Annotated in this window: 86 protein-coding genes, 2 tRNA genes and 4 pseudogenes (2 of these 92 cut by a window edge); 51 read left to right on the top strand and 41 right to left on the bottom strand. The window is 72.8% G+C overall.

Features of this window, described 5'->3' with window-relative positions:
- A protein-coding gene (locus tag AB0E05_RS23965) for an SGNH/GDSL hydrolase family protein (protein ID WP_361966773.1) crosses the window boundary here: on the top strand, positions 1–453 show its 3' portion. It extends 339 nt beyond the left edge of the window; only the last 453 of its 792 coding nucleotides appear in the window; its start codon lies beyond the left edge, outside the window; the stop codon is at positions 451–453.
- Between the two features lie 79 nt (positions 454–532).
- On the opposite strand, the gene AB0E05_RS23960 is transcribed toward AB0E05_RS23965, so the two are convergent.
- From AB0E05_RS23960 to AB0E05_RS23940, 5 genes are all read right to left on the bottom strand, one after another.
- Positions 533–1,384, bottom strand: coding sequence for an STM4011 family radical SAM protein (locus AB0E05_RS23960; protein ID WP_361966771.1), 852 nt, complete (start codon positions 1,382–1,384; stop codon positions 533–535).
- 10 nt (positions 1,385–1,394) lie between these two features.
- Positions 1,395–2,729 (bottom strand): STM4012 family radical SAM protein, encoded by a 1,335-nt coding sequence (locus tag AB0E05_RS23955; protein WP_361966768.1) that lies wholly within the window; start codon positions 2,727–2,729, stop codon positions 1,395–1,397.
- A complete protein-coding gene (locus AB0E05_RS23950) occupies positions 2,726–3,568 on the bottom strand; it encodes an STM4013/SEN3800 family hydrolase (protein ID WP_361966799.1) in 843 nt (280 codons plus the stop codon). The genes AB0E05_RS23955 and AB0E05_RS23950 overlap by 4 nt, the downstream gene beginning before the upstream one ends.
- Before the next feature lie 79 nt (positions 3,569–3,647).
- Positions 3,648–4,871, bottom strand: a complete 1,224-nt coding sequence (locus AB0E05_RS23945; RefSeq protein ID WP_361966766.1) for an STM4014 family protein — start codon at positions 4,869–4,871, stop codon at positions 3,648–3,650.
- A 4-nt stretch (positions 4,872–4,875) separates the two neighbouring features.
- Entirely contained in the window at positions 4,876–5,829 is a 954-nt protein-coding gene (locus tag AB0E05_RS23940) for an STM4015 family protein (protein ID WP_361966764.1), read from the bottom strand.
- A gap of 200 nt (positions 5,830–6,029) precedes the next feature.
- Here AB0E05_RS23940 and AB0E05_RS23935 point away from each other — a divergent pair, with 200 nt between their 5' ends.
- Together AB0E05_RS23935 and AB0E05_RS23930 are read left to right on the top strand one after the other, a co-directional pair.
- A complete protein-coding gene (locus AB0E05_RS23935; protein WP_361966762.1) occupies positions 6,030–6,356 on the top strand; it encodes a hypothetical protein in 327 nt (108 codons plus the stop codon).
- A 137-nt stretch (positions 6,357–6,493) separates the two neighbouring features.
- Positions 6,494–7,576: a DUF6745 domain-containing protein gene (locus AB0E05_RS23930; RefSeq protein ID WP_361966760.1), complete on the top strand. Its 1,083-nt coding sequence runs from the start codon at positions 6,494–6,496 to the stop codon at positions 7,574–7,576.
- A 21-nt stretch (positions 7,577–7,597) separates the two neighbouring features.
- Here the strand turns inward: AB0E05_RS23930 and AB0E05_RS23925 are convergent, their stop codons facing one another.
- The 3 genes from AB0E05_RS23925 to AB0E05_RS23915 form a co-directional block, all read right to left on the bottom strand.
- Positions 7,598–8,557, bottom strand: coding sequence for a carbohydrate kinase family protein (locus AB0E05_RS23925; RefSeq protein ID WP_361966757.1), 960 nt, complete (start codon positions 8,555–8,557; stop codon positions 7,598–7,600).
- A 77-nt stretch (positions 8,558–8,634) separates the two neighbouring features.
- Positions 8,635–9,249: a TetR/AcrR family transcriptional regulator gene (locus tag AB0E05_RS23920; protein ID WP_361966753.1), complete on the bottom strand. Its 615-nt coding sequence runs from the start codon at positions 9,247–9,249 to the stop codon at positions 8,635–8,637.
- A gap of 86 nt (positions 9,250–9,335) precedes the next feature.
- The gene (locus AB0E05_RS23915) at positions 9,336–10,523 is read right to left on the bottom strand and encodes a Glu/Leu/Phe/Val dehydrogenase dimerization domain-containing protein (RefSeq protein WP_361966750.1); all 1,188 of its coding nucleotides are present in this window, start codon (positions 10,521–10,523) and stop codon (positions 9,336–9,338) included.
- Between the two features lie 413 nt (positions 10,524–10,936).
- On the opposite strand from AB0E05_RS23915, the gene AB0E05_RS23910 reads away from it, so the two are divergent.
- The 9 genes and pseudogenes from AB0E05_RS23910 (at position 10,937) to AB0E05_RS23870 (ending at position 17,416) form a co-directional block, all read left to right on the top strand.
- The gene (locus tag AB0E05_RS23910) at positions 10,937–12,118 is read left to right on the top strand and encodes an MBL fold metallo-hydrolase (protein WP_361966747.1); all 1,182 of its coding nucleotides are present in this window, start codon (positions 10,937–10,939) and stop codon (positions 12,116–12,118) included.
- 341 nt (positions 12,119–12,459) lie between these two features.
- On the top strand, positions 12,460–14,445 hold the full coding sequence (locus AB0E05_RS23905) for an ATP-binding protein (protein ID WP_361966745.1): 1,986 nt from the start codon (positions 12,460–12,462) through the stop codon (positions 14,443–14,445).
- Between the two features lie 7 nt (positions 14,446–14,452).
- Positions 14,453–14,887, top strand: coding sequence for a roadblock/LC7 domain-containing protein (locus tag AB0E05_RS23900; protein WP_361966743.1), 435 nt, complete (start codon positions 14,453–14,455; stop codon positions 14,885–14,887).
- Between the two features lies 1 nt (position 14,888).
- A complete protein-coding gene (locus tag AB0E05_RS23895) occupies positions 14,889–15,260 on the top strand; it encodes a DUF742 domain-containing protein (RefSeq protein ID WP_361966741.1) in 372 nt (123 codons plus the stop codon).
- Complete coding sequence (locus tag AB0E05_RS23890; RefSeq protein ID WP_361966739.1) at positions 15,238–15,897, top strand: ATP/GTP-binding protein; 660 nt, start codon at positions 15,238–15,240, stop codon at positions 15,895–15,897. The genes AB0E05_RS23895 and AB0E05_RS23890 overlap by 23 nt, the downstream gene beginning before the upstream one ends.
- Positions 15,894–16,475: a GAF domain-containing protein gene (locus AB0E05_RS23885; RefSeq protein ID WP_361966737.1), complete on the top strand. Its 582-nt coding sequence runs from the start codon at positions 15,894–15,896 to the stop codon at positions 16,473–16,475. Before AB0E05_RS23890 ends, AB0E05_RS23885 begins: the two co-directional genes overlap by 4 nt.
- A 116-nt stretch (positions 16,476–16,591) precedes the next feature.
- Positions 16,592–16,792 (top strand): annotated as a pseudogene (locus tag AB0E05_RS23880) (ABC transporter ATP-binding protein); the annotation flags it as partial.
- A 58-nt stretch (positions 16,793–16,850) separates the two neighbouring features.
- The gene (locus AB0E05_RS23875; protein ID WP_361966735.1) at positions 16,851–17,219 is read left to right on the top strand and encodes an MmcQ/YjbR family DNA-binding protein; all 369 of its coding nucleotides are present in this window, start codon (positions 16,851–16,853) and stop codon (positions 17,217–17,219) included.
- A gap of 123 nt (positions 17,220–17,342) precedes the next feature.
- A tRNA-Pro gene (locus AB0E05_RS23870) sits at positions 17,343–17,416 on the top strand.
- Positions 17,417–17,808: 392 nt separating this feature from the next.
- Here the strand turns inward: AB0E05_RS23870 and AB0E05_RS23865 are convergent.
- On the bottom strand, positions 17,809–18,672 hold the full coding sequence (locus AB0E05_RS23865; protein ID WP_361966733.1) for a hypothetical protein: 864 nt from the start codon (positions 18,670–18,672) through the stop codon (positions 17,809–17,811).
- Between the two features lie 243 nt (positions 18,673–18,915).
- On the opposite strand from AB0E05_RS23865, the gene AB0E05_RS23860 reads away from it, so the two are divergent.
- The 4 genes from AB0E05_RS23860 to AB0E05_RS23845 all read left to right on the top strand — a co-directional run bounded on the left by AB0E05_RS23860 (position 18,916) and on the right by AB0E05_RS23845 (position 21,346).
- The gene (locus tag AB0E05_RS23860; RefSeq protein ID WP_361966731.1) at positions 18,916–19,050 is read left to right on the top strand and encodes a hypothetical protein; all 135 of its coding nucleotides are present in this window, start codon (positions 18,916–18,918) and stop codon (positions 19,048–19,050) included.
- Positions 19,051–19,309: 259 nt separating this feature from the next.
- The gene (locus AB0E05_RS23855; protein ID WP_361966729.1) at positions 19,310–19,477 is read left to right on the top strand and encodes a hypothetical protein; all 168 of its coding nucleotides are present in this window, start codon (positions 19,310–19,312) and stop codon (positions 19,475–19,477) included.
- Positions 19,478–19,512: 35 nt separating this feature from the next.
- On the top strand, positions 19,513–19,689 hold the full coding sequence (locus AB0E05_RS23850; protein ID WP_361966727.1) for a hypothetical protein: 177 nt from the start codon (positions 19,513–19,515) through the stop codon (positions 19,687–19,689).
- A 352-nt stretch (positions 19,690–20,041) separates the two neighbouring features.
- Positions 20,042–21,346 carry a DUF4241 domain-containing protein gene (locus AB0E05_RS23845; protein WP_361966724.1) on the top strand — a complete coding sequence of 435 codons (1,305 nt, stop codon included), beginning with the start codon at positions 20,042–20,044 and terminating at the stop codon, positions 21,344–21,346.
- Positions 21,347–21,495: 149 nt separating this feature from the next.
- On the opposite strand, the gene AB0E05_RS23840 is transcribed toward AB0E05_RS23845, so the two are convergent.
- Positions 21,496–23,433 (bottom strand): AfsR/SARP family transcriptional regulator, encoded by a 1,938-nt coding sequence (locus tag AB0E05_RS23840; RefSeq protein WP_361966722.1) that lies wholly within the window; start codon positions 23,431–23,433, stop codon positions 21,496–21,498.
- 137 nt (positions 23,434–23,570) lie between these two features.
- Between AB0E05_RS23840 and AB0E05_RS23835 the strand changes: the two genes are divergently transcribed.
- Positions 23,571–24,449 carry an alpha/beta hydrolase gene (locus tag AB0E05_RS23835; protein WP_361966719.1) on the top strand — a complete coding sequence of 293 codons (879 nt, stop codon included), beginning with the start codon at positions 23,571–23,573 and terminating at the stop codon, positions 24,447–24,449.
- A 750-nt stretch (positions 24,450–25,199) separates the two neighbouring features.
- On the opposite strand, the gene AB0E05_RS23830 is transcribed toward AB0E05_RS23835, so the two are convergent.
- A complete protein-coding gene (locus AB0E05_RS23830; protein WP_361966717.1) occupies positions 25,200–26,624 on the bottom strand; it encodes an aldehyde dehydrogenase family protein in 1,425 nt (474 codons plus the stop codon).
- Between the two features lie 58 nt (positions 26,625–26,682).
- Here AB0E05_RS23830 and AB0E05_RS23825 point away from each other — a divergent pair, with 58 nt between their 5' ends.
- Entirely contained in the window at positions 26,683–27,348 is a 666-nt protein-coding gene (locus AB0E05_RS23825; RefSeq protein WP_361966715.1) for a TetR/AcrR family transcriptional regulator, read from the top strand.
- Positions 27,349–27,425: 77 nt separating this feature from the next.
- Here the strand turns inward: AB0E05_RS23825 and AB0E05_RS23820 are convergent, their stop codons facing one another.
- A complete protein-coding gene (locus AB0E05_RS23820) occupies positions 27,426–27,590 on the bottom strand; it encodes a hypothetical protein (protein ID WP_361966714.1) in 165 nt (54 codons plus the stop codon).
- 262 nt (positions 27,591–27,852) lie between these two features.
- Positions 27,853–28,488 carry a TetR/AcrR family transcriptional regulator gene (locus AB0E05_RS23815; RefSeq protein ID WP_361966712.1) on the bottom strand — a complete coding sequence of 212 codons (636 nt, stop codon included), beginning with the start codon at positions 28,486–28,488 and terminating at the stop codon, positions 27,853–27,855.
- Positions 28,489–28,636: 148 nt separating this feature from the next.
- Here AB0E05_RS23815 and AB0E05_RS23810 point away from each other — a divergent pair, with 148 nt between their 5' ends.
- From AB0E05_RS23810 to AB0E05_RS23785, 6 genes and pseudogenes are all read left to right on the top strand, one after another.
- The gene (locus AB0E05_RS23810) at positions 28,637–29,395 is read left to right on the top strand and encodes an SDR family oxidoreductase (protein WP_361966710.1); all 759 of its coding nucleotides are present in this window, start codon (positions 28,637–28,639) and stop codon (positions 29,393–29,395) included.
- A gap of 145 nt (positions 29,396–29,540) precedes the next feature.
- Positions 29,541–30,131 (top strand): annotated as a pseudogene (locus AB0E05_RS23805) (alpha/beta hydrolase); the annotation flags it as partial.
- Positions 30,132–30,347: 216 nt separating this feature from the next.
- Positions 30,348–31,079, top strand: coding sequence for a hypothetical protein (locus AB0E05_RS23800; protein WP_069627492.1), 732 nt, complete (start codon positions 30,348–30,350; stop codon positions 31,077–31,079).
- Between the two features lie 592 nt (positions 31,080–31,671).
- On the top strand, positions 31,672–33,981 hold the full coding sequence (locus AB0E05_RS23795) for an MMPL family transporter (protein WP_361966708.1): 2,310 nt from the start codon (positions 31,672–31,674) through the stop codon (positions 33,979–33,981).
- Positions 33,982–34,085: 104 nt separating this feature from the next.
- Positions 34,086–35,246 carry a sensor histidine kinase gene (locus AB0E05_RS23790; RefSeq protein WP_361966705.1) on the top strand — a complete coding sequence of 387 codons (1,161 nt, stop codon included), beginning with the start codon at positions 34,086–34,088 and terminating at the stop codon, positions 35,244–35,246.
- An 18-nt stretch (positions 35,247–35,264) separates the two neighbouring features.
- On the top strand, positions 35,265–35,933 hold the full coding sequence (locus AB0E05_RS23785) for a response regulator transcription factor (RefSeq protein ID WP_361966702.1): 669 nt from the start codon (positions 35,265–35,267) through the stop codon (positions 35,931–35,933).
- Positions 35,934–36,093: 160 nt separating this feature from the next.
- Here AB0E05_RS23785 and AB0E05_RS23780 read toward each other — a convergent pair whose 3' ends face one another.
- Positions 36,094–36,477: a hypothetical protein gene (locus tag AB0E05_RS23780; RefSeq protein WP_361966700.1), complete on the bottom strand. Its 384-nt coding sequence runs from the start codon at positions 36,475–36,477 to the stop codon at positions 36,094–36,096.
- A gap of 483 nt (positions 36,478–36,960) precedes the next feature.
- Between AB0E05_RS23780 and AB0E05_RS23775 the strand changes: the two genes are divergently transcribed.
- Positions 36,961–37,401: a MarR family transcriptional regulator gene (locus tag AB0E05_RS23775; RefSeq protein WP_361966797.1), complete on the top strand. Its 441-nt coding sequence runs from the start codon at positions 36,961–36,963 to the stop codon at positions 37,399–37,401.
- Positions 37,402–37,517: 116 nt separating this feature from the next.
- Positions 37,518–39,632: an MMPL family transporter gene (locus tag AB0E05_RS23770; RefSeq protein ID WP_361966698.1), complete on the top strand. Its 2,115-nt coding sequence runs from the start codon at positions 37,518–37,520 to the stop codon at positions 39,630–39,632.
- A gap of 175 nt (positions 39,633–39,807) precedes the next feature.
- Here AB0E05_RS23770 and AB0E05_RS23765 read toward each other — a convergent pair whose 3' ends face one another.
- On the bottom strand, positions 39,808–40,197 hold the full coding sequence (locus AB0E05_RS23765; RefSeq protein ID WP_361966696.1) for an ester cyclase: 390 nt from the start codon (positions 40,195–40,197) through the stop codon (positions 39,808–39,810).
- Between AB0E05_RS23765 and AB0E05_RS23760 the strand changes: the two genes are divergently transcribed.
- Positions 40,079–40,591 (top strand): MarR family winged helix-turn-helix transcriptional regulator, encoded by a 513-nt coding sequence (locus AB0E05_RS23760; RefSeq protein ID WP_361966694.1) that lies wholly within the window; start codon positions 40,079–40,081, stop codon positions 40,589–40,591. The two genes, AB0E05_RS23765 and AB0E05_RS23760, sit on opposite strands and share 119 nt — an antisense overlap.
- A 197-nt stretch (positions 40,592–40,788) precedes the next feature.
- Positions 40,789–41,133, top strand: a complete 345-nt coding sequence (locus tag AB0E05_RS23755) for a hypothetical protein (RefSeq protein WP_361966692.1) — start codon at positions 40,789–40,791, stop codon at positions 41,131–41,133.
- On the opposite strand, the gene AB0E05_RS23750 is transcribed toward AB0E05_RS23755, so the two are convergent.
- The 4 genes from AB0E05_RS23750 to AB0E05_RS23735 all read right to left on the bottom strand — a co-directional run bounded on the left by AB0E05_RS23750 (position 41,067) and on the right by AB0E05_RS23735 (position 45,634).
- Entirely contained in the window at positions 41,067–42,404 is a 1,338-nt protein-coding gene (locus AB0E05_RS23750; RefSeq protein ID WP_361966690.1) for a VWA-like domain-containing protein, read from the bottom strand. The genes AB0E05_RS23755 and AB0E05_RS23750 overlap by 67 nt on opposite strands.
- Positions 42,401–43,642 (bottom strand): MoxR family ATPase, encoded by a 1,242-nt coding sequence (locus AB0E05_RS23745; RefSeq protein WP_361966688.1) that lies wholly within the window; start codon positions 43,640–43,642, stop codon positions 42,401–42,403. Before AB0E05_RS23745 ends, AB0E05_RS23750 begins: the two co-directional genes overlap by 4 nt.
- 99 nt (positions 43,643–43,741) lie before the next feature.
- A complete protein-coding gene (locus AB0E05_RS23740) occupies positions 43,742–45,172 on the bottom strand; it encodes a hypothetical protein (protein ID WP_361966686.1) in 1,431 nt (476 codons plus the stop codon).
- 150 nt (positions 45,173–45,322) lie between these two features.
- A complete protein-coding gene (locus AB0E05_RS23735) occupies positions 45,323–45,634 on the bottom strand; it encodes a hypothetical protein (RefSeq protein ID WP_361966684.1) in 312 nt (103 codons plus the stop codon).
- Between the two features lie 147 nt (positions 45,635–45,781).
- On the opposite strand from AB0E05_RS23735, the pseudogene AB0E05_RS23730 reads away from it, so the two are divergent.
- The 4 genes and pseudogenes from AB0E05_RS23730 to AB0E05_RS23715 all read left to right on the top strand — a co-directional run bounded on the left by AB0E05_RS23730 (position 45,782) and on the right by AB0E05_RS23715 (position 48,672).
- A pseudogene (locus tag AB0E05_RS23730) lies at positions 45,782–46,330 on the top strand (YciI family protein).
- Between the two features lie 92 nt (positions 46,331–46,422).
- The gene (locus tag AB0E05_RS23725) at positions 46,423–46,611 is read left to right on the top strand and encodes a hypothetical protein (protein WP_361966682.1); all 189 of its coding nucleotides are present in this window, start codon (positions 46,423–46,425) and stop codon (positions 46,609–46,611) included.
- Between the two features lie 118 nt (positions 46,612–46,729).
- On the top strand, positions 46,730–47,767 hold the full coding sequence (locus AB0E05_RS23720; RefSeq protein ID WP_361966680.1) for an SPFH domain-containing protein: 1,038 nt from the start codon (positions 46,730–46,732) through the stop codon (positions 47,765–47,767).
- The gene (locus AB0E05_RS23715; protein WP_361966678.1) at positions 47,764–48,672 is read left to right on the top strand and encodes a hypothetical protein; all 909 of its coding nucleotides are present in this window, start codon (positions 47,764–47,766) and stop codon (positions 48,670–48,672) included. The genes AB0E05_RS23720 and AB0E05_RS23715 overlap by 4 nt, the downstream gene beginning before the upstream one ends.
- Positions 48,673–48,704: 32 nt before the next feature.
- Here AB0E05_RS23715 and AB0E05_RS23710 read toward each other — a convergent pair whose 3' ends face one another.
- Entirely contained in the window at positions 48,705–49,799 is a 1,095-nt protein-coding gene (locus AB0E05_RS23710) for an endonuclease/exonuclease/phosphatase family protein (RefSeq protein WP_361966676.1), read from the bottom strand.
- 203 nt (positions 49,800–50,002) lie between these two features.
- Here AB0E05_RS23710 and AB0E05_RS23705 point away from each other — a divergent pair, with 203 nt between their 5' ends.
- Positions 50,003–50,125 carry a hypothetical protein gene (locus AB0E05_RS23705; protein WP_361966673.1) on the top strand — a complete coding sequence of 41 codons (123 nt, stop codon included), beginning with the start codon at positions 50,003–50,005 and terminating at the stop codon, positions 50,123–50,125.
- A gap of 13 nt (positions 50,126–50,138) precedes the next feature.
- Here the strand turns inward: AB0E05_RS23705 and AB0E05_RS23700 are convergent, their stop codons facing one another.
- Together AB0E05_RS23700 and AB0E05_RS23695 are read right to left on the bottom strand one after the other, a co-directional pair.
- Entirely contained in the window at positions 50,139–51,329 is a 1,191-nt protein-coding gene (locus AB0E05_RS23700) for a helix-turn-helix domain-containing protein (RefSeq protein WP_361966794.1), read from the bottom strand.
- A 126-nt stretch (positions 51,330–51,455) separates the two neighbouring features.
- Positions 51,456–51,608: a hypothetical protein gene (locus AB0E05_RS23695; protein WP_361966671.1), complete on the bottom strand. Its 153-nt coding sequence runs from the start codon at positions 51,606–51,608 to the stop codon at positions 51,456–51,458.
- A 369-nt stretch (positions 51,609–51,977) separates the two neighbouring features.
- On the opposite strand from AB0E05_RS23695, the gene AB0E05_RS23690 reads away from it, so the two are divergent.
- From AB0E05_RS23690 to AB0E05_RS23655, 8 genes are all read left to right on the top strand, one after another.
- A complete protein-coding gene (locus tag AB0E05_RS23690; RefSeq protein ID WP_361966669.1) occupies positions 51,978–52,955 on the top strand; it encodes a DUF3068 domain-containing protein in 978 nt (325 codons plus the stop codon).
- Between the two features lie 390 nt (positions 52,956–53,345).
- Entirely contained in the window at positions 53,346–54,587 is a 1,242-nt protein-coding gene (locus tag AB0E05_RS23685; protein WP_361966667.1) for a glycosyltransferase family 4 protein, read from the top strand.
- A 6-nt stretch (positions 54,588–54,593) separates the two neighbouring features.
- On the top strand, positions 54,594–55,385 hold the full coding sequence (locus AB0E05_RS23680; protein WP_361966665.1) for a class I SAM-dependent methyltransferase: 792 nt from the start codon (positions 54,594–54,596) through the stop codon (positions 55,383–55,385).
- The gene (locus tag AB0E05_RS23675; protein WP_361966663.1) at positions 55,382–59,743 is read left to right on the top strand and encodes an alpha-(1->3)-arabinofuranosyltransferase family protein; all 4,362 of its coding nucleotides are present in this window, start codon (positions 55,382–55,384) and stop codon (positions 59,741–59,743) included. Before AB0E05_RS23680 ends, AB0E05_RS23675 begins: the two co-directional genes overlap by 4 nt.
- Positions 59,740–61,107 (top strand): condensation protein, encoded by a 1,368-nt coding sequence (locus AB0E05_RS23670; protein WP_361966661.1) that lies wholly within the window; start codon positions 59,740–59,742, stop codon positions 61,105–61,107. The genes AB0E05_RS23675 and AB0E05_RS23670 overlap by 4 nt, the downstream gene beginning before the upstream one ends.
- On the top strand, positions 61,104–61,883 hold the full coding sequence (locus AB0E05_RS23665) for a methyltransferase domain-containing protein (RefSeq protein WP_361966659.1): 780 nt from the start codon (positions 61,104–61,106) through the stop codon (positions 61,881–61,883). The genes AB0E05_RS23670 and AB0E05_RS23665 overlap by 4 nt, the downstream gene beginning before the upstream one ends.
- Positions 61,884–61,886: 3 nt before the next feature.
- Entirely contained in the window at positions 61,887–62,927 is a 1,041-nt protein-coding gene (locus AB0E05_RS23660; protein ID WP_361966657.1) for a hypothetical protein, read from the top strand.
- A complete protein-coding gene (locus AB0E05_RS23655) occupies positions 62,914–63,168 on the top strand; it encodes a Trm112 family protein (RefSeq protein ID WP_361966654.1) in 255 nt (84 codons plus the stop codon). Before AB0E05_RS23660 ends, AB0E05_RS23655 begins: the two co-directional genes overlap by 14 nt.
- Before the next feature lie 29 nt (positions 63,169–63,197).
- Here the strand turns inward: AB0E05_RS23655 and AB0E05_RS23650 are convergent, their stop codons facing one another.
- Positions 63,198–64,196, bottom strand: a complete 999-nt coding sequence (locus AB0E05_RS23650) for a DJ-1/PfpI family protein (protein ID WP_361966652.1) — start codon at positions 64,194–64,196, stop codon at positions 63,198–63,200.
- 155 nt (positions 64,197–64,351) lie between these two features.
- Between AB0E05_RS23650 and AB0E05_RS23645 the strand changes: the two genes are divergently transcribed.
- Entirely contained in the window at positions 64,352–64,990 is a 639-nt protein-coding gene (locus AB0E05_RS23645; RefSeq protein ID WP_361966650.1) for an HD domain-containing protein, read from the top strand.
- Between the two features lie 96 nt (positions 64,991–65,086).
- On the opposite strand, the gene AB0E05_RS23640 is transcribed toward AB0E05_RS23645, so the two are convergent.
- On the bottom strand, positions 65,087–65,731 hold the full coding sequence (locus AB0E05_RS23640) for a helix-turn-helix domain-containing protein (RefSeq protein WP_361966648.1): 645 nt from the start codon (positions 65,729–65,731) through the stop codon (positions 65,087–65,089).
- A gap of 98 nt (positions 65,732–65,829) precedes the next feature.
- On the opposite strand from AB0E05_RS23640, the gene def reads away from it, so the two are divergent.
- The gene (gene def / locus AB0E05_RS23635; protein WP_361966646.1) at positions 65,830–66,489 is read left to right on the top strand and encodes a peptide deformylase; all 660 of its coding nucleotides are present in this window, start codon (positions 65,830–65,832) and stop codon (positions 66,487–66,489) included.
- A 21-nt stretch (positions 66,490–66,510) separates the two neighbouring features.
- Here def and AB0E05_RS23630 read toward each other — a convergent pair whose 3' ends face one another.
- Positions 66,511–67,218, bottom strand: coding sequence for a MerR family DNA-binding transcriptional regulator (locus AB0E05_RS23630; RefSeq protein ID WP_361966644.1), 708 nt, complete (start codon positions 67,216–67,218; stop codon positions 66,511–66,513).
- Positions 67,219–67,306: 88 nt separating this feature from the next.
- Here AB0E05_RS23630 and AB0E05_RS23625 point away from each other — a divergent pair, with 88 nt between their 5' ends.
- Complete coding sequence (locus AB0E05_RS23625) at positions 67,307–67,891, top strand: putative immunity protein (protein ID WP_361966642.1); 585 nt, start codon at positions 67,307–67,309, stop codon at positions 67,889–67,891.
- Between the two features lie 184 nt (positions 67,892–68,075).
- Here AB0E05_RS23625 and AB0E05_RS23620 read toward each other — a convergent pair whose 3' ends face one another.
- The 13 genes from AB0E05_RS23620 to AB0E05_RS23560 form a co-directional block, all read right to left on the bottom strand.
- The gene (locus AB0E05_RS23620; protein WP_361966640.1) at positions 68,076–69,098 is read right to left on the bottom strand and encodes a TerC family protein; all 1,023 of its coding nucleotides are present in this window, start codon (positions 69,096–69,098) and stop codon (positions 68,076–68,078) included.
- 159 nt (positions 69,099–69,257) lie between these two features.
- Positions 69,258–69,542 carry an acyl carrier protein gene (locus AB0E05_RS23615; RefSeq protein WP_361966638.1) on the bottom strand — a complete coding sequence of 95 codons (285 nt, stop codon included), beginning with the start codon at positions 69,540–69,542 and terminating at the stop codon, positions 69,258–69,260.
- Between the two features lie 79 nt (positions 69,543–69,621).
- Positions 69,622–71,361: a fatty acyl-AMP ligase gene (locus tag AB0E05_RS23610; RefSeq protein WP_361966636.1), complete on the bottom strand. Its 1,740-nt coding sequence runs from the start codon at positions 71,359–71,361 to the stop codon at positions 69,622–69,624.
- Positions 71,362–71,748: 387 nt separating this feature from the next.
- On the bottom strand, positions 71,749–82,443 hold the full coding sequence (locus tag AB0E05_RS23605) for an amino acid adenylation domain-containing protein (RefSeq protein WP_361966634.1): 10,695 nt from the start codon (positions 82,441–82,443) through the stop codon (positions 71,749–71,751).
- 3 nt (positions 82,444–82,446) lie between these two features.
- On the bottom strand, positions 82,447–90,051 hold the full coding sequence (locus AB0E05_RS23600; protein WP_361966632.1) for an amino acid adenylation domain-containing protein: 7,605 nt from the start codon (positions 90,049–90,051) through the stop codon (positions 82,447–82,449).
- Complete coding sequence (locus AB0E05_RS23595; protein WP_361966630.1) at positions 90,038–90,907, bottom strand: 3-hydroxyacyl-CoA dehydrogenase family protein; 870 nt, start codon at positions 90,905–90,907, stop codon at positions 90,038–90,040. Before AB0E05_RS23595 ends, AB0E05_RS23600 begins: the two co-directional genes overlap by 14 nt.
- Positions 90,904–95,355: a condensation domain-containing protein gene (locus AB0E05_RS23590; protein WP_361966627.1), complete on the bottom strand. Its 4,452-nt coding sequence runs from the start codon at positions 95,353–95,355 to the stop codon at positions 90,904–90,906. Before AB0E05_RS23590 ends, AB0E05_RS23595 begins: the two co-directional genes overlap by 4 nt.
- Before the next feature lie 14 nt (positions 95,356–95,369).
- Positions 95,370–97,310 (bottom strand): non-ribosomal peptide synthetase, encoded by a 1,941-nt coding sequence (locus AB0E05_RS23585; RefSeq protein WP_361966624.1) that lies wholly within the window; start codon positions 97,308–97,310, stop codon positions 95,370–95,372.
- Positions 97,307–98,362 carry an HAD-IIIC family phosphatase gene (locus AB0E05_RS23580; protein ID WP_361966622.1) on the bottom strand — a complete coding sequence of 352 codons (1,056 nt, stop codon included), beginning with the start codon at positions 98,360–98,362 and terminating at the stop codon, positions 97,307–97,309. Before AB0E05_RS23580 ends, AB0E05_RS23585 begins: the two co-directional genes overlap by 4 nt.
- On the bottom strand, positions 98,359–99,372 hold the full coding sequence (locus AB0E05_RS23575; RefSeq protein ID WP_361966620.1) for a 3-oxoacyl-ACP synthase: 1,014 nt from the start codon (positions 99,370–99,372) through the stop codon (positions 98,359–98,361). The genes AB0E05_RS23580 and AB0E05_RS23575 overlap by 4 nt, the downstream gene beginning before the upstream one ends.
- On the bottom strand, positions 99,369–100,478 hold the full coding sequence (locus tag AB0E05_RS23570; protein ID WP_361966618.1) for an acyl-CoA dehydrogenase family protein: 1,110 nt from the start codon (positions 100,476–100,478) through the stop codon (positions 99,369–99,371). The genes AB0E05_RS23575 and AB0E05_RS23570 overlap by 4 nt, the downstream gene beginning before the upstream one ends.
- Positions 100,475–100,801: an acyl carrier protein gene (locus AB0E05_RS23565; RefSeq protein WP_361966616.1), complete on the bottom strand. Its 327-nt coding sequence runs from the start codon at positions 100,799–100,801 to the stop codon at positions 100,475–100,477. The genes AB0E05_RS23570 and AB0E05_RS23565 overlap by 4 nt, the downstream gene beginning before the upstream one ends.
- Before the next feature lie 745 nt (positions 100,802–101,546).
- The gene (locus AB0E05_RS23560) at positions 101,547–102,407 is read right to left on the bottom strand and encodes a class I SAM-dependent methyltransferase (RefSeq protein ID WP_361966614.1); all 861 of its coding nucleotides are present in this window, start codon (positions 102,405–102,407) and stop codon (positions 101,547–101,549) included.
- Between the two features lie 108 nt (positions 102,408–102,515).
- Here AB0E05_RS23560 and AB0E05_RS23555 point away from each other — a divergent pair, with 108 nt between their 5' ends.
- Positions 102,516–103,097, top strand: coding sequence for a TetR/AcrR family transcriptional regulator (locus AB0E05_RS23555; protein WP_361966612.1), 582 nt, complete (start codon positions 102,516–102,518; stop codon positions 103,095–103,097).
- A gap of 13 nt (positions 103,098–103,110) precedes the next feature.
- Here AB0E05_RS23555 and AB0E05_RS23550 read toward each other — a convergent pair whose 3' ends face one another.
- On the bottom strand, positions 103,111–105,516 hold the full coding sequence (locus tag AB0E05_RS23550; RefSeq protein ID WP_361966610.1) for an excinuclease ABC subunit UvrA: 2,406 nt from the start codon (positions 105,514–105,516) through the stop codon (positions 103,111–103,113).
- Between the two features lie 621 nt (positions 105,517–106,137).
- Between AB0E05_RS23550 and AB0E05_RS23545 the strand changes: the two genes are divergently transcribed.
- The 4 genes and pseudogenes from AB0E05_RS23545 to AB0E05_RS23530 all read left to right on the top strand — a co-directional run bounded on the left by AB0E05_RS23545 (position 106,138) and on the right by AB0E05_RS23530 (position 110,608).
- Complete coding sequence (locus AB0E05_RS23545) at positions 106,138–107,544, top strand: family 2B encapsulin nanocompartment shell protein (RefSeq protein ID WP_361966608.1); 1,407 nt, start codon at positions 106,138–106,140, stop codon at positions 107,542–107,544.
- Positions 107,545–107,570: 26 nt separating this feature from the next.
- Positions 107,571–108,668: pseudogene (locus AB0E05_RS23540) on the top strand (family 2 encapsulin nanocompartment cargo protein terpene cyclase); the annotation flags it as partial.
- Positions 108,669–108,682: 14 nt separating this feature from the next.
- Complete coding sequence (locus AB0E05_RS23535; protein ID WP_361966606.1) at positions 108,683–109,564, top strand: geranyl diphosphate 2-C-methyltransferase; 882 nt, start codon at positions 108,683–108,685, stop codon at positions 109,562–109,564.
- 204 nt (positions 109,565–109,768) lie between these two features.
- Positions 109,769–110,608 (top strand): hypothetical protein, encoded by an 840-nt coding sequence (locus AB0E05_RS23530; RefSeq protein ID WP_361966604.1) that lies wholly within the window; start codon positions 109,769–109,771, stop codon positions 110,606–110,608.
- 38 nt (positions 110,609–110,646) lie between these two features.
- On the opposite strand, the gene AB0E05_RS23525 is transcribed toward AB0E05_RS23530, so the two are convergent.
- Positions 110,647–110,722: transfer RNA gene (locus AB0E05_RS23525), tRNA-Trp, on the bottom strand.
- 97 nt (positions 110,723–110,819) lie between these two features.
- Here AB0E05_RS23525 and AB0E05_RS23520 point away from each other — a divergent pair.
- Both AB0E05_RS23520 and AB0E05_RS23515 read left to right on the top strand, forming a co-directional pair.
- Positions 110,820–112,226 carry a hypothetical protein gene (locus AB0E05_RS23520; RefSeq protein ID WP_361966601.1) on the top strand — a complete coding sequence of 469 codons (1,407 nt, stop codon included), beginning with the start codon at positions 110,820–110,822 and terminating at the stop codon, positions 112,224–112,226.
- Complete coding sequence (locus tag AB0E05_RS23515; RefSeq protein ID WP_361966599.1) at positions 112,223–114,109, top strand: AAA family ATPase; 1,887 nt, start codon at positions 112,223–112,225, stop codon at positions 114,107–114,109. The genes AB0E05_RS23520 and AB0E05_RS23515 overlap by 4 nt, the downstream gene beginning before the upstream one ends.
- 13 nt (positions 114,110–114,122) lie before the next feature.
- On the opposite strand, the gene AB0E05_RS23510 is transcribed toward AB0E05_RS23515, so the two are convergent.
- On the bottom strand, positions 114,123–115,343 hold the 3' portion of the coding sequence (locus AB0E05_RS23510; RefSeq protein WP_361966596.1) for an SDR family NAD(P)-dependent oxidoreductase. 141 nt of this gene lie beyond the right edge of the window; the window shows 1,221 of its 1,362 coding nt (coding positions 142–1,362); its start codon lies beyond the right edge, outside the window; it ends in the stop codon at positions 114,123–114,125.

Below are 115,343 nucleotides of genomic sequence, written 5' to 3'. Positions count from 1 at the left end.
GTGTCCCAACTGACCGCAGCGGTCGGCACGGTCATGGTGACCACCGGATTCGACACCCGGCACGTGCCGGTCCTGCGCCACCTGCGCGGCAAGGTCGCCACCTACACGGCGCACGTGCGGGCCATCGCGGACCGCTACGGCTGCCCGGTGCTGGACCTGTGGTCGCTCAAGTCGGTCCAGGACCGCCGGGCCTGGGACCCCGACCGGCTGCACCTGTCGCCCGAGGGGCACACCCGGGTGGCGCTGCGGGCGGCACAGGTCCTCGGGCTGGAGGTGCCGGCCGACCCCGACCAGCCGTGGCCGCCGCAGCCGGTGCGCGGCACCCTGGAAGTACGGCGCGACGACATCCACTGGGCCCGTGAGTACCTGGTGCCGTGGATCGGGCGGCGGTTGCGCGGCGAGAGCTCGGGCGACGACGTGGTGGCGAAGCGGCCGGACCTGCTCCCGCTGTGACGCCGCGGCCTCACGACCGCCCGACCGCATGACCCCGTGATCGAGCGGGCCCCGCCGGGACGCGGCGGGGCCCGTCCGACTACCCGGCCGGGTGCGCCGGGATCCGTTCCAACACGCCGCCGGCGAACACGTCGTACAGCGGCAGCGACTCCAGGTGGACGTAGCCGATGTGGCAGTCGCACACGGCCAGCGGACAGGCCCGCGGACGCAGTGCCGCGCGGTACGACCCGTCGTAGAGGTTCCCCAACTCGGCGGGGACGAAGTGACAGCGGCGCACCGTGCCCGACCCGTCGACGGAGACCACCGACTCACCCGTACGACACGGCAGCCCCGCCGAGGGGTGCGGCCGGCGGCTGTACGGGAACAGCGGGTCCAGCGCGGTCCACTCGTCCGCCGCCTCGTCCGAGTACGCGTGTCCCTCCGCCGCGTTCACCCACAGATAGACGTGGTCCGGCAGTTCGGCGCGCAGCCGGCGGGCGTGCTCCAGGTGCTCGGGCAGCCCCACGATCCCGACGCTGAAGCGCACCCCGCGCCGTCCCAGCTCGTGCGTCTTGGCGAGGAACCGTTCGTACGGCGTCTGCCCCGGGTGGTATGTGCACCACAGCGCCAGCGCGTCCAGGTCGGCATCGGCGAGCCAGTCCGTACGGCAGGACAGATTGGTCTGGATGGCCACCCGCCGCACGTGCGGCAGCCGCGACAGCTCCACCATGGCACGTCGGTACCAGGAGCGGACCAGGCCCTCGCCCCACGGGGTGAACAGCACCGACAGCCGGTCCTGCGACTGCTCCGCCACCCAGCCGGTGAACCGCTCCAACGCCGCCCGGTCCGCACGCAACTGCTCCGGGCTGTCGCGGCGCTTGGCGAACGGACAGTACGGACAGTCGTAGTCACAGGACGCCAGCGGCCCCCGGTACAACACCGTCAGATCCATCGTGCGCCCCTCACTTCGGCTCGTACGCGGCCATGCGGGCGCGCACGGCGGGGGAGAACAGCTCGGGACCGAGGGCGTCCGAGTGCGCCAGGCCCTCGGGTCCCAGCCGGAGCAGGTCGGCGGGGGCGGACGCGTCCAGCCAGCCGCGCGCCGCGAAGCGCTCCAACTCCGGACCGAAGTCGTCGTCCACGTCCCCGCCGAAGCGCGCGCGGTACTCCGCCCGCGACATGCCCTCGGCCTGGAGCAGGGACTGCAACAGATGGCGGCGGTGCGCCTCGTCGTCGTCCACCGCGTAGCCGACCTCGGCGCGGGTGAAGTCCTCGGTGCGGGTGTACGCGTCGATGATGCCGCGCACCTCGGCCGTCGCCACCGCGTAGTCGAACGAGTAGTGCAGCCGGGAGGTGTACGAGCGGGCGCCGCAACCCAGGCCGATCATGCCGTCCGTCTGGCAGGCGTGGTCGTCGAAGGCGGCGGCCGGCGCCCCGCGGCGCCGGAACATCCGCATCGACACCTGCTCGTAGCCGTGGGCGACGAGGTGGTCCCGGCCCTGTCGGTAGAAGGCGAGGCGGCGGGCGTCCCAGGCGTCGTCGTCGCTGCGGGCCCGACCGCCGAGCCCGGTCAACGGGCGCACGTACAACGGGTAGAGGTACAGCTCCTCCGGCTGCCAGGACATGGCCGCGTCCAGGGAGTAGCGCCAACTGCGCGGGGTCTGGCCGTCGATGCCGTAGATCAGGTCGACGTTGAGCACCGGGACGCCCGCGTCGCGTATGCGGTCGAGCGCGGCCACCACCTCGGTGCCGCGCTGGGGTCGCACCGCCGCCTTCGCCTCCTCGGCGACGAAGCTCTGCACGCCGATGCTGACGCGGGTGGCGCCCCGCTCGGTCAGCACCGCCAGCCGGTCGGCGGTGGCGGTCGCCGGGGAGGTCTCCACGGAGAGCGGCACGGCCGAGAGGTCAGCCCCCATGCGCTTCTCGGCGATGTCGCACAGCCGGTCCAACTCGTCGGCCGTCAGGAAGGTGGGGGTGCCGCCGCCGAAGGCCGCGGCGGCGAAGCGCACCGGGCCGTCGTCGCCGAGCGCGTCCCGCACGGCGGTGGCCTGGCGGTCCAGCGCGTCGAGGTAGCGGGTGGTCAGCTCCCCGGGCGCACCGATGCGGGTGAAGAGGTTGCAGAAGCCGCAGCGCACCTCGCAGAACGGCACGTGCAGATAGAGCGCGAGCGCGTCCTTGCGCTCCGCCGCCCACAGCGTGCTCAGCTCGGGGCGGTCGTCGAGGGGACGGTACGCCGTCTTGTGGGGGTAGGCGTACACATAGCTCTGGTACGGGCGGGGGCGGTCCGCGGCGCTCATGCGGACGCCGCCGACGTCCGGGCCGGGGCCGCCGCTGCGGACGGCTCCAGGAAGAAGTTCGCGTACGGCACGGTCCACACGGCCGGGTGCGCCAGGCGGTGGCCGGTGTAGCCGTCGTCGCCGTAGGCCGTGCCGTGGTCGGAGCAGACGATCGCGAAGCAGCGCCGACGGCTCGCGGCGGCGGCGAAGAGCCGGCCGACGTGCCGGTCGACGTACTCCAGGGCGGCGGCGTGGGTCTCGCGCGAGTCGCCCGCGTCGGCGCTCGCGCCGGGCAGGTGGAACCAGTTGGGCTGGTGCAGCGCGGGCACGTTCACGAAGAGGAACAGCCGGCGCTCGGGCGGCAGCGCGGCCACCACCTCCTCGGCGCGCGCCACCTGGGCCTCGAAGGAGGTGGGGGAGGCCACGGAGAACTCCGGCTCCCAGTGGCTCTCCTGGAACAGGCCGGGCAGCACCGAGCCGAGCGGCCCCTGCCGGTTGAAGAAGCCGACGCCGCCGATGCACACCGTGCGGTACCCCTCGGCGGCGAGGGCGGAGACCAGGTCGGGGGAGTCGAAGACGTAGGTGCGGCCGGCGGTCGTCTCGCTGCCCGCGAAGCGGGCCGCGAACAGCCGGGGGTGCGGCCCGGGGGCGGCCGGGGTCGGCAGGAACCCGGCGAACATCGCCTGGTGGGACGCGTAGGTGAAGCTGCCGGGCGCATGGCGCTCCTGCCACCGGCCGTCGGGCAGGTGCCGGGCCAGGTTCGGCAGGCGGCCGGCCGCCGCCAACTCGACGGCGACGTCGTAGCGCAGCGTGTCCAGGGTGACGAGCAGCAGGTCGTCGCGGCCGACGACCGCGTTCATGTCCGGGTCCGCGTTCATGGCCGGGCCCGGACGGGGGTCCGGTACCGGGCGAGGGGCGGTCTCAGTTTCGGTGTCGGTGTCAGACAACGGCGCGGTCATGGGTGGTTCCTCGTTCGTGCGGTCGTACTCGGCGCTGGTCTTCTGGACGGAGTCGATTAGCGGCGGGGCCGGCGGGGGAGCGGGCCGCCCACCGCTCGCGCACGGCGGCGATCTGCGCCGCGTACGTGTCCCGGCCCTCCGCGCCGCTGCCCGGCAGGCCGGTGAGTCCGGGCAGCAGGTCCCCGAAGGCGTTCGCCTCGCCGACGGCGAAGTGCCGCCAGCCCCGGAGGGGCAGCAGGTCCACGCCCACCCGGAGGGAGCCGGGGAAGCAGCGGGCCGTCCGCTCGCAGACGTCGAGGGCTGCGGACCAGTCGCCGCCGGCCGTCTCGACGGCCGCCCGCGCCGCGCTCAGGTCGCCGCGGGCGCCGCCGAGGTGGAGGTTGGTCATGGGGTGACGGCTGGTGCGCACCACCACGTGGGTGGCGCGGCCGGCGGTGACGACGACCCGGAGGTCCGCGGCGCGCCCCTGCTGGGACGCCTTCGGCAGCCACCGCTCGATGTGGAGCCCGTCCGGCGCGAGGGCGTCCACGAGGGCGGCCACCTCGCGCTCGGTGGTGTAGCGGCGCACCCGGAGCGAGTTGAAGAGCCGGCCCTGCGCGTCGCGCTCCACGGAGGTCGTGGCGTGGACCCGGCCGCCGCCGGCGGTCTCCACGGCGAGCACGCCGGACGCGGACGAGCCGTGCGCCGGTTTGACGAACATTCGGCGCAGACCGGCCTCGGCCGCCAGCGCGCGCACGTCCTCCCAACCGCGTACGGTCGGCGCCCCGCTACCCGAAGTCGGCGAATCGGGCACCGGCACCCCGGCCGTGCGCAGCACGCCGTGGCAGAGCCGCTTGTCGAAGAGGACCGCGAGGTCCTCCGGATCGTCCAGCGCAACGGCGCCCGCCGTGGCCACGGCCGCGGACACCTCGCGCGCGGCCGTCACGAACCGCTCGTACCAGCGGGCCGTGCCCTCCACACGGGCCGGGTCCTCGACGTCCCGCAGCACGCGGTCGACCTCGGGCTCCTCGCCGGGCGAGTCGAGCCGCACCCACTCGTCGGGGCGGAACTCCGCACGGCCCCGCAGCACCTCGCGCCAGGGCACCACCCGCACCGGGGGCAACCCGGCGGCGCGCGCCGCGTCCTGGAACATGGTCACGCGGCGGTGCCCCGGATGGCCGACCACGGCGATCCGGGGGCCGCTGGAGGAGTCCGTCCCGGTCACGGCGTCACTCTCCGACGGACACGTAACGGTTGTCCCAGTCGCTGTTCCGGTCCCACTCGGAGAACAGGCTCTCGCTCAGGTCGACCTCGACGCCGCTGGCACCCAGCGTGGTGGCGATCCGCTCCACCATGGACTCCGACAGGTAGTGGTGGTGCAGGTTGAGCTTCTTGAGGTGGGTCAGCGGCTGGCCGTTCAGCAGCGCTTCCGCGCCCTCGTCGCTGAGGGTGCCCATCGACAGGTCGAGGCTCTCCAGCCGGCCCACGACGGGCGCGCCCGCCAGGGACCGGGCGACCACGTCCTGCATGTCGCTGTTGCGCAGGGCCAGGTGCGTCAGCCGCGGCAGCCGCACTCCGGAGAAGAACGGTTCGAACTCCTGGATCCCGGCGTCCGCGCCGTACTCGTTGGTGCCGAGCCACAGGTCCAGGTGCTCCAGGGCCGGCAGGTCGCTCGCGGCGATGCCCTGGACCACCTCGCGGCCCAGTCCGCCGGTCTCCACCGTCAGGGACCGCAGCCGCTCGTGGCGCACCGGCTCGAAGACCAGTGCCTGCCCGCCGCGCACCCCGAACTCCTCCAGCAGCGGGAAGGCGTCCAACAGCGGATTCACGTGCCCCTGGTTGATCCAGGAGATCTCGCACTCGTCGAAGGAGATGTCCCCCAGGAACAGGGCCCGCAGGGCGGGGAACCGCTCGCCGGCGCCCGCGACCGCGGCGATCAGACTGTCCGGACCGGAGTCGTACGCCTCCTTCCACACGCCGACGACCAACGCCCGCACGGCGGTGGTGTCCACAGCGGCGACGAAGCGCTTGAACGCGTCCTCCCACTCCTCGCCCTCGGAGTCCCCGTAGCCGTCGACCGCGATCCGCCAGGCGACCGCGGACGCGGCCGGCAGCTCGGCCTTCTCCCCGGCCTCGGGGAAGTCGAAGACGGGCAGGCCGTGAAACTCCTGCAGATTGCTCATGGAGGGCTCCAGACACCGGAGGGTGATCGATCTGGTGATCGGTTCGATTGGCAGAAGTTGTACCAAGTCCGACTGACAACCGAAGGGGCGGGGGCGTCGCACGGGTCGCAGCGGACGTCGTCGGCGGTGCGTTGTCAGACCCTCCCGTTAGCGTCGTTTCCAGTTCGGCGCACTCGGCGCCGGCCGTCGAGGGGAGAGCCATGTACCGGCAGGGAGACGTGCTGATCGCGCCCGTGGCCGAGGAGTCGGTGCCCGCGCACCTCGCGGACGTCCAGGGTGAACCACGGGACGGGCGGGGCCGGTTGGTGCTGGCCCTCGGGGAGGTCACGGGGCATGCGCACGCCGTGCCCAGCCCCGGGCGGCTGGTGCGCGAGCAGGGCCAGTTCGGGCCGCTGCTGATGCACCTGCCGGTGGGTGGCCGGGTCGTCCACGAGGAGCACGCGGCCATCGAACTGCCCCGCGGGTGGTACCGGGTGATACGCCAGCGGGAGTACGTGCCGGGCGCGGTCCGGATCGTCGCCGACTGACGTCCGCGCACCACCACATGCGCCGCAGCGGGCACAGCCGCACGGCGCACGCAGCACAGCACACGGCAGCACAGCACGCAGGCACGACGGAGCAGCGGTCCCGGTCCACAGCCGGGCGAGCGGGGACGGGGATTCACATGCAGAACGCAGCGCATGCAGCTCACGCAACTCACACGGACAAGTGGCGGGCCGTTGCATCGGCGACCGGACCCGCGGACCGGGCGGCGGCCGAGGACGGCGTCCGGCTGGCCTACCGCAGGGCGGGGCTCGCCGAGCCCGAGCGGATCGTCTGGGCGGCCTCGCCCAGAGAGGCGGTGCTCACGGTGCGCTCCCTCGGAGCGGAGGCCGGCGCCTCCGTACGGGAGGAGGTGCGCACCCGCCCGTGGGCGGAAGAGCGCCGCCGGGTGCACGACGAGTTGGGGCCCGGTGGGTGGGTGGAGCTGTGGGCCGGGACGGGCGCCCAGCTCTGGGACGGGACCCGGGACCTCGCCGAGCGCATCAGGACCGGCGTCGTGGACCAGCTCGCGCCCCCGGCCGAGGACGAGGACGCCCAGGGGACGGAGAAGGCGTCCTCGGGGGTGGAGCCGATCAGGGCGTCCGAGGTCCGCCAGGTCCTGCTCGACGCGGTCCTCGGACAGCACGACGCCGCCTGGCTCGCCGCCTTCGACGGGCGCAGCCCGAAGCTGGAGGGGTTGGCGACCGTTGCCTCCCGCGCCGGTTGGTGGTGGCCGTACGAGAAGGTCGCCGTCGTCTGCGAGCGCCCGAGCGCACTCCACCGGGACGAGGCCGGCCGCCTCGACAGCGGAGAGGGCCCCGCGCTGGCCTACCCCGACGGATTCGCGCTGCACGCCTGGCGCGGCATGCCGGTGCCGCCCGACTTCGTCGACTCGCTGTCCACGCTCACCGCCACCCGCATACGCAACGAGGAGAACGCGGAGCTGCGCCGCGTGATGCTGGAGTACTACGGCTACGAGCGCTATCTGTCCGAGTCCGGCGCCGAGCCGCTGCACAAGGACGAGGCCGGCACGCTGTGGCGGATCGCCCTACAGGGCGACGAGGACGTCGTGATGGTCGAGGTGCTCAATTCCACGGCGGAGCCCGACGGCACCTTCCGCACCTATTGGCTGCGGGTGCCGCCGGGCGTCCGCACCGCGAAGGAGGGCGTCGCCTGGACCTTCGGGCTCGACGTCGCGGAGTACGCGCCGCTGCAACAGACCTGAGGCCCACCGCCCCAGGAGGTGTCAGCCGGTGCGGGGGAGCGGCCCCTCGATCTCCGCGGGGCCGATCAGGGCCGTGCCGCCCTCGCCCGTACAGGCGTGGGCACCGGCCCTCGCGCCCAGTCGGGCGCACTCGTGCGGCGCGCGCCCGGACAGCAGCCCGTGCAGGAAGCCGCTGACGTACGCATCGCCCGCGCCGTTGGTGTCCACCACGGGAGCGGGCGGCGTGACGGCGGGCACCGGCAGGAGAGCGCCGTCCCCGTCCCGGGTCAGGACGTACGAGCCGGCCGCGCCCGCGGTGGCGACGACCGCCCGCGCCCGGCCGGCGCGCAGTACCTCCCGCATCACGGCCTCGGTCGTGGACCGGGTGCCGGCGGAGCTGAGGAAGACGTACTGCGCCCGCAGGGCGAACTCGCGATGGTGCTCGTCCACCCCGTTCCAGTCGTGGAGGTCGGTCGAGACGGGCACGCCCGCCTCCTCGACGTCGTCGAAGAGGTGCCGCGTGAAGTCGGTGATCGTCAGATGGACGTGGCGCGCCCGCCGCAGCAGCGGGAGGTACGCCTCGCGCGGCATCCGCTGGCCGCCGGGGTCGCGGGCGTCGTAGAAGGACATCCGGCGTCCGGCGGCATCGACGAGGTTCACCGCGCGGCGGGTGCCGGTGGGGGAGTGCAGGGCCACGAAGTCCACCCGACCCGCGGCCAGTTGCTCCCGCAGCAGCCGGCCGGGGCCGTCGTCGCCGACGTAGTCGAGCAGGGTGACGGAACGGCCGAGGGCGCGGCAACCGAGCGCGACGTAGCCACCGGTCTGGCCCGCCCACTCCCGGATCGGGCCGACCCCGACGGAGTCGGCGAGCGGAACCGGCAGCGCCGGGACGCGGACCACGGTGTCCACCCCGGTGCCGCCGACGACGAGCACGTCAAGGGGGGCGTCGCGGCCGTCCGGGGTCGGATGCGGGGCGCGGGGCGATGACGAGCCGTAGGACATGGTCACCCAGTATGGCCGACGGCCAAGGGCCTCGGAGCGGCCTCCACGGCGGCACTGTCAGGGCGTACGGGCGCGGCTCAGCGTGCGGTCAGCGCCGCGCGCTCCAGGCCCAGTTCCCGGGCGAGCGCCTCGTCGGCCCACTCCAGCATCGCGGCCCGGGACAGCGAGCCGGCGTACGACGTCATCTGGACGGCCAGGCCGTCCAGGAAGGCCGTGAGCCGCCAGGCCGCCGCCGCGGGGTCCGGGCAGGGGAACTCGCCCTTCGCCGCCCCCTCGGCGATGACTTCGGTGAGTGCGGCCTTCCACTGCTGGTCGAGATCGCGGGCGACCTCGCGCAGCGCCGGATCGCGCAGCGCCACCGCCCAGCTCTCGATCCACAGCCGCCAGCCCTTGGCCGTGCCGGTCGGCGCGTACCAGCGGACCGCGGCCCGCAGCCGGCGCAGTGCCGACGTGCGCCGCCCCAACAGCTTGCGCAGATGGGCCAGGTCGCCGTCCGCGGCGTGCGCGAAGGCCGCCGCGACCAGCTTCTCCTTGGTGGAGAAGTGGTACAGCACCAGCGCGTTGCTCACCCCCAGAGACGTGGCCACGTCGGCGATCCGCACGGCGGCCACGCCGCGCTGCTCGATCTGCTCGACCGCCGCCCCCAGCAGTTCCTCGCGCCGTTCCGCCACGCTCAACCGGACTCTTGCCACAACCTCAGCCTACACAGCGGATCTTGGCTTCCTGCCCGCGCCGTGACGGCCGTCTTCCCCTTCCACCGCGGGCCGTGCCGAGCTGATCACCCGTACCAGCCGAATCGTTCGGTTATCAGCGGCAGCCGGTCGTCGACGATCGCGTGCGCGGCAGCCCGTGGAGTCGTGCCGTCCGTCTCGGCCCGGGTCAGCATCCGCCCGACCAGATCGCGCATGGAGCGGCGGGTGTGTGCGAAGGCCGCGTCCGCGTCCGCTTCGACGTCGCCGAAGAGGGTCCACCACCACCAGGCGTTCGTCCCCGAGTTGACGACGACGTCCGGCAGCACGGTCACACCGCGGTGCGCCAACAACTCCTCCGCCTCCGGCAGCACCGGCATGTTGGCGGCCTCCACGATCCACCGCGCGGTGATCGACGCCTGGTTGGCCACGTCGATCGCGTACGAGACCGCGGCGGGCACCAGCACCTCGGCGTCCGTCGACAGCCAGGCGTCGCCCGCCAGCTCCTGGTCGTCGGGGCGCAGCGCCCCGCGGTCGACCGTGCCGTACGCGTCGCGGGCCGCGAGCAGCGCCTCGACGTCCAGCCCCCGCGGGTTGAAGACGGTGCCCTTCACGTCGGCGACGGCCACCACGCGCAGCCCGGCCCGGGACAGGAACCGCGCGGTGGCGCCGCCCATGGTCCCGAACCCCTGGACGCACACCCGCGCGCCCTCCTGGGGCACTCCCGCCCGGTCCAGCGCGACCAGCACCGACTCCGCGACCCCGCAGCCGCCGACCAGCTCGTCCAGGCCGATGCCGTCGACCTCGACGGCGAACGCCGCCGCGAGCCGGCGCCGGGCCGCGTCCTCGTCGTCGAGCAGGCGGTAGACCGCCTGGACCGTGGAGACGAGCCCGGCCTCGGCCGCCGCGCGGTCCACCACGTCCTGGGTGAGCCCCAGGTCCTCGCCGGTGGTCCACACGGCTTCGACGTACGGGCGCATCGCCCGCAGGTACCGCACGAGCACGCCGTAGGCGGCCGGGTCCCGCGGGTCGCAGTCGATGCCGCCCTTGGCGCCGCCCAGCGGTATGTACTTCCCGGCGGGCCCGTCCGGGTTGTAGTGCAGGGCCTCCTTCATCGTCATGCCCCGGGCGAGGCCGGCGACCTCGGCGAGCGAGCAGCCCTCGCGCATCCGTAGTCCGCCGCTGGCGACGCCCCGGACGAGCCGGTCGACGACCAGATGGCCCTGACGGCCGGTGACGTGGTCGGTCCAGGTGAGCGACAGCGAGGGGGCGGTCATGGCGAGGGGCTCCTGGGAGGGCGGGCGCGAGGCCGGTGAGAGTGCCGGCCACCGTACGTGACCGAGGAGGGGTGCGGGCGGCCGGGGTACCGGGCGGATACAACCACTCCGTCGAGTGTCCCGTCGTACTGAATCATCGTTCAGTATCGAAGGTCGGTCGCCGCGGTGTCAACGCGATGGTCGCCAGGGGTGTGGGGCCGGCGGGCGCCCCGTCGTGGCCTGTGGTGGCGCGGGTCGGGCGGGGCTGCGGTCGCACCGCGGGGCGCGCTCAGGAACTCCCGTCGCCGTCCCGGCGTTGACCCGAACGCGGCGGCGCCGCAACCAGAGGGGCGGGCGCCCGGGCGGACGATTCTCACTCCGCACTGTCGTACCACCCGTCCATAATGAAAAGACCCCCATCTCCAGGAGGTGCCGTGACCGGAGCCGGATCACCCCACTCGCCGAGGTCCCGGCTGCGCGCCCTGCGCGCGGCGGCCTTCGGCGCCGATCCCACCGGTGCTCGGCTGGAGCGCATCCGCCGCTCGCCGAACTTCGCCGACGGCTCCTTCCAGAATCCCGTGGGAGCCCGGACCAGGCCGTCCGGCGCCTCCACCGGCGCCATCGCGAAGTCGTACCTCGACGCGGAGTCCCGCGCCCGCAGGGCACCCACCGGCCCCGTGCCCCTGCACCGCGACGTCCGCACCGACCTGGCCAAGCCGCCCTCAAGCGGACTGCGCCTCACCTGGATGGGCCACTCCGGCGTCCTGGTCGAGATCGACGGCCGCCGACTCCTCTTCGACCCGGTCTGGGGCGACCGCTGCTCGCCCTTCGCCTTCGTCGGCCCCAAGCGGCTGCACCCCGTGCCGGTGCGGCTCGCCGCGCTCGGCCCGCTGGACGCCGTCGTCATCTCGCACGACCACTACGACCACCTGGACCTGCCCACCATCAAGGCGCTCGCCACCACCGGCACGGTCTTCGCCGTCCCCCTCGGAGTCGGCGCCCACCTGGAGCGCTGGGGCGTCACCCCGGACCAGCTGCGCGAGCTGGACTGGCAGGAGTCGACCGACGTCGCCGGCATCCGGCTGACCGCGACGCCCGCCCGGCACTTCTGCGGCCGTGGCCTGCGCAACCAGCAGCACGCGCTCTGGGCCTCCTGGTCCGTCGCCGGCCCCGAGCACCGCGTCTTCCACAGCGGGGACACGGGGTACTTCCCCGGCTTCCGCGACATCGGCGCCGAGCACGGCCCCTTCGACGCCACCATGATCCAGATCGGTGCCTACAGCGAGCACTGGCCCGACATCCACATGACCCCAGGCGAGGGCGTCCGCGCCCATCTCGACCTCCAGGCCGGCGCCCCGTCCCACGGCGTGATGCTGCCGATCCACTGGGCGACGTTCAACCTGGCCCCGCACCCCTGGGCGGAGCCCGGGGAGCTCACGATGTGGGAGACGCACAAGGCCGGGGTGACCATGGCCGCGCCCCGCCCCGGGCAGCCGTTCGAGCCGGCCCGTACGCCCGCGGTGGACCCGTGGTGGCGCGCGATCGCCCGCGCCCCGGCCGACGGCTGGCCCGCCTGGCCGACGGTGGGCGAGCTGGACCTGGTCACCGAGGTCTGAGGTGCGGCTGAGGTGAAGTAGGGCGTACGGCGGCGGGCCGTCCTGCCGCGTCCGTCGCGGGGGTCACCGGCACGTCCGCCGACCCCGTTGCGTACCACCCGAACGGATTCGGGCTGGGGTGCGAGACCTCATACCAGAGCGGGACGAATGGCGGGCAAGTTTCACAACTGCCCGTCGCGGCCGACCGTCCGACGACTACCGTGTGTTGCCGGTGATCAACAACGCGCAGTCATCTCGCGGGCGGTGGAACGCCGTTGGACCGACGAGCGGGACCGGGTCATCACACGCAGTACCCAAGGGCGGCACGCCGGTCCCTGGGACCCCACGCACCGAGGACATTGATGTCTCAACTACGCGTACCCGCCGCACGGCCCGATCACCGGGAGGGCGGGCGCCACGGCCGGCAGACGGGCAGGCCGGTGTCGCCGGCGGGCCGCATGCGCGCCGGGCCGCCCTCCGACACCCGGCTCAGACCGCGACTGCTGCGGACGGCCGTGCTCCCGACCCTCGCCGCGGCGCTGACCGGCGCGACGGCGGTGGCCTTCACCGTGCAGACCACCGGCCACCAGCCCTCCCCCGTCCTCTGGGCCGTGCTCGCCGCCTACGCCGTCACGGCCGCCGCCTCCGTCGCCGCCGCGGCCCTCGGCGCCGACCGGCTCGCGACCGCGGTACTGGACCGCGCCACCACCCTCCGCCGCCGCGCCGAACGCGACCAGACGGAACTCGCGGCCGTCGTCGAGGGGATCCGCCGCGGCGACGGCCCCCCGCCGCTGCGCACCGCCCGCGCCACCGCGGGCCCGCCCCCGGCCGACGAGTTCGAACGGCTCGCCCGGGAGCTGGGGCGCTTCCAGGACTCGGCGATCGCCGCCGTCGTCCAAGCCTCCCGGCTCTCCAGCAGCGTCGGCAACGAACAGAAGGTCGAGGTCTTCGTCAACCTCGCCCGTCGCCTCCAGTCCCTGGTGCACCGCGAGATCCAGCTCCTGGACGACCTGGAGAACGAGGTCGAGGACCCCGACCTGCTCAAGGGGCTCTTCCACGTCGACCACCTCGCCACCCGCATCCGCCGCCACGCGGAGAACCTCGCCGTGCTCGGCGGCGCCGTCTCCCGACGGCAGTGGTCCCACCCGGTCACCATGACCGAAGTGCTCCGGTCCGCCATCGCGGAGGTCGAGCAGTACCCCCGGGTCAAGCTGGTCCCCCCGATCGACGGCACCCTGCGCGGCCACGCCGTCGCCGACGTGATCCACCTGCTCGCCGAACTCGTCGAGAACGCCACCCTGTTCTCCGCCCCGCACACCCAAGTGCTGCTGCGCGCCCAGTACGTCACCGCCGGACTCGCCGTCGAGGTCGAGGACCGCGGCCTCGGCATGCCGGCCGCCGAGCAGTCCCGGATGAACGCCCTGCTCGCCGACCCCGACCAGGTGAACGTCGCCCACCTCCTCCAGGACGGCCGCATCGGGCTGTTCGTGGTCTCCGCACTGGCCCGTCGCCACGGCATCGCCGTCCGCCTTCAGAACAACATCTACGGCGGGGTGCAGGCCGTGCTCGTCCTGCCGCAGGGCCTCCTCGGCTCCGACCCCGAGGGCCTGGCCGGCGGGGTCATCGCCGCCACCCAGTCGGGACGCACCCGCCGGGCCAAGAGCCACCTCGCGCCCGGTCGGCCGGACGCGGTGCACACTCCGCGCGCCACCCCCGCGCACGCCGCCGCCGCGGTTGCAGACCACCACCCCCACCGGGGCACCCCGGCCGACACCGGCCCCGTCGGCGGACACGACGTCGGCGCCGACCCGCACCCCGTCGCTCCCGAAGACGTCCCCCACACCGGCCCCGTCCCGCACCCCGCCGTACACCCCCCGCACCCCCGCGGCCCGCTGCCCGTACGCACCGAGCACCCGCTGCGCCCCACGCCCGCCGCCGCCCTGCCCGGCGCCGGACACCGGCTGCGCACCGAGGAGCCCGACGACCCGCATTCGGCCCCCACGCCCCACGGGTACGTCCCGCAGCGCGCCGCACCGCCGCTGACGCCCCCGCTCGACGCGGACACCGCCCTGCTCCGCCCCCAACTGCCCAGGCGGCGCGTCCAGGAGCACATCGTGCCCCAGCTGCGGACCCCGCCGCCGCCCCGCCGCGAAGACGAACACGCCGTGCACGACCCCGGCCTGATGGCCGCCTTCCGGCGCGGCTTCGGACTGGCCGAAACCGCCGAACCCCACCCGCGGTACGAGCAGTCGCACCCCGCGCACCCCTCACAGCTGTCGCACACCTCGCACGCCCCCGACGCGGCGCCCGGAGCCCCACGGCGCCACGACACCACCAGCAAGGAGTAGATGCACCATGGCGAGCGACGTGCCCAACGGCTCCGTTCCCGATCTCGACTGGCTCCTCGGCGGCCTGGTCCAACGCGTTCCGTACACCCTGAACGCGGTCCTGCTCTCCTCCGACGGCCTGGTGAAGTCCGTCCACGGCCTCGACTCCGACAGCGCCGACCACATGGCGGCCCTCGCCTCCGGCCTCTACTCCCTCGGCCGCAGCGCCGGAGCGCGCTTCGGCGACGGCGGAGAGGTGCGCCAGGTCGTCGTGGAACTGGACTCCACCCTGCTGTTCGTCTCCACCGCGGGCTCCGGCACCTGCCTCGCCGTGCTCGCGGGCCGCGAGGCCGACGCCGCCGTCCTCGGCTACGAGATGGCGATGCTGGTCAAGAGCGTACGGCCGTACCTCGTCACCCCCGCCAGGAAGCAGGCAGGGGTCGCCGGCGCCGTGGGACAGTGACGTGCCCGTACCTCTCGACGGCCCCCTGCTCGACGACGCGGCGGGCCGGCTGATCCGCCCGTACACCGTCAGCGGCGGACGCACCCGTGCCACCGCGGCCCTGGATCTGCTCACCCTGGTGCGGGCCACCGGCGACGTGCCCCGCAGCCCGCTGGGGCCCGAGCACGCCCAGGCGCTCTCGCTCTGCCGCGCCCCGGTGTCGGTCGCCGAGGTCTCGGCCCATCTGCGCCTGCCCGCGGCCGTCACCAAGGTCCTGCTCTCCGACCTCGTGGAGTGCGGAGCGGTCACCGCACGGGCCCCGCGCCACCACGACAACCCCGCCGACATCCCCTTGCTGGAGGCAGTGCTCGATGGTTTACGACGACGGCTGTGACCCCGACGGACCCCGGGAACCAGGCCCCCCGAACTGGTCGGCGCCCGGCGGCGACCCGTTCCCCACCGCCCTGAAGATCCTCGTCGCGGGCGGCTTCGGAGTCGGCAAGACGACCTTCGTGGGGGCGGTCAGCGAGATCGAGCCGTTGAGCACGGAGGAGTTGCTCACCCAGGCAGGGGTGGCGACCGACCACCTCGACGGCGTCGAGACCAAGACCACCACCACCGTCGCCATGGACTTCGGCCGTATCACCCTCGACGAACGCCACGTCCTCTACCTCTTCGGCACCCCCGGCCAGGAGCGGTTCTGGTTCATGTGGGACGAGTTGTGCGAGGGCGCGCTCGGCGCGGTCGTGCTCGCGGACACCAGACGGCTGGCGGACTCCTTCTCCGCCGTCGACTTCTTCGAGGCCCGCGGCATCCAGTTCGCCATCGCCGTCAACGAGTTCGACGGTGCCTACCGCTACGAGCCCGACGAGGTCCGCTCGGCCATAGACCTCCGGCCCGGGGTGCCCGTCGTCCTGTGCGACGCCCGGATCGCCAGCTCCGGCATCGGCACCCTCGTCACGCTCGTGCAACACCTGCTGAACACCGCCGCCACCCCGGCCCCAGCGCCGAACCACGGAGCGCCGTCGTGAGGTACGACCCGACCACCAACCTGCTGCTGACCCCCGTCGACCGGGAAGCCCTCGCACGGGGCAAGCGGCTGCGCACGCTCGGCTTCTGGGACTGCGCCGACCCCGTCTTCGACGACTTCGCCAAGCGGCTGGCCGAAGCCTTCGAAGCACCGTACTCGCTCGTCAACTTCATCGACGAGAACCGCCAGTTCTTCGCCGGGCTGCACACCCCGACCGGGGACCACAGGGGTCGGGACCTGGGCGCCACGGCCGCCGCGGCGGCCTCCGCCGGCGCCGCCGACCGCATCATGGGCCGGGACCGCGGCTACTGCCCGCACGTCGTGGTCCGCCGCAAGGCGCTGGTGCTGGAGGACGTTTGCGACTACCCGCGCTTCGCCGGGAACCCGGTGGTGGACGAGATCGGGGTCCGCTCCTACCTCGGCGCCCCACTGATCGACCGCACCGGTACGGCCCTCGGCACGATCTGCGTCTGCGACACCGAGCCGAGGGCGTGGGGGCGCGCCGGCCTGGAGTCCATCAAGGCGATGGCGGGGGAACTCGTGGAGGAGATCCACCGTCGGGAGGACGGTTTCCTCTGAGGAACCGACCCGATCCACCAGCCACGCCTTAGCCGCGGCGCTCCGGCACGTCCACGGACGAATCCCGAACGATCGACTCGCCCCCGTCTCCCTTGCCCCGAGCCCCGGCCTGCCCGGCACCCGGCGTCCAACGCGTCGCCCTGTGCCGCGCCCTGCTACACGTACCGCCGGTGCTGCTGACGGATGGGCCCTGGGGCGCGTTCGACGCGCTGGCCCAGGAGCGGATGAACACCGAACTGCACCGTATCCGGCGGGAGGCCGTCACCACCGTGTTGCTGATGACGCACTCCGTCGCGGGGGTGCGCCACCTCGCCAACGCCGGGGGCGGCTGGGCGCTGACGGGCGGTTGTCGGTGCCGCGTCGTACCGTCGTCCCATGGCCACAGCCGATGACGTCCGCAGGATCGCGCTCTCGCTGCCCAAGGCAGTGGAGAAGCTGGCCTGGGGCATGCCGACCTTCCGGGTGGACGGCGGAGGACGCGTCTTCGCCTCCCTCGACGACGACGATCAGTCGATGGGGGTGAGGTGCCCGAAGGAAGAGCGGACGGAACTGATCGCCGCGGAGCCGGAGAAGTTCTTCCTCCGCCCCGGCCACGACGACAACTACGCCTGGCTGCGGGTGCGTCTGTCGGCGCTGGACGACGAGGACGAGCTGACCGCGATCCTCCACGACGCATGGCGCCAAGCGGCCCCGCGCCGCCTCCTCGCGGACCACCCGAACCTCGGGGCCGCACCCCCCGCCTGAGGGCGGTCGCGCGCGGGGCGCGGGGAGGGGGGACGGCCGGAAAGCGGTTCGTGACCACCGCCACGAGTGCGGTATGGTTCTCATGCACGTTCACCGAGGGGAAACCCCAGGTCAGACGGGCAACGGGACGTGGCGCAGCTTGGTAGCGCACTTGACTGGGGGTCAAGGGGTCGCAGGTTCAAATCCTGTCGTCCCGACTTGTGTTTTCGCAGGTCGCAGGCGGTATCGGAGTAATCCGGTGCCGCCTTTCTGGTGTTCTTGGGGACCACATGGTCTAGCGGCGGCTTCCGAGGCGGGCTGGACGGCGCGGCTGAGAGGCTTGTGGACGGGGTGGACCTGGCCCTGGTCTGCGGGCCGCGATGGAGCAGGCCCGACGCAACGGCGCCGCGCTCGGCACACCGTACGGACCGGGCGCGCAGGGGAACTCGCCGGACACGTCACCGCGGTCTCCAGCGAATCCTGATCATGCACTCAGAGGTGATCGGGATCGTAGCGGCCCGCACACGTTGGCCCACCTTCCGCCCACGTGCTCCTGCTCCATCGCGTGGAGAGGGAGGTTTCCTCAACGAGAGTTCATGAAGCGTTGTGCTCAGCGCGCTCCTGGCTTGTCCGGCAGTCGTACGACGGCGGTGCTGGTCTCGGACTCGCCGAACACCCAGCCCGCAACAAGTGAACAGCCGACGGCTTCCAGGGCCTCGGGGCCCGGCCAGTAGTCAGTGCCGACGTGGAAACCACCCTCGGAACGCGCGTCGTCCTCAGTGACGCAGAGCATGCGGAGATGGTCCCGAAGGGCAAGATGTGTGACCGCGCTCAGCCTTTCTTCCCAGGGCTCGGCGGCGGAGCGCGCGTACGTCATGTCGCTGATCGACACCAGATGTTCGGGCCCGCGCTCGGTGAACGTGGCGGCCCGCATCGCATCGGTGAGCGTGCCATCGGTGGTGACGCGCAGCAGCACGGTCAGCCAGCAGTTCAGTTCCTGCGACTTCTCGTTGGTCAGCTCGACCCCATGGCGGTCCAGGAGCGGTCCCAGCTCCGCGCCGTGCACCAGCACTTCACCGTCTTCATTGACCGAGCCGACGGTCCGCAGGTCGGCGACGAAGACGTCGTCGAACAGTCGGGGTCCCTTGTGCCCGCCCTCGCCCCACGGTCCGGTCCCTGCCACGAGCTCGGCGTCGAAGCAGAACAGCGACTCACTCAGGTCGAACCGCCACGCCCAAGGGGAGAAAGGGTACTCACCGTCATCCGGATCTGGCAGCTGCCTCGGCTCCCGAGACGTCAGCGCGTCAGGGGTGGCCCAGTGATTGGGGAACAGGCCCTCGTCGAAGGGGGCGTAGTACACCCCGTATCGGGCAGCCGGTTCGACGGCCGGCTGTCCGCCGAGCAGCATCTCGAAGGCACTGACCAGCGCGGCATCCCACCCGCCAAGGTCAGTCGTCGTGACTGTCTTGGGCATCACGATGAGCGCTCCTTCGATGTTGTGCAGTGTGGGGTTGACGCAAGGCGCTCCTGGCCGGGCACGAGGCCGGCACCGAAGCGTACCGGGCCCTCCTTGCTCGGACACGGCCGTCGACGAAGATGCTCCAGGCCGCCGAGCGCGCCGGCGCGATCCGCCAGAAGGCGTTGGCGCAGCTCGCGGACATCCGCCGCGAGGACGGTATGCCGACGGACCCCGAGGACGAAGCCATCGCCCCACCGCATGCTGGAGGCGTACTGCCAGCACTACGAACGGATCGCCGCCGAACGCGACGCACCCGCTATCGGGCCCGAGGTCGCCGACCAGCGGCGGGCCTGGTCCGAGCGGCAGCAGCTGACCGGACACGGCCCGACCTGACTGCTCAAGTTCGCCACCGAGGGGGAACTCAACGCAATCGCCAAGAGTCTCCGGCACGAGGAAACGGATGAGGAGATCACGCGGGCCACCTTCGAGCGCGCGGCCGTGAAGTGGTGGATGACCGCGCAGGGTCATGACCTCAACGAGGAGGACGTTCAGCCATGGTGTCCGCCGACCCGCGGGTCGGCGTCACCATCGGACGACAACGCGCGCCCTGGCCGGACTCGTCCCGGAGCGGCATCATGCGGTCCATGAGGCGATGCGCGGAACGCTGACCATGAACCCCCTCGCGGTGGGCACCTCGGAGGGCACCGGGCCGGACGCCCTGCGCGAACTCGCCGTCGCCTCCGCCGGAGTCACCATTGGGTACCGCGTCGTCGACGCCCGGGTCGAGGCCCGCGTGGGCTGGGTCCTCGGCTGGCCCTGACGCGGCTGCTTCAGGGTGGGAAACCACGCGAGCAGGTGCTGGACTGGCGCAACTGCGCCGCCGCCGACCACCAGGTCGTCCACGACCACATCGCCCGGTGCGGCGAGCACTCCGCGCAGCGCCTGTTCACCAGGCTGTTCGTCGCGACCGTGCAGCGCCGTTCGGGCCTCGGCCGCCTGGACCTCGGCCACACCCCGTGGGGGCAGGCGTGAGCGGCGTCGACCTGGCCCGGCTCCGCATCGGTCGTTCCGGTTGGGCCTGTGAAGACTCGGGAGGGCGCGACGGCCGGCTACCACCGTGCTCCTGCTGCCCACCGAGTGGTCGCTCCGCCCCGCCAGGAGGACCCGGCCCTGACCGCCGTCGTCGTGCGGCAGGAGTAGGCCTGCCTCGAACTCGCTGCCTCCGCTTTCCCCGGCGTCGAGCAGGACCAGGAGGGCGCGGTGCCGACGTCGCTTGAGGACGTCTGGCTCTGTCCGCCACCCGCCCCTTGGGTCGTTGTCACGGGCAGCAGATACCTTGCAGCTCAGCACGGAACCAAGGCAGGCGGCAGGAAGAGGAGCGGCAATGGTCGTCGAGGTGGGGTACGCGCAGGCGTGGGACCTGGAGACTTGTGCGCCCTGGCGACCGATGTCCGCCGAGGAGGCCCGGAAGCGGGATGCCGCCGGGCTTCTGTACGTGGTGGTGTACCGGGAGCCGGGTCGGAAGGCACCGCTGGAAGTCCGGCTGGTCTCCTGGCGGGACCACTACGTCGGGCTGTGGGTCTACGACGCCCAGGGCCGCCGCACCTACGATCTGGACATGCGGCTGCTGGACGATCCAGCGCGGCTGCTGCGCCGGCACTCCGTCGGCTGGTACTACACAGGCCCGGAGATGGCGGAGTTCGACGAGGCGTGCCCACGCATCACCGTGGACCTCTTCCCGGACGGGAGGGGCCGACGAACGGAGGAGCGTCAGGGGCAGGGCGGGGGTTCCTACGCCACCTCGCCCGGACTCCAGGACGACGAGCGTTGGATGGACCGCCCCGCCTTCGGGGAGTGGCCGCTGCTCTCGGCCCAGGTACACGGGCTCACTGAGCCGCTGGCCTTCGAGGCGGCTGAGGTGGCCGAGGCAGCCGAGCCAGGTGACGGAGGCGCCCCTGCCACCTGCTGGCGTCCGCCGCGCCCCGCGCAGCCCGGGCCGATCAACGAGTTGTTCCGACCTGGGGCGCGCGTGACCGACGGGTACCACCCCGAGATGACCGTCGTGGAGCCGCGCCGGGTCGGCACCCTGCGCGTGCCCAGCGGGCTGCTGGCCGTCTCCGGCCCGGACGTCGACCGTGGCGACGGGCCGCGTATTGCGGTCCCTGTCCCGCCCGGGGAGTACGTACTCGACGAGGCGCAGGTCCGCTACAGCTACCAGTGCGAGTGGCGGGACGCCGAGGTCACCACCACGGAACCCACGGCCGTCCGCCTTCTCGTCAGCGAGACCCCCGCCGCGACCTGGGAGATGGCCCTCTGTCCGGACGACGATCCCCGGCTGTTCGTCGAAGAGCAGATAGCCGGCTTCGACACCGACGGCGCCACCGGCTGCTTCGCCGATGCCGGGTCCTGGGATCCACTCGTCGCGCTCTTCGAGCGAGGGCTGATCCAGGGGGAGTCGGACCTGGACGGGTACAAGGGCATCGACGACGGTTCCCTGTTCATGCAGCGCACCTGGGACGAGGCGTCCGGCGGCGAGCTCATGGCCTTCGCGACGACCGGGGACGGTACCTACCCGGTGTGGGTCGGCCGTTCCGAGGCCGGTGAGGTAACCGGCGTCGTGGTGCTGGTGGACGGGATGCCCGAGCTGCTCCCGGAGCGGGACGGAAACCCCACCGATGCGGCTGTGTAGGCAGGGTCCTGCCTACGGGCGCAGTCGCCAGCCGGGTGGCAGCTGGTGGCGATCGGGGCAGCAGGGTTCACCACGCTCGGCGCCTGGAGGCCGGGGTACACGTACCCATCACGGTCAGCGGTGAGTGCCTCCCGAACTCGGGTTCTGGCTCAGTTTCCGTGGGCGCATGCCTCCGCCTCTGCCAGGTACCGAGCCACCGGCCCCAGGGTCAGCATTCCGCTCGCCCCGCCCGCGTGTTCGGCGCGGGCAGCGCGCAGGGCTGTTGCCGCGCGGGCGGCGATCGGGCGCTCGTCGAGGCGGGCGGCGGCGTGGGCTGTCAGGCACCAGAGTGCCTCCTGCATGTGGTCAAGTGGTGGTTCGGGCGTCGTGGTGAGGGCGGTACGGGCCTCCTCGTCCTGGCTGCGGGCGAGCAGCACCAAGGGGCGCGTCCAGGGGCGGTAGGGGCCCCAGTCGAGCGCGGGATCGGTGGGCGCGGGACGGTCGTGCAGGAGGCGGAGGCCCATCAGGGCGAGCGCGAACAGGCCGCGATGCAGCCCGGGCATGCCCGCCGTATCGGCGAGGGAGTGCTCGGCGGCGCGATACTGCGCCGCGGCCGTGGCGGCGGTCGGCCCGCCCGGTTCGGTGCTGCGGGCGGCCGTGACCCTGGCCCGGTACCAGCCGGTGAGCACGGGGACGAGAGGTGCCTCGGTGCTGACGGCGAGTTGCTCGGCGGCCTCGGCGTGTGCGGCCGCGGTGTCGAGGTCGCCGAGAGCTGAGGCGGACTGCAAGCGGATGAGCCGGCCGAGTACGACGAAGTCCGGCAGCTCGTGCCGGTTGGCCAGGTCCAGGACCTCGGCGCCGATCACGTCCCGTGCCGCCGCGAGCCCGGGTCGGGTGAAGGACTGGAGGAACACGCCGTTGAGGGCGAACGCCAGCAAGGCCGGATCGCCCAGCTCCCGGGCCAGCGCCTCGGCCTCGCGCGACGCCTGCCCGGCGCGCCTTTGCTCGGTCGGGGACAGATCGGCGCTGCGGCTCTCGACCGCGACGGTGGCCAGCAGACGGGCGCGCAGTTGGGCGGGGCCGTCGGTGCCCAGCGCGGTGAGTGTGCGCTCGGCCGCCGCGACGACGGCGCGGGACTGCTCGGGGTCGTCGGCGCGGCTCCAGAGGGCGGGCACGTCGTAGGCGCCGATGACGCGGGCGGTCAGGGTGATGTCTCCGGTGCGCTCCGCCGCCTCGACGGCGGCGAGGCGGTCGCGCCGCGAGTGGATGAGGGCGTCACCCCCCGCCAGGGCCAGGGTGCGGGCCAGTTCGACGGTGGTGCGCGGGCCGAGTCGTACGCCTGCGGTCCACACGGTGTGTGGGGGCTGGAGGGTCGCAGCTCCGCGGAGAATGTCCGTCTCCAGGTGCCGGAGGTCGGCACCGGGGTCGAGCCCGAGTTGGTCCGCGAGCATCGTGCGGGCGCGGCGGAGGGTGGCCAGTGCGTCCGCCTGACGGCCTGCCCGGTGCAGCGCGCGGGCCAGCAGCCCCCAGGCCGGCTCACGCCAGGGGTGTTCGGTGACGTGGGCGCCCAGCTCGGCGACCAGTTCGGCTCCTGAACCGGAGTCGAGGAGGAGGCGGGCGCGCAGTTCCACCCCCTCCAGCCTCAGCTCCTCCAGCCGAGCCCGTTCGCTCTGGGCCCACGCGGAGCCGGTCACGTCGGCGTAGGCGGGGCCGCGCCAGGTCGCGAGGGCCGCGTCGAGGTCGGTCAGCGCATCGGGGGTGTGCCGGGCGCGGGCCAGGGCGTCCTCGAACCGGTGGACGTCCACGGTGTCGCGCGGCAGGCGCAGCGCGTAGCCGGGTCCTTCCGTGACGAGGACGCGCGGCGGGGTGCGGGGCGGCCGGTCGGGTTCGATGGCACGGCGCAGCGCGGCGACGAACGTGTGCAACGCACCCACGGCCCGCACCGGTGGCTCGGCCCACAGGTCGTCCACGAGGGTGTCGGTGGGGACCATCCGTCCCCCGGCGGCGACAAGCCGGGCGAGTACCTCGCGGTGGCGGGGCCCGCCCAGGTTGACCGGGGTGCCGTCGTCGTGGAGGGCACGCACGGCACCGAGTACGTCGATTCGCATGCCCTCCATCTTGCGTCGCGCGGGTCTGTGGCGTCGCAGCGTACTGATCGGCTGCTGATTGCTGTCGCCCACGCTGATCCCGTCAGTCCTCGGACCACGGCTTTCGCCGGTCCCCGGACCCCAGGAAGGGGCCCTTCATGATTCTCACCATCCCCGGCTTCGACCACGTCCGTCTGCCCGGCGCCGACGGAGTGGAGCTTGCCGCAGCCGTCGGTGGCCACGGCAGCCCGGTCGTGCTGCTGCACGGCTTCCCCCAGACCCACCTGATGTGGCGGCACGTCGCCGAGCGGCTCGCCGGCGAGCACACGGTGATCTGTCCCGACCTGCGCGGCTACGGCGCCAGTGACAAGCCGGTGGCCACCGGCCCTGAGGTGTACTCCAAGCGCACCATGGCCGCCGATGTCGTCGCCCTGGCGGCGGCGCTCGGCCATGAGCGCTTCGCCCTGGTCGGCCACGACCGAGGCGCTCTGGTCGCGTTCCGGGCGGGACTGGACCATCCCGATGCCCTCTCGCACCTGGGCATCCTCGACGTCGTACCGACCCTGGACATGTGGAGCGTCCTGCACGGTGTCCCCGCGGCGGTCGGCTACCACCTGTTCCTCATGGCGCAGCCGCCGGGCCTGCCGGAGACGATGATCGCCAACAGCGCCGACGCCTTCTTCGGCTCCTTCCTCGACGCCTGGGCCGGTGACCCGGCGGCCCTGCCGGAACCGGTCCGGTCCGCGTACCTGCGGGCCAGCGCCGCGGCCGTGCCGTCGATCGTCGCGGACTACCGAGCCTCGGCGGGCATCGACGTCACACACGACCAAGCGGACCAGGACGCCGGTTCCCAGCTCGCCATGCCCGTGACGGTCGTCCAGCAGGACTGGGGCGCACGACTGGGCTACGACGCCGCCGCGGTCTGGCGCGCGTGGGCACCGGACCTCGACCACCGGCTGACCGGCGCGGGGCACTTCATGGCCGAAGAGGCGCCGGACGAGATCACCGACGCGATCCGCGACCTGCTGCTCCGCTGAGCCCTCCGCCCGGGCCACGAAACGGAATGGGACGGGACAGCGACGGACACCGCCCCCGACCACCCGCCGGCCGGGCCGCTGTGGCGCCCCGGGTCCGGAGTGGGGCCCGCCATACCGAGCGGGCCCCACTCCGGACCCGGCTGGACCGGCCTACCGAACCGCGTACAACACCTGGCTGCGCGAAGTACAGAACCGGCCGGCCTGACCGACTCCGGGCCGAAGGGACCCGGTGGTGGCGGCGACCGAAATCGTCGGGCCCGCACCGGCCGCTCCAGGACGTGCCCCTGCTGGTCGAGCGGCACGTCGGTTCGTCGCGACCGTGCAACGCCTCGCGGGCCTCGGCCACCTGGACCCCGGCTACACCACCTGGGGGCAGGCATGAGCGGCAGTGAGTTGTCCGGCGTCGACCTGGCCCGGGTGGCGCTGCGGGCCGCGATGGCGGCCGCCCGGAACCCCCGGCCGCACCCGGGTGTGAGTAGTTGAGGCACAGAAGAAAGAGCAGGATCACCCGGCTGGGCTTTCAGCCTGTCGCTGAAGTTCTTCGAGTTGGAGGGCCGGTTCCCCGATCTGCTGGAAGGGGTCCCGACGGCCGCGGTGGGGTATGTCGCCGACTTGGTGAAGGTTTTGGTTGTTGATTTCGCCAAGTGCACGCCGGTCATCGTGTGCTGACGGGACGAGCGTGGTCTGGCCGGCCGCTGCGATCCGCCGGGGTGGCGGTGAGCTGCTCTGGCCGGGGATGTCGGAGCGTCGTCACAGGAAGCGGCGCAGGAGGCGGGACTTGCGAGGGGTGAAGGGCGGGTAGGCGAGGCGGAGGGTGTCGAAGTGCAGGGGTTTGTCGAGGACGGACTTGGTGTGGCTGAAGCGGTTGATGGAGTGTTCGCCGTGGTAGCCGCCCATGCCGCTCTCGCCGACGCCGCCGAAGGGGAGGCCGGGTATGGCGGGGTGGGTGTTGGGGGCGCCGAAGGAGAGGGCGCCGGATGAGGTCTCGTTGGTCAGGCGGCGCTTGGTGGCGGGTGATGGGGTGAAGGCGTACAGGGCCAGGGGCTTGTCGCGGGCGGTGATGAAGGCGATGGCTGCGTCGAGGTCGGGGACGCGGACGATGGGCAGGAGGGGGCCGAAGATCTCCTCGCGCATGACGGGGGCGGACGGGTCGACGTCGGCGAGGACGGTCGGGGCGAGGTAGCGGTCGGCGCGGTCGTGGTCGCCGCCGGTGACGATCCGGCCGTCCGTGAGGAGCGCGGTGAGGCGGTCGAAGTGGCGCTCGTTGATGATGCGGCCGTAGTCGGGGCTCTTCGCCGGGTCGGTGCCGTACATCTCGCGGATCGCGGTGGTCAGGTGCGGTTCGATCGCGGTCGCGGTGTCGCCGATGGCGAGGACGTAGTCGGGGGCGACGCAGGTCTGGCCGGCGTTCATGAACTTGCCCCAGGCGATGCGGCGGGCCGCTGTCGCGAGGTCGGTGCCCGGCTCCACGACGACCGGGCTCTTGCCGCCCAGTTCCAGGGTGACCGGGGTGAGGTGGCGGGCCGCGGCCGTCATCACGATGCGGCCGACGGTGCCGTTGCCGGTGTAGAAGATGTGGTCGAAGCGCTGCTCCAGCAGGGCGGTGGTCTCCGGTATGCCGCCCTCGGTCACGGCGACGGCGCGCGGGTCCAGCGTGCGGGGCAGCCAGTGGGCGAGCGCCGCTGAGGTGGCGGGGGCGAGTTCACTGGGCTTGACTACGGCGCAGTTGCCCGCGGCGATCGCGCCGACCAGCGGTGACAGGGCGAGCTGCAGCGGGTAGTTCCAGGGGCTGATGATCAGAACGGTGCCCAGCGGCTCGCGCACGGTCCGGGCCCGGGCCGGCCGCAGCCCCAGGGGTACCGGGACGCGGCGCGGGCGCAGCCAGCGGTCCATGTGGCGCAGGGTGTGGTCGATCTCGTTGATGGTGAAGCCGATCTCGGTGGTGTGGACCTCGGTGGCGTTCTTGCCGAGGTCGGAGTGGAGCGCGGCCGTGAAGACGCCCTGCTGTTCGACCAACAGGCGGCGCAGGGCGCGCAGCTGGGCCTTGCGCCAGGAGAGGGGCTTGGTGCGGCCGGTGGCGAAGGTGGCGTTCAGTCGGGCGACGGTGGCCGGCACGTCGGCGGCCTCGTCCGTGGTGGTGGACAGGGTCTGGGTGGCTTCGGTGGAAGTGTTCATGCCGACGAGCATATATGAAACGAAGTGCTTTCGTTTCGTTTTGTGTTAAAGTCATGGCATGACCCGCACCACACCCCCCGCCCCCCAGTGCTCCGAGGCCACGCCCCCGGCGACGCCCCGCCGGGGGCGTCCCCGCGACGCCGCCCGGGATCGGGCCCTGCTGGATGCCACCCTGGCCGTCCTGGCCGAGAGCGGCTTCGGTGGGCTGACCACCGCAGCTGTGGCCGCCCGAGCCGGGGTCTCCACCGCCACCCTCTACCGGCGCTGGTCGTCCAAGGAGGACCTGGTGATCGCCGCCGCCGCGAGCTTCACCGAGCCCTACGGTCCGCCCGCGACCGGCAGCCTCGAAGGCGACCTGCGCGTGGTGCTCCGGGACAAGGCCGCCGCCATGACCGGTGAGGGCGGCCGGCTGATGCGCGCCCTGATTGGCGAGGCGGCACACAACGGCGCCCTGGCCGAGGCGCTCACGGCGGCCTTCCTGGAGCCGGTGTACCGGCGGGTGGCCGAGGTCGTGCGGCTGGCCGTCGAGCGGGGCGAGATCCCGCCGGTCAAGGACGCCGACCTCCTCGGGGAGGTGGCGGTCGGCCCGGTGATGAGCAGGTTCTTCCTCACCCCCCGGCTACCGGAACAGGTCGACGCGGCCACCGCACAGGAGACGGCGGACCGATTCCTCCCCTTCGTCCTGCGCGCGGTCGGCGGCGGTGCGCGGCCCGCACGGGAGTGATCCATCAGGGCATGGCCGTGTTCTCCGTATAGCTACGGCCAGGTGGTGTGTACCTCTGAGTGACCGCCGGACATTGATCATGATCCGGTCAGTGTGAGGGTGGCGACCCGGTTCTCGTACGCGCGGCGGGCCTTGTGCTGGGCCGGGACCGCCGGGGGGCCCAGGGTGCCGTCGAGCGGTTGGCAGCGGGCAAGTGCGGAGACGGGCCGGCCTTCCGGGTGCGCGGTGCGCACGTCTTCCATCTGGTCGGCGGGGATGGTGAGGGGCGGCGTCCGGCCTTGTTGCCTTTGGCCTCGGCGGCGCGGAGTCCGTCGTAGGTCGGCTCGCGCTGGAGGTCGCGTTGGAGTTCGTCGGCGGCGAGGGTCTGCACCGTGAACTTCACGGTGGACAGCAGTTCGTCGGTGCGGGGTGGCGGGCGGTGGGATCCATCGCGGAGAACGCCCCGTCGCGGCTCCGCGGGTTCCTCCGATGCCGGGGCGGCGGCGTACGAGTTCCAGCTTCGGATCAGGCTGGCTGATCGGAGGCATAGCGGGCGAGCGTGGTCTCTACCGCTTGCTCGACGGCGTAACGGATGTCGGAGGCTGCGGGGTTCCAGTCGGTCAGCAGCATGCGGGGCCACAGGACGTAGTTGGCGATCATCCCGAGGAACTGGTTGGCGGCGCTCTCGGTGTCCGGAACGTCGGCGTTGCCGGCCTCGTGCTCCGACTCCAGGTAGCGCTGGACAGAGGTGAAGTAGGGCAGCTTGCCGAGCTGGAACTGCATCCGTCCCAGTTCGGGGAAGCGAGGCAGCTCGGCGATGACGATACGGAACAGGGCTGTCATGCCGGGCCGGCCGATCAGGTCGGCGTAGCGGTGGCCGATGGAGGTCAGGCCGGAACGCAGATCTCCGGCCTGAGGTCGCGCGACGGCGCCGGTGACGTCACGCTGCCATGACTCGGTGACGATGGCCTCGAAGAGGGCTGCCTTGGTGGGGAACTGCTTGAACAAGGTGGACTTCGAGACTGCCGCCCCCTCGGCGATGCGCGCGAGGGAAGTGCCGTCGTAACCGTGGTTCAGGAAGAGGTCCGTGGCTGCGGAGATGATCGCCTCACGCTTTTTCTGGGCGAGACGGCGGTGGTGCGCGGAGAGCTCTGCTGCCATGCGTGCAGTATGCCCCAGATCCGAGGCGAGTCACTTGACTCGCCTCTTTGGGGCTGCCTACGCTGCAATGGAAAGGCGAGTCGAGCGACTCGCCTCGGATGGCGGTGCCCGACGTCTCTCCGGTGCCGTGTGATGAGGGAGTAGCGGGATGACAGCCGACAGGATCGCTTTGGTGACCGGTGCGAACCGTGGTCTGGGCCGGAGCACGGCTCTTGCGCTGGCGGCACGCGGGGTGCGGGTCGTGGTCGCTCATCGCGGTGATGTGGCCGGGGCCGAGAAGACGGCGCAGCACGTGCACGCTGCGGGTGGGACCGCCGCTGTCGTGCGTCTCGACATCAGCGACGTCTCCTCTTTCGGAGCCTTCACTTCCGAGCTGAGCGGACTGCTTGAGCGCTGGGGGGCTTCGCGGCTCGATATCGTGGTCAACAACGCGGGGGTCGGTGTCTTCGGCCCACTGGAAGCCGTCACGACCGATGACTTCGACACGGTGTTCGGCACGAACGTGCGGGGTACGTTCTTCCTCATCCAGTCGCTTGTGCCGATGCTGGCGAAAGGCGCCCGCGTCATCAACGTCTCGTCGTCGTTGACTCGCCACACCAGTCCCGCGACCTCGGTCTACTCCGCTTCGAAGGCCGCGGTCGAGGCTCTGAGCCGTACTCTGGCCGCAGAACTCGGCCCCCGAGGTGTCCGGGTCAACTCCATTGCCCCGGGGCCGACCGCCACCGACTTCAACGGCGGTGCCATGCGGGATGACGCCGGTATGCGCCAGGGTCTGGCCGGGCGGACCGCGCTTGGCCGCGTCGGCGAACCCGAGGAGATCGGCGACGCCATCGCCGAACTGGCGTCCGACGGCCTGCGCTGGATGACCGCCCAGCGCATCGAGGTCTCCGGCGGCGCCCTCCTGTGACCGACCGGGCGAGTCCGTCCCGGGCCACGGGCAACGGCGCGCCGGATTCGTTCCGCGCCGGTCTCGTCTTCATCCAGCTTCGACGCGTCCGGGGTGCGCAGCGGGTGCAGGGCGCCGGCGGCATCACCGATTCCCTGCACCACCTCTGCGCAAGACGTATCCCCGACTGGTGGCCCGGGCCCGGCAGGCCGCGGCGGACGGTTTCGCCACGGCCACCATCGAGCTCCCCGGAAGCGGCGACCGGCCCCGCCTGCCCGCCACTGAGCAGGCCGTCGCCGACCTGCGCCGGGCGCTGGTGGCCGGCGAGCCGGTCAGCGACGAGATCATCGACGCCCTCATCCTCCCTCTGGTCGACAAAGCGGTCCCGGAATGGCAGACCGCCCTGGACGCCCTCCTGCCGCTGCCCGGGATCGACGGGCCGGTCGGGTACTCGGGGGGAGTGATCTCCATCGGGACCCGGCTGGCGGTGGTCGAGCCGCGGATCTCGGCCGCCGTTCTGTTCGCCGGGAGCTTCGTCCCCCGATCCATGTTCGCGGAGGCCCGACAGGTCACCATTCCGCTGCACGTCCTGCTGCAGTGGGACGACGAAGGGAACGACCGGCAGGCGGCTCTGGACCTGTTCGACGCCTTCGGCTCCAAGGAGAAGGCCCTGCATGCCAACATGGGCGGGCACACCGGCGTCCCCCAGCACGCGGGGGACACCGCGGCCGCGTTCTTCACCCGGCACCTGACGTGAGACCGGGCCGCCAGGCCGACCGGGGACAGTAGCCGCTGCCGACCAACGCCGCCTCATCGAGACGACGGGCCCCGCCCCGTGGTGGGGCCTGTTTCCCACCGGGACGCCCAATGGCCCCCGGTGGGCCCAACCGACCGCCCCGCCCTCTCGGCTGGAGGAGACGGGGCGGGCGTTTAATCGGATGTGCGTGCGGCGCGGGGTTGTTAGGTTCGCCGTGTGCCGAAGTTGAATCAGATCATCGCAGTCGAAAAGGGCGTCAAGTCCAAGGCTCTCCAGGAGCTCACCCAGGCTCACCAGGATGTGCAGAAGCCCGCCCTGCTGGCCGGCATCTCCCGGACCTACCAGCCCAAGGACGAGGAGGGCGAGCAGCTGCCGCCCGAGTCCACCCGGGTGCAGATCAAGGCCGAGGACGCTCTGCGGGCGACCGCCGGGACGTTGACGCGCCTCTTCGACGTGACCGCGACGAAGGACTGGGCGAACCGGTCCGCAGTCGCGGACGTGGTGGTCGACGGCACGGTGCTGTTGTCCCAGGTGCCCGTCCCGTACCTGTTGTTCCTGGAGAAGCAACTCACCGACCTGCACACCTTCGTGCGCAAGCTGCCGGTGCTCGACGCCTCCGAGTCGTGGAACCTGGACCCCTCGACGGACTCGTGGAAGACGGACCCGGTGCGGACCATCCGCACGAAGAAGGTTCCGCGCAACCATGTGAAGGCCGAGGCCACGGAGAAGCACCCGGCACAGGTCGAGGTGTACTACGAGGACGTCCCGGTCGGTTACTGGACCACGGTGAAGTTCTCCGGCGCGCTGCCCGCCCGGCGGGTCAACGAGCTCCTCGACCGCGTCGAGAAGCTCCAGCAGTCCGTCAAGTTCGCCCGCGAGGAGGCGAACAACACCGAGGTCACCGACCAGCGGGTCGGCGACGCGGTTTTCGGCTACCTCTTCCGGTAGCCCCCACATACGCCCTCCGTCGCGAGCGGAGGGTGCGCGATGAGCGCAAGCTGAAACTGATGTTGAAGCTGATGAAGGGGTGTCAGTTGGGGGTTCGAATCCCTCTCCCCGCACCACGTGCGGGGGTGGCCCAAGCCTGGCAGAGGCGGCCCCGTGAAACTCAGATTCTCGCTCCAGTCTCAGTATTCGCCGCCGAACACCGGATCGACCGAGCGTGGGCGAACATCGACGGATGGGGGTTCAAGTCCCTCCGGCGCCTCTCTCGTGGCGCTGTAGTTCAAAGGCAGAACACGTCGATCTCAACATGACCCGCGGTTCTTAAACGCCGCCGGTGTGCGCAAATGGGTGGCAAGCTGGAGCCCGGGAGCTGGACATGCTCCCGGGCTCCGTCACGTTCTGGCCCGCGGCTTGTGCTGTGACCGGGAAGGTTCACCGGGCCGTGTCGGGTCGGACGTCATCCCCGGGGATGGTCCCGCAGGCGGGCCTGTACTCAGAAGCCGGTAGGCGGATTGTCGTTGGTGGTATGACGACCGGAAAGGGTGCCGCCGGACAGGCTGGTGAGGTTCCGAGAGCAGAGATGGAGACCTCATCGATGGCAACCTTCCTGTATCGCCTGGGTAGTTGGGCCTTCCGGTGGCGACGCCGGGTGACGCTGCTGTGGGTGGCGGTCCTGGCCGCCGTCGGCCTGGCGGCTCTCAACGCCGCGGAAGCGTCCGGTGACGGCTCAGGGCTGCCGGGGATCGAGTCGCAGAAGGCGTTCGACCTCATCAATGAGCGGTTCCCGGGAGCCGAGGCCGAAGGGGCGAACGCCCGCATCGTCTTCGTGGCACCGGACGGGCAGAAGATCACCGCGGCGCAGAACCGCGCGGCCGTCGAACGTCTGGTGACAGTCGTGACCGACGGGCCGCAGGTCGCCGACGTGGTGAACCCGTTCGACGGGGTGGGGGTGAGCGAGGACGCGTCGACGGCGTACGCCACGGTCACCTACGACGTGAGGGGCGATGACGTCTCCGACGCCGCCAAGGAACTCGTGAGTGAGGCCGTCGAGGAGGCCCGGGAGGCGGGACTCACCGTCGAGGCCGGAGGCGGTGCGATCGCGGAGGAACCCCCGGCCGGGATCGGCGAGATCCTCGGCATGGGTGTCGCCGCGGTCGTCCTGCTGGTCACCTTCGGATCCCTGGCCGCCGCCGGTGTGCCCCTGATGACGGCCGTGGTCGGCGTGGGCGTCAGCCTTGCCTCCCTCATCGCTCTGAGCAGTGCCTTCGGCCTCACCAACAACGAGCTGTCCATGATGATCGGCATCGCGGTCGGGATCGACTACGCCCTGTTCGTGGTGTCCCGTTACCGGCAGGAGCGGGCCGAGGGGCACGATCCGCGGGAGGCGGCAGCACTGGCCGTGGGCACCGCCGGCGCCGCGGTCGTCTTTGCCGGGCTCACGGTCTTCATTGCGCTGGCCGGGCTGTCGGTGGTCGGTGTGCCCGAGCTGACCAAGATGGGTCTCTCCGCCGCGGGGACGGTCGCGGTGAGTGTCCTGGTCTCGCTGACTCTCGTTCCGGCGCTGCTCGGCTTCTGGCCGAACGCCGTTCTCCCTCGCCGCGACCGTCGGCCCGACGGCCGGTTTCCCCGGTCCGGGAGCCGGCTGCGCAAGGGCCCTGTCCGGAACGTGGAGGACGCGAACGAGCCCCCCGGGCCCGGCCCGGTGCGCCGCGCGCGTCGGGCGGGCCGTCCGACGGGCGGGGACAGGAGTTGGGGGACGCGCTGGGGCCGGTTCGTCCTGCGCCGCCCGGTGCCCGTCCTGCTCGCCTCGGTCGCCTGCCTCGGTGCCCTGGCCGTACCGGCCCTGGATCTACGGCTGGGCACTCCCGGCGACGAGGCCAAGCCCACCTCGTCGACCGAGCGCCGCGCCTACGACGCCCTCGCGCACGGTTTCGGCCCCGGCTTCAACGGTCCCCTGACCGTCGTCGTCGACGCCACCCGGGCGGACGACCCGCAGGCCGCGGTGACGACGGTCTCGAAGGAGATCGCCGTCACCAAAGGCGTGGTGTCCGTCTCCCCTGCCCGGTTCAACAAGACCGGGGACACGGCGGTGTTGCAAGCCACTCCCTCGACCGCGCCCACGAGCAAGGAGACGAAGGACCTGGTCCACGCCATCCGCGACGCACGCCCCGATTTCGAGTCGGCCACCGGTGCGACCTTCGAAGTCACCGGTGCAACCGCCCTGAACATCGATGTCGCCGACAAGATGATGAGCGCGCTGGTCCCCTACCTGCTGATCGTGGTCGGTCTGGCCTTCCTGCTGTTGACGATCGTCTTCCGCTCGCTGCTCGTGCCCCTCAAGGCGGCCCTCGGCTTCCTGTTGTCTGTGCTCGCCTCCTTCGGCCTGCTCGTCACGGTCTTCCAGAACGGGCACGGAGCCGGACTCCTCGGCATCGACCAGACCGGACCGATCCTGAGCGAGATCCCGATCTTCCTGGTGGGCATCGTCTTCGGCCTCGCCATGGACTACCAGGTCTTCCTGGTGTCCCGGATGCGCGAGGCCCACGTCCACGGCGCGACGCCCGGTGAGGCCGTGATCGCCGGCTTCCGGCACAGCGGGCGGGTCGTGGTGGCGGCCGGGCTGATCATGATCGCGGTGTTCGCGGGGTTCCTGACGGCCGGTGACAGCCTGACCAAGATGGTCGGCTTCGGTCTGGCGACCGCCGTACTGTTCGACGCCTTCGTCGTCCGGATGGCGTTCGTGCCCGCCGTCCTCGTACTGCTCGGGCGGTCGGCCTGGTGGCTGCCCCGCCTCCTGGCCCGGCTGTTGCCGCGGGTCGACGTGGAAGGGGAGGCCCTCAGCCGTCGGCCCCCGACTTCCCCGACCGCGGTGGAGGACGCCGATCCGGACTCGGTACGCGCCTGACCGCGCCCGCGGGGCCGTTCGTGCCGGCCGCGGACGGCCCTCACCCGGTCCGGGCGCACCCGCGTGTCCCATCATGGGCCGTGCCACCCGCCATCGGAGGAACGATGCACGCCACCCGACTGAGACGGTACGCCGATCGCCATCCCCGCTCCGTCGAGTCGGCCTTCCTCCTGCTGCTGTACGTCGCCACCGCCGGACAGTACGTACGCCACGAGCCCGGCCGGACGCTCGGGCTGCTCATGGCCACGGCCGCGTGTCTGTCCCTGCTGTGGCGGCGCCGCCATCCCGCAGGCGTGGTCGTCGCCACCGCCACGTGCACCGGTGTCTCCGGCGGCGCGGGCCACGAGGTCACCCCGCTGGTGCTGCTCCCGGTCATCGTCGCGCTTTACGAGCCGGCCGTCCGCACCCCGGAGCGGACGGCGCGCGCCCACTGGCTGACCGCCGTCGCACTGGTCGTCCTGCCGACCCTGTTCCCCACCCACGACGGCCGGCCGTGGCTCGAAACAGTGGTCATCACCGCCTTCTGGACGGTGCTGCCCGTCGTCCAGGGCTCGGCCGTGCGGGCGCGGCGCGCCTACCTCGGCGCCGTACGCGCACGCGCCGAGCACGCCGAGCGCACCCGGGAGGAGGAAGCGCGGCACCGGGTCGCCGAGGAACGCGTCCGCATGGCCCGCGAACTGCACGACGTCGTCGCCCACCACATGGCCCTGGCCAACGCCCAGGCCGGCACCGCCGCGCACCTCCTGCGCGACCGTCCCCAACAGGCGGGACAGATCCTCGCCGAACTGGTCACCACCACCTCCTCGGCACTGCGCGAACTCCAGGCCACGGTCGGCCTCCTACGCCGGCCCGACGATCCGGAGGATCTTCTGGAACCGTCCCCGGGGCTCGGCCGGCTTCCCGACCTCGTCTCGGCGTTCGCCTCCGCCGGGCTCCGGGTCGTCGTCACGGCCGACGGCGAGGAACGGCCGCTGTCTCCCGGCACCGACCTGACCGCGTTCCGTATCGTGCAGGAGGCCCTCACCAACGTGGCCAAGCACGCGTCCGCCAACACCGCGCACATCCGACTGGTCTACACCCACGACCGGTTGACACTCACCGTCAGCGACGACGGCGGCGCCCTACCCCGCCCGACGCCACCGAGCGGCGGATTCGGCCTCGTCGGCATGCGGGAACGCGCCCGCTCCGTCGGCGGCACCCTCCAGGCCGGGCACCGCCCCGAAGGCGGCTTCGCCGTGACCGCCGAGCTTCCCGTCCACCCCTGACGCCCGAGAAGAGCCCTCATGGCCATCCGCATCCTGCTCGCCGACGACCAGACCCTGCTCCGGGCGACCTTCCGCATCCTGATCGACTCCTGCACGGACATGGAAGTGGTCGACGAGGCCGCCGACGGCGACACGGCCGTGGAACTCACCCGGGTCCACCGCCCCGACGTCGTCCTCATGGACATCCGCATGCCCGGCTCCGACGGCCTCGCCGCGACCGGCGCCATCTGCGCCGACCCGAACCTGCGGAACACCCGCGTCCTGGTCCTGACCACGTTTCAGACCGACGAGCACGTCGCCCGTGCCCTGCGGATGGGTGCGAGCGGCTTCCTCGGCAAGGACGTGTCGGCCGACGCACTCCTTGACGGCATCCGCACCGTGGCCGCCGGGGACGCGCTGCTGTCCCCAGCAGCCACCCGCTCCCTCATCACCCGCTTCCTGGCCACACCCGAAACCGGCTCCGGCGCATCCCCAGTGGACCTGGCCGCCCTGACCGCCCGCGAACGCGAGATAACGGTGCTGGTGGCGGAAGGAAAGTCGGACACCGAAATCGCCGAGCAACTGTTCCTCAGCCCACTGACGGTACGCACCCACGTACAGCGCACCAAAACCAAGTTGAACGCCCGCAGCCGTGCCCAACTCGTCGCTCTCGCCTACCAGTCGGGCCTCGTGCGACCGCCAACATGAGGCGCCACGCCCCAGCTGGGAGCAGCTCCCCAGTTGTCGCGCTCCTGGTCCGGCTCCCCGACCACAACCCAGGCGCAGGGCGACCCGTCCACGGCGCCGGCGAACCCGGTCGTGCTGCCCGCCTCCGGCACGAAGACCGGCTACCGGTACACCTATCCGTTCAGGGCACGGGCCCCAGGCTCATTTCCCCAAACGGTGGGTACCACGGATCGTATTCTGGAATTTCCGTGTGGGGCATGTGTTCGTGGAACAGGCCCTCCAGGATCTCACGATTCTCCTTGAGGTAGTCGTCTAGCGGGACACTCCCGCCAGGGACAGGACCAATAGTTGGGTAGGCGACCGATGGGGGACTGTCCTGCTCGGCGGCCTTCTTGTCCTCGTAGTCAAGGCGGGCGCTTCCTCCGTCTTCGACACCTTGAAAGTACGCCTTGAGGTTTTCATCGTTGAGGGGAGCGGGCGCCTGAGCAGTGCACTGAGGTGCCTCCCATCCGAAAATGGCTCCAGCCAGGTACCAGTCCTCGGTCGTCGTTGGTGTACTGCTCATTTCCTTCCTCCCGTCAGTCGCGGGCGATGTCACGGTCTCAGGCCGTGGCAGATGGGGTGTTCGGCCAGTTCAAGTCCGGCGTCGACTATTCCCGTTCGTGTCCTGCCCGACCCGCAGTTGGCTTCCTCCCGCGCCGACGGACAGATGCCATGAGCTGGTGGTCTGGCCTGTGGCCGTCGCCCCTGGCTACCCATACCTTCCCCGGGAGGGCGCGGAGCAGCCGTGTGGAGGGCGGTCAGGTCGACCTGCACGTCGCGTCGGCTGTGTCATACCGTCCAGAGTCTGAACGGCATGCCCCCTTCTCTCATGCTCCGTATTTCCAGCGTGGCACGTTTGCAGTAAGCCGCAAACTCAGCCGGACTGGGCAGCCTCACCGGCCCGTCCGTCGACAAGGGAGCCGCAATCAGGCGTGGCAGCCGGGCCGGTACGCTGCCGGGCGTGAACGGCGAGAACGGTGGTGGCGCGGCGGCGTTGGAGCGGCTGATGGCTCTGGCCGTCTCCCTGCGGAGGGTGAACGGCGAGATCAACCGGCTGACGGACGCCTTCGCGACGGCCCATGGACTGCATGCGACGGATGTGAGCGCGCTCGCCGCGGTCTTGGACGCGGAGGAGCCGGTCACCCCGGGGATGCTGCGGACGCGACTGGGGCTGACGTCCGGAGCGGTGACCGCCTGTCTGGACCGGCTGGAGCGCGCCGGTCACATCCGTCGTACCCGGGACGAGGCGGACCGGCGGGTGGTCCGCGTCGAGTACGTGGACGAGGCACGTCTGGCCGCGCGGGCCTTCTTCCGCCCGCTGGCGGTGGCGGGGGAGCGTGCGCGAGGTCGGTTCGAGGACGAGGAACTCGACGTGGTGCTGCGGTTCCTGGCTGCCTTCAGCGAGGAGATGGCTCGCCTGGAGGAGCCCCCGCGCCCAGCGGTTTGACGGAGTACGGGGTGGGTGCGGTCGAGGAGATCGGCAACACCTACGATCCGAATGTCTCAATCCATCAAGATAATCGGCCCGTCAGTCGCCCCGTCGAGACAGCGGATGTGTCCTCCATGCCCCACCCCGTACGCCCCGCCCGGTCCTGCCGCGCAGTCCGTCTGCTGATCCCGCTCCTCCTTCTCGTCGCCTGGTTGGGTGTCGGCGGGGTGCTCGGACCGTACGCGGGAAAGCTCGGTGAGGTCGCCACCAACGACCAGGCGGCGTTCCTCCCCCGTACCGCCGAGTCCACTCAGGTCATCGATGTGCAGGAGGACTTCCGGCAGAGCGACGCCGTGCCGCTCGTCGTCGTGTGGACCGCGCACGACGGCGGTCCGCTGCCGGAGACGGCGCGCGCCGACAGCGCCGACGCCCTGGCAGGCATCGACGGCTCAACCCTGCTCGCCGGGAACCCGTCCCCCGCCCTCGCCTCGGACGACGGCCGCGCCCTACGGGCGGTGGTGCCGCTGCGGACCGATCTCGACGACGGCCTGGCGGACGCGCTGAAGGACATCGGGGCACAGGCCCGGACGGTGCCGGGAACCAGCGTCCACCTCGCGGGCCCGGCGGCTGCCCAGGCGGATCTCAAGAACGCGTTCTCCGGGATCGACGGTCTGCTGCTGGGCGTGGCCCTCGCGACTGTGCTCGTCATCCTGCTCCTGGTCTACCGCAGCGTCCTGCTGCCGCTGCTGATCATCTTGGCCGCCGTGTTCGCGCTCGCCCTGGCCTGCGCGGTGGTGTACGCGCTCGCCGAACGGGGGGTCGTGCGGGTCGACGGTCAGGTCCAGGGGATCCTGTCGATCCTGGTGATCGGGGCGGCCACCGACTACGCGCTGCTCCTGACAGCCAGGTTCCGCGAGGAGTTGGAGCGCGGGGACGACCGAACGGTGGCGATGCGGGCCGCCCTGCGCCGCTCGGCCGGCCCGGTGCTGGCCAGCGCGGCGACCGTGGCGCTGGGACTGCTCGCGCTCCTGCTGAGCGATCTGACCAACAACCGGGCGCTGGGGCCCGTCGGGGCCATCGGGATCGTCTGCGCGGTCGCGGCGGCACTCACCTTCCTCCCCGCCGTGCTCGTCCTCCTCGGCCGCGCCGCCTACTGGCCCGCGCGGCCCCACCACAACGGCCTGGAAGCGGCGACCGGGTCGCACCGGATCTGGCGTCGGGTCGCCGACCTGGTGGACCGGGCGCCCCGCCGCGTCTGGGCCGTCACCCTGGCGGCGCTGCTCGCCTGCGCGGCGTTCGCCCCGAACCTGACCTCGCGCGGGGTGCCGCTGGACGAGACCTTCGTCGGCGACGCGCCTTCCGTGGCCGCGCAGGCCGTCCTCGGTGAGCACTTCCCGGGCGGCTCGGGCAGCCCTGCCGTGGTGGTCGTGCGCGCCGATGCCCTCGAACCGGTCGTCGCCGCCGCCCGACAGGTGCCGGGCGTTGCCTCCGCCCTCCCGACGACCGCCAGTGGTGCTCCCGGCGGCCCGCCTCTGATCGCCGAGGGTCGGGTACGGATCGACGTCACCCTGGCCGACCCCGCCGACAGCGAAGCGGCCGAACGGACCGTGGCCGCGCTGCGGGAGGCCGTCCACGCGGTACCCGACGCCGACGCGCTGGTGGGCGGGGTCACCGCCCAGCGGATCGACACCCAGCGGACGGCGGCGGCCGACCGCGCCCTGATCGTGCCGGTCGTCCTGGCGATCATCCTGGTCATCCTCACGGCGCTGCTGCGCTCCCTGCTGATGCCGCTGCTCCTGGTGGCGACCGTCGCGCTGAACTTCTTCGCCACCCTCGGGGTCGCGTCCCTCGTCTTCACCCACCTTCTGGGCTTCACCGGCACGGACGCCTCGGTCCCGCTGTACGGATTCGTCTTCCTGGTGGCGCTCGGCGTGGACTACAACATCTTCCTGATGTCCCGTGTCCGCGAGGAGTCGATCCGCCTCGGCACGCGGGAGGGCCTGCGCCACGGGTTGGTGGCGACCGGCGGGGTGATCACCTCCGCCGGGGTGGTCCTGGCGGCGACCTTCGCGGCGCTGGGGGTGATCCCGCTGGCGTTCCTGATCCAGATCGCCTTCATCGTGGCGTTCGGCGTCCTCCTGGACACCCTGGTCGTCCGCTCCCTGCTGGTCCCCGCCCTGGTGCGGAGCCTGGGCGAGCGCGCTTGGTGGCCCGGTGGCCCGGCCGGCTTCCGCAGCCCCGGGTCGTAGGGGTCTGAGGAGTGCGGCTGTCAGCGCCGGACCGAGCTCCTGATCGTGAGGTGGGGCTGGACGGCCGACCTCACCGAGGCGACCGTCATCGCAGCCAACAAAGTCCGCGTCCGGGAAGCACTGGCTGCTGACGGGAGGGCTGTCGTTCCGGCCAGCGTGCTCGGTCCTGCGCCGTTCAGTGGTGGGCGGGGCCGTTGGGGCCGGAGACGGCGCCCAGCTGGGACAGGCCGTCGAGGATGTCGGTGCAGGTCCAGTACTCGACGAACCGGCCGTCGCGGACGCGCAGGATGTCGTTGCCGGAGAAGGAGACGTCCGTGCCGACGGGGGCGGTGGCCTGGGGGATGCCGCCGGTGTAGGTGGCGCGCATGGTCCAGCGGGCGGAGATCAGGTCGCCGTCGATGATCGGGCCGAGGTCGACGGTGATGCTGATGTCGCCGAAGGCGGCCATGGTCTGCTCGATCTCGGGCAGCAGGCGCTCGGGGCCGGTGACGGCTTCGGAGTCGCTGCCGTCCGGGCGAGCCTGGTGGACGACGAAGCCGGGGTCGAGGATCTCCTTGATCTGCAAATGCGTCAGCCTGCTCGCCCTGGACCCGGGGCCCCGCACCACGGGGGAGATCGCGGATCTGACAGGTCTGACCTCCGGATCGGCCACCCGCCTGGTCGACCGCCTCCAGAAGGCCGGCCTCGCCGAACGCCACTCCGACCCCCATGATCGACGCAAGACACTCGTCACGCTCACCAGTGACCGCACCCCCGAGATCGAAGCCGCCTGGGAGCCCCCGGCAAGGCCTTCGACCAGGCACTGGAGGACTTCACCGACGACGAACTCACCGTCATCGAGCGATACCTGCGGCGCACCACCGACGTCGGCACCACACAGACCGCACACCTGCGCGCCGCCCAGGGGCGCGCGGCATCGCCTGCCCGTACTCCGGTTGGCTGACACCTGCTCTTCCTGATGGGGGCCGGGGTGCGACCCACGGCTGACGTGCGCGGTTGCGGTGGTGTCTGAGACTCGGACTCCACGGTGATGAAGGGGCTTTCAGGTGGAGCGATGGGACCGGGTCAGGCGGGTCGCGGCATACGGGGCGGCGCTGGCGTTGCTGCCGTACGTGCTGATCAAGGTGTCGCCGGCGTCCTCGGGGTGTGGGCCCTGGTGGCCTCCGTCGTGGCCTGGGCCGTCGTCCGAGGGCGGCCCGCACGGGCCCCTCGGTGGGTGCCGCTGGTGCTCGGCTGGCTCGGCTCGGGTGCGTTGTTCGCCTGGAGCGGTTGGAAGCTTCCGTTCGTTGTGTACCTGGCGCTGGTGCGACCGGCCGACGTGGCCCTGCCGGAGGGCCTCGCGTTCGCGGCGATCCTGCACCTGGCAGCGGTGGGGTCGGGCGCCGCGATGCGGGAACTGTCCGATGCCATCGGGTGCGGCGCCCGCGCGCTCCGTCAGTTCGACGTCGGCGTACCGATGTGCACCACGCGTGCCCACGCGGGCGGTGCGTCCGGTACGTAGTCGTGGTCCTCGCTCCACCGGCGGCGCACCCCGGTCCGGGGGAACAGGCCCACGACCGTGCGACATGACGGCTGCGTGCGTGGCCACGGAGTCTGCCCGTCGGTGAGCGCCACGACCACGTCCGGCCGGGGCCGGGTGCGCAGGGCCCTGGCGAAGCCCGCGCGGAGATCCGTACCGCCGCCACCGGTCAGCGGTATGTCCTCCGCTTGGCAGAGCGTGCGCACGACGTCGGCCGTGGCGTCGCACGAGAGCACCGACACCAGGTCGCGCCGGCCGCCCACGGCCCGGGAGATCGCGGCGACCTCCAGCAGGGCGCTGCCCAGCTCGGCGTCGCTGACCGACCCGGAGGTGTCGATGATCACGCAGACCCGCGGCGGGGTGCGCCGGATGCTCGGCAGCACGACGCCGGGCAGACCCGCGGAACGGCGCGACGGTCGCCCGTACGAGTAGTCGCCCCCCGAACCGCTGCCGTACGCCGCCGAGCGAAGCGCCGCACCCAGCAACTCCCGCCACGGCTGCGGCGGATGGAACGCCTCCTCCGCCCAACGCCGCCAGCCAGCCGGCGTGTTCCCCGGGCGGGCGGAGATGCCCTGTGCCACCCGGAAGCGGACCGCGTCCCGCTCCTGCGCGCTGAGGCCGTGCGCACCGTTCGGCCCCCGTTCCCAGGGGCGCACCAGTCCGTCGGCGCCGCTGCCGCAGTCGAGCCAGACCAGGCCCTGGGTGCGTGGTCCCAGCCCGAACTGACGCAGGTAGTCCTCCATCAACTCGCCCGAACGCAGCCCCAGGGACTGCGGAGTGACGGCGTCCTCGGGGAGGACCAGTTCCTTCGCGTCGTCGTCGTACGCGTCGTCGTTGATCTCCATGTCGGCGGCGATGTTGATGCGCAGTCGGGCTCCCGGGCCGCTCAGTTGCCGCTCGCGCATCACGCGGTCCCCGCGGCCGTGGTGGTCGCGCAGCAGGTGCGACACCTCGTGCACCCAGACCGCGGCGAGCTCCGCCAACGGCGTGCGGTCGACGAACGCCGGGGAGACGTAGCACCGCCAGTACCGGTCGACGGCCATCGTCGGCACTCGGGGCGACTCCACGGGATGCAGTGCGAACAGCGCCGTCGCCAGATACGGCCGGGCGCGGGCGGCGAACAGGCGCGCTGCGAAGAGCTTGTCGCGATCCAGCTTCCCCGACGTGACCGAGGCGTCTGCCGTGCTCGCCGTGCCCGGTGCTTCTGGGGCTGACGGGCACGAGGGGGCCGAGGCGGCCGGGGCGGCGGTCATCGGCCGGCCCGCGTCGCGACCGGAACCCGGGCCGCGGTGTCGTCCGCGCGCCGCGACAGCGAGATCGCTCCGGCGAGCCGTTCGATGGACTGTGGGACCTCCCAGTCCTCCTGGCGCAGTGCGGCGAGCCCGGTCGCCGGGACCACCACGAGATCGGGCGCCCCGGTCTCCAACGCCCTTGCCAGCAGCGCCCACGCCGCGTCCCAGCGGGGCTTGTCCGGGCGGTTGCGGACGGCCGTCACCACGCCTTCCAGGGCGGCCTGGCGTCGATCGCCCCGCTCGGGCAGGACGGCACCCGAGGGGTCGGCGAGCAGTGCTTCGGGGTCCGGCAGGTCCATCCGGTCCAGACAGGCCAGCATCTCCAGCCCCGGCCCGTCGCCGACCGCGCCCCGGACCAGCAGGGACAGCACCTCCCTGGAGGAGCCCGCGGCGGTCGCGAAGGCGATCAGCCGCAGCGCCATCTCCCAACTGCGGGGCGAGGGCCAGGGACCACCGCGCCCCGTCTCCTGCTGCGGCAGCCGGTGAACCAGCGGAGGACGCACGGAGAGCAGCCCGCACACCGCGCGGCGGGCGAGGTCCACGGCCCGGGGCAGGGCCTCGGGGTCGAGCTGCGGCAGGGTCGCCCGGGGCCAGGTGCCGCCGAGCCCGCGCACCACGACCTCGTGGTCGTGGGTCCACTGGAGGTGGACGAAGCGGTTGGCCAGCGGCGGGCTCAGCTCCCAGCCGTCCGCCGCCGACGAACGCGGATTGGCCGCGGCCACGATCCGTACCCCGGACGGCAGCCGCAGCGAGCCGATCCGCCGCTCCAACACGAGCCGGAGGAGGGCGGCCTGCACCGCCGGGGGAGCGGTGGACAGCTCGTCCAGGAACAACAGCCCCCGGCCGGCCCGGACGAGTCGTACGGCCCAGTCAGGCGGGGCCATCGGAACGCCCTGCACGGCGGGGTCGTCACCGACGACGGGCAGCCCGGAGAAGTCGGAGGGCTCGTGGACGCTGGCGATCACGGTCGTCAGCGGAAGCTCCAGGGACTCGGCGAGCTGGGTCAGGGCAGCGGTCTTGCCGATCCCCGGCTCGCCCCACAGGAGCACCGGAAGGTCGGCGGCGACGGCGAGGGCCAGGGCCTCCAACTGGACGTCGGGGCGCGGTTCCGTGGTCGTGGTGCGCAGCAGGGTCAACAGCTCCTCCGCGACGTCGAGCGGGGAGGAGCCATGGGCTGCGGGCGTGCTGGCTGCGGTCATGGTGATCACCTGTGGGTCGGTTCCGGGCACGCGTGTGGGCGCGCGGTGCGAAAGCAGCAGGGGCAAGAAGAAGGAAGGAGAGGTGGGTCTCGGGGAGCGTCAGCGCAGCGTGGCGTGGCGCGGACGCGTGCGGTGTTGGCGCGGCTGGCGTTCGGGGCGGGGAACGGAGCCGGTCAGGTCCGTCCGGTACAGGCCGTAGGCGATCCGCCGCCGGGCCGCCCCTTCCAGGGCGTCCCGCAGCGGGCCGCTGCGCAGTACCGCGCCGGGCCCCAACAGGGCCTCGACGACGGCGAACGCCCCGGCGAAGTCGCCGTGGTCCAGCCGCTCGCGGACCCCGGGGAGACAGTCCGGGCGCCGGTGCGCCTCGTCGATCGCCCGGAGGCAGGGCAGCGGGGTGCCGGTCAGCGCGACGAGCAGTTCCTCGCGCCGGATCTCGTCGGGGCCGTGGTCGAGCGGGGCCAACACCCCGTCGACCAGGGCGATCCGATGGCGGGCGCCCCGGCAGTCGACGTGGTACGTCCCGCCCGGCGGGTCCTGGACGGGTGCGGGTCCGGTCGACGCACGCCCCGGCGCAAGGGCCGACGCGACCAAGGGGTGCAGGGAGTCGACCGTGAGCAGACCGGCGCGGAGCAGTTGGAGATCGGGGAGCGTCCAGGTCGCCGCGTCGGGCAGGGTCGGCAGCGCGGACGAGCCGCCGGCCCGCGCCGACACCGCGGTGATCCGCCACCGGGGCGCTCCGTCGGGGCGCGTCCCGCCACCGTCCGTGCCCCAGCCGGGATCGTCGTCCCGGAGCAGGTCCAGGGCCAGCCGGCGTTGGGCCCCGAGCCGTACGACGACGGTCCCTGCCGTGCGCTCTTCAGCGTCGAGCACGATCCCCGCCTCGGCCGCCCAACGGTCGACGGCCAAGGGGTACCCGTCGGGCACCAGCTCCGCCAGGTCGGGGCCGCACGGATCCTGCGCAGTGGCACCGGGCGGCCGGTCGGCCCCGCAACGCGAGGGCAACTCGTCGCTTCGGCGTGCGTCCCACAAGTGCCGGTGCAGATCGAGGCGATGGCGCCGGTGCGGCCTGGGGTGCGGATGGCGGCGGGCACCGGCGTCGAGGCGGTCGCCGTCCCAGACCCCGAGGGCGATCCGCTGGCCGGCGTCCGCCCAGGCCGGCGGCGTCCGCACCACCAGGTGCAGCGGTCGCCGCCCGTGGTGCGCCCCGACGTCGTAGCGGGTCAGGGTCAGCGTCAGCCCCGGGCGCAGCAGTCCGTCGGGAGCGATGCGGGGCAGGTGCCAGCGCAGCAGATCGGGGGCGAGGTGGCGGAGGTCGGCGCGGAGCCGGGCTGCCACGTCCGTGCCGTGGGAGTGCTTGATCGTGCCGAGTTGGACGTCGACGTCGACGCCGGCCGCCGCACATGCCCCGGCCCAGTCACCAGCGGTGCGGCGGGCGGTGGCGGTCTCGATCATGGAGGGCGGTACGGCGAACTCGCGCACGCGCCGCCAGAGGGCGAGGAAGGAGTCTCCCCGCGCGGTGTGAGTGGGCATCAGCACTCACCTTGCGCGGTGGGAGCCCCCCATCTGACAATCGATTGAGTGGTCATCGCGGCGATCGTAGCGCCCGGTTGCAGCGATGGCCAGGAGTTTTTCCCGCCCCGCTCCCGGGCTCTGAGCCACGGCGCCCTCTCACCGGCCCCTTCAGGACGTGGGGAGCGGCTCGCCGCCGTCCGGCACCATCAGCTGTTCTTCGTCGGGATGCACGACCGCATAGTTGGCATGGGTGGCCCAGAGCCTGTCGAAGACGGGACGCACGATCCGCTGCTGTTCGGTGGTCAGGCTGACACCTTCCTCCACCAGCCGGTCGAGGAGCTCCTGCCACACCAGTTCGGCATCATCGAAGGGCATCTCCTCGTCGTACTTCCAGGTGTCGAAGGACACGTCGATTCCTTCGAACCAACCTTCTTCGCCCTCACCGTCGGTCCACGGGTAGACCGGGAGTGTCGTCGTCATGAGCGGAAGGTACTTTGCCGCGCTGACACCCCTGGTGGTCACCGGCAGCCCGACGCCCCCGCCCCAGCCACCTCGCGGAGGTCTCCGGACCAGCGATCGCGGGGAAACCCGCTCGACCCGATCACCTCCTGGAAGAGATCTTTAGGCATGGAGTTCCTCTGCTACCACCGCGACCGGCCTGCCTCCCTGCCACTGCGCGAAGAACTGCTGGAAGAACACTGGTCACATGGACCGGTACGCGAAGGAGATGATCGCCCGCGGCCCGACTCTCGCCGACGACGGCGACACACCCACCGGAAGCGTGCACATCGTCGACCTGCCCGATCCCGCCGCTGCCCGCACCTTCGCCTTCGACGAGCCGAACTACCAGGCCGGCGCCTACCGGGACGTGCTGCTACGACGGTGGCGCAACACCCCGGGCCGCACCATGGGGGACTTCCCGGCGGCCGGACCGGCGGCAACCGGTACCTGGTACTCGGCCTCGGCACCGGTCAGGCCGCCGACCTCGAAGTGCCGCGAGACCGGGACGAGCTGATCGCCTACGGACCGCTGCTGTCCGACGACGGCGCCACCTGGCTGGGCACCGCGGCGCCGGTCCGAGCACCGGCCCCGGACACGGCACGTGCCGTCCTGACCCCGGACCGGTACGCCGACATCGAGGTGCACAACTGGCAGTTCGGCGGACGTTCGTCCTAGCCGAGGTCATCCGCGGGTCGCAGGCGGTATCGGAGACATCCGAGTACCGCCTTCAGACGCTGGGAGCCACCGAAGTCGCCTCCCGCGCGCGCGTGGCCGGTAGCGCGGCACGAGGACAGGCGGCCACCGTCAACGGCCGCCCCGGTGCCCTCTCCTGGAACGAGGACGGCGCCCCGCTGTCCCTCCTCGCCTTCACCGTCACCGACGGCCGCATCACCGAGATCACCGCCCTGGTCGACCCGGCGAAACTCGCGCTCATGGACCTGCCGACCCCGCTGTGAGTCCCCATCGGCGAAGGCCGCGCCGGACACCTCGCGGGGAAGGACGACCCTTTATTTCGTCACCTTGACGAGAATGATCCGGACCCGTTAGCGTCGAGGAGACGAAAAGAGGTGCGGCATGGCCGACATCACCAGGCGCCTCGGCTGGCGCCATCTGCGTTCCGCTCCCACGACCCACATCCGTCACCACCGCAGCGGGCGCCTCGTCCACGACGGCCCCGGCCTCGGCTTCTGGTACCGGCCGCTCACCGCGGCGCTCTCCGAGGTCCCCGTCGACGACCGGGAGGAGTCCATGGCCTTCCACGCCCGGACCGCCGACTTCCAGGACGTCACCGTGCAGGCGACCGTCACCTACCGGATCGCCGACCCCGCGCTCGCCGCCGAACGGCTCGACTTCTCCATCGACCCCGACACCGGGGTCTGGCGCGGATCGCCCCTGGAGCAACTCTCCACCCTGCTCTCCGAAACGGCCCAACAGCACGCACTCGCCGTGCTGGCCCGTACCCCCCTCGCCGACGCGTTGACGGACGGGGTGGCCGCGGTGCGGGACCGGATGACCGCCGGCCTGGGGGACGAACCACGGCTCGCCGCCACCGGACTGCACGTCGTCGGGGTGCGGGTGGTCGCCGTCCGCCCCGAACCCGAGGTCGAACGGGCCCTGCGCACCCCCACCCGCGAACGGGTCCAGCAGGAAGCCGACCGGGCCACCTACGAGCGCCGCGCGGTGGCCGTCGAACGCGAACGAACCATCGCCGAGAACGAGTTGGCCAGCAAGATCGAACTGGCCCGACAGGAGGAACGCCTGGTCGAGCAGCGCGGTGCCAACGCCCGCCGCGAAGCCGAGGAACGAGCCGCCGCCGACGCGATCCGCGCCGAGGCCGAAGCCGCCCGCACCGTCCGACTCGCCAAGGCACAGGCGGAGGCGGCCCGGGAAGCCGGCGAGGCCAGGGCCCGGGCGGAGGCCGCCTGGCTCAAGGCGCACGCCGACACGGACCCCGCGGTCCTGCACGCCCTCACCGCGGCCCGACTCGCCGAGAACCTGCCGCGCATCGACCACCTGACCGTCACCCCGGACGTGCTCACCGGCCTGGTGGAGCGACTGGGCCGCCCGCCCGTCGACCCGCGGCGGACGCCCACCGAGGGCGCGGCGGAGTGAGCCTCGCCCCACGGGCCGTGCTGGTCCACCGCACCACCGAGTACGAGGAACTGCTGGCCCGGCACGGCACCGCCGGACAGGCCGCCTTCTTCCTCACCTCGCGGGGCCGCGACCTCGAACCGGTGGCGGCCCGCCACGCCCGGGCCCGCCGCACCCTCGCCGCGGTCGAGGCGGCCGTCCCCCTCCACTGGCGTCGGGCCCGGGTCGAGCGAGCCGACCTCGACCGGTTCCTGTTCGGCCCGGAGGACGTCGTCGTGGTCGTCGGCGCGGACGGACTCGTCGCCAACACCGCCAAGTACCTGACCGGACAGCCCGTCGTGGGCGTGGACCCCGAACCCGGACGCGGCCTCGGCGTCCTCGTGCGCCACCGCCCCGCCGACACGGCCCGACTGCTCACCGCGGCCGTCCGACCCGACGCCGCCTTCGACGAACTGACCATGGTGGAGGCGGTCGCCGACGACACCCAGCGGATCCGCGCGCTCAACGAGATCTACCTCGGCGCCCCCGGCCACCAGACCGCCCGCTACCGACTCGCCACCGCCACCCGCCCCGACCCCGCCGCGCCCGAGGAGAGCCAGGCGTCCTCCGGGGTCCTCGTCGGCACCGGCACCGGAGCCACCGGCTGGCTGCGCTCCCTGTGGCGCGAACGCTCCGGCCCGCCGGCCCTGCCCGCCCCCACCGACCCCCGACTCCTCTGGTTCGTCCGTGAGGCATGGCCCTCACCCACGACCAACACCACGCTCGTCCAAGGAGCTCTCACGAACGGCGACCACCTGCGCCTGGTCGTGGAATCGGACCGGCTCGTCGCCTTCGGCGACGGAGTCGAGACCGATGCCCTCGAACTGACCTGGGGCCAGACGATCCGGGTCGGACTCGCCGACCTACGACTGCGCCTCCTCGTCTGATCCAGATCTCGCGGGTTCGACGTCAAGCCCGCTCAGCGCGTGGTCACCCGGAAGGTGCTGAGTACGGCCTTGTGGTCGGTCGGCCAGGTCCAGGTGGGCTCCCAGAACTTGTCCCTGCCCGTCTCCTCGACCCGCTTGCCGCGCACGATGGTGCTGGACGGCCCGACGATCACGCTGTCGAGCAGATGGATCCGCCGGTCCGGGTGGTAGAAGACGAAGTCGATCCGGTCCCGCTCGTCGGCCTTCGGCGCCCAGGTGAGCTGACCGACGTCGGCGCCCGGGTTGTCGCTCGGCCAGGTGAAGCCCGGCTTGCGGACGGGGTCCGGGTGGATGACGCGGTAGCTGTCGCGGAAGCCGGCGTCCTCGATCGCCTTCGTCGTCGACCACGGGACGACGGCGCCGTTGTGGTCGAACAGGTTCCGGGTCCGGTGGTTCCAGTCCCGGTGCGAGGGCTCGTTGAAGTCACCGGCCAGCAGCGTCAGCCGGCCCTTGGCCCGCTCCCTCGCGGCGTCGGCGAGGACCGTCTTCGTCACCTTCGTGCGTCCCGAGGCGGTGTTGAGCCGCGTGATCAGGTCGACGTCGGTGATCGGACCGGTCGGGATCTCGCCCCAGCCGTACTCGGAGGTCTCCAGGGGCGACGGAGTGCCGCCGCCGTAGCCGCGCGGCAGGTAGTTGACGTAGTAGCGGTACTCCAGGTGCCCGGAGTACGCGGCGACCTCGGTGCCGTCGACCGAGACGACCGCCTTCGACCAGTACGGGAACGACGCGTGCTCGACGATCGGGTAGCGCGAGATCACCGCAGGGTCGACGGGGTTCTGGTTGTCGAAGTAGGTCAGCCCGCGGTCGGCGAGATCGGCCAGGAGGTTGGCGACCCGCTCCGGGTTCGACTCGCTGAGCATCACCACGTCCGGTTCGACCGCGGCGATGGTGTCGGCGATCCCCGCCCGACCGCCCGGCACCCGGCTGCCGCCGAGCCAGATGTTGAACTGCATGACCTTGAGCGTTCGGTGCGAGGGTCCGCGGTGCTTCCGCGCGTCCTGCGGGGCGGCCTCGGCCGTGCCCACTGCCAGCACTCCCGCTCCGACGGTCGCGCCGACCATCCCGAGCAACTCGCGACGCCTGACCATCAGTGACCTCCAGATGTTGCCTGCATCCATGGCCCGGTCACGGTGCGGACCGGGCCGGGACACACTGTCGTGGTCTGTTGTGTATGAGACATGAACCAAGGCGCAACGTCAGATGTTGAATGCTCATGAGTGGCCGCACCCGTTGTGTCTGGAGACCGGTCAAGCCAGGGCGTGCTCTTCCGTACCTGGGCCACCCTCCGGCCATGGGTGAGTTTCTCGCTGTCCTGAACGGCGCGGCCGACGACGCCGACAAGGCGAAGTTCACCGAGCAGCAGCAGAGTGAGTTCCCGCAGGCGTGGGCGGCGTGGGCCCAGAAGGCGGGGTGACCCGCCCCGCGGGTCAGGGCGAGTAGCGGCCCAGTTCCCCGCGCAACCGCTGGGCCCGCAGGACCAGTTCGAGTTCGAAACGGCGGTCGGGGTCGTCGATCTCGTCTCCCCACAGCTCGCGGATCTGGCGGAGCCGGTAGCGGACGGTCTGGGGGTGGACCCCGAGGCGTCCCGCGATCTCGGGCGCACCGCCGCGGGTCTCCAGCCAGGCGAGGAGGGTCTCGGCGAGGCGGCGGGCGTGGGTTCTGCCGCGGTGGGCGAGGGGGGCCAGGGCGCGGCGGGCCAGGTCGTCGATGAGTTCTTCCGGCTGGAGGAGCACGAGTGCCTCGGTGTGCTCGGTGCAGTGCAGCACCTCGCCGGCCGGGAGCAGACCGCGTTCCATGAGGCGTACGGCGGCCTCCGCCCAGCGCAGCGACTTGGCGGCGTCGACCAGGGGGACCGGTGGGCCGATCGCGCCGGCCCAGCCGGTCATGGCGCGCCGCAGCAGTTCGGGGCGGCCCGCCGCGTCCGGGTCGGGGACGACCATGCGGGGCTGTTCGGCTTCCATGTCCAGGAGGACGCCCTGGCCCACGGCGGGGGCGACGGCCTGGCGGGCGGGGCGCAGCAGCACCCCCGCGGCGACCTTCGTGGGCAGTGGCCAGCCGATCCGCGCGGCGCGTTCCGCGAGGGCGGCGGCGATCTCGTGCGGGCCGGCGGCGGAGCGGGGGCGGTGTTCGGCGAGGAGGAGTTCCATGAGCTCGCGTTGGAGCCGCAGGAGTTCACCGGCCTGCCGGGCGGCGGCCTCCGCGTAGCCGCGCACCGACTGGTCGACGAGGCCGTCGAGGTACTCGTAACCCGCGTCGACCAGTTCGTACATGGCCGGCGGCGGGATGTCGACGCGTTGGCCGATCTCGGCGAGGCGCCGCCAGGTGAGGCGGACGCCGAGACGGTAGATGGCCTGGAGCGAGTCGAGGCTGCGACCTCCGATTCCCTCGCCGCGGCCGAAGTCCTGGAAGACCTCGGGGTGGACGCGGGGCCGGTCCTCGGCCGTCTCTAGGTGCAGTACGAAGATCTCGATGGCGCGCCGGATGCCGATGAGGGACTTGGGTTCCCCGGAGTCGTCGAGGATGACCGGGACGTGCGGGTACTCCCGGCGGATCTCCCGCAGGATCTCCTCGGCCAGAGCGGGGGCCTCGGCGATGGCGAGTGCCGCGAACTGGCGCACCTTGCCGCGCGGTACGTCGTGCCAGGCCGAACGGGCTCCGAGCGGCGGAGCGGTGCGGTCCTGCGCGCCGACGGAGGCCGCGGTGGCGCCCGGGGGGTCGACGGCCGGGATGGGGGAGGGCACGGGTCAGCGCTCCCGGGGGGCCGTCTCATAGGTGACCAGGGGCGTGTTGGGCTGGTCCGGGGTGGCGTCGAGCAGGGCGACGACACCGAGGGCCGCGCCCACGGCGAGGGCCGCGGCGGCCACGGCGGTGAGTGCGGCGGCGAGCAGTCTGGGCATGCTGGGGGTCCAGCCTTTCCGGTCGAAAGGTCGTTCCCACCCTGGATGATCCACACGATCCGCGCCAGTGCTCACGAGTCCCCTGATCGCGAACGGTCGCGGGTCCCGGTCGTGCTTCCCGCTTCCCGTGATGGCGCGTGCCGGCCCCGACCGGCAGGGGTTCAGTCTCTGCAATGCATTGACACCTAGTCAAGGGTGCGCTTACGGTTCCCGGCCCATACCGCGGCTGCACTTTTTCCACCCGCGCGCACACGTTCCGTCACCTCGTGACCTCTGCTTCTTCCTCTGTTTCCTGTCGAGTTTTTCCGAGTTTTTCCGAGAGTTTCCGCCACCGTGTCGAGCCGTCTCGAACCCTTCTGGAGTGCCCGGATGCGACGTACCACCTCACCCCTTTCGCTCGTTCTACTGGGCATCGGCACCTTCTTGCTGGTGCTGGCCGCGATGCTTGCCTGGTATGTCGAGCCGCGCGCCCAGCGCACCCCCATCGACACCGACGTGACCACCGTCTTCACCGGTCAGGGCAGTTACTTCGACGCCAAGAAGGTCCAAACCGTCGATGAGACAAAGCTCACCATCACCCGGAAGGTCCGCGGCGACGTGGCCGACAGCGAGGACAGCGGCCGGGCCATCTGGGACGTGTCCACGAGCGTCGACACCGACGACACCCTGCCCGCGTCCGATCCGCACGACGCGTTCCAGTGGACGGTGGAACGCTGGGTGACCGATCGGAAGACCAATGCCCCCGTGCACTGCTGCGGGGAGACCCCCCGATTCGAGGGCGAGGCGTACCTGAAGTTCCCGTTCGACGTGAAGCAGCGCGCGTACCGCTGGTGGGACAGCACGCTCGGCGGCACCGTGGAACTCACGTTCAAGGACAAGGCGAAGGTCCAGGGGCACGAGGGATACCTGTTCACCGGCTCGGTCGCCCCGGTGAAGACCGGGACGCGGCAGGTGCCGGGCGTGCTCGTCGGCCAGCCGGAGCGCGGTCAGGTCCACGCCGAGGAGTGGTACGCCAACGGCCGCATCGAGCTGGTCGCGGACCAGAAGACCGGGCGGATCCTGTTCGCGGCGATCGGGCCGAAGAAGACGCTGCGGGCGCCCGGCGCGAAGTCCGATGCCGTGGTGCTGCTGAAGAGCGACCGCATCGCGTTCACCGAGGAGACGCAGAAGAAGCAGGTCGAGCTGGCGAAGGCCGACAACGACAAGCTCCAGTTGGTGGGCGTGACGGCGCCCGCGGGGGCGGGCGGACTGGGGCTGCTGCTGGCCGTGGCGGGCGTGGTCATGGTGTCCCGGGGGCGTCCTGTGACCACAGCAGCAACCCCGGCACCGGAATCTGTCACCGCCTGATGAAGTACGGCCGGTAACAGGTGCCGAACTTGTCACCCCGGTGAGTAGCCGCAGCGAACTGCTGGGCGAAAACTGTCCATCCACCCACCCGAACACACCATCCGTGCATGACCCCAGCACATCCGAGCGGCCCCGGCACCCTCCGGGGCCGGCTCGCCCCGGAGCCGGAACCCCGCCGGGACCGCGCCGAGCAGTACTCGGCACGGTCCCGGACCGGCCCCGGTCGTGACCCGTTCGACCTCCGTACCGCCGTGTGCACGTCCCCGAGTACCGCCCCGCCCGTGCCACCCCTACGTCCCCACCCTCTTTCCTTCCGCCCTCCCGTGCCGAGAGTGATCCCGCACCACGACCGCCGCACGGATCCGCCCCCTGAGACGAGTCGGAGCACCAATGCCCCAGCACGTGCCCGCTTCGCTGCGCACGGCCGGTCCGCGGCCCGCTCAGCCTCATGTGGCGCAGCCCACCGAGCCGCGCCGCATCGTGTTCCTCTCCCGTCGCGATCTCGGCAATCCCGCCGCCGGCGGGTCCGAGATCCTGGTCGACAAGCTGGCCGACGGGCTCACCCGACTCGGCCACCAGGTCACGCTCGTCTGCGGCGGGCCGACCGCCCGACGCGACTACCGCGTGGTGTCGGCCGGCGGCGACCTCGGTCACTTCCTGCGGGCCCGCAAGGCCCTCGCCCAGCACGTCGGCGCGTGCGACCTGCTGGTCGAGGTGTGCAACGGCATGCCCTATCTGGCGCCGCTGTGGCATCGCGGTCCGACCCTGTGCCTGGTCAACCACGTCCACACCGACCTGTGGGACATGCGCTTCGGCGGCCGTGCCCTCGCGCCCGCCGGTCGCCTCGGGCGCCGGCTGGAGCACTTCGCCCTCAAGGAGGCACAGCGACGGAACCTGATGGTCGCGGTGTCCCCGTCCACGGCCGGGGCGCTGGCGGACATCGGCGTCGACCAGCAGCGGATACGCGTGGTGCACAACGGTGTCGAGGCGCCGGGACCCCAACAACCCCGCTCGCCCGAACCGTTGTTCCTCGCGATGGGACGGCTCGTGGAGTACAAGCGGATCGATCTGCTGCTGCGGCTGTGGGAGCGGGTCAGACCGGTGACCGGCGGCCGGCTCGTCATCGTCGGCGACGGCCCGGAGCGGGGCCGGCTGACGAAGCTCGCCGGCGCCGGCGTGGAGTTCGCGGGCCGCGTCACGGAGGCGGAGAAGCACCGGCTGCTCTGCTCGGCCTGGCTGCTGCTGCACCCCTCCGCCGTGGAGGGGTGGGGCCTGGTGGTCACGGAGGCCGCGATCCGGTCGACCCCGACGGTCGGCTTCGACGTACCGGGGCTGCGGGACTCGGTCACCGACGGGGTGAGCGGGGTGCTGGCCCGCGGGGAGAGCGCGTTCGCCGCCGCCTGGTCCTCACTCGCGCTCAGCGAGGAGCGCCGGTCGGCGATGGGGCGGGCCGCACGGGAGCTGGCCGCGGAGTACACCTGGGCCAACACGGTACGGGCGTTCCGCGACGTCGCCGTGGAGGCCGCCGCCCAAGGGCACGGCCAGGGCCAAGGGCAGTGCGGTCCGGCCGGCCTGCCCCGGTCGGGCGCGGGAATCGCGCCGCGGGCCGCTGCGCACCCCCGGCGGAGGTGAGGACCGATGGCAACCCCTGGTTCAAGGATCCGTACCGCCGTGCGAGTCCCGCCGCCGGCGGCCCGCCGCGCGGCACTGAAGGACCCCTCCTTCCAACGCTCCTCGGCACTGTTCCGGGCCTTCCTGCGCGAGCAGGACGACCCCAAGACGTGCTACGAGCTGCTGGCGCGGGACGCCGCCGATCAGGTCGAGGCGTACGACGGGCCCGTCCGCGGGCGGACCGTCGTCGACATCGGCGGCGGGCGCGGATACTTCACGGAGGAGTTCCGGCGGCGCGGCGCGCACAGCTTCCTCTTCGAACCGGACCCGGGGGAGCTGGGGCCGAAGCCGCCCGAGGGGGCGGTCGTCGCGGACGGCTTCCTGCTGCCGCTCGCGGACGGTTCGGCCGACGTGTGCTTCTCCTCCAACGTCCTTGAGCACGTGGACGATCCGCAGACCTTCCTCAGTGAGATGGCCCGCGTGACCCGCCCCGGCGGGTTGATCTACGTCTCGTTCACCAACTGGCTGTCCCCCTGGGGCGGTCACGAATGGGCTCCCTGGCACTACCTGGGCGCCACGAGGGCACGGGCCCGCTACGAGCGGCGCACCGGCCGCCCCGCCAAGCACATCCTCGGCGAGAACCTCTTCGCCGTGCACATCGGTCCCACCCTGCGCCAGGTACGGGCCAGGACCGACGTCACGGTGGTCGCCGCCCGCTCCCGCTACTGGCCGTTCCTGGCCGGGGCGGTGACCCGAGTGCCGGTCCTGCGTGAGTTCGCTACCTGGAATCTCCTCCTCATTCTTCGGCGGTGTCCATGACCAGTACGGCCCCAGCGGCCCAGGTTCCCCCTCCGGCAGTCGTCCGGACCACCGGCGCGACCCAGGACCCGCCCGACGGGCCCCGGTCGCGCCGGTGGCTCCTGGGGTTCTGGGCCGCGGTGTTCGTGCTCTTCCTGGCGGTGTCGCCGGGGCGCATGACGTTCGAGACCAAGCTCGGTGTCGCCGCGGACCCGTGGCAGTTCATCGCCGACCTCGGACAGCTGTGGCACGACCGCGCCGGCTTCGGCGGACTCGTCAACCAGTACATCGGGTACGCCTTCCCGATGCTCCCGTACTACGGTCTCGCCGATCTGGCGCAGTTGCCGGTGTGGCTGGCGGAGCGACTGTGGCTGTCGCTGATCGTGGCCACCGCCTTCTGGGGAGCGCTGCGGCTGGCCGAACGCCTCGGCGTCGGCACCAGCTCGACGCGACTGCTCGGCGCCGTGGTCTACGCGCTGTGGCCGACGTTCACCGTCGTCGTCGGGTCCACCTCGGCCGCCGCGCTGCCCGGCGCACTGCTGCCGTGGGTGCTGCTGCCGCTCACCGACGACCGGTACGGCGCACGCGTCGCGGCGCTGCGCTCCGCGCTGCTGATCCCCTTCATGGGCGGCGTCAACGCGGTGTCGACCCTCGCGTCCCTGCTGCCGGTGGGCCTCTATCTGCTGTCCCGACCGAACGGCCCGCGGAAGTGGAAGCTCATCGCGTGGTGGGTGCCGGGAGTCGTCCTGGCGACGCTGTGGTGGGTCGTCCCGCTGCTGATCTTCAGCGCGTACGGCGAGAACTTCCTCCCGTACATCGAGACCTCACAGGTCACCACGGACACCATGGCGGCGACGGAGACCCTGCGCGGCGCCGGCAACTGGGTGGCGTACCTGAACTTCGGTGACGCCTGGCTGCCCGCCGGATGGAGCGTCGCGGCCTCGGTTCCGGTCATCGTGTGTTCCGCGCTGGCCGCCGCCCTGGGGCTCGCGGGACTCGCCCGCCGCGACCTGCCGGAGCGCCGCTGGCTGGTGCTGACCGTGCTGACGGTCGCGCTGCTCACCCTCTCCGGATACGCGGGGAAGTTCGGCGCACCGTTCGCCGGGTCCGTGCAGGAACTGCTGGACGGGGTGCTCGCACCGTTCCGGAACGTCTACAAGTTCCAGCCGGGTCTCGCGCTCGCCCTGGTCCTCGGCCTCGTCCACCTCACCGCCGTCGTGGCACGGGAGCGCGGGGCCCGCCCGGGCCACGGAGTGCGGTGGGAGCGGCGGTACGCCCCGCTGATCGCGGCGCTGCTGGTGCTGCCCGGGCTCCTCCTGCCGTACGTCAACGGGTCCATCTTGCAACCGGGTTCGTTCAAGAAGTTGCCGACGTACTGGGAGGCCACGGCCGACTGGTTGAAGACGAACTCGCCGGACAGCCGGGCCCTGGTGGTCCCGGCGACCGCGCACGGCATCTACACCTGGGGCTCTCCCATCGACCAGCCCCTCGACGTGCTCGCCGACTCCCCCTGGGCCCAGCGCGACTACGTGCCGTTCGGCACGGCCGGCAACCGGCGCGCCATGGACGCCGTGGAGCAGGCGCTGCTCACCGGCGCCGCGATACCGGGTCTGCGGGACTACCTGAGCCGGGCGGGACTGCACTACGTGGTGGTCCGCAACGACCTGGACCCGGACCAGCTCGGCTACGTGCCGACGCCGACGGTGAAGCGGGCCCTGGAGCAGTCCGGCTACCAGCGGGTGCAGGGCCTCGGCCCGGTCATGACCGGTGGACGGATCGCGGACGACACCCCCCTCCAGGTCGAGGGCCTCTACCCGCAGCAACGCGCGGTGGAGATCTTCGCGCCCGCCGAGGGCTCCGTACCGCCCGGCCGGGCCGGAATGTACGCCGCCGCCGACACGGCCGTGGTGTCCGGTGGGCCGGAGTCCCTGCTGCCGCTCTCCGCCGACCCGTCGCTGCGCGACCGACCCACCGTGCTGACCGGCGACGACCACCCCGGCGTCGACGAGCCGGCGCTCCAGGTCACCGGTGACGGACTGCGCCGCGCCGACACCCGGTTCGGCCTGGTGAACACCAACACCTCGTACACGTACACCGAGAACGAGCGCAATCACGCCGACAGCGTGCAGGACCCCGGGGACGCTCCGCGCCAGATCCTGCCGAGGAAGGGCGTCGAGCGCCAGACGGTCGCGGAGCTGCGCGGGGCGCGCGAGGTCACTGCGTCCTCCAGCGGCAACTGGCTGTTCCACCTGCCGCAGTACGACCCGGTGAACGCCTTCGACGGCAACCCGGACACGGCGTGGGCCGAGGGCGCACCCGGCAGTTCGAAGGGCCAGTGGCTGCGCATCGCGTTCGACGGGAAGCAGCAGCTGCCGTCGTCGCTGGAGGTGACCCCGCTTCCGCAGGACGGGGTGCGGGCCGCCCCGACGCGGGTGAAGGTGGAGACCGAGCAGGACAACGAGATCAGCACGCTGGCGGCCGACGGCAGGACGCAGAAGATCGCCGTGCCCTCCGGTGAGACGAGCTGGCTGAAGCTCACCATCCTGGACGCCGCGGCCGACCGGCCGGGGCTCACGGGTGCCGGGTTCGCGGAGGTCGCCGTCCCCGGCGTCACCGTGACGCGGATGCTGAAGCTGCCCACCGACGGTGCCGGTTCGAAGGCGGCGGCCGAGACGGTGTCGCTGAACCGGCCTTCCGACCCGGGCGGGCTCTCCCCGGCCGGCACGGAGGCGGGGCTGCACCGCTCCTTCACCACCGGCACGGCCGGAGCGCACGACGTCAAGATCAGCGCGGTGCCGGTGCCCGGCGCGGAACTGGACAGGCTCCTGTACCGGGTGGCGCCCGAGCAGAACCGGCAGATCGTCGCGACCGCCGACTCCACTGCCCGGCTCGGCACGGAGCTGTCGGCGCGGAACCTCACCGACGGCGATCTGACGACCGCCTGGATCGCCGGGGACAAGCCGGTGATCCATCTGGAGTGGGCCGGCAAGAAGGCCGTGGACTCGCTGGTGCTGGCCGGCGCGGGCGGGCTCTCGGCCCGGCCCACGAAGATCGAGATCAGCTCCCCCCACGGTGCGGCGACCGCCAACGTCGACGACAACGGGTGGGCCCGGTTCGACGCGATCACGACCAACCGGATGACCGTCAAGATCACCCGGACCGCGCCGGTGACCCTGTACAACCCCCTCGCCGACGACGACCTGCAGCTCCCCGTGGGTCTCACCGAGCTGCACGTCCCGTCCCTCGCCAACCACCGCACGAAGCAGCCCGCCACCGACCGTCCGTTCACCTTGCAGTGCGGTGAGGGCCCCACTCTGGCGGTCGACGGAACCCTCCACGCGACCAGCGCGAAGGGCACCGTCCGGGACCTCGTGGAGCGACGCCCCATTGACGTGACGCTCTGCCAGCATGGCGTGCCGCAGTCGGAGTTGGCGCTCGACAAGGGTGAGCACCAGGTCGAGGCCGGAGACGCGGGTCCGCTCGCGGTCACCGGTGTGACCCTCACCCGGGGCAAGCCGGCCGCACCGGCCGCGAACGGCCGGGACCTCACCGTCGGCGACTGGCAGGACGACCGCCGCGAGGTGTCGGTCGGCGCGGGCGTCGCCTCGTACCTCACGACGTACGAGAACTTCAACGACGGCTGGAAGGCCACGCTGAACGGGAAGGAACTCACGCCGCTCCGGCTCGACGGCTGGCAGCAGGGCTTCGAGGTCCCGGAGGGCGAGGGCGGCACGGTCAAGCTGTCGTACGAGCCGACCCGGACGTACGAGATCGGGCTGGTCGTCAGCGGGGTCGCCCTGCTCGCACTGATCGGGCTGGTGCTGTACCGCAGGCGCGAGGAGAACCCCGAGCGCACGGCCGGGACGGAGCCCGCTGCGGTGCCGAACGGGCCCGGGACGGTCCTCGGTCTGGCGGCCGTGACCCTGGTGGCCGTGGTGGTCGCCGGCTGGTTCGCGCTGCTGGTCCCGGCGCTCGCGCTGGTCGCCCTGCGACGGCGCGCGCTGCTGGTGCCGATCGCGTTCGCCGCGATGGCGGGGGCGGGGATCGCGGCGGCAACCGGCGCCGGTGAAGCTCCGGCCGCCGGGGAGGGGGCGTTCGGGCACGTGGCCCAACTCCTCGCGTTCATCGCGCTGTTCGCGGCGCTGGTGACCGTCGGCGGGCTCGGACGGTTCGGGCGGGCGCCCGAGGCCGATTCCGGCTCCGGGGCGGGTACGGATGCGGAGTCCGGGCCGGGCGGCGGTGCCGTACCGAGCGCTCAGCCGAGCATCCAGTCGGGCACCCAGCCGAGCGCCGAGCACCCGGGCGCGCCCGCTCCCGACGCCTCGGCGGACCCCGGAAAGCCCGCTGCCCCCGGCATCCTCGGAGGTGACGTCCGGTGACGGCCCCGGACGGGCCCGTGCGCCCCGCACAGGCCGCGCGGCCCGTCCTGGTGCCCTTCCCCGTCGTCGACGAGGTCGAGCGGCACTGCCTCCAGCAGGAGGAACCCGAAACCATCCACATCGAGGTCCGGCTGCCGGGGCGGGTGGACCCGGCGCGGCTGCGGCGGGCGTTCGCCGAAGCGCTGCGCCGCCACCCGCGCGCCCAGGTGCGCCAGGCACCCGGCCCCTGGTACCGGCTCCGCTACTTCTGGGAGCTCACCGAGGGGCCGGACCCGGGCGTGGACGTGGTGACGGCTCCGGAGCCGGAGCCCGAGGCGCTGGAGCGGGCCAGGGAGCGTTGCCTGGCCCCTGCTCCGCCGCTGTCGACGTCCCCGCCGATCAGGGTGGAGGTCGTCGACGACCCGGAACGACCCGGCGGCACGGCCCTGTTCCTCACCGTCAACCACACCGCGCTGGACGGGCCCGCGTGTCTGCGGGTCCTCGCGACGGCCGCCGAGGTGTACGGCGGCCGGGGCAGCGCTCCGGCGGCGCCGCCGGTCCGCACCCCCGGCGGGGGCCGGGCCGCGGCGCCGGGGCCGTCCCCGTGGGTGCCGCCCGCCCGCGTGGCGCGCGGCGCCCCGTCCGGCGGCCCGGGCAACGGCGTGCTGGTGGCCGACCTGGCCGTACCGCGCCGCCCGCGCGGCGCCGCGTACACGGTGAACGACCAGCTCCTTGTCGCCACCGCGCTGACGATCGCGCGGTGGAACCGGGAGCACGGCGCCCCACCGCGCCCGATCCGGATCACGATGGCGGTGGACGATCGGCCGCGCGGCGCCGACATGCCCATCGGCAACGGCACCCGCCTCGTCGACGTCCCCTTCACCGTGGCCGAACTCGCGGCCGGTGAGCGCGGGGTCGCGGACCCGGACGCCGTGGGGGCGCTGCTGCACCGGACGGCCGACCGCACCCGCACCCTCAAAGCCGTACCCCGGCCGCAACTCGGATACGGAGCCCTTCTGTTGACGGCTCCGGTACTGCCGGTGGCCTGGCGCGCCGCAGCGGCCCGCGGTCTGCGGCGGGCGGCGGGGCCGTGGACCTCCACGGCACTGCTGAGCAACATCGGCCGCCTCGCGTACGAACTGGACTTCGGGGACGCGGGCCGCGCGGACGCCCTGTGGTTCTCGGCACCCGCCCGGATGCCCCGCGGGCTCAGCGTGACGACCGTGTCCACCGCCGGGCGGCTGCATCTCGCGCTGCGCTGGTCGAAGGCGCTGCTGGCCCGGGAGGACGGGGCGAGGCTGCTGGAGCGGTTCGAGCGGTGCCTGGCCGCGACGGAGATCGCCACGACCGCCACCGGCGGGGCGACGGAAGGAGGTTCGCCATGACGACGACCCGGCAGGGCACGGACACGGACGCCCGGGCCCCGGGCGCGACCACCGCGGCCGCACCCCGAGGGCTCCGGGAGTTCTACGAGAATCCCGCCGTGCCCGTCGCCTCCGGGGACGCCCGCAGCCTGCGACAGGCCCGGATGCTGGCTGCCGCACTCGGCCCGGCCGCCGTGCGACCCGCCGTCGTCCTCGACGTCGGCTGCGGCGACGGGACGGCGGCGGCCACCGCGGCGCCCCTGCTCGCCGGCCACCGCGTCGTCGGCGTCGACTGGTCGCAGGACGCCCTGCGCCGGGCCCGGACCCGACTCACCGACGTGGTGCGCGGCGAACTCGGCACAGGACGACTGCCGTTCAGTTCCGGCGCGGCCGACGCCGTGCTGTTCAGCGAGGTGATCGAGCACCTGGTCGACCCGGACAGCGCCCTGGACGAACTGCGGCGCGTACTGCGCCCCGGCGGCCATCTGATGCTGTCCACCCCGAACCTGGCCGCCTGGTACAACCGGGCCCTGCTGCTCGCCGGCGTCCAACCCGTCTTCTCCGAGGTCAGCCTGCGCGGCATCCACGGCCGTCCCGGCAGCGAGGTCGTCGGGCACCTGAGGCTCTACACGGCCCGTGCGCTGAAGGAGTTCGTGACCGCGTCCGGCTTCGAGGTGGTACGGGTCGCCGGCGCGCCCTTCCACGGGGTGCCCCGCCCGATGCGGCCCCTGGACCGGCTGGCGTGCGCGGCCCCGTCGCTCTCCTCGATCCTGCTGCTGCACGCCCGGAAGACGTAGTCGGTGTGGTGGGGGGTGGCCGCCGCACTGCTGGCGAACGTGCTCTCCAGCACGGGATTCGTCCTGGAGAAGCGGGCGCTCGGCAGCATGCCCGCCATCTCGGTGCGGGAGCCCGCACGGCTGCTGCGGCTGGTCCTCGGGAACGTGCAGTGGATCGGTGGCGCGCTGGCGCTGGCCGCGGCCTTCGGCGCGCAGCTCGTCGTCTACCGGACGCTGCCGATCGCCGCCGCGCAGGGCGTCTTCGTCTCCGGCCTGGTGCTGCTCCTGCTGCTGTCGGCGCGACTGCTCGGCGAACGGACCACCGGGCGGGAGCGGTTCGCGATCGGCGCGGTCCTCGGCGCCCTCGTGATGGTGGTCCTCTCCCTCTCCCGTGACGCCGACACCGTCGGCAGCGACGCGCCGGTGCCGATGATCCTGCTGGTCTGCGTGCCGACGCTGGCGGCCGGGACGTGGCTGTACGCCGTCGCGGAGCGCCGCGCGCGACGGCGGCACCGGAAGCCGGCGACGGGGGTCGACTACGCGATCGCCCTGGGGCTGCTGTACGGGGTGAGTTCGCTGGCCATCAAGGGGCTGTCGGGGCGACTGGCCGGGGTGCTGGACCGGCCCGGTGCGGTGCTGCTCGGTGTGCTGGGCTCCCCGTACCCGTATCTCCTGCTGTTCACCGGTGCGTTCGGACTCGTCATGTCGCAGGTGGCGCTCCAGCGCTGCCGGGTCTCCCTGATCGTGCCCGTGTGCACGACGGTGTCGAGCGTGTTCACCGCCGTACTGGGTACGTTCGCGTTCGGCGAGGCGCTGCCCGACGATCCGGTGCGGATGGCGCTACGGGTCGCGGGGACCCTGCTGGCCGTGTCGGTGCTCCTCGCGATGCCGAAGCACGACCAGCCGGAACACGACCAGCCGGAACACGACCAGCCGGAACACGACCGGCCCAAGCACGAGTCGCCGGAGCACGATCCGTCGGAGCGGATCGAGGTGGCCGGCCCGACCGGCCCGCCGCCCCCGACGACAGCTACCAAGGAGCTGACCGCCCATGACCCCCGATGACCCGCTGCTGGGCATCCTCGTCTGCCCGCTGGACAAGGGGAAGCTGCGGCTCGTCCTGTCCGGCGCCGACCCCGTCGCGGCTGCGGCACCGGCCGGCGACGCCTTTGGCGACGGCTTCGGTGACGCCCTGTACAACCCTCGGTTGCGCCGTCTCTACCCCATCGTGAACGGCGTCCCGCAGCTGCGTCCGGCGTCCGGGGTGCCGGTGTCCGACGAGGAGCACGAGCGGCTGACGCGGTAGGGCGTCGACGCCGGACCCGTCGTGACGGGTCAGTCGCCGTCGGCGGGGTCGGTGAGCCCCGGTGCCCCGGGCGCCCGCGTGGTGGCGAAGCGTCTGCGGTACTCGCTGGGCGTGGTGCCGAGGTGGCGGGCGAAGGCGCGCCGCAGCGTCTCGTCGCTGCCGAGTCCGCTGTGGTGTGCGGCCGAGGTGACGCCGTGCCCGTCCAGGAGGAGCCGGCGGGCGTGGTCGAGGCGGGCGCGTTCGACCCAGCGGGCGGGGGTGGTGTGCAACTCGTTCCGGAACAGCCGGGTCAGGTGTCGGGGGCTGACGGCCGCGGCCCGGGCCATGGCGGGCAGGGTGTGTTCGCCCGCCGGGTCGGCGACGACGGCGGCGATCAGCGGGCGGAGCACGTGGCTGCGGGGCGGCGGGGTCGTGACGGCGGTGGAGAACTGCGACTGTCCGCCGGGCCGTTGCATGAAGACGACCAGCTCGCGGGCGATCTCCCGGGCGGTGTCCGCCCCGTGGTCGTCCTCGACGAGCGCGAGGGTCAGGTCGATGCCCGCGCTGATCCCGGCCGAGGTGAGGTACCGCCCGTCGCGGACGTGCAGGGCGTCCGGTTCCACGCGCACCCGGGGGTGGCGGCGGGCCAGGGTCTCGACGTGCCGCCAGTGCGTGGTCGCCCGGCGCCCGTCCAGCAGGCCCAGGGCGGCGAGGACGAAGGCGCCGGTGCAGACCGAAGCGACCCGGGTGGCCCGCCCGGCGAGGGCGTCGGCCGCGGCCAGCAGCTCGTCCTCGACCGGACGCTCGGCGAGCCGGTCGCCGCCGGCGATGACGAGCGTGCCGACGGGGTCGGCATCGGCCGCCGGCATCGCCCCCGTCAGCGTGAGCCCCGAGGACGTCGTCACCTCCCCGCCGCCCGGTGAGACCAGGACGACGTCGTACGCATGGCGGGCACCGATGCGGCCCGCCTGGTGCAGCACCTCCCCGGGGCCGGTGACGTCGAGCATGGTCACGCCGTCGAACACCAGGATGGTCACCCGCTCCGTCATGCCGACCGTGTCCGAATCTGTGGTGTCCCTGACCTCATAGACATGGCAGCAGCGTAGGACACGCGCGAAGGTGGAAGTCGTCAGCGAGCACGCGGGAAGGGCGCAGACGGCGTCCACAGCGTGTCCGGCACCGAACACCACGGAAGGCGTACTCCATGGGCGAGACCATCGCGGGCGTGCAGATCCCGGACAGCGTCCTGGCGCGGGAAGCGACCGAGCTGGTGCGGGACGCCGCCCCGCCCCTGCTGTTCGACCACTCCCGGCGGGTGTTCCTCTTCGGGGTGCTCCGCGGCCGGGAGCAGGGGCTGGCGTTCGACCCCGAGCTGCTGTACGTGGGCGCGATGTTCCACGACCTGGGGCTGACCGAGCGCTTCCGCCGCACCGACCAGCGGTTCGAGATCGACGGCGCCGACGAGGCCCGCCGCTTCCTCGCGGGGCACGGCATCACGGGCGACCGGGCGGACCGGGTCTGGACGGCCGTCGCCCTGCACACCACCCCCGAGATCCCCCTCCACATGGCGCCCGAGGTGGCCCTCGTCACCCGCGGCGTCGAACTCGACGTCCTGGGCATCGGCTACGACGCGGTCTCCGACGAACAGCGCGCGGCCGTCGTCGCGGCGCACCCCCGCCCGGACTTCAAGAAGCAGATCCTCGCCGCCTTCACCGACGGCATCAAGGACCGTCCGCTGACCACCTTCGGCAACGTCAAGGCGGACGTCCTCGCGCACTTCGTCCCCGGCTTCAGGCGCGGCGACTTCGTGGAGGTCATCCAGGGCTCCGACTGGCCCGAGTGAAGCACCGGACCGGGACCGGGAAGGGAGCGGGCAGGGGCGTACGTGCGTGGGCCAGGTGCGGAACGTCCGCAGCTCTCCTGAGCGGGGGCCCGGCGGTCAGTCCTCCTGGCCGTCGGACAGGGTGAGTCGATCCGCCGAGTCGTGGACGCCGTCCCGCTCCGCCCGGGGCGGCGTCCGACGGTCGGTCAAGAGCGGGAAGAGCCGGGTGACCGCGGCGACGGCAACCGCGTTCGACGGGCGGGTGGCGGGGTGGACCTCGCGGTCGCCGTAGCGGGCGAAGAGGCGACGGATGGACGTGGCGAGTTCGGCCGACTCCGACGGGGTGAGGTGGAGGACGGCGCTGAAGGACTCGTCCTGCTGCCACTCCGCCGGCGCCTGGTCCCGGTGGGCCAGCCAGTGCCGGTAGCTCTCGTCCTCCAGCCCGCGGGTGAGGGCGGTGAACTCCTCCGGAGCCTCCGCGCCGGCGGGGTCGGGCGTGCCCCAGCGCAGCCGCCACGGCCGGGCCCGGCCCCCTCGGTGGGGAACCTCTTCGATCAGGCCGTACCGGGCGAGTTGACGCAGGTGGAAGGAGCACAGGCCGGAGCTGTGCCCGAGGCGGGCGGCGGCCTCGGTGGAGGTGAGGGTGCCGACTTCGGCGAGCAGGTCGAGCAGGGCGACGCGCACGGGGTGGTCGGGCAGGAGTCGGCGGGCCCGGTCCTGGAGCGCCTCCGTGGCTTCGACTCGACGTTCTCCATCACTCATTTTGCAAAGTCTGCTACTTTGCAAAGCTCTTGGCAAGCCGAAGGGCCCGCGCCGTCTGGGCTCCGTCGGCAGGAGCGTGACAAGGAGGTCGACGGTTCATGGCTGTGGGGTTCGGTGACACCGCACGGGATCGACGCGTACGGGTGCAGGGCGAGCCGGTCGCGTCCTATCCGCGGCTCGCGCCGGAGGTGGAACGCGGGGAGGTCCGCAGGATCACCGTGGTGGGGGAGGAGGTCCTGCACCGCCGGTGCCGGGAGGTGACCGAGTTCGGTACGGCGGAGCTGACGCGGCTGATCGACGACATGTTCGCGACCAATCAGGTGGCGAACGGCGCAGGGCTCGCCGCCAACCAGGTCGACGTGGACCTTCAACTGTTCGTCTGGGACATCACGGACGAGTGGGGCGTGCGGCACGTCGGGCACATCGCCAACCCGGTTCTTGAGGACGTGTCCGCCGACGACCGCCGTCTGGTGGAGGAGGCCGAAGGGTGCCTCTCCGTTCCCGGCCCCTACCGCGTGGTGCCCCGTCTCGACCGCGCCGTGGTCCGGGGCCGCGACAAGGACGGCAGCCCTCTGGTCATCGAAGGCAGGGGCTACTTCGCCCGGTGCCTGCAACATGAAACCGACCACCTGCACGGCCGGCTGTATCTGGACCGGCTCGCGCAGCGGGAACGCAAGGCCGTGCTGCGGGAGATGCAGGACTCCCAGGACGAGGTGTTCGCCCGCCGCGCCGCCGCCGCGAAACGGCTCGGGAAGTGACTGCCGCGCCGCTCGGGAGGGTCAGTCCGCCGAGCGGGCCAGGGCGTCGAGGTACGCGGAGAGCCGGCTGGCGGCGTACAGCTGGGCCGTTCCGCGGGATCTGAGGTCGCGGCGCCACTCCTCCAGCGCCCCGGTGAGCGCGGTGAGGCTCCCGGCGTCGCGGAGCTGTCCGAGGACGGTGGCGACGGTGGCGAGGGGTTGGCCGCCGCGGCGCAGCAGGTGCGCCAGTTCGGCGTCGCGGACGTCGAGCGCGAGGTACTGGCGGTGCTTGGTGCGCGGGTCGCGCCGCGGGCTGAGGACTCCGGCGCGTTCCCAGGCCCGCAGGGTGGCCGGGTTGACCCCGAGGTGGTGGGCGAGTTCACCGATGCCGTACGGCGCGCGGGGGGCGGTCGCGGTGTTTGGGGCGGTGGCTGCGAGGTGGGGGAGCGCCGCTTCGACGGTGCGGAGCGTGTTGCGGTCGCGGGCCAGCAGGGCGTGCCCGGCGTCGATGTGCTCCAGCGCCTCGTCCAGGTGACCGCCGGTGACGGCGCGCATGATGCGGCGGGCCATCGCGTGGCCGAAGGCGGGGACGAGTGCGAGGTGGGCCGTGAGGCCGGCGGCGTGGGCGGCGGTGTAGTCCCGGTACCCCGATCGGCTGCGGTGGGCGGGCGGGATGATGCCGGCGTCCTCGTAGTTGCGCACCGTCTGCGGGGAGAGGCCGTGCTGACGAGCCACGTTCACCGGTCGCATGTGACCTCCGTTGGAGACTTTTGGGCACGGTGGCCAGGAAGTCTCGTCACAACCTTTCACCGGGTGTTCAGGAATATGATTCAGGAACATGGCCCAGAGCGCACATACCGTTTCCGGAGACTTCGACCTGACGATGGCGGAACTGCGCGTCGTGGCGCGCTACGTGGTGTGGCACGCGGAGGACGTCCTGGCCGTGTTCGAGCGGGACGTGCCCGACGATCCGCGGCCCCGCGAGGCGATCGACGCGGCCTGGTGCTTCATCAACGGTGCCAACAGGACCAGGTTGCAGCGCACGACGTCCGTCGAGGCGCATCGAGCCGCCCGGTCGGCTCCTTCGGAGGCCGCCCGGCTGGCCGCGCGGGCCGCTGGTGACGCCGCGTCGGCCGCGTATCTGCACCCCATCTGGCAGGCGAGCCAGGTCGGTCACATCCTGCGCGCCTCCTCAAGTGCCGCGCGCATCGCGGAGTTGGAGGCGGGCGGTGACCCGAGGAAGGGCGACGCCCAGCTGGAGCGGTCGCGGCAGCGCGCCACGCCGGTGCTCGTCGACGTGCTCCGTCGCTACCCGCCGGCCGCGGGCGGCAGGGATCGGGTCGCCCGGCTGATGAGCGATCTGGATCGCTCCCTGCGGCAGTCGGCGGAGGTGGCCGCGGGGGCGTCGCCGCCGCGCTGCTGAAGGGCGGTCCAGGCCGCCGTGTGGGCCGGACCCCCTTGCCGCGTGCACCCGCACGGCGCTGCCGAGTTCGGGTCGGGCGCGTTCTTCGGAGTTCCCGAAGACGAATCGTCGGAGAAGGGCACCGGCCCGACCGCGCCCGGAGTCACGTCCGGGTGCGGTCGGGCCGGTGCGGCAGGAAGGGCCGTCAGCCCTGGGGGGCGTCCGCCCGCTCGGACGAGTCCGACTCGCCGGCGTCGGCCGCCTCGGCGGCTTCCTTCGCCGCCGTCTTCTTCGCCGCCGCGATGCTGGTGATCGTCGTGATGATCAGGACGCCGAAGATGACACCCAGCGAGACCGGCAGGGAGATCTCCGGCACGTGCAGGTCCGTCGTCTCGTGCACGCCGTGCAGAACCAGCTTCACGCCGATGAAGGCGAGGATGACGGACAGGCCGTACGACAGGTGGACCAGCTTCTTGAGCAGGCCGACGATGAGGAAGTACAGCTGGCGCAGACCCATCAGGGCGAAGGCGTTCGCCGTGAAGACGATGTACGGGTCCTGGGTCAGGCCGAAGATCGCCGGGATCGAGTCCACCGCGAAGAGCACGTCCGTGACGCCGATCGCCAGCATGACGATGAGCATCGGGGTGGCCAGCCGCTTGCCGTTCTCACGGATGAACAGCTTCGTGCCGTGCCACTGGTCGGTGGAGGGGATGCGCTTCTCGATGGCCTTCATCAGGCGCCCCTCCTCCCAGTCCTCTTCCTCTTCGCCGGCCCGGGCCTCCTCGATCAGCTTCCAGGCGGTGTAGATGAGGAAGGCGCCGAAGATGTAGAAGATCCAGGCGAAGGAGTTGATCGCGGCGGCGCCGGCGGCGATGAACACCGCGCGCATCACCAGCGCGATCAGCACGCCGATCATCAGGACGCGCTGTTGGTAGATCGACGGGACCGCGAACTTCGCCATGATCAGCACGAAGACGAAGAGGTTGTCGACGCTGAGCGACTTCTCCGTGACGTAGCCTGCGAAGAACTCACCGGAAGCCTGTCCGGTGCCCCAGATCATCAGGCCGACGCCGAAGAGCACGGCGAGGACGATCCAGACGATCGTCCAGATGCCCGCCTCCTTGACGGAGACTTCGTGCGGCTTGCGGCCGCCGATGAAGAAGTCAGCCGCGATGAGTGCACACAGTCCCACAATCGTGAGCACCCACATGGTCGTTGAGACGTCCAACCTCGGTCCCTCCCTTAAACGTGAGCGGCCAACGGTACAAGGGTGACTAAGGAATGGTAAAGCTAAGGTCAAAAATCCCTGGTCGTGGGCGCGTTTGCGGGGCCCGCGGGGCTCCGGACCGCCCCTCGGCGCGCCGGCGCCCCGCGGCACCGCCGCCGATCACCGCCGGTCGAGCGACCCGACCAGTGCGGACGTGAGGGCACCGACGGTGTCGTGGTCCCACATCAGGGTGGAGTCGACCTCGATGCCGAAGCGGTCCTCGACGTCACCGCAGAGCGCGAGGGCGTGGATCGAGGTGAGCCCGTAGTCGGAGAACGGCACGTCGGGCCGGATCTCCCCTTCGTACGAGGTGTACTCGGCGACCCGGACCGCCAGCCAGGTGCGCAGTTCGTCCGGGCCGGGGGGAGCGGCCGTCTGCGATGGGGTCGTGTCGGACTGGGGCATGGCAACTCCCGTCGTGGGTGCGCGGACGCGGGGGTCCGCGGGTGGAGGTGGTCGGCTCGTGCGGTCGAACCCGGCGGCGCTACCGGCGTTCCCGGAGCGCGGGGTCGAGGTCCTGGTGCACCGGCGTGAGCGCGCCGTCCAGGAAGAGCCGGCGCATCTCGGCGCGCTGCACCTTCCCGCTGGTCGTCTTGCGCACGGCCCCGGGTCGCAGCAGTTGGATGCCGGCCGTGCGGACCCCGAAGGCGCGGAAGACGGTCCTGCGCATCGCCGTGGTGATCTCGCGCAGCCGCTCCTCGGAGAAGCGCCCTCGGACCTCGTGCAGGACGACGACCTCCTCCTGCGGCACCGGGACGCTGAACGCGGTACCGGTCAGGGAAGCCAACTCGGGGTGCCGTGCGCGTAGTTCGTGCTCGATGTCATGGGGGTAGAGGTTGCGTCCGTGCACGATGATGAGGTCCTTGACGCGACCGGTGACGTGCAGCTCGCCGTCGAGGAGCGCCCCGAGGTCCCCGGTGCGCAGATACGGGCCGGCGCCGTCCGCCGCGTACGCCGTGAAGATCCGCTCGGTCTCCGCCGGGCGCCCCCAGTACCCGGCGCCGACGCTGGGGCCCCGGAGCCAGATCTCCCCGGTGCCGCCTTCCGGCAGGGGCCGGCCGTCGTCGGGGTCGACGACCAGGACGTCGAAGTCCGGCGCGTCCCCGCAGCCCACCAGCTCCCGCACCGGACCGTCCGGCTCCGCGGGCCGCACCTCGTGCTTCTCCAACGCGTCGGCGTCGACCGGCGCCACGACCGGTGGCCGTCCGGCGCGCCCCGAGACGAAGACGGTGGCCTCCGCCAGGCCGTAGCACGGTGCCAGGGCCTCGGCGCGGAAGCCCGCTGCCGCGAAGCGCGCCGTGAACGCGCGCAGGGTGCCGGCCTGGACGGGCTCCGACCCGTTGGCGGCGAAGCGCCACCGCGCGAGGTCGAGCGCGGCGAGCTGCTCGTCGGTGACACGCCGGACGCACTGCTCGTACGCGAAGTCGGGCGCGGCCGAATAGCCCACGTCGTACCGGTCGATCAGGGAGAGCCACTGGTGCGGACGCTTGAGGAACGACATCGGCGACATCAGCGTGCAGGAGCTGCCGAGGAACAGCCCGGGCAGCAGCTGCCCCATCAGTCCCATGTCGTGGTAGAGCGGTATCCAGCCACCGAAGCCGGTGTGTTCGTCCAGGCCGAGGGCGCGGCGCAGACTGTCCGCGTTGTGCAGCAGATTGCCGTGGTCGACCATGACGCCCTTGGGCACGCCGGTCGAGCCCGAGGTGTACTGGAGCAGCACCAGATCGCGGGCGCTCGCGCCCGCGTCCCGCCAAGCCTGCGCCGCGCCGAAACCGGGGGCGTCGCTGGCGTACGCCTCCAGTGCCAGGCCGTCGCCGTCGATCCACTCCTGTGCCGCGTCGAGCTGCCCTTCGTCGGTCAGGGCGATCCGCGCCCCCGCGTCCTCGGCCATGCCGGTGACCCGTCGCCGCTGGTACGCGAACTGGCCGGGCATGGGCGAGGGAACGGCCACGACCCCGGCGTACAGACACCCGAGGAAGCCGGTGACGAACGGCAGCCCCGGCGGGTGCAGCAGCAGGACGCGGTCTCCCGGCGCACAGCGCTCCCGCAGCCAGGAGGCGACCCGTCGGGCCTCGGCGTCGAGCTGTCGGTAGGTGAGCCACGACGCTCCGTCGGGCGCGTCGTGGTCGTGGACGAAGGTCACCGCCCGCCGCTCGGGGCGGTCGGCCGCGTGCTGACGCAACAGGTGCAGGGTGCTGGGGGCGTGGAGCAACGAGCCGGTCATGGAGCATTCCTCCGCCGGACGGGAAGTGGCCGATGGGAACGCACGGGGACTCCGCAGCGACATCAGCGTGCACCTTCATAGCCCTCGTCCATGAGAGGGATCAAAGAGCGGTGGGGTGCACCGGCGCCGAGGGGCCGAGATATGCCCCTCGAACAAGCAAATGGCAGATGACGTACCGATGGGTACCGGGTGACCGCGACGCTCGCCCCGCCGTTGGTACTTGCTGCGTACATAGAAAGTCGCCTCCGGCGTGCCCCGGAGGCCGTGGGCGAACGGGTGCGCCCCGGGGCGCAGGTTGAAGCATCCGCTATTGGCGCGAATCGGTCCGTGGGGCCGTAGGGAGTGACGGGGCGGGCCGGACCACGACCCGCCCCGACGCACGACCGGTCAGGGCGCCCCCGGCACGACGTCGTCCCACCGCTCTGCCATCGTCTCCAGCGCCCGAGAGACCTCCGCGCTCACACGCTCGGCCGTCCCGCGGTCGAAGAGCTCGGCGGCGTACGTGAGGGTGCCGCTGATGCCGCCGAGCGCCGGGTGTTCCGACAGGTGGAACAGCAGGTCGAACTCGGCACGCGGCACCGACACGGGGCGGACCCGGGCCGTGAGCCCCGAAAGGCGGGGCGCCTCGGTGCCGCTGAGCGCGGTGTGGGTGACGGCGACCTGGAACAGCGGGTGACGGTGGGGGGAGCGCTGTGGATTCACCAGCGCCACGAGCCGGTCGAAGGGGAACTCCTTGTGGTCGTGCGCGTCGAACAACCGGTCCCGGACCTGGGTGACGAGCTCGCGGTGGGTCGGCCGGCCCGAAGTGTCGGTGCGCAGGACCACCGTGTGCACGGCACACCCCACGAGGTCGTCAAGGCCCGCCGCGTCCCGGCCGCTGACGGCGACGCCGATCGGCACGTCGTCCCCGGCCCCGAGCCGGGCGAGCGCGGCAACCAGGGCCGCATGCCACACGACGTACGTGCTGGCGGCGCAGTCGCGGGCGATCCGGTGGAGCTGACGGTGGGTCGAGGCGCTCACGTCGAACGCCAGGGTGGCGGTGTGCCCGTCGACCTTCGCGGCCCGGGGCCGGTCCAGGGGCAACGTCAGTTCGTCGGGCAGCCCCTTCGCCGCCGTGCGCCAGTACCGGGCCCCGGCGGCGGCCGGGCTGTCGGCGTCGGCCTCGTCGCCCATCCGATCGCGCAGCCACCGGGCGTAGTCGGCGTACTGCGGGGCGGGCGCGGGCCACGCGGGCGACGCCCCCGCCGACCTGCTGCCGTAGGCGGTGGCGAGGTCCCGCAGCAGCGGCGCCAACGACTCGCCGTCGACCGCGATGTGGTGGAGGACCAGCAGCAGTACGTGCCGTTCGGCGGCCGTGCGGAAGAGCCGTACGCGCAGCGGCGGCCGACTGACCAGGTCGAAGCGGGTGCGCAGCTCGGCCGCGAGCGCGGCGTCCAGCCCGGCCGGTGACACCTCCACCCCCAACAGGTCGAGCGGTGCGGCCCCGGGCGGCAGGATCTGCTGCACGGGGCCCCCGCCGGTGTACGGGTAGACGGTTCGCAGGACCTCGTGGCGCTCCACCACGTCCGCCAGCGCAGCGCGCAGCGCTGCCGTGTCCAGCCGGCCCGTCAGGTCGAAGGCCGCGGTGGTGAGGTAGTCCGGCTGGTCGTCCGCCAGGTAGTGGACGGTCCACAGCCGTTCCTGACCAGGGGAGAGCGGCGCCTGTGTCGGGCGGGGGCCCGCTGTGGTGCCGAGGGGGAACGCCGGAAGCACGACGTGCGCGCCCGCCGGGGCGTCCAGCCGACGTGCCAGGGCGGTGACGGTGCGCGCCTCGAAGAGGTCGCGCACGTGCACCCTTGCGCCGAGTTCGCTGCGCAGTCGGCCCACCAGCCTGATGGCGGCGAGCGAGTTGCCCCCGAGCGCGATGAAGTCGCCGTCGGCGTCGACCGCGTCGACCCCGAGGGCCTCGGCGAACAGGGCGGCCACGGCCTGTTGCCGGGGTGTGCGCGGGGCGTGCCGGCCCGCGGAGTCGATGGCTGCGGGCGCCGGCAGGGCGGCCGTGTCGACCTTGCCGTGTGCGGTCAGGGGCAGCGCGTCGACCGGGACGACCGCGGTCGGCACCAGATAGCCGGGCAGTTCGCCGGCGAGCCGGGCGCGGAGCTGAGCCGTGTCGACGGGGGTGCGCAGCACGACGTACGCGGTGAGGGTCTTCCCGGTGCCCGCCGTGTGCGCGGCGACGGCCGCGGCGGCGACCTCGGGCGCACGGCAGAGCGCCGCCTCCACCGCCCCCGGCTCGACGCGGAAGCCGTTGACCTTCACCTGCCGGTCGGCCCGGCCCAGGAAGTGCAGCCGGCCGTCGGCGTCCCACCGTGCGAGGTCACCGGTGCGGTACAGCCGGGACCCCGGGGCGCCGTACGGGTCGGCGACGTACCGCTGCGCGGTGAGCACGGGGGCCCGGTGGTAGCCGGCCGTGAGCCCGGCCCCGGAGAGGTGGACCTCACCGGGGACGCCGGGTGCCACGGGCCGCAGCGCGGTGTCGAGCAGCACCACGGACGTGTGGTCGATGGGTCGGCCGACGGGCAGGGGATCGTCCCCGACGGGTCCTTCGGGCACCGGGTGGCCCGTCGCGAACGTGGTCGTTTCGACCGGGCCGTAGTAGTTGACGATCCGAAGCTTCGGGTTGATCCGTCGGGCGCGACGGACCGCGGACGGCGCGACGACGTCCCCTCCGGTGGAGACCTGCCGCAGGTCGACGAGGACGCCCGGCGCCTCCTCCGAGATCAGCTCGAACAGCCCTGCGGTGAACCAGGCCGCGGTGACCCGGCCCGCGGCCACGGTGACGGCGTAGTCGTCGAGGTCGAGGTCACCGGGCGGCGCGAGGACCGCCAACCGGCCGGTGAGCAGCGGCATCCACAGCTCGTACACCACGGGGTCCCAGGCGTAGGAGGAGTGGAAGAGGACCCGCTCGTGCTCGGCGCCGGCGAAGGCGCGGTCGTGGACGCGCGCCAGGACGTTGCGATGGGTGACGGTGACGCCCTTGGCCGCCCCGGAGGAGCCCGAGGTGAACATCAGACAGGCGGGCGCGTCGGTCGGGACGCGGACGCCGAGGTCGGCCGCCGACTCGCCGGCCGCCTGCTCCTCGGCCTCGGCGAGCGAGTCGAGGACCACAACGGCGCCGGCGTCGCGCAACAGCGCGGCGAGGGCCGCCGGCGGCAGGTCCGCACGCAGGGGCACGCTGACCGCGCCGAGCTTGGCGAGGGCGAGAAGGGCGACGGCGACCTCGACTGAGCGCTCCAGACGCAGACCGACCGCCGATCCGGGGGCCACCCCGCGGCGGCGCAGGTGGTGGGCCAGCCGGTTGGCGCGGGAGTTGAGCTGCCCGTACCCGATCGGTCGGCCGACCGACCACAGCGCGGGACGGTCGGGATCGACGTGCACCGTCGCCTCGAACGCCTCGGCCAGCGAGCAGTGGGGCACGGGGACGACCGCCCCGCGGCCCTGCGCCAGCAGTCGACCGCGCCGCCGCTCCCCGAGCAGGTCGACCTCGCGTACGGGCCGCTCCCCGTGGTCCGCGACCGCCTGACAGGCGTCGGCGACCAGCCGCCACAGCTCCTTGACGGACCCCGGAAGCCTCAGCCGGCCGGGTTGCAGATAGAAGCGGAAGTCGAGCCGTCCGGCGCGCGGTAGGACCGCGAGGGCGAGCGGGTAGTGCGTCGCGTCGTGCACGTCCACGCCCGCCACCCGCAGTCCGGACCCAGGACCGGTGAAGTCCTCCGGATCCAACGGATAGTTCTCGAAGACGAGCAGGGTGTCGAAGAGGTCGCCGGTGCCCGTCGCCGCCTCGATCGCGGCCAGCCCCAGGTGGTCGTGGTCGAGCAGCCGGACCCGGGCGGCCTGGACGGCCGCGGCCAGCTCCTGGAGACCGGCCCCGGGGGCGAGCCGCACCCGCACCGGCACGGTGTTGATCAGCAGCCCGACCATGTCCTCGACACCGTCGAGACCGACGGGCCGGCTGGCCGTGGTGATCCCGAAGACCACGTCGTCCCTGCCGGTGAGATGCCCCAGTACCAACGCCCACGCCGTCTCCACCAGAGTGTTGACGGTCAGCCCGCTGTGCGCCGCACGCACGGTGAGCGCGGCGACGGTCTCCGGGGGCAGGGAGAAGGTGTACGGCGGTGAGGGCTCGGGAGGCGCGTCCGCACGGCCCAGCCGCGTCGGCTCGACGCCGGAGAGCTCCCGTCGCCACGCTTCCCGCGCCCCGACGACGTCCTGAGCCGCCGACCACGCCGCATACCGGCGGTACGGCGGCGCCGGCGGCAGCTCCGCACCGCGGTACAGGGCGAACAGCTCGCGCAGCAGGATCGGTACGGACCACCCGTCGAGGAGGGAGTGGTGATGGGTGAAGGCCAGGCACCAGCGCCGCGCGCCGACCCGGACCAGCGTGAAGCGCAGCAGCGGCGATCGGTGCGTCACGAACGGCCCGCGGTCCTCGGCCAGCCGGGCCCGCAGCGCGTCGTCGGACAGCGGCCCGGACACCGGATCCACGGTCCGCCAGGGAAGCGTCACGCGCTGCGGCACCACGTACAGCGGGCCGGCGGGCCCGTCCAGGGAGAACGCTCCGCCGAGGTGCGGATGGCGCCTGAGCAAGGACTCCGCGGCAGCCCGCAGCCGCCCGGCGTCGACGTCCCCGTCCAGGTCGAGGGCGAGTTGCACGACGTACGGATCGAGCCGGTCCGTGGCGTCGGGCGGTGCCGCGAGGGAGTGGTACAGCAGCCCCGACTGGAGCGGTGCAAGGGGGAGGAGGTCGGCCAAGGGCACCGACTCGGCCTCCAAACGGTCGAGGTACGCCTGCGTGACGGAGACGAGGGGGAAGTCGGACGGCGTGTGCACGCCGCCGCGCCCGTCGACGTCCGTGTGGTGCGCGGCGTACGCGGACAACACCGTGCTCCACGCCTGCGCGAGGGCCTCCACCTCGGGCCTGTCGAGCAGTTCCACCGGCCAGGTGCAGACGAAGTGGAGTCGGGGCCCGCCCTCGCCCGGCGCCACGAACGCGTCGATCTCCACGGCGTGTGCCACGGGCAGCGCCGGATCGGCCTCGCCGCGCAGCGACCCCGGCAACGGCTCCCAGGCACCGCCCCCGGCGCCGGGAGCGTCGTCGGTGTCGAAGCGGCCCAGGTAGTTGAAGCCGATCGGCGGGGCCGTGGACAGGGCGGCGCGGACTTCGGGATCGGCGCCGTAGCGGAGCAGACCGTGCCCCACGCCCCGGTGCGGAACGGTGCGCAGCCGCTCCTTCACCCGCTTCGCCACCTCCTCCAGGCCGGTGCCGCGGACCGCCATCGCGTCCCAGTCCTCGACGCCGGCGTCCAACAGCAGCGGGTGGATGACGGTGAACCAGCCCACGGTGCGCGAGACGTCGAGGTCGGCGACCTGAGCCAGGTCCAGGTCGCGGCCGTGCCCCTCGACGTCGACGAGGAGGGGCCTGCCGTCCGGGTTGCCCGACCAGCGGTGCAGCGCCACCGAGAGCGCGGCGAGCAGTATCTCCGGCACGTTGGCGTGGAAACGGCGGGGGACCGCGGCCAGCAGCGCCCCGGTGGTCTGCGCGTCGAGGTGGCAGCGGACCGTGGAGGTGGTGGCGACGGTGTCCCGCGCGGGGTCCACCGGCCGGCGGCCCACGTGCGTCGTGGTGTGTTCCTCGCGCCACCGACGGGCCTCCGCCGCGGACGGGGTGGCCGTCGAGAGGCGGTGGGCCCAGGTGCGGAACGGGGTGGGGACGGGCGCGAGTTCGGCCGGCCGGCCCGCGAGCGCAGCGGCGTGCGCCGCCGCCAGGTCCGGCAGGACGATCCGCCAGGACACCGCGTCGACCGCCAGATGGTGGACCAGGAGCAACAGCAGCCCGCCGTCAGCAGGTCCGGTGCCCTTGAGCCAGACGGCGCGCAGCAGGACGCCGCCGCGGGCGGACAGTTCGCGGCGGGCCCGGTCGCGCTGGCGCTCCGCCTCGGCCCGGGGGTCGTCGGTGCTGACCCGGGTGAGACACCGCGCGGCCCGTACCGCACCCGGCGGCGCGATCCGCAACGAACCGTCGCCGGCCGCGGTCATCCGGAGCGTGTCGTGCCGGTCCAACACCGCCTGGAGCGCCGTGACCAAGGTCGCGTCGGTGACGTCGGGAGGCAGGGGACACAGGACCGACTGGGCGAAGGAGTCCGCAGGAGCGCCGAACCCGGCGAGCCAGTGCATGATCGGCGTACGGGGGAAGGCGCCGACGGCCTCCGACGGCTCCCCGGGTCCGGTCGGCGGGGTCGCGTGCGCGGCGGCTCGCGCCAGCGCCCGCGGGGTCTGCCACTGGAAGACGTCACGGGGCCGGATCGCCACGCCCGACGCGCGGGCGCGGTTCACCAGCCGGATGGCGAGGACGGAGTCGCCGCCGAGCCGGAAGAACTCGTCGTCGGGCTCGACGCGGTCGACTCCGAGGAGCGAGCCGAACAGGGACGCCAACAGCTCCTCGGCGGGCGCGGGCCCCGCGACGGTCCGCGCGGCAACGGCCGGCGGCGGTGCGACCGTGCGCAGGGCGGCACGCTCCTCCTCGTCGAGGACGGGCAGCGAGTCGAACGGCGCCGCGGGATCGTCAAGTGCGGCGTCGAGCAGCCGACCGAGGGCCCGTACGACGACCTCCGCGGTCCGCCGCTCGAACGCGTCGGCGTTGTACTCCAGCACGCCGTCGAAGCCGCCGGCCGCGTTCTCGGCGAACTCGAAGAGCAGGTCGAACTTGGCCATCGACCGGTCGAGCACGACCGGCGTCGCTCGCACTCCCGACAGGTTCGCCACCGGCGACGGGCCGGAACGCAGCGCGATCGCCACCTGGAACAGCGGGTGCCGGCCCAGCACCCGGCGCGGGCCCACGGCGTCCACGACCCGGTCGAAGGGCACCTGGTGGGCGAAGGCGTCCAGGTCCGTGCGGCGCGCCCGGTCGACCACCTCGGCGAAGCCCGGGCTGCCCGACAGATCGGTGCGCAGCACCACCGTCTCGGCGAAGAAGCCGACGAGTTCGTCGAGCCCGGCGCCGTCGCGGCCCGAGGTGACCGTCCCCACGGGCAGGTCCGTGCCCGCGCCCAGCCGGCTCACCACACAGGCGACCGCGGCGTGCAGCACCATGAACGGGGTGGCGCCGCTGTGTGCCGCCAGCGCGCGGGCGCGCCCCCCCAGCGCGGGCTCCCACGCGAACGTCACGGCGCCGCCGCGGTGCGCGGGTGCGGGTGCCGGATCGCGGTCCCGAGGCAGGCGCAGCACCTCGGGCAGCCCGTCGAGCGCCCGCCGCCAGTGGGCCAGCTCAACGGCGAGCCTGCTGTCCGGCTGCTCCTCACTGCCCAGTCGCTGCCGCTCCCACAGGGCGTAGTCGGCGTACTGGACCGGCAGCGGGGGCCAGTCGGTTGACGGCCCGCCCGGGCTCTGCGTCCTGGCCGCGTAGGCGGCGGACAGGTCCCGGAGCAGCGGGCGCAGCGAGTGCTCGTCCGCGGCGATGTGGTGCAGCACGACGAGCAGGGCGTGCCGGTCGGGTCCGGAGCCGAACAAGGTGACGCGCCAGGGGAGTTCGACGGTGAGGTCGAACCCCCGGGCGGCCTCCGCGCGCAGCGCCGCGTCGAGGTCGGCGGCGGCCACAGCGCGTACGACGAAGGGCGTGTCCGGCCGTTCCAGAACCACCTGGCTCGGGTCCTCGGCGGTGTCGGGGAAGACGGTGCGCAGACTCTCGTGCCGCTCCTGGACGTCCGTGCACGCGGCGCGCAGCGCCGCCACGTCCAGAGGGCCGTCCAACTGCACGGCCAGGGGGATCAGATACGTGGCGGCCCGGCCCTCCATCCGGTGCAGGAACCACAGCCGGCGCTGGGCGTACGAGGCGGGCACCCGCGCCGGGCGGTTCGGGGCGCGGCCCGGCCCGGCCCCGCCGGCCGGCCCGTGCACGGGATCCCTGAGCAGGTCGGCGAGGCCCGCCACGGTCGGCCGGGCGAACACGTCGCGCACCGAGACGGCCGCGCCCGACGCAGCAGCGATGCGCAGGGCGAGCCGGTTGGCCAGCAGCGAGTCCCCGCCGAGGGCGAAGAAGCTGTCGTCGATGCCGAACGCGTCGCTGCCCAGGACGTCGGCGAACAGCCGGCGCACGGTCGCCGTCACCCCGTCCGCCACCGCCGCGCCCGCCGCGGAACGCCCCGGCGCAAGAGCGTGCAGCCGTCGCTGGTCCAGCTTCCCGTTCGCCGTCAACGGCAGGGCGTCGACCACGTGCACCACCGAGGGCACCATGTGGGCGGGCAGCACGGCGGCGACGGCGTCGCGGACCTCCCGCGGATCCGGTGCCGCCGCGCTGGTGACGTCGCACGCGTCGGCCACCGAGCCGTCGGGCACGACGTAGCCGACGAGCCGCCGGTCACCCGGCCGGTGCTCGACGACCAGCGCCGCGGCGGCGGCGATCCGGGGCAGCCCGCTCAGCGCGGCCTCCACCTCGCCCAACTCGATGCGGAAGCCGCGGACCTTGACCTGGCGGTCGGCGCGCCCCAGGTACTCAAGCCCGCCGTCCTCGTGCCGCCGCGCCAGGTCCCCGCTGCGGTACATCCGCTCGCCAGGGGCACCGGTGGGGTCGGGGACGAAGCGCTGCGCGGTCAGGCCGGGCCGGTCGTGATAGCCGCGGGCGAGCCCGGGCCCGGAGACGTACATCTCCCCGGGCAGCCCCGACGGCACCGGCCGCAGCGCGGCGTCGAGCACCTGGACGCGCAGGTCGGGCAGCGGGGCGCCGATGAGGCTGCCGGCGCTCGCCGCCGCGGCGTCGACCGTCAGCCGTCGCTCGGTGACGTGGACGGTGGTCTCGGTGATGCCGTACATGTTGACCAGCCGGGGCGCGGTGTCGGGGTGCCGCGCGTACCAGCCGACCAGCCGCCAGGGCTCCAGCGCCTCCCCGCCGAAGACGACGTACCGCAGCCGCAGCCGGGCGCTCACCGCGGGGCGCCGGGCGTCGGCCTCCACGAGCTCCGTGAACGCCGACGGCGTCTGGTTGAGCACCGTGACCCCCTGCTCGACGAGGAGGTCGAGGAACTCGTCCGGCGAGCGGGCCGTGTCCTCGTCGACGACGACGAGCCGTCCGCCGTGCAGCAGCGCGCCCCACAGCTCCCAGACGGAGAAGTCGAACGCCGCGGAGTGGAACAGGGTCCACACGTCGTCAGACCCGAAGTCGAAGGAGGCAGCGGACGACGTCAGCAGCCGCACCACGTTGCCATGGGTGACGACGACGCCCTTGGGACGGCCGGTGGAGCCGGAGGTGAAGATGGTGTACGCGGGGTCGGCGGGGCGCGGGCGCCGCACCGGCCGCAGTGCTTCGCCGGGTGCGGACTCCCCGAACTCCCCGTCCTCCAGACGCACCACGGGAGTCCGCACGTCCGGCGGCGCGCCCCCGCCGTCCGTGATCAGCAGGGCGGGCGCCGCGTCGGCGAGGGTGGCGGTCAGCCGCTCCGCCGGGTACGACGGATTCAGCGGCACATAGGCCGCACCGGCCTTCAGCACGCCCAGGATCGCCGCGACCAGGTCGAGTGAGCGGGGCAGCGCCAGGGCCACGAACTGGCCGGGTGCCACACCGCGGGCCGTGATCACGCGGGCCACTTCCTCGGCCCGGTCGTCGAGCTGCCGGTACGTCAGCGACGCACCGCCGTGGACCACGGCGGTCTCCGACGCCCGTGCTTGGACCTGACGCGCGAAGAGGTCCACCAGGGTCGGGCCGGGTGGCACGGCGCTGCGGGCGGGCCGGGCCGGTTCGTCGACGCGGGCGAGGGCGAGGCGCCCCACGGGCAGGGCGTCCGATGCATCGGCGACGGCGGACAGCGCGGTCACCAGCCGGTCGTGGTGCGCCCTCACGTCCCGCTCGGTGTACCGGGCCGCCGAGGCGTCGACGTCGAGCCGCAGCGCCGGCTCGCCGTTGTCGTACGCGCCGACGGCGAGTTCGTCAGGCAGCCCGGGCGAGCCCTCGTGGACGGTCGCCGGATGACCGGCGAACTCCAGGTCGGTGGCCATCGACATCAGATTCACCGTCGGGCCGACGATCCGTCGCGTGCCGTCGAGGGCGGCCGCGTCGCGCAGGACGTCCTCCAGCCGGTACCGCTGGTGCCGCAGCACGGCCGTGATCCCCGTGCTCGCGTCCCGGGCCAACTCGGCGAACGGGCGCCCGGGGTCGACGGCCAGCCGCAGGGGCAGCACGTTGGAGACCGTGCCGAGCGCCCCGCGGGCGGCCCTGCCGACCCGGGCGGGCACCGACAGGCCGAGGACGACGTCGCGCCGCCCGCTGTCGGCGTGCAGCAGGGCCGCGGTGACGGCGCACAGCACGGCGGGCCACCGCACCCCCCACGCGTCGGCCCGCTCCCGCAGCCGCTCCCACTGCTCGGCCGGCAGATGGCCCGAGCGCCGCAGATGGCCCGTGGCGCCCGGCGGCACCGGCCCCTGCGCGAGGACCGGCACGTCGTCCAGGTCGGCGACCTGCTCCGCCCAGAACGCGGCGTCGTCGCGCCAGCGCGCGGAGGCCCGGTAGCGGGCGTCGTCGACGAGCAGGGTCTCCACCCGGTCGTGGACCCCGTCGTCGACGGGCGCACCGGCGCAGAGCGCGGTGTAGGTGCGCGCGACCCGTCGGACGAACGTGTCGAGACCGGCGCCGTCGCACAACAGGTGGTGGAAGCGGGCGCACCACACGTGTTCCGCGTCGGACACCCTGATCAGGGTGTGCTCGAACAGCGGCGCCGCCGCGAGGTCGAAGGGCCGCTCGTACTGCGCCTCGCAGTACCGCACGGCGCTCTCCGACGGAGCCCGCTCGTTCGACACGTCGAGCCGACGCAGCGCCCACTCGGGCGCCGGCTCGACGATCTGACGGGCCCCGTCCTCGGTCTTGACGAACCGCACCCGCATCGTCTCGCTACCGGCGACCTCGATCCGCACTGCCCGCTCGAACCGGTCCGCGTCCACCGGGCCCCGGATGCGGAAGTACTGGCCGACGACGTACCGCAGCCCGCCCGCATCCAGCTCGTGGCCGAACCACAGGCTCGACTGCGCCGCCGACAGCTCCCGTCCCGCTTCGCTCCGCACGACCTACTCCTCCTCCGGCAGGCCGAGTTCACCGGCCAGTACCTTGCCCACCTGGGCCAGCGACTCGGGGTTGCCCATGTCGGCGTGGCCGAACTCGCTGTCGACGACGCGGACGCGGCCGTCGACCACGTACGGGTCCCAGCCGTCGACGGTCATCGGGACCGACTCGTCGTCCGGGCGGGCGGCGAAGAACAGCACGTCGCCCCGGTACACGCCAGGCTTGAAGGCCCGGCCCAGCGAAAGGTTGTTGTCGTACACCTCGCCCATGCCGAGCAGGTACCGCTCGGACATGTCCGACAGGACGCTGTCGGTGCTCCGCACGATCTCCAGGAACCGCGCCGTGGTCAGTTCCTCCACCCGCAGGGCCGAGGGCTGGATCCCGGCGAACGACAGCAGCGCGGCGTACATCGCCCGCTCTCCGCCGAACGCCTCCATCGGCGGCAGCGTCGGATGGTCGGCGATGACGTACGAGTCCAGCAGCGCGAGCAGCCCCACCTGCTCCCCGGCGGCCTGGAGCGCGGTCGCCATCGCGTGCGCCACCATCCCGCCGAAGGACCAGCCGAGCAGGTGGTACGGCCCCTGCGGCTGGATGCGGCGGATCTGCCGCAGGTAGTCGTCGGCCATCTCGACGACGGACTGCGGCAGCTGCTCGTCCCGACCCAGGCCGCGGGCCTGGAGCGCGTACACCGGGTGGTCGGCGCCGAGTTGACGCATCAGTACCGAGTACGTCCAACCGACGCCGCCGGCGGGGTGCACGCAGAAGAGCGGCGGGTGGCTGCCGGTGGGGCGCAGCGGCAGCACGACGTCGAACGCGAAGCGCTGGTCGTGCGAGCCCAACCGCTCCGCGAGGGCGGCGACCGTCGGTGCGACGAACAGCGTCGCCGTGTCCACGCCGGTGCCCCACGTCGACTCGATGCGGCGGGCCAGCCTGGCGGCGAGCAGCGAATGGCCGCCGAGGTCGAAGAAGTTGTCGTCGATGCCGACGGCGGGCAGGCCCAGCGTTTCGGCGAACAACTCGCACAGGTGCTTCTCCTGGACCGTGCGCGGCGCGCGGCCCACCGCGTTGCCGGCCGACTCCGGGTCCGGCAGCGCGGCGTGGTCGATCTTGCCGCTGCGCGTGCGGGGCAGCTCCGGCAGCACGACGACCGCGGACGGCACCTGGTGCGCGGGCAGGACCTCGCGCAGCCGCTGCGGCAACGCGGTCGGAAGCGCCGCCGCCACCCCCGCGACGGCCGGTTCGTGCACGGTCGCGGGGGCCGGGTCCACGGCCGGGTCGTACACGTCCCGGATCGTTCCGCCTGCCGCCGAAGGCATCAGGACGACATCGATCCGGCCCGGTGTCGAACCCGGCGCCGCGAGTGCCCGGTAGCCGAACTCGGCGCCCACTGCGGACAGTTCCGCGAGCCGTACGCCCGGGTCGCCGGCGACCGTCACGTCGAGCGCCCCGATCGTGGTGCCCGGAGCGGCGGCGTTCAGGGCCCGTACGGCGGCGAGGTCCGCGGCCAGCCGGGCGTCGGGGACGTCGGTGACGCGCAGCGGCAGCGCCCCGCCGGCCGAGGCCAGCAGCGCCTTCAGCTCGCCCGGCCCCGTCACGTCGGTGCCCCACGCGAGCCGGGTGGCGCCGGCCGCCGATGCGCCCGACAGCGGCGCCTTGTGGAGGGTGACGTCGTAGCGGTAGCGCGTCAGCTCGTTGTCGTGGTCGCCGGACTTCGACCGGACGTCGGACGCGTCGCCGAACGCGCCGAAGAACCGCGGCGCGATCGCCAGCTCCTTGTCCAGCAGGAGTTTTCGGCCCACCGTCAGCCGGGCCTGCGCGACCGTCGTCATCGCGGAGGCGGTGCCGATCCCGGCCGCGGTGTAGAGCACCGGCCGGCCGGCGAGGTCCCTGACGTCGCCGACGAAGACCGTCCCGCCGGGCGCCAGGAGGCGCAGCGCCCCGTCGAGCACCCGCTCCAGGTAGTCGCGCGAGGGGAAGTACTGCACGACGGAGTTGAGGACCACCGTGTCGAAGTGGCCTTCGGGCAGCCCGGAGAAGTCGTCGGCGGACCGGTGGGTGACCGTGACCCGGCTGCTGAGGGCGGGCACCTCGGCGACCTGGCGACGCAGGGTGTCCACGGCCACCGAGGAGATGTCGGTGGCGTGGTAGCTCTCGCAGTGCGGCGCGAGCGCGGAGAGCACCGCGCCGGTGCCGGCACCGATCTCCAGGACGTGCCGGGGGGAGAGTTCCCGCACCCGGTCGACGACGGCGTCCCGCCACTCCCGCATCGCTTCCCGGGGCAGCGGCGAGCCGTCGTAGGAGCTGTTCCAGCCGGCGAACGAGTCGCCGAAGGGCGCAATGCCCCCGGTCATCCGGTGGGCGTTGTCCTCGATGGCGTACACGCTGTCGTGGACGGCGGTCCAGTCGGCGAGGACGTGCCCCTCCGCTCCGCCGTCCAGTGCGGCGGCCGGCTCGGGCACGACGTAGGCGACCAGCCGCGAACCGGTGCCGTCGACGGTCCAGGTGCGCACCGCCGCCTGCGCCACGGCCTCGTGGGCGAGCAGCGCCGATTCCACCTCACCGGGCTCGATCCGATACCCGCGGATCTTGATCTGCCGGTCGGAGCGGCCGGTGAACTCCAGCGAGCCGTCGGCGTTCCAACGGGCGAGGTCACCCGTGCGGTACATCCGCGAGCCCGGGCGTGCGGCGTGGGGATCGGCGACGAAGCGCTCGGCGGTGCGGGCCGGCTGGCCGACGTAGCCGCGGGCGAGCGCCGGGCCGGACAGGCACACCTCGCCCTCCACACCGGGCGGCACCAGGCGCAGGGCCGCGTCCACCAGGCGGATCCGGGTCGGTGCGACGGGACGGCCGATGGTGGTGCTGGTGCCGGTCAGCCCGTCGCTGATGGACGCGCACACGGTGGCCTCGGTGGGCCCGTAGCCGTTCACCAGCCGGTGGCGCACCGACCACCGGGCCACCAACTCGGCCGGCAGCGCCTCGCCCGCGACACGGATCACGCACTGCGCGGGCAGACCGTCCTCCGGGTCGAGCACCGCGAGCGCGGACGGTGGAAGGGTGACGGCGGTGATGCGCTCCTCCTGCGCGAGTCGCTCCAGACCGCGGCCGGGCAACAGCCGGTCCGCCGGCGCGACCACGAGCGTCGAGCCCGAGCACAGCGCCTCGAAGATCTCCAACAGCGCTGCGTCGAACGCGGGAGAGGCGAACTGGAGCACCCGACGGTCCGGGCCGAGCCATGACCGCGCCACGGTGGTGCTCAACACCCCCGCCACACCGGTGTGCTGGACGAGGACGCCCTTGGGGCGTCCGGTGGAGCCCGACGTGTGCACGACGTACGCGGGGTGCGCCGGCAGCAGCGGCCGGACGCGTTCCCCGTCGCCGACGGGCCGACCGTCGTGCCCGTCGATGCGGCGCGCGGTGTCCGGGTCGTCGAGGACGAGGACGTCCCCGGCCTTGCGCAGCGTCGGCCCGAAGGCGTTCGCCCGGTCGCTGATCACCAGGGCGGGCCGTACGTCGCCGAGGATGAGCCGCAGCCGCTCCTCGGGGTACTCGGGGTCGATCAGGGCGACCGCGGCACCCGCCGCGAGCACCCCGAACAACGCCGTGACGGTGCGCGCCCCGCGCGGCAGCACGAGCGCCACCACCTGCTCCGGGCCGATGCCCCGGGCGATCAGCTCCCGGGCCGTGCGGTACGCCGCGGCGGACGCCTCGCGGTAGGTGAGCACCGCGCCGTCGGGGCCGGCGCTGCGGACCGCCGGTGCGTCGGGCGTCGCCGCGGCCTGCGCGTCGAACAGGTCGGGGACCGTCCGGGGCGTCACCTCGCCGGCGCCGCTCCCGGCGCCGTCGGCCCGGCCGTACGCAGCGAGCGCGGCGCGCTCGGCGTCGTCGAGCAGGTCCAACTGCGCCAGGCGCGTCGTCGGCGCGGTGACCATCGCGTCCAGCAGCCGAAGGGCCCGGGCGAGCAACTGCTGTGCCGTCTCGGTGTCGAGGACGTCCTGACGGTGCAGGAGGAACAGCAGCATCCTTCCCGACGGCCGCGGCAGCGCCATCAGTGTGAGCGGATAGTGCCCGGCGGTCTCGTTGCGGGCGTCGAGGATCTCCAACTCGGGCACGACGGACCACGGGTCGCGGTCCACGGGGAAGTTCTCGAACACCATCGCCGTGTCGAAGAGCGAGTCCACGCCCACGGCGCGCTGGATCCCGGGCAGCCCGAGGTGGTGGTGGGCGAGCAGCCGGGACTGCTCGTCCTGCACCCGGCGCACCACTTCGGCCAGGGTCTCGCCCGGGTCGGTCGCGATCCGCATCGGAATGGTGTTGATCAGGAAGCCCACCATGGACTCGACGTCGGCCACTTCGGGCGAGCGCCCGGAGACCGCCACCCCGAACACCGCGTCGCTGCGGCCCGTCAGCTGTGCCAGCAACAGGCCCCAGCAGACCTGGAAGAGGGTGTTGACGGTGACGCCCAGCCGGGCGGCCAGCTCGGTGAGGGCCGTCACCTGCTGCTCGGACAGCTCACGACCGAGCTGCGCCGGCCAGGCCGAGCTGCGCCGCAGCCCCTCGGGGGCGACCAGGGTGGGCCGGACGTCGCCCAGCGTCCGACGCCACACCCGCGCGGACTCGTCCCGGTCCTGTTCGGCGAGCCAGGCCAGGAAGTCGCGGTGGCGCGGCGCCGCCCCCATCGCGTCGAGGGAGCGCGGACGGGCGTAGAGCTGGAACAGCTCACGGGCCATGATCTGGACGGACCAGCCGTCCAACAGGATGTGGTGGGCGGTGATCAGCAGCCGGAACCTCTGGTCCGCCCGACGGACGAGGGTGAGCCGCAGCAAAGGAGGCGCGGCCGGATCGAACGCGGCGGCGCGGTCCTCGGCCGTCAGCCGCTCGGTCTCCCGCTCCTGCTCGTCCGACGGCGATCCGGTGAGGTCGACCTCGGTCAGGGCGGGCGCCGCATCCGCCCGGACGATCTGCACGGGCCGGCCGGACGGCAGCCGCAGGAATCCGGCCCGCAGCCCGGTGTGCCGTCGGCACAACAGCGCGGCGGCGCGGCGCAGCGCGTCCGGGTCGAACGGGCCGACGAAGTCCAGGGCCGCCTGGAGGACGTAGACGTCCTCGTGGTCGCGGTGGTGGTTGCCGTGGAAGAGCAGCCCCTCCTGGAGGGGCGAGAGCGGAAGCACTTCTTCCACGTCGGGGCAGTGCGCCGCCAGCCACTCGCGCTCGCCGTCGTCCAGGTCGATCAGCGGACGGGTGGGGAGCGCGGCACATGACTCCGGGCCGGCCGCGAGGGGCGCGGCCACCTCGCCCAGCAGCGCGGGCGTCTTGCGCTCGAAGACGTCCTGGAGGGAGACGACCAGCCCGGCCCGACGGATCCGGCGGACCAGCTTGATGGAGGTGATGCTGTCGCCACCGACGGCGAAGAAGCTGTCGTCCGGACCCACGTCGGGCCGCCCGACGACCGCGGCGAACACCTCGCGCAGCGTCTCCACCGGTCCGCCGGCCACCGGCGTCGGCCGGGCCGTGACCTCCTGGGTCGCGGCCGACTCGGCCAGTGCGAGCCGGTCGACCTTGCCGTTCGGGTTCAACGGCAGCGCGTCCAACGTCCGGACCGCGGCCGGAACCAGCGGCTCGGGCAACTCGGCCCGTAGCGCCTCGATCAGCGCTTGCGGTACGCAGCCGGGTCCTTCGGGCACCACGAAGGCGGTGAGCCCGTGGTCCCCCTCGCCGTCGGCGGTGGCGACGACGACGGCCCCGGCGACCGTCGGCTGCCGCAGCAGCGCCGCCTCCACCTCGCCCGGCTCCACCCGATGGCCGCGCACCTTGACCTGCTGGTCGGCCCGGCGGACGAACTCCAACGCGCCGTCGGCGCCCCACCGCGCGAGATCGCCCGTGCGGTACATCCGCCCGCCCGGGTCGACCGCGAACGGGTCGGCGACGAACCGCTCCGCGGTCAGCCCGCGCCGGTGCGCGTAGCCGCGGGCCAGGTACTCCCCGGCGAGATACAGCTCGCCGACGTCGCCGAGCGGCACCGGGCGGAGCGCCGCGTCCAGGACGTGGCAGCGGACGTTGGTCGTGGGGCGGCCCACCGGCGGGTCACCGGCGGAGTCAGGGTCGCACGGCCAGACCGTGGCGTACACGGTGACCTCGGTCGGGCCGTAGACGTTGAACACCCGCGCTTCGGGCAGGCGTTGTTGCACCGTCCGCACCAGGTCGGCGGAGAGCGGTTCGCCGCAGAAGACGTAGTGCGTCGCCCGCTCGGTCACCCACTCCGCCTCGTGCACCCGCCGGTACACCGACGGCACGGTGTTCACCAGGCTGCCGGCCCACTCCGGCAGGTCGAGCAGCGCCGTCAGGTTCGGCACCAGGTCCACGCTGCCCCCGCTCATCAAGGGCACCAGGATCTCGAACACCGACATGTCGAAGCTCAACGAAGTGGATCCGAGGACCCGCTCGAACGCCGGGGCGCCGACCGCGTCCAGTGACCAGGCGGCGAAGTTCACCACGTTCCGGTGGGCGACCACCACGCCCTTCGGACGGCCCGTCGAACCCGAGGTGTGGATCACGTAGGCCGCGTTCTGCGGCAGCACGGCCGGGAGGTCGACCGCCGGGGGAGCGACGGCGTGCCGCACGTCGTCCAGGACCACCGGGCGTACGGGGGAGCCCTCGGGGAGCCGGCCGAGCAGCGCGGCCGTGGTCACCACCACGGCGGGGCGCGCGTCGTCCAGGAGGTATCGGATCCGACCGTCCGGGTGCTGAGGATCGATCGGCACGTACGCCGCGCCCGACTTCAGCACGGCCAGCACGGCAACCACCATCTCGCAGGTCCGCGGCAGCATCACGGCCACCAACTGTTCGGGTCCCGCGCCCTGCTCGACCAGCTGCCGGGCCAACCGGTCGGCACGCTCGTCGAGTTCGGCGTACGTGTACCGGTCCGTGCCGTGCCTGACGGCCACCGCTGCGGGGACGCTGCGGACCTGCTGGGCGAAGACGCCCGGAACGGTGCCGTCCGCAACCGCCCGCCCGGTGTCGTTGAACGCGTGGAGGAAGCGATCCTGCTCCTGCCCGTCCGCCAGGTCGAACCGGCCCACGGGTGCCTCGGGTCGCCCCGCCACCTGCGCGAACAGGGCCGCGAACCGACGTTGGTGATCGCTCGGGACGCCCGAGCGGACCTCGATGTCCCATCCGCCGTCGGCGGCGGCGCCAGCCCGTACGTCCAGGCCGGCGACCGGTCCCGCAGCGGCGTCCGGGAGGACCGTGTGCTCGGGATCGACCAGTTCGCACGTCAGGCCCGGATGGTCCGGCCCGGGCGCCGACGCGTCGGACGTCGGCCGGTTGCGTCGGAGCTGTGCGCCGACGGCCCGTGCCACCTGGGCGAACGTACGACCGGGGGACATCGCGAGACGCACGGGGACCGTCGCGCCCGCCGTCCGGTACCCGATCAGCACCTCGTCCGCGCCGAACCTGCGGTGGGCGTACACGGCGACGGCCGCCACCAGCACCGCGGCGGGCCCTCCGCCGCTGCGCCGGGCGACCCGGGCCAGGGCCGCCGTGTCGAAGCCGACCCGAGCGCCGCCGAAACCGCCGACGGAAGCCGGTGCACGGTGTGCGTCAGGAATAGACATGGAAGCCCTTCCCCGTCTTGCGGCCCAAGTGCCCGGCGGCGACCAGCGCGGCGAACGAGGGCGGCGCGGCGTACCGGTCGTCACCGGTCTGCTCCCGCAGCACGGCCATGGTGTCCATGACGTTGTCCAGGCCGATCAGATCGGCCGTGCGCAGCGGCCCCATCGGATGGCCGAGGCACTTCTCGAACACGGCGTCGACGGTGGCGCCGTCCGCGGCCCCCTCGTCGACGAGGGCGGCGGCCTGCGCGATGCACGTCATCAGCACCCGGTTGAGGACGAAGCCGGGCCCGTCCGCGACCACGACGGCCTCCTTGCCCAGCCGGCCGAGGAGGGCCAGCGCCCGGTTCATCGTCTCCTGCGAGGTGGCCTCCGCACGGACCACCTCGACGGTGTCCTTCAGCGGCACGGGGTTCATGAAGTGCAGCCCGAGCACCTGTTCGGGGCGCGCCGTGCGGGCCGCGAGCAGGGTGACGGGGATCGCGGAGGTGCACGTGGCGAAGACCGCCCGCGGCGGACAGATCCGGTCGAGCCGGGCGAACAGCGACTCCTTGAGGTCCCGGTGCTCCGGGGCGCACTCGATGACGAAGCCGACCTCGTCGAGCGCTTCGGGCGAGCGCGCCCAGTGCACCCGGCCGCCGGCCCGTGCCGGGCCCCGGCCGAGCAGCTTCGTCAACCGCAGGGACTGGGCGAGCCGTTCGCGGGCCCCGTCGGCCGCGACCTCGTCGGGCTCGACGAGCACGACGTCCACGCCCGACTGGATCAGACTCTGGCAGACGCCGACGCCCATGGTGCCGGCCCCGACGACGCCGACCGGCTCTGCTCGGTCGGGCGCCGCGTCGTGGGTGTTCTCGGTCATCGTGCTGCCTCCACCGACAGGTCGGGGTCGAGTGACGGTTCGTCTGGGGGGATGTGGTCGAGGGCCACCTCGTGCACCGGTGCGGCGGGGTGTGCCAGCACGCCGGCCAACAGGCGCGTCAGATCGGCGGCGAGGTCCGCCGCGGTGCCCTCGTCGAAGAGTTCGGGCGCGTACGCGAGGGTGAGGGCGAGCCCGCCCGCCTCGCTCCGGGACCACTCCAGGGCGAGTTCCGCTCCGGACCGGTCCGCCGCGGTGCCGTGGCCGGCGTAACGCACGGGAAGCGCTGCGGAGCCGGGGGGTTCGGCCGCCGTACGCCGCAACCGGGACCGTAGCTCGGTGAAGTCCACTTCACCGGCGAGGTCCCCCCGTACTGCCAGGGTGCCCTGCGCGGTGGTGGAGAGGACCGCCACCGCGTCCTCACCCGTGTACCAGCCCAGCAGCACCAGCCAGACGGCGAGCAGGGCGCCGTCCCACGCGTCGGGCCCGCCGAGCGCCGTCAGTCGAGCGCACAGGTCGTCGTCGAGGTCCGTCGTGACGGTGGCGGAGGCGTCGACGGGGTCCGCGGGGCGGGGCCGGTCGGCCGGGACCCGCACCCGCGGCAGCGACCCGGGGACTGCGGGCACGGACGGACCGGGGCGCTCCGGCCCCGCGTGCAGTCCGGGTACGGGCCGGTCCATGTCCGTGACCCGGGCGAGGTCGTCCAGGATGCCGAGGTACGCCGCGGCCAGCTTCGCCGCGGTCCGCTCGGTGAACAGCTCGGTGCTGAACTCCAGGCACGCCGCCATGTCGTCCTCTCCCTCGCGGTCCGTGGTCACCAGGGTCAGATCGAACTTCGCGGTGCCCGCCGGCATGCCGCCGAACCTGTTGGCGACGGAGCCGCGCGGATCGAAGAAGTCGCCCACGGCGGAGCCGACCGCCTGCACCGGCGGCAGCGCCTGGTGCACGTAGAACACGTCGAACAGCGGTGCTCGACCCAGGTCCTTGTCGACGCCGAGCGCGTTCACCACCCGGTCGAAGGGGATCTCCTGGTGCTCCAGCGCTTCCAGGACCACCGACCGCACCTGGTGCAGCAGCGCACGGGTGCTCGGTGCGCCGGACAGGTCGGTGCGCAGGGCGACCGTGCTGTTGAAGAAGCCGATGAGCCCGTCCAGCTCGGGGCGGTTGCGGCCGGTCGTCGGGGTGCCGACCACGATGTCCCGCTGTCCGCTGGAGCGGGCGAGCAGCACGTACAGCGCCGTGAGCAGAACGACGAAGACCGTCACCGACTCGCGGCGGGCCAGCTCGCGCAGCGCCCGCAGGACCGGCGTCGGGACGGTGAAGGGGTGCAGGTCGCCCACGAAGCCCTTGCGCGCCGGGCGGGGCAGGTCCGTCGGCAGCTCCAGCGCCGGCGCGTCGCGCAGCTTGTCGACCCAGTACGCGAGTTCGTGGTCGAGCGCCGAGCGGGCCACCAGGTCGCGCTGCCAGCGCGCGTAGTCCCGGTAGCGGACCGGGAGCGGGGGCAGCTCGGCCCGCGTGCCCTTCTCACGGGCGGCGTACAGCAGCGGCAGCTCCCGCTCGAAGACCTTCGGGGAGTGGCCGTCGTTCACCGCGTGGTGGACCGTGACGTGGACCACGTGCTCGTCGGGTCCGAGTCGCACGACGAGCAGCCGCAGCAGTGGATCGTGCGCGAGGTCGAACCGGACCTGGGCCGCCGCCCGCACCGACTCCCGTGCCGCCGCCAACGGATCGGGCTCGTCCGACACGTCGACGAACCGGTAGAAGTCGCCGAGCGCCGGCCGGATCCGCAGGCCGGGGCCGTCCTCCAGCTCGATGAAGTTGGAGCGGAGCACTTCGTGGCGGTCCGCCAGGTCCTCCCAGGTGCCGCGCAGGGCATCCGGGTCGAGGGGGCCACGGACGTGGCTGACCATCGGCAGGTTGTACAGGGTGGTGTCGGGGTCGAGCTGGTGGTGGAACCACATGCGTTCCTGCCCGTACGACAGGACCGCCCCGTCACCGCGGGTGACGGGCGGGAGGGCGCCGGGCGCCGCGTCCGCCGGTGTGATCACCCGGGCGAGGTCGGCGACCCGGGGGTGCTCGTACACGTCGATCAGCTTGGGACGGACGCCGAAGCGCTCCTGGATCCGCTCGACCAACTGGAGCGCGATCAGGGAGTTCAGTCCGAGGTCGAAGAAGTCCTCGTCGACGCTGATCGGCGCGTCGGCGTGCAGCAGCTCCCGCAGCGTGCCCTGCAACCAGCCCACGCCGTCCGACGCCTCCTCACGCGGTGGCCCTTCGGGTGCCGCCTCCCGCGGCGTGGGTGCGGGCGGCGCGGCGACGGGTGAAGGGGGCGGTACGGGGGCGTCGGCCCAGCAGGGAGTGCCGAGCAGCGGATGGCCGGGCAGCCGCACCCGCCGCGCTGCGACGTTCTCCGGCCGGGCCCCGGCCCAGTCGACCTCCACTCCGCTCTCGTACAGCACCCGCACGGTGTCCAACGGCCCGTCGACGGCCCGTACCAGAGCCCCGTCGACACCGGACAGGTGCTCGGCGAGCAGCTGCCCCAGCACGCCGTCGGGACTGGGTTCGAGGAAGAGCACGGGCCCGTCGGCCAGCAGCTTGTGGGCCACCCCGAGCAGTTCAGCCACGTCGACGGGGGCGGTGTGGGCAGCGGCGAACTCGACCGGGTCGACGGGGGAGCGTCGCCCCAGCACGTGCCGGGCCGCGAACCGCGACGCACCCGCCCCGAGGACGGCGTCGAACGTGACGCCGTGACCGTGCAGCACGTCGTACGCGGCGATCTGCGCGGCCAGCACCCGGGCCGCACGCCCCGTCGCAGGCAGGGCCGCCGGCAGCGCGCCACCGGTGACGCCCGCGGGCAGCGCGCCGGGCGACAGCAGCAGGGCCACGGCCGGGGGCTGCTGCCCGGTCGACGCCCGGTCGGCGCCGGCCCGCAGCCACGTTGCCTCGGCGGCCAACTGGACGGCCAACTCCCGGGTGCTGCCCGCCGTCACCGCGACGCGGTACGGATGGTGGCTGCGGCCCTGGTTGAGGGTGAAGGCGACGTCCCGCAACGGCAGGTCGCCGCCCCGTAGGGCGAGCGCCAACTCGCCGCACAGCAGCGCCAGCGCCTCGTGGCTGCGGGCCGAGACCCCGACCACCTCGGGACCGGGCGCCGGGGTCCCGCGCCGCGGCGGCTCCGGCGGCTGAGCCACCACGCAGTGCGCGTTCACTCCGCCGAGGCTGAAGGAACTCACCCCCGCGAGCCGCGGCCCATCGCCCCCGGTCGACCAGGCGCGCGTCTGGGTGACCACCTCGATCTGCGCCGCGTCCAGGTCGACGTCCCGCGTCGGACGCGCGAAGTGGAGCGACGGGTACAGCTCGCCGTGGCCCACGCTCAGCACCGCCTTCACCAGACCGGCCACCCCGGCAGCGTGGTCGAGGTGCCCGATGTTGGTCTTCACCGACCCGATCGGGAGGGGTTCGGTGCGGCCGGCGAACGCCCCGGCGATCGCCTCCAGCTCGACGGCGTCCCCGAGCCGCGTACCGGAGCCGTGGGCCTCCAGATAGCCCGCGTGCACCGGGTCGACGCCCGCCGCCGCCCACGCCTTGGCGATGACGCGCCGCTGCGCCACCGCGCTCGGGGCGCTGATGGTGCCCGTGCTGGCGCCGTTGTGGAGCGTGGCGCTGCCCCGGATGACGGCGTGGATCGGGGTCCGGTCGGCCACGGCCCGGCGCACGGTGGTGAGCAGCAGGGCCGCACCGCCCTCGCCGGAGACGGTGCCGTCCGCGTCCGCGTCGAACGCCCGGCACCGGCCGTTGGGTGACACCAGCTCGGTGAAGCCGGCGACCTCCGCGGCCGGGACGCCCGCCATCCGCAGGCTCACCCCGCCGGCGATGGCGAACTCCGCCTCGCCCGAACGCAGTTCGCGGCAGGCGTGGTGCACGGCCACCAGCGAGCCGTTGCACCCGGTGTCGACGGCGTGGCAGGGGCCCTGGAGGCCGAGCGTGTGGGCGATCCGCGCGGGCAGCCCGAACGGCACGTTGCCCAGCGTGCCGAGTGCCCCCTGCTCGCCGACGAGGTCGTGGTAGCCGGACGTGGCGGCGCTGAACACCACGGCGGTGTCGCTGCCGCGGAAGCCCGCCACCGGGTAGCCGGCGTCCTCGATCGCCCGGTGGGCGAGGACGAGGGCCATCCGGTGCTGCGGATCCATCAGTGCGGCCTCGCGCCGCGACAGCTTGAAGAAGGCGTGGTCGAAGGTGTGGATGTCCTCGACGTGTCCCATGGGCAGGCGTGGCACGGCCGGGTCCAGACCGGTGGCCTCGGCCCGCCGCACCGGCATCGGGCCGACGCCGTCCCGCCCCGCGGCGAGCCCTGCGCGGAACTCCTCCAGGGTCGACGCGCCGGGGACGTTCAGGCCGATGCCGACGACGGCGATGTCGTCGCCGTCGACGCCGGGGTGCGATCCGGACATGGTGGCTCCCCTCGTCATATCTCGAACAGGACCGGACCGTCGGACCGCGCCCCCGCAGCCGGTCCGTCGGTCCCCGGAGCGGGCTCCGGTCCGGCAGCGGGCGCTTCGGCACGGACGGTCTCCAGGGCCTTGGCCTGCGCCGCGACGGTCGGCAGGTCGAAGAGCCGGCCGACCCGCAGCGCCCCGGGCCAGTCACGCTCGATGCGCAGGTGCAGGTCGATGACGCGCCGGGAGTTCCCGCCGACGTCGAAGAACGTGTCGTCGAGGCCGAAGTCGTCGTGCTGGAGCACTGCCGCCCACAGTGCGCCTAGCGACTGCTGGAGCGGTGTCCACCGGCGCCGGCCCCGCGCGGCAGCCGGCGCGGCGGCGGGCAACTGGGCGCACAGCGCCGCCTCGTCGGTCTTCCCGGTACGCCCCAGCGGGAACGCGTCCACGACCACGAAGCGCTCCGGCACCGCCTGGGCGACGAGCTGCCGTGCGCAGTGCGCGAGCAACTCCCGTACGCCGGGCAGTGCCTCGGCCCCCGCGGCGGGCGTCCAGAAAGCGACGAGCGTCGTCTCGCCGTGCTCGTTGGGCACGGGGAGCACCGCCGCCTGACCCACGGCCGGATGGCTCTCGACCGCGGCTGTCACCGCCTGCCGTTCCAACCGCACACCCCTGATCTTCACCTGGCCGTCGGACCTGCCGTGGAACTCAAGCTCGCCGTGCTCGTTCGTCAGCGTCAGGTCACCGGTGCGGTACAGACGCGCCCCCGGCCGGTCGTCGAAGGGATCGGCGACGAAGCGCGTGGACGTCAGACCGGGGCGCGCCGCGTACCCGGCGGCGACCTGCCGGCCGCCGACGTACAGCTCGCCCAGGACGCCGGGAGCGACGGGGGAGAGCCGTCCGTCCAGCACGTACGCGGTGCACTCCCCGGTGGGCCGGCCGATGGGCACGGTCGGGGCGAGCGGCCCGCGCACGGGGTGGGCGACGCAGGTGATGGTCACCTCGGTGGGGCCGTACTCGTTCAGCACCTCGACGTCGGGCAGCAGGGCGCGGTGCCGCTCGACCACCGGGACCGGCAGTGCCTCGCCGGCGAGCACGACCAGCCGCAGGTGCGAGTCGAAGCCGGCCATCACCGGCAGCATGAGCCGGTAGAACGACGGGGTGGCCGCCAGGTGCGTCACGCGTCGGGTACCGACGAGCCGGGCCGTGGCCTCGGCGTCGGTGAGTTCTTCGTGGCCGGGGAGCACGGCCGTGCCGCCGGTCCACAGCGCCCACAGCGTCAGCAGCAGCGCGCCGTCCCAGGTGAGCCGCATCGCGGAGAACGACACCGGCCCGTCCGGGGGATACGGCGCGTCCGCCGGAGGTGGTGCGTCGTATCTGCGGCTGTCGAGCATGGTGATCAGGTTGTCCGCGGTGACGATCACTGCCTTGGGGCGGCCCGTCGTGCCGGAGGTGGTGATGACGTAGGCGGGGGCACTCCCCGGCATGTCGACCGCGTCGGCCGGTACCTGAGCCGGGACGACCGGGTCGTGCCCTTCGAGGACCGCGGGGACTGCCGTGCGCCCCTCGGCGACGAGGCGGCGCACCGCGTCCGCGGGGGTCGCGGGATCACCGGGGTCGAAGACGACGGCCCCGCAGTCCACGTCGTCGAGCAGGGCGTGCAGCATCGCCACCGGATGTGCGGGTTCCGCGACGCACCACGCCGCCCCGATCCGTGCCGCCGCGACCATCCCCACGACGGTCTCGACGCACTGCTGTCGGTACAACACGACGACCCGGCCCGGCCGCACCCCGGCCGCCGTCAGTCGAGCGGCCAGCGCGGCGCTCGCCCCGTCCAACTCCCGCCACGTCAGCGACTCCCCGCCGACCACGACGGCGGTGCGGTCGGGGATCCGCGCGGCATGCCGTACCACCGTCGAGTGCGGGCCGTGCCAGGTGTTCGCCCCGGACGCGCTGGAACCGCCGTTCACCGGTCGTCCCCGGCGACGATCGTGACGTGGCCGGTGTGGGAGGAGGCGGCGCCGTCGTGGACGAGGAGGGTGCTGTCCCCGGTCGACTCGGCGACCGCGAAACCGGCGAACCTCAAGGTCACCAACATCACCCGGTTGACCTCGGTCGGTACGAACTCGGCCAGCGGACGGTGCCCGGCTGCCCGGGCCCGCGCCACGACGTGCCCGATCAGCGCGGTGCCGACGCCCCGGGACATCACCCGGCACGACATCAGCAGCAGGAGCAGCACCGAGTCGTCGCCGCGCCGCTCCGACACCGCAAGGCCGATCGTTCCGTAGTCGCCGAAGCGGTCGCGGAGCGTGGCGACCAGCACCTCGTGCCGGTCGGACGCGCACATCGCCCGGAGCTGCGCCATGTCGTAGGTCTGACCGGTGGTGTTGAGCTGGTGGGTGCGCACCGTCAGCTCGTGGGCCCGCGCGAGGTCGTCCTCGGTGGCCCGCCGGACGGTCATCACCAGCTCCAGGGAGGCGAGGAAGTCGGCGTCGGTGCCCGTGAAGTACTCCTCCGCGTCGGTGCGTCGGCGCTCCGCGCGATACAACTCGCGCCGCCGGCGGGCCTCCTCGGTGACCACCGAGGGGGTGAACTCGGGCAGGCCGGGCAGCTCGGGGAGCCGCTCGACCGGATAGCACCGCACCTCCGGGAGGGCCGCGGACACCTCGGCCCGCTCGACGGGGTCGTTGTCGACGAACGCGACCGTGTCCAGTCCGATGTTGAGCGTCTCCGCGATCCTGCGCACCGCCCCGGACTTCGGCCCCCAGCCCACCTCGACCGCGCAGAACAGGTCCTCCACCCCGTGCTCGCGCAGGTTCCAGGAGGCGGGGCCGTACGCGCTGCGGCTGGCGACCGCGTGCAGGATGCCGCGCTCGTCGAGCGCCGTGAGCACCCCCAGCGCCTCCGACGTGGGGACCGCCTCGTCCTGCTCCAGCAGGACGCCCTTCCACAGGGTGTCGTCGAGGTCCCAGACCAGGCACTTCACCGTGGGTTGCGTCGTGTGCTCCGCCGTGGGCGTCAACGCGACACGCCCCCTTCCCGTTCGTCGAGGCGGCGCAGCAGCCAGGTGCTCCAGGCCGCCACCGGGCTGCTGTTCATCACGAGGGCGTGCTCGCCCGGCGCCTGGGTGGCCGCGGCGTCCGTCAGGTTGATCAGGACGTCCATCGAGCCGAGGTGGCCGTAGGCGGCGAGATTGCGCCGGCAGACGGGGTCGATCGCCACGTCCAGCGCCTCCTGCCAGAAGACGAACGCCCCGGTGGCGAGGTTCTGGGTCAGGTGCGTGCCGACCCGGCTGGCGGCGAGTCCGTTGCGGGCCAGCAGCTCCGCGTTGAGCGCCGCGAAGCGCTTGCGGCTCTCCACCGCGAGTCGGAAGGAGTACGTCGGTTCGTCCGCGCACTCCTCGACCCAGTCCCGCGACGGCAGGTCGCGGTAGTCGATGCGGAAGAGGTCGGCATAGCTGCCGTCGCTGCGCACGATCTGGTCGACCAGTTCGTGGGTGCCCTCGCCGTCCACCGTGAGCAGGACCGCCGCTGCGCCGTCGCCCAGCAGGGTCATCGGCGGGCGGTACCGGGCCGGAGTGGGAGTGCGGGCCGCGGCGACGACCAGGACGGTGCGACAGCGTGCGTCACCGCGCAGCAGCGCGGAGCCGAGCGCGAAGGCGGACGAGACCGAGACGCAGCCGAGGTCGCCGACGCCGGTCGTGAACGCGCGGTGCGCACCGAGCCGGTGTTGCAGCCTGGTCGCCTCCGAGGCCAGCAGGTACTCGGGCACCCGGCCCTGCACCAACAAGAGGGCGTCGACATCGCCGGCGCCGAGACCGGCGCGGATCAGCGCGGCGCGCGCCGCCCGCTCCGCGAGGTCGACCTCGGACGCCCCGCCGGCGTCCCGCACGGTGTCGACGCCGAGCGACAGGGCGTGCTCGCGGCGCACCGCGGGCAGGTCCGCCAGCTCGGGCAGTCCGGCGACGGCGAGCTGCCGCTCCGGAAACCACGTGGCCACCGGGCCGACGGTGATGCGCCGTTGCGCGGTCATCGCGCACCCCCTCGGGTCAGGCCCAGGAGATGGCTCCCGATCATCACTTCGGCGACCTCGTCCGCGCCCTCGATGATCTGCATGACCTTCGCGTCCCGGAAGAACCGCGCGACGGCGCTGCCCGGGGCGCAGCCGGCGGCGCCGAGCAACTGCACCGCGCCGGCGCTCACCGATGCGGCGGCCCTGGCGGCGGCGTACTTGGCGGTCACGGTGGCCGGGATCGACTCGGGGTCGCGTTCCTCACGCAGCGTCGCGGCGCGTACGCACAGCTCCTCGGCCGCCCGGACGCCGACCGCATGGCGGCCAAGGGCGGCCCGGACCACCTGGTGGTCGGCGAGGGAGGCGCCGCCCTGCGAACGGCCGCGGACGTGCGCCACGGCCTCGTCGAGGCAGGCGCGGGCCATGCCGACGCAGCCCCAGGCGACGGTGTAGCGACCGTGGTCGAGCGCCGTGCCGAGCACGTGCGAGAGGCCGAAGCCGGGCGGAGCGACCAACTGGCCGGCGGGCAGGGCGACCCCGTCGAAGGTGACGTGGGCGAGCCGCGCGCCGCGCAACCCGAGCTGGCCCGTCACCGGCTCGATCCTGACACCGGGCCGGTCGGTCTCCACGAGAGCGGCGACCAGCCCGCCGGGGGCCCGGCCGAGCACCAGGAGCACGTCGGCGACCGCGCCGAACGTCACCCACAGCTTGCGCCCGTAGACCCGGTGGTCACCGCCGCTGCCCGGCCGGAACTCGCAGGCGACGGCCGACAGGTCGGTACCGGCGCCGGACTCGGTGCAGGCCACCGCGGCGAGCTGCTCGCCGCGGACCAGCCGCGGCAGCCACTCGCTGCGCTGCTGGGCGGTGCCCCACCGGTCCAGGCCGGCCGTCACCATGCCCTGGACCGTCAACAGCGCGCGCAGCGACGAGCACGCCGCCCCCAACCGGGCCGTGACGTAGCCCAGTTCGTGGGAGTCCGCACCACCTCCGCCGACGTCGACGGACCGATCGAGTCCGAGCACGCCGTGGTGGGCGGCCAGCCGTATCGCCTCCGCGGGCAGACCGTGCTCGTCCCAGGCGTCCGCCTCGGCGAGTGCGGTCTTCACCAGCGGCTCGACGTCGATCACTGCGTCGCTCCTCCGCCCGCGCGCCCGCCCTGCTCACCGCGCTTGGCGGTCACGAAGCCTGCGACGCGGGCGGCGGTGCGGAAGTTGTCCAGGTCCAGATCCGCCACGTCGACGGTGATTCCGTAGGTCTGCTCCACGTGGGTCACGATCTGCAATGCCTGGAGGGAGGCCACGAGGCCGAGCGTGAAATAGTCGTCGTCGGGCCCGAGTTCGGTGTGGGTGAGGGTGCTGAAGTACTTCTGCAACTCGGCGACGAGTTCGTCGTCGCCGGGCCGGGGCGGTTGGGCGGTGTTCAGCAGCGGACGGCCGTCCTTGGTCGACATGTGTGGTGGACTCCGATCGGCAGTTGCTCAGCGCAAAGACAACGAAAGCCTGATATCGAGGGTGTGCTGTTCTCGGCACGCCAACGCGACGTTGCTCGTGCATTTCGCGCCCGTCGCGGTTCTTGAACCGGTGACCAGGGCCCCATCAGCGGTGGCGCACACGAAATCAACGCGTGGTTTCGCTCCTCCTCGTGGGTGAGATCGAAGACGAACGACGAGGGAGGAAAGGAGCGAGCGAGGGGCGGGGAAAACCGCCCATCAGTGCCGTGGGAGGGGTCGGACGCGCTGAAGGAACGGGCCATTCAGTCGGCACCCCGCGTATGCCCTGCCGATGCATGCCCTTTCGATTTCCCGTACGTCCACGGCCTGCGCTCTCACGGAATGGCTCCCCGGCTTTTCGTCTACGCACGTCTCGTGGAATTCTCACGCGCAGCACTCGACGATTCCAGACCCCCTTGAGTATCACGTGTTCCTTGGCTGGATACCTACGGTTCCCGCTAGGGGAAGTCGGTGCCCCCGTTCCGACGGTTGGCGCTCCCGGATTTCCTTGGTTGATGCACGATTCTCCTGGTGGGAGGGGTGGGGCGCCCTGTTGTGCCCGGAGCGGACGGTGCGGAAGGTGCACGGGGTGCGGGGGAGGGGCGTGGCGGGGAGACGACGGCGGAGGGCCCGGTGATCACGTCGTGACGACGTGTCCACCGGGCCCGGATCGAACCCGTCCGCACCCCCGCGACGGAGGAGCGGGTCACGCGGACGGCGTGCGCTCTCCCCGCGTGCCGGTCAGCAGCCAGCCGGTGCTGCGCAGGGGGAGTGCGCCGGAGTTCTCGTACGGGCGCAACTGCTCGGTGAGCACCTCGCGCACGCTCTCCCGGGTGCCGGGGCCGAGGTCCTCGAGCAGATGGCGTCCCGGGCCGGAGCAGAGGAGGAAGTCGGCCGCCTCCTCCGCGTCGCGACCCCAGACGCCGTGCGCTCGGACGTGTTCGGCGCGTACGTGCTGGAAGCCCGCCGAGGTCAGCACGGAGACCGCGGTGTCCCGGTCGGCGAGGGAGAACATGCCGGGGCCGCCGGGGGCGCCGAAGTCCCCGGTCGGCAGGAGGGCTCCGAGGGATCGCAGCGCCATGAGCCACTCGTTCCCGGCGGGCTCGGCGGCGGCGAGGAAGGCGATGCGGCCCCCGGGGCGCAGAGCGCTCGCGATGTTGCCGAACGCGGCGACCGGGTCGGCGAAGAACATGATGCCGAAACGGCTGATCGCGACGTCGAAGGCGTCGGCCTCCAGCGGGTGGACCTGGGCGTCGCCCTGGACGTACGAGGCATTGGTGATGCCGGCCTCGGCCGTGCGGGCCTGGGCCAGCTCCAGTACGGGGGCGGACAGATCGATCCCGAGGGCGCTGCCCCGGCCCGCCGCGGCGGCTGCCAGTCGGGTGGTGGCACCGCCGCCGCAGCCGACGTCCAGGACCCGGTCGCCGTCCTGGACGGCGGCGGCGTCGAACAGCGGCAGGTCGAAGTTGGCGTTGATGGCGTTCCAGCGGTCCTGGTGCTCGGCCCAATGCGTGCCTTCGTAGCCGTTCCACGCCTGTAACTGGGCGGTGTTGGCGACGTTCTGCATACGGGATACCTCCTTGGCGAGGTGGTTCGACGCCCTAGGATGGGCGTGTGCCCAAACAGTATGGGCACACGCCCATACTTGCAATGCCCCATCCCCGGGAGGGACTTGATGTCACCGCGAGGAATCGCGATCCCCGATCTGCGCGAACGGCTCTTCGGCGCGGCGGAACGCGTGATGACCAGGGACGGAACCCTCACCAGCCGGGCGATCACCGAAGAGGCGGGCTGCGCCAAGGGCGTGCTGCACACCCACTTCGCGGGGCTGGACGCCTTCGTCGCGGAACTCATCCTCGACCGCTTCGCGCGGATGGCCGAGCGGGCCGGTGAACTGCCCGCCCGCGTCGGCACCGGCGCGGTGGTGGACAACCTCGACGCCCTGGCCCGCGCGGTGCTGGCCCTGGACAGCGCGGTCGTCGCGTTCTCCCTCACCCGCCCCGGCGCGGCGCAGCAGGTGCGCGACGCCTGGGCGGCCGGCGGCCCCGGCTTCGGCACGGTCCAGCAGGCGCTCGACGGCTACCTGCGGGCGGAGCAGGAGCGGGGGCGCGTGGCGGAGGGTGCCGACACCCAGTCGATCGCGCTCGCCCTGGTCGGCACCTGGCACCACCTGCTGATGACCGGTGCGGGAGGGCCCGACCCCCGGGCGACGGTCGCCCGTGTCATCCGCGCCCTGGTCCCCGTCCCGGCCCCCTGACCCGCGGCGGGGCTCAGCCCCCGACGTACTGGGCCAGGTGCTCCCCGGTGAGGGTGGAGCGCGCGGCGACGAGTTCGGCCGGCGTGCCCTCGAAGACGACCCGGCCGCCGTCGTGGCCGGCGCCGGGACCGAGGTCGATGATCCAGTCCGCGTGCGCCATCACCGCCTGGTGGTGCTCGACCACGATCACGGACTTCCCGGAGTCGACGAGCCGGTCCAGCAGGTCGAGCAGCTGCTCGACGTCGGCCAGGTGCAGACCGGCGGTCGGCTCGTCGAGGACGTACACCCCGCCCTTCTCCGCCATGTGCGTGGCCAGCTTGAGCCGCTGCCGCTCGCCGCCCGACAGGGTGGTCAGCGGCTGGCCGAGGGTGACGTAGCCGAGCCCGACGTCCACGAGGCGGCCCAGGACGCGGTGGGCGGCCGGAGTGCGCGCCTCGCCGGCGCCGAAGAACTCCTCGGCCTCCGTCACCGACATCGCGAGCACCTCGCTGATGTCGCGCCCGCCGAGGTGGTGGTCGAGCACCGCGGCCTGGAACCTGCGGCCCCCGCACTCCTCGCAGGGGGTGCTGACGCCCGCCATCATCGCCAGGTCCGTGTAGATGACGCCGGCGCCCTTGCACTCGGGGCAGGCCCCTTCGGAATTGGCGCTGAACAGCGCCGGCTTCACGCCGTTGGCCTTGGCGAACGCCTTGCGGATCGGGTCGAGCAGACCCGTGTACGTCGCCGGGTTGCTCCGCCGCGAGCCGCGGATCGGGCTCTGGTCCACCGACACCACGCCCTCGGCCCCCGCCTGCTGCGCCAGCGAACCGTGCACCAGGGAGCTCTTGCCCGACCCGGCGACCCCGGTGACGACCGCGAGCACCCCGAGCGGGACGTCCACGTCGACGCCCTGGAGGTTGTGCTTGGTGGCGCCGCGGACCTGGATCGCACCGGTGGGCTCGCGCACGGTGCCCTTGACCGCCGCCCGGTCGTCGAAGTGCCGGCCGGTGACCGTGCCGCTGGCCCGCAGCCCCTCGACGGTGCCCTCGAAGCAGACGGAGCCGCCCTCGGTGCCGGCGCCGGGCCCGAGGTCGACGACGTGGTCGGCGATCGCGATGACCTCGGGCTTGTGCTCCACCACCAGCACCGTGTTGCCCTTGTCGCGCAGCCGCAGCAGCAGCCCGTTCATCCGCTGGATGTCGTGCGGGTGCAGCCCCGCGGTCGGCTCGTCGAAGACGTACGTGACGTCGGTGAGTGAGGAGCCCAGGTGGCGGATCATCTTCACGCGCTGCGCCTCGCCGCCCGACAGCGTCCCCGACGCCCGGTCGAGCGACAGATAGCCGAGGCCGATCTCCACGAACGAGTCGAGGGTGCCCTGGAGCGCGGTGAGCAGCGGCGCCACCGACGGCTCCCGCAGCCCGCGGACCCACTCCGCCAGATCGCTGATCTGCATCGCGCAGGCGTCGGCGATGTTGATCCGCTTGATCTTCGACGACCGGGCGCCCTCGTTCAGCCGGGTGCCGTCGCAGTCGGGACAGGTGGTGAAGGTGACCGCGCGCTCCACGAAGGCCCGGACGTGCGGCTGCATCGCCTCCTTGTCCTTGGCGAGGAAGGACTTCTGGATCTTGGGGATCAGCCCCTCGTAGGTGAGGTTGACGCCCTCGACCTTCACCTTGGTCGGCTCCCCGTACAGGAAGTCCCGCATCTCCTTCTCGGTGAAGTCGCGGATCGGCTTGTCCGGGTCGACGAAGCCCGACTCGGCGTAGGTCCGCACCGTCCACCAGCTGTCCGACTTCCAGCCGGGGATGGTGAACGCGCCGTCGGAGATGGACTTGGAGTCGTCGTAGAGCTGGCTGAGGTCGATGTCGGAGACCGCGCCCCGGCCCTCGCAGCGCACGCACATGCCGCCGGTGCGCGTGAAGGTCTGCTTGACCGCCTTCTTCGCGCCGGCGCCCCGCTCGACCGTGATGGCGCCGCTGGCCCGCACCGAGGCCACGTTGAAGGCGTACGCCGCGGGCGGGCCGACGTGCGGCTTCCCGAGCCGGCTGAAGAGGATCCGCAGCATCGCGTTGGCGTCGGTGACAGTGCCCACCGTGGAGCGCGGGTCGGCGCCCAGCCGCTGCTGGTCGACGATGATCGCGGTGGTCAGCCCTTCGAGCACGTCCACCTCGGGCCGCGCCAGCGTGGGCATGAAGCCCTGCACGAAGGCGCTGTACGTCTCGTTGATCAGCCGCTGCGACTCGGCGGCGACGGTGTCGAACACCAGGGAGCTCTTGCCCGAGCCGGAGACGCCGGTGAACACCGTCAGCCGACGCTTGGGTATCTCGACGCTGACGTCCTTGAGGTTGTTCTCGCGCGCCCCGTGCACGCGGATCACCTCGTGGCTGTCGGCGGCGGACGGCGCGGGCTGCTGCGCGGCGGTCCTCTTGGCCTTGCTCATCGTGTTCTCCATCCGTCGGGCGCTGCCGCCTCGGCGGCCTCCCTCGGCGTCGTCTGGTTCGATCCGGTCGACCTGCCGGCCCGGTCACCCACCTGCGCCGCCAGCGGCGGACAAGTATGGCAATTCGCGTCTTACCTGCCAAATCGGTGCAAGATCGGTTGGCGGGGGCGTCGGGTGCACCGTGTCAGGTCGCGGGATCACCCTAGGCGGACCGCGGTGACCTGCGCTTCTCAGATCCTGATCGATCCCGACGCCGGCCCCGGGGTGCTCCGGTGTGACGTGGTCTCCGGGCGCGGTGAGAGGCACTTTTCGTCGCGCAGGCGTTCGTTCGGCGGCTAGCAGCGCCAGCGGCGCCGGCAAACCCGACACGGCGGAAGTTCACTGCATCGAGGGAGGCGGATGCCGCCCAATGGAGCAATGGGCTCGGCAGCCCCTACGGTTCTCGTGGATCTGGGACGGAACGATCTCCCGGGTGCCTGTTCCCCGACCACCCCCCTTTCTCGTGCACCCCGTCGTTCCTTGGTCCCGTCCCGTTCGTTCCCTTTGTTCTGCCGTTCCTCATGTCACTGACTGACACGTGCATGCGTCGAACGCTGCCCTCGTGAAGGAGAGCCCTGCCCGATGACCGTGGACACCAGCCCGGAGCCCCTCCAGGCGCCGCAGCAGAGCAGCCTCAGCACCGCGGCTGCCCGCAACCTGGCCACCACCACCAAGTCCGCCCCGCAGATGCAGGAGATCACCTCCCGCTGGCTGCTCAAGATGCTGCCCTGGGTCGAGGTCTCCGGCGGCACGTACCGGGTGAACCGCCGGCTGACCTACACCGTCGGTGACGGTCGCATCGAGTTCGTCCAGGACGGCGCGGAGGTCCGGGTCATCCCCCGCGAGCTGGGGGAGCTGTCGCTGCTGCGCGGCTTCGACGACGTGGACGTGCTCACCGAGCTCGCCGGCCGGTGCGTCCAGCGCGACTTCGCCGCCGGCGAGGTGCTGGTGGAGCGCGGCACGCCCGCCGAGCAGATCCACCTGATCGCGCACGGCCGGATCGAGCAGGTCTCCGTCGGCCCGTACGGCGACGAGAGCGTCACCGGTTTGCTCGCCGACGGCGACCGGTTCGGCCAGGACGCCCTGCTGGACCAGGACGCCACCTGGGACCAGACCGCCGTCGCCAGGACCGCGGGCACCCTGCTCACCCTCTCCCGTACCGACTTCACCGCCGTGGTGGAACGTTCACCCGGTCTCCAGGCGCACCTCCAGGACTTCCGCACGCTCCCGCAGCAGCGGCAGAACCGCTTGGGCGAGGCGGAGATCGCGATGTCCGCCGGCCACACCGGCGAGGCCGAGCTGCCCGGCGCCTTCGTCGACTACGAGCTGAACCCCAGGGAGTACGAACTCTCCCTCGCGCAGACCGTGCTGCGGGTCCACACCCGCGTCGCGGACCTCTACAACAAGCCGATGAACCAGACCGAGCAGCAGCTGCGGCTCACCATCGAGGCCCTGCGCGAGCGGCAGGAGCACGAGCTGGTCAACAACCGCGAGTTCGGCCTGCTCCACAACGCCGCCTTCAACCAGCGGATCCAGACCCACTCGGGTCCGCCCACCCCGGACGACCTCGACGAGCTGCTGTGCCGCCGCCGCGGCGCCAAGTACTTCTTCGCCCACCCGCGGACGATCGCCGCCATCGGCCGCGAGTTCAACGCCCGCGGGCTGTACCCGAACCACGTCGACGTCGGCGGCCAGCAGGTCCCCGCCTGGCGCGGCGTACCGATCCTGCCGTGCAACAAGATCCCCATCACCAAGGAGAACACCAGCTCCATCCTGGTGATGCGCACCGGCGAGGACAACCAGGGCGTCATCGGCCTCAACCAGACCGGGCTGCCGGACGAGTACGAGCCGGGCGTCTCGGTGCGCTTCATGGGCATCGACGAGAAGGCGATCATCTCCTACCTGGTCACCACGTACTACTCCGCCGCCGTTCTCGTGCCCGACGCCCTCGGTGTGCTGGAGAACGTCCAGATCGCCCGCAACAGCTGAGCGGCGCGCGCGTGAGCACCGAACCCCTCAGGCGCGTCCTGGGCGGACCCACCGGCCTGGGCACGGCGAGCCTGTACCCGGGGCGGCGCGCGGAGCCGCCGTCGCCGGCAGGCTCGTCGGGGGCGGACGGACCGGGGCCGCCGCCGGCCGGCAGCCCCGTCCCGGGCCTCTACCACCACCCGGTGGAGTACGACCACGCCCGGGCCGAGGAGGTCGACCGCCGGATCGCGACGTGGGCGATCGACGAGGTCCGGCTGTATCCCCCCGAGTGGGAGGAGCAGTTCCGGGGGTTCGCCGTGGGGCGTTACATGGCCGCCTGCCATCCCGACGCCCCCACGGTCGACCACCTGATGGCCGCCGCGCGCCTCATGGTCGCCGAGAACGCGGTCGACGACTGCTACTGCGAGGACCACGGCGGCTCGCCCGTCGGCCTCGGCGGACGCCTGCTGCTGGCGCACACCGCGCTCGACCCGCTGCACACCACGGCGGAGTACGAGCCGGCCTGGGCCCGGTCGCTGGAGGAGGACGCGCCCCGGCGCGCGTACCGCTCGGCGATGGAGCACTTCCGCCAACTGGCCACGCCCTCCCAGGCCGACCGGTTCCGGCACGACATGGCCCGACTGCACCTGGGGTACCTCGCCGAGGCCGCCTGGGACCAGACGGAACACGTCCCCGAGGTGTGGGAGTACCTGGCGATGCGCCAGTTCAACAACTTCCGCCCCTGCCCCACCATCACCGACAGCGTCGGAGGCTACGAACTCCCGGCGGACCTGCACGCGCAGCCGGCGCTCCAGCGGGTCATCGCCCTCGCCTCCAACGCCACCACCATCGTCAACGACCTGTACTCCTACACCAAGGAACTCCGAAGCCCCGGCCGGCACCTGAACCTCACGGTGGTGATCGCCGAGCGGGAGCAGCGCACCGAACGCGAGGCGTACCTGAAGGCGGTCGAGGTCCACAACGACCTGATGCACGCCTTCGAGACGGAGGCCGCCGCCCTCGCCGTCGCCTGCCCCGTCCCGACCCTGGTCCGCTTCCTGCGCGGCGTGGCCACCTGGGTCGACGGCAACCACCACTGGCACCAGACCAACACCTACCGCTACAGCCTGCCCGACTTCTGGTAAGGAAGGACCCATCAGTGACCCTGCCCGACGTCACGACCGCCCGTGACACCCTCACCATCCCCGCCCCGGCGACGCCGTACCAGGGGGACATCGCCCGCTACTGGAACCACGAGGCCAGGCCCGTCAACCTGCGCCTGGGCGACGTCGACGGCCTGTACCACCACCACTACGGCATCGGCGACGTCGACCACGCGGCGCTCGGCGGCCCGGCCGACGCCGACCGCGAGCAGAAGCTCGTCGCCGAGCTGCACCGACTGGAGTCGGCGCAGGCCGAACTCCTCCTCGACCACCTCGGCCCCATCCAGCGGGAGGACGTCCTGGTGGACGCCGGCTGCGGTCGCGGCGGCACCATGGTGATGGCCCACCAGCGCTTCGGCTGCGAAGTCGACGGCGTCACCCTCTCGGTCAAGCAGGCCGACTTCGCCAACGGCCGCGCCGGCGAACTGGGCATCGACAAGTCCGTACGGGCCCGGGTCTGCAACATGCTCGACATGCCCTTCGACACCGGCCAGGTCGCCGCCTCGTGGAACAACGAGTCGAGCATGTACGTCGACCTGCACGACCTCTTCGCCGAGCACTCCCGCATCCTCGCCGTCGGCGGCCGGTACGTCACCATCACGGGCTGCTGGAACCCGGTGTACGGCCAGCCCTCGAAATGGGTCTCGCAGATCAACGCGCACTTCGAGTGCAACATCCACTCCCGTCGTGAGTACCTGCGCGCCATGGTGGACAACCGCCTCGTCCCCCAGACCATCATCGACCTGACGCCGGCGACCCTGCCGTACTGGGAGCTGCGCGCCACGTCCTCCCTGGTCACCGGGATCGAGGACGCCTTCATCAACTCGTACCGGGACGGCTCCTTCCAGTACCTGCTGATCGCGGCCGACCGCGTCTGACGCCCGCCGATCCGCACCCCGGCCCGCCCCCGCACCCCGCGGGCGCGGGCCGGGCGCGTGACCCGACCGACGTCCGGCCCGCCGTCGCTCGGGTCACGCTTGGAAGGCGTCTGCCCTGGTGGGAGCGGGGGATCCCGTACGCTTTGGCGAGTTCGGCACCATCGGGCGGACCGTGCCCGGGCGACGCGACGAGGGTGGGGGCCCGTGCACGACGACCGCAGGATCAACAGGGCGATCGACGTACTCGTCTCGCTGGCCGACCCCGACGACGCCGAGCGGGTGCGGGAACGCATCGGAGTCGAGCAGCAGAGCAGGGCCGTGCCGCCGGGCCGCTGGAGCGCCGTCCGGGAGATCGCCGTCGCGTCCCTGCCGGCCTCCGCGCCCCTGTGGATGCTGGAGCAGGACGACCCCCTGCTCAACGAACTGGTGCTGCTCGCCGGCGTGCTGCCCGGTGCGCTCCAGGTGGCGGTGATCGACGGCGAGTCCTTCGGGCCGGGCCGACACGGGCCGGTCCCGCGGACGACGGACGTGCTCAGCAGGGAGTACCCGCAGCGTCCCGACCCGATCCCGCGGGAGCGGTTGGTCCCCGAGCTGCGGGCCGTCACCACCATGGGCCGGGGACACCGGATCGCCCGTTGGATCCCGCGCGAGGACTGGCAGCGGGTCGTCGAGGCCGACGTGGAGCAGGCCCTGCCCGGGTACGCGCGGTGGGCGCTGGCCCTGCGGCCCGACTGCCCCGCGACCCTGCGGGAACGGTTCGCCAGCCATCCCCGGTACGCCCACCGGATGCGGACGGCCGGCATCATGGACGGCCCCGGCGTCCACGCGACCACGCACCGCCCGGCCCTGGCCGCCCTGTCCGCCCTGGACACCGGCCGCTGGGCGTTCCCCAGCCGGATGCCCGACGCCGAAGCGGCGCTCAGGCCGCTGGTGTTGGGCTCCCTCGGAGCGAACGTGGAGGCGTGGGCCGTACTGGCGCAACTGCTCCCGACGTTCACCGGGACCGTTCCGGAGCTCGTGGTGACGTCCGGCGCGATCGCCTGACGGACGGGAGCGGGGCGCGGGGCAGGGGCCGGGAAAGGGGCGGGGCGGCTGGAGTCGAACCAGCGTGTTCCGGTTCTGGAGACCGGTGCGACTGCCTCTGCGCTACGACCCCGCCTTGGTGGCGATCATAGGCCAACCGTCCGGAGAAACACCCGCGCCCGATGTCAGTGCGGGCTGATACCAAGGAACATGTACGAGGGGGGCTGGGGGCATGGGTGACGGGGAGGTCGGAGCACGGCCGCGCCATGTGGTCGACCTGGCCGACAGACGCGCGCTGGAGCGGTGGCGGCCCGCTGACGCCGCGGTGGCCGAGGAAGGGCGGCGGCTGAAGGAGGCCGCCCTGCTGGACTTCGGGCTCTCCGGCTCGGCGGTGGCCTCCTGGCTGTACGCCAAGTGCCACCACCAGATCGCGACCACGGCCGTCGACACGGCGGCGGTCGTGGCGAGCGGCGACGGCACCTGTCTCCTGCTGTACAACCCGGAGTTCTTCGTCTCCCTGGGGTTGGACGGCGTGAAGTTCGTGCTGTTCCACGAAGCCCGACACCTGATCCACCGTCATCTCTTCGTGGAACGGGAGTTGCAGGACGATCCGGTCTTCACCCTCGCCGCCGAGGTCTCGATCAATCACGTGGCGTCGGTGCGGCTCGACGTGCCGGGACTGCCCGTGTCGGCGAACGGCACGCCCGTCGGCATCGACCCCCGGGAGATCCACTCGGCCTACTGCACCGACCTGCGGACCCACGGCCTGGAGCCGGTGGACTACGCCTCCTTCACCGCCACCGACATGTCGGTGTACGGCGAGTTGAAACGCATGGCGCACCCTCCGGTGCCGGTGCCCCGCTGCATCCGGCTCACCCACTCCGGGATACCGACCGACCAGCAGACCGTCGACGCCACCGTGCACTCCGTCCTGCTCAACGTGCTCCTCGCGGCCCGGCGCGGCCACGCCGTCGCCGACGCCGAGATCGGCGAACTGATGGACCGCACCGTCGGCGCGTCGGAGCGCCTGACGCGGATGTGGGGCCGGCTCGGCGCCGGGCTGTTGCGCGGACACACCTCCCGTACGGGCCGGGTCGACTGGTGGCAGCGGTGGCTGGTGGACGTCGTCGCGTCCAGGCTCAGGGACGGCGAACGGCTGGTGTACCCGAAGAAGCGGGGCGCGCTGCTGGCCGCGCTGGGGCACGACCCCATGCTCTCGCGGCGCGGCCCGGTGCGGGACAAGGTGTTGGTCATCGCGTACGACACCTCGGGGTCGATGCCGGACCGGGTGGTCCACTGGCTGACCGAACTCGTCGGCGGCATCGACGGGGTCGAGGCGCACTGGCTGTCCTTCGACTCCGTGGTGCTGCCGTTCCGCCCCGGTGAGCGGGTGTACGGCGGCGGTGGCACCAGCTTCCAGGCGGTCGCCGACTACGTGGAGGGCCGGACCGCCGTCGACGGCCTGCCCTTCCACACCGCCCCGGACGCCGTGGTGGTGCTCACCGACGGGTACGCACCGCACATCACGCCCGCCGAGCCGGACAAGTGGATCTGGCTCATCACCGAGGGCGGCGACGACTGGCCCGACGCCCACACACCCCCGATGGCCTGCCATCGCGTCACCACAGGAACGACATGAGCAGGTCCACGGCACCGTCCTCCCGCGCCTCCGCGGCCGGCTCCGGATCCGGCACGGCCCCCTGGCGGCCCAACGCCACCTATCCGCAGCGGCCCGACGGCTGGACGGGGGTGTCACGACTGGAGTCCTTCATCGACGCGATGATCGACATGGGGCAGACCGGTCAGGTCTTCGGCGAACACGGCATCGGCAAGACCTCGACCTTCTTCTCCCACGTCGCCGAGGCGTACCCGGACGCCGAACTGGTCCTGGTGCCCGCCGCCAACCTCACCCCCGACGACCTGCTGGCCAACGCGCCCGTGCGGGACGCGGAGAGCGGGCGGCTGGTGCTGCGGCAGCTGGTGATGAAGCAGCTCGCGCCCGGACGGCCGTTCGTGCTGCTCATCGACGACTCGCTCCAGGCCGGGGAGTCGATCCAGTCGCAGCTGATGCAGATCGCCTGCAACTGGACGCTCGGCGGGTACGACCTGCGGGCGCTCGGCTGCATCGGCGTCTTCCTCACCGACAACGAGTCCCTGGCCGAGACCGCCGCCCGCCGTAGCGACCTCGCGATCCTGGACCGGATGGTCACCATCCGGATCACCGCCAACGACACCGCCTGGCGGCACAGACTGGCCGCCGCCTACCGACGCTGGGACCTCAGCGGAGTGTTCACGCTGTGGGCGTCCCTCAGCCCCCGGCTCCGCGAACTGCTCTCACCGCGCACGCTGGACCACGTCCTCGCCCAGGCACAGGAAGGCTTCCCGCTGAGCTGGGGCCTGCCCCTGGTCAACGGAGAGCGCCTGCGGCTCGTCGACGTCCGACCCGACGGCAGCCCGGGACCGAACCGCACCCGCGAGATCCTGGACCGGATCGCCCGGCTCCTGGACGTGCCGAACCCCGAGCGGATCAGCGACCCGGTGCGCCGGGTGGTGCGGGCCGCCCTGCGCAACCGGTGGACGGTGCTGCTCCAGGGCCCACCGGGGTGCGGCAAGACCGAACTGGTGCGCCAGACGCTCCGCGAAGGGCTCGGCGGACGGGAACCGCTGTACTACTCGCTCCCGGTGACCAACGTCGAGGACCTCTGCGCACCGATCCCGACGCCCGACGGCTCCCTGGACAACCTGCTCGCCGACGTCTTCACCGGACCGGAGCCGAAGGCGATCGTCTGGGACGAGTACAACCGCCCCAAGGACAAGGCGGCGTTCGCCAAGCTGATGGAGATCACCCAGGAGTGGTCGCTCGCCGGGCGGCCGATCGAGGGGCTGCGGGCCCAGGTCGCGGTGCAGAACCCGCCGTACCACCTGGGCCGCAAGCTTCTGGTCACCCGGAACAACATCGCCCAGGCGACCCGGTTCACCGCGTCCCTGACGGTCGAGCCGGGGGACGTCCCGGCCAACGAATGGCTGATCGACACCTACGGTCCGGTGGCCGAGACCGTGTTGGACTGGTGGAAGCACGACATCGACGAGGACGGACGCGGCTGGATCACCAAACGCACCATCGAGCGGCTGATCAAGCTCCACCAGCGCGGACTCCCGCTGGAGATGGGCACGGTCTACCTGGGCGACGGTGAGTACGCCCCGGTGCAGCTGACCAGCCTGATGGACCGGCTGAACAACCGGCCCGTGACGGGCCTGCGGGAACTGGCCCGCCAGGCGGACGCCTGGGAGACACGGCTGCGGCGCGCGGCGGAACGGTCCACCGAGGGCGGTGACGACAGCGACACGGTGCACCAGGTCATCGCCAACGCCGAGCTGTCACAGCTGAAGAAGCACCGCAAGACGGTGGTACGGCTGGTGGCCCTGTTGCCGCCGAAGCTGCGGTCGACCTATCTGGTCGGTGCCTCGGAGCAGCACCAGCGGTTCTGGATAGAGGTGTTCGCCGCGACCCCCAAGTCCTGACGGAGGGGGGCGGTCACCACGCGGCCTCCCGGTAGTCCTTGAGGAAGACGCCGGACACGGGGGCGCCCGCCTCGCCCCGCACGATCGGGTCGTACACGCGCGCCGCGCCGTCCACGACGTCCAACGGCGTGCGGAAGCCCTCGGCGGCCAGTCGGTCCTTCTTCGGCAGCGGGTTCTCGTCGGTGATCCAACCGGTGTCGACGCTGCACATGTGCACCCCGTGGGCCGCGAGTTCGGCCCCGCTGGTGCGGGTGAGCATGTTGAGGGCGGCCTTCGCCATGTTGGTGTGCGGATGGCCGGCCGTCTTGTGCCGCACGGCGAACCGGCCCTCCACCGCCGTGACGTTCACGACGTACCGGTCGGTCCGCGGCGAGGCCAACAGCAGCGGCAGCAGCCGGTCGACGAGGAGGGCCGGTGCGAGGGCGTTGACGAGCTGGGTCTCCAGGAGTTCGGCCGGATCCAGCTCGCCGATCCGAGCGGACCAGGAGTTGGCGGGTGCGCGGTCGGGCAGCAGCCCCGCCTCGTCGGCATCCGCCAGCACCAGGGCGAGCGCGCCCCCGGCGGCGCTCGCCGTCAGCGCCCGCCTCGGAGCGTAGCCGGGGGCCGCCCAGGCGGACGCCGGGAGCTCCGCGCCTTCGCCCGCGGCGAGCAGCGCGTACGACTCGGGCGGACGCCGCACCGTCTGCGCCGCGTTGTTCACCAGGATGTCCAGCGGCTCGCCCCCCTCGTGGAGCCGTTCGCAGACCCCGATGACCTGACGGGGGTCGCGCAGGTCGACCGCGATCACGGTCAGCCGGTCGAGCCATGCGCCGCTGCCGGCCACGGCCCGGAAGCGGCGCAGCGCGTCCTGCGGGAACCGGGACGTGACGAGGACCTCGGCGCCGTCCCGGAGCATCATCAGCGCCAACTGGAAGCCGATCTTCACCCGCCCGCCGGTGAGCAGCGCCCGACGACCGCTGAGATCGGTGGACAGACCGCGACGCGCGGTGTTGTCGGCGGCGCAGGCCGGGCAGAGCGCGTGGTAGAAGGCATCGGCCCGTCGATAGAACGACTTGCAGACGTAGCAGCGCCGGGGCCGGTGCAGGACGCCACCCGGCCCCTCCGCCGCGGGCACCAGCGGTGCGTCCTCCCGTCGGGCGACGGCCCCCGTCGCCGTCGCGGCCAGCACGGCGGCGTCGGCCTCGCTCCGACCTTCCCTGCGGGCCCTGCGGCGCCGGCCGCGCCCGTCGCGGGC

The organism is Streptomyces sp. NPDC048057, from assembly GCF_040653095.1.
Classification (GTDB): Bacteria; Actinomycetota; Actinomycetes; order Streptomycetales; family Streptomycetaceae; genus Streptomyces.
Note: the sequence above shows the minus strand (reverse complement) of the source record. Positions and strands in the feature narration are given on the sequence as shown.

Bases quoted from the DNA above. Each gene is read 5' to 3' on its own strand.
- AB0E05_RS23520 (WP_361966601.1), top strand. From the start codon at position 110,820: ATGGGTGACGGGGAGGTCGGAGCACGGCCGCGCCATGTGGTCGACCTG.
- AB0E05_RS23860 (WP_361966731.1), top strand. From the start codon at position 18,916: ATGCTGGAGGCGTACTGCCAGCACTACGAACGGATCGCCGCCGAACGC.
- AB0E05_RS23940 (WP_361966764.1), bottom strand. From the start codon at position 5,829: ATGAGCAATCTGCAGGAGTTTCACGGCCTGCCCGTCTTCGACTTCCCC.
- AB0E05_RS23600 (WP_361966632.1), bottom strand. From the start codon at position 90,051: ATGTCTATTCCTGACGCACACCGTGCACCGGCTTCCGTCGGCGGTTTC.
- AB0E05_RS23610 (WP_361966636.1), bottom strand. From the start codon at position 71,361: ATGACCGGCTCGTTGCTCCACGCCCCCAGCACCCTGCACCTGTTGCGT.
- AB0E05_RS23735 (WP_361966684.1), bottom strand. From the start codon at position 45,634: ATGACGACGACACTCCCGGTCTACCCGTGGACCGACGGTGAGGGCGAA.
- AB0E05_RS23925 (WP_361966757.1), bottom strand. From the start codon at position 8,557: ATGTCCTACGGCTCGTCATCGCCCCGCGCCCCGCATCCGACCCCGGAC.
- AB0E05_RS23955 (WP_361966768.1), bottom strand. From the start codon at position 2,729: ATGAGCGCCGCGGACCGCCCCCGCCCGTACCAGAGCTATGTGTACGCC.
- AB0E05_RS23590 (WP_361966627.1), bottom strand. From the start codon at position 95,355: ATGTCCGGATCGCACCCCGGCGTCGACGGCGACGACATCGCCGTCGTC.
- AB0E05_RS23655 (WP_361966654.1), top strand. From the start codon at position 62,914: ATGACCCCCGATGACCCGCTGCTGGGCATCCTCGTCTGCCCGCTGGAC.
- AB0E05_RS23840 (WP_361966722.1), bottom strand. From the start codon at position 23,433: ATGCGAATCGACGTACTCGGTGCCGTGCGTGCCCTCCACGACGACGGC.
- def (WP_361966646.1), top strand. From the start codon at position 65,830: ATGGCTGTGGGGTTCGGTGACACCGCACGGGATCGACGCGTACGGGTG.
- AB0E05_RS23855 (WP_361966729.1), top strand. From the start codon at position 19,310: ATGCGCGGAACGCTGACCATGAACCCCCTCGCGGTGGGCACCTCGGAG.
- AB0E05_RS23780 (WP_361966700.1), bottom strand. From the start codon at position 36,477: ATGAGCAGTACACCAACGACGACCGAGGACTGGTACCTGGCTGGAGCC.
- AB0E05_RS23770 (WP_361966698.1), top strand. From the start codon at position 37,518: ATGCCCCACCCCGTACGCCCCGCCCGGTCCTGCCGCGCAGTCCGTCTG.
- AB0E05_RS23740 (WP_361966686.1), bottom strand. From the start codon at position 45,172: ATGCCCACTCACACCGCGCGGGGAGACTCCTTCCTCGCCCTCTGGCGG.
- AB0E05_RS23825 (WP_361966715.1), top strand. From the start codon at position 26,683: ATGACCCGCACCACACCCCCCGCCCCCCAGTGCTCCGAGGCCACGCCC.
- AB0E05_RS23640 (WP_361966648.1), bottom strand. From the start codon at position 65,731: ATGAGTGATGGAGAACGTCGAGTCGAAGCCACGGAGGCGCTCCAGGAC.
- AB0E05_RS23575 (WP_361966620.1), bottom strand. From the start codon at position 99,372: ATGACCGCGCAACGGCGCATCACCGTCGGCCCGGTGGCCACGTGGTTT.
- AB0E05_RS23820 (WP_361966714.1), bottom strand. From the start codon at position 27,590: ATGGAAGACGTGCGCACCGCGCACCCGGAAGGCCGGCCCGTCTCCGCA.
- AB0E05_RS23645 (WP_361966650.1), top strand. From the start codon at position 64,352: ATGGGCGAGACCATCGCGGGCGTGCAGATCCCGGACAGCGTCCTGGCG.
- AB0E05_RS23565 (WP_361966616.1), bottom strand. From the start codon at position 100,801: ATGTCGACCAAGGACGGCCGTCCGCTGCTGAACACCGCCCAACCGCCC.
- AB0E05_RS23865 (WP_361966733.1), bottom strand. From the start codon at position 18,672: ATGCCCAAGACAGTCACGACGACTGACCTTGGCGGGTGGGATGCCGCG.
- AB0E05_RS23835 (WP_361966719.1), top strand. From the start codon at position 23,571: ATGATTCTCACCATCCCCGGCTTCGACCACGTCCGTCTGCCCGGCGCC.
- AB0E05_RS23890 (WP_361966739.1), top strand. From the start codon at position 15,238: ATGGTTTACGACGACGGCTGTGACCCCGACGGACCCCGGGAACCAGGC.
- AB0E05_RS23675 (WP_361966663.1), top strand. From the start codon at position 55,382: ATGACCAGTACGGCCCCAGCGGCCCAGGTTCCCCCTCCGGCAGTCGTC.
- AB0E05_RS23785 (WP_361966702.1), top strand. From the start codon at position 35,265: ATGGCCATCCGCATCCTGCTCGCCGACGACCAGACCCTGCTCCGGGCG.
- AB0E05_RS23960 (WP_361966771.1), bottom strand. From the start codon at position 1,384: ATGGATCTGACGGTGTTGTACCGGGGGCCGCTGGCGTCCTGTGACTAC.
- AB0E05_RS23790 (WP_361966705.1), top strand. From the start codon at position 34,086: ATGCACGCCACCCGACTGAGACGGTACGCCGATCGCCATCCCCGCTCC.
- AB0E05_RS23680 (WP_361966665.1), top strand. From the start codon at position 54,594: ATGGCAACCCCTGGTTCAAGGATCCGTACCGCCGTGCGAGTCCCGCCG.
- AB0E05_RS23710 (WP_361966676.1), bottom strand. From the start codon at position 49,799: ATGGTCAGGCGTCGCGAGTTGCTCGGGATGGTCGGCGCGACCGTCGGA.
- AB0E05_RS23630 (WP_361966644.1), bottom strand. From the start codon at position 67,218: ATGCGACCGGTGAACGTGGCTCGTCAGCACGGCCTCTCCCCGCAGACG.
- AB0E05_RS23930 (WP_361966760.1), top strand. From the start codon at position 6,494: ATGCAGAACGCAGCGCATGCAGCTCACGCAACTCACACGGACAAGTGG.
- AB0E05_RS23555 (WP_361966612.1), top strand. From the start codon at position 102,516: ATGTCACCGCGAGGAATCGCGATCCCCGATCTGCGCGAACGGCTCTTC.
- AB0E05_RS23950 (WP_361966799.1), bottom strand. From the start codon at position 3,568: ATGAACGCGGTCGTCGGCCGCGACGACCTGCTGCTCGTCACCCTGGAC.
- AB0E05_RS23690 (WP_361966669.1), top strand. From the start codon at position 51,978: ATGCGACGTACCACCTCACCCCTTTCGCTCGTTCTACTGGGCATCGGC.
- AB0E05_RS23810 (WP_361966710.1), top strand. From the start codon at position 28,637: ATGACAGCCGACAGGATCGCTTTGGTGACCGGTGCGAACCGTGGTCTG.
- AB0E05_RS23550 (WP_361966610.1), bottom strand. From the start codon at position 105,516: ATGAGCAAGGCCAAGAGGACCGCCGCGCAGCAGCCCGCGCCGTCCGCC.
- AB0E05_RS23515 (WP_361966599.1), top strand. From the start codon at position 112,223: ATGAGCAGGTCCACGGCACCGTCCTCCCGCGCCTCCGCGGCCGGCTCC.
- AB0E05_RS23650 (WP_361966652.1), bottom strand. From the start codon at position 64,196: ATGACGGAGCGGGTGACCATCCTGGTGTTCGACGGCGTGACCATGCTC.
- AB0E05_RS23695 (WP_361966671.1), bottom strand. From the start codon at position 51,608: ATGCCCAGACTGCTCGCCGCCGCACTCACCGCCGTGGCCGCCGCGGCC.
- AB0E05_RS23935 (WP_361966762.1), top strand. From the start codon at position 6,030: ATGTACCGGCAGGGAGACGTGCTGATCGCGCCCGTGGCCGAGGAGTCG.
- AB0E05_RS23745 (WP_361966688.1), bottom strand. From the start codon at position 43,642: ATGACCGCAGCCAGCACGCCCGCAGCCCATGGCTCCTCCCCGCTCGAC.
- AB0E05_RS23560 (WP_361966614.1), bottom strand. From the start codon at position 102,407: ATGCAGAACGTCGCCAACACCGCCCAGTTACAGGCGTGGAACGGCTAC.
- AB0E05_RS23900 (WP_361966743.1), top strand. From the start codon at position 14,453: ATGGCGAGCGACGTGCCCAACGGCTCCGTTCCCGATCTCGACTGGCTC.
- AB0E05_RS23830 (WP_361966717.1), bottom strand. From the start codon at position 26,624: ATGAACACTTCCACCGAAGCCACCCAGACCCTGTCCACCACCACGGAC.
- AB0E05_RS23815 (WP_361966712.1), bottom strand. From the start codon at position 28,488: ATGGCAGCAGAGCTCTCCGCGCACCACCGCCGTCTCGCCCAGAAAAAG.
- AB0E05_RS23665 (WP_361966659.1), top strand. From the start codon at position 61,104: ATGACGACGACCCGGCAGGGCACGGACACGGACGCCCGGGCCCCGGGC.
- AB0E05_RS23845 (WP_361966724.1), top strand. From the start codon at position 20,042: ATGGTCGTCGAGGTGGGGTACGCGCAGGCGTGGGACCTGGAGACTTGT.
- AB0E05_RS23720 (WP_361966680.1), top strand. From the start codon at position 46,730: ATGGCCGACATCACCAGGCGCCTCGGCTGGCGCCATCTGCGTTCCGCT.
- AB0E05_RS23760 (WP_361966694.1), top strand. From the start codon at position 40,079: ATGGTCTGCTCGATCTCGGGCAGCAGGCGCTCGGGGCCGGTGACGGCT.
- AB0E05_RS23615 (WP_361966638.1), bottom strand. From the start codon at position 69,542: ATGCCCCAGTCCGACACGACCCCATCGCAGACGGCCGCTCCCCCCGGC.
- AB0E05_RS23750 (WP_361966690.1), bottom strand. From the start codon at position 42,404: ATGACCGCCGCCCCGGCCGCCTCGGCCCCCTCGTGCCCGTCAGCCCCA.
- AB0E05_RS23545 (WP_361966608.1), top strand. From the start codon at position 106,138: ATGACCGTGGACACCAGCCCGGAGCCCCTCCAGGCGCCGCAGCAGAGC.
- AB0E05_RS23775 (WP_361966797.1), top strand. From the start codon at position 36,961: ATGGCTCTGGCCGTCTCCCTGCGGAGGGTGAACGGCGAGATCAACCGG.
- AB0E05_RS23875 (WP_361966735.1), top strand. From the start codon at position 16,851: ATGGCCACAGCCGATGACGTCCGCAGGATCGCGCTCTCGCTGCCCAAG.
- AB0E05_RS23685 (WP_361966667.1), top strand. From the start codon at position 53,346: ATGCCCCAGCACGTGCCCGCTTCGCTGCGCACGGCCGGTCCGCGGCCC.
- AB0E05_RS23705 (WP_361966673.1), top strand. From the start codon at position 50,003: ATGGGTGAGTTTCTCGCTGTCCTGAACGGCGCGGCCGACGACGCCGAC.
- AB0E05_RS23595 (WP_361966630.1), bottom strand. From the start codon at position 90,907: ATGACCGAGAACACCCACGACGCGGCGCCCGACCGAGCAGAGCCGGTC.
- AB0E05_RS23905 (WP_361966745.1), top strand. From the start codon at position 12,460: ATGTCTCAACTACGCGTACCCGCCGCACGGCCCGATCACCGGGAGGGC.
- AB0E05_RS23915 (WP_361966750.1), bottom strand. From the start codon at position 10,523: ATGACCGCCCCCTCGCTGTCGCTCACCTGGACCGACCACGTCACCGGC.
- AB0E05_RS23625 (WP_361966642.1), top strand. From the start codon at position 67,307: ATGGCCCAGAGCGCACATACCGTTTCCGGAGACTTCGACCTGACGATG.
- AB0E05_RS23795 (WP_361966708.1), top strand. From the start codon at position 31,672: ATGGCAACCTTCCTGTATCGCCTGGGTAGTTGGGCCTTCCGGTGGCGA.